Here is a 115,343-nt window from a genome sequence, read left to right on the forward strand (position 1 = left end):
ACTTTTAGCCACGTTCCCTGGCTCGCAGTTGCCTTTAATACAGTATCTTTTTTAAGCGATAACAATACTTGAGATTGAGCATCAGGTGTTTTGTATAGCTTGGAAAGTTTATTTGTGCGCAATTTTACTGGGACATGAAAATCAAGCTGCGGGTAGTCAGTATTTGTGGCTTTCTTTTGCGTAAGATCAGACTGAATCGATTTAACAAAGCTATTTGCTTGACCGACGTAATTCATAGCTGTGGCGTATTGATCTTTTGTATAGAAGATTGTAGAAATTTCTGATAAACGCTGTGCTTGCATTCTTAGCACCTGGTCAAAAGGCGCGTTCTTTTCCTGGCTGAGTTGATTCAAAGACGCTTCCAATTCAGCAATTGCAGACGCAGTACCGGGTTTTGTGGCTAAGCGATGTAGCTTTACTTGCGTACGCGCTACTTCTTTATGCGTTTCCCGAATAACGTTGGCTTGATCGGTTTGCTGTACTTTTTGATTTTTGATGAGCTGGTCCTTTTCTGCAACCAGTTTTTCAAGTCGTGTAACTTCTTTTTCCCAATTTTTTTCACTTTCGGAAGTCATTGGTAGTTTTGGTTCATCTGCCGGAATCAATATTTTTTCTTGAGAAGCACACCCTGAAGCAATCACAACCGCGAACAAATAAAAAAACTTAATTGTAAAACTACTCAATGGAGCTTGTGATACCAAAGAATGAGTACTTAATAAGGAAGGTTGTGTCATTTCAATGAGTCCTCTCGAAAAATCATTTCTATCAGATAACTACCAATTAATTGTCACATTCAACAGATCAATAATGAAAGCTTAATGTACAAGGATTTAGCGGTTTAGGATGATTTCCAATACAAATTTGCTACCGATATAAGCCAGCAACAAAATCATAAACCCAGTTAATGTCCAGCGAATTGCAATACGCCCTCGCCATCCATAAACTTGTCTGCCCGCAAGTAATGCGGCAAAAACACTCCAAGAAATAACACCAAAAAAAGTTTTATGGGTAAACGTGAACGGTTGACCGAAAACTTCAGTGGAAAAAAAGATACCGCTGATCAATGTCAGCGTTAGTAAAATAAAGCCTGCCCCAATAATACGAAATAATAACTGTTCCATGACCAATAGCGGTGGTAAATTGGCCAAAGCCAGATGGCCTGCGGGGTGATGCAAGTGTCGCTCTACCACCATCATCAATATTGCATGAAATGCGGCTATCGTCAGTAAGCTATATGCCAGCATTGCACCAAGTAAATGTGCCTTAAAAGCAGGAAATTCCGTATTTTCTAGAACACGAGAATACGGAAAAACGAATGGTAACAAAATGGCAGTTGCCGCAACGACCGCAATCGGAGCAATCAAGACTTGCAATCCTTGAAGTCGATGAAAAAAACTTAAGATCCAATAGATAAATGCGGTTAGCCATACAATCAGAGACACCGCATTTCCCAACCCAAACCTTAAACCTTCATCAGCAAGTATCGATTGGTATAATATCCACGCATGAAGCGCCAACGGTATTATCAACCCATAATGCATCCAATCATTGATTGCTGACTTTGGATTGTTGTTTTCAGGATTAAGATCGGGTGTTTGCGTTTTTTTCCACTTATTTTGCCAAAAATAGGTACCAATGAATGCGTACAGCAAAAAAGTAATGAGATCAGTTAAAATGATGGGTATGGGCATTGACATCACAGGTATTAAAAACACAAGTAACTAACGTAGTCTACATCGCGCTACAATAAATTCAAAGCGCTAATCCAATTTTATTTAACAATAGTGTCGCAATAAGCGGTGCATTTCATATATTTCGGGATTTACTAATAACCATGTTTGATAATTTGACGAACAGATTCACGGGTATTATTCGAACTTTACGTGGTGAAGCGCGATTAACTGAAAGTAATATCGAACAAGCTTTGCGTGAAGTTCGCTTAGCTTTACTGGAAGCGGATGTTGCATTAGCGGTAGTCAAAACTTTTATTGCGCGCATCAAAGAGAAAGTAATTGGTCAGGAAGTCATGGCCAGTTTGACCCCGGATCAGGCTCTTATCGGGATCGTGCATCAAGAGCTTATCAATATTCTGGGAGGAGAAAAATCTGAGATAAATCTCGCAACTACACCACCAGCCGTTATTCTGATGGCTGGTTTACAGGGTGCGGGTAAAACCACGAGCAGCGGCAAGTTGGCTAAGTGGCTCATGGAAAATAAAAAGAAGAAAGTACTATTGGTTTCTTGTGATGTTTATCGTCCCGCGGCAATTCAACAGCTAGAAGTGCTAGCCAATCAAACGGGAGCAGATTTTTATCCGGTCATGGAAGGACAAAAGCCAGGAGAAATTGCCGCGAACGCTTTAAATTTTGCATGCATACAACACCACGATGTCATGATCGTTGATACTGCAGGACGGCTGGGTATTGATGAAGCGATGATGCAAGAGATCAAGGAATTAGAAGCTTTGTTAAAGCCGATAGAAACTTTATTTGTAGTTGATGCGATGCAGGGTCAAGATGCTGTCAATACAGCCAAAGCGTTTTCTGATGCATTACCGTTAACCGGTGTTATTTTGACGAAACTGGACGGTGATGCGCGTGGTGGTGCGGCATTATCAGTAAAAGAAATTACCGGTAAACCGATCAAATTTGCGGGTGTCGCAGAAAAGCTAACAGGATTAGAACCTTTTTATCCAGATCGCATGGCTTCGCGCATACTTGGAATGGGTGATGTGCTAGGGCTGATTGAAGAAGCGCATCGCAAGGCAGACCAGCAAGAAGCTGAAAAACTGATGAAAAAAATGAAATCAGGCAAGGCTTTCGACTTGGATGATTTCAAAGCTCAGTTTCAGCAAATGCGGAATATGGGGGGTATCAATGCATTGATGGACAAATTGCCGGCACAATTCAGTCAAGCAGCGCAAAATGTCAAAGTCGACGACAAAGTCATTAATCGTACAGAAGGCATCATTAATTCGATGACCAAACTGGAACGAAGGAAGCCCGAAATTCTAAAAGCTTCTCGGAAGCGTAGAATTGCAGCAGGATCTGGCGTTTCTGTACAGGAGGTCAATCGTCTTCTCGCACAATTTGAACAAGCGCAAAAAATGATGAAAATGATGAATAAAGGCGGTATGGCAAAAATGATGCGTGGTTTAAAAGGAATGATGCCGCGTTTAGGGTAAAAAATACTAAGAGGAATAAAGTACCATCACGCAATCTCAAAAATAGCTTTAATGCGAAAGCTATTTCAATTAAGCACGAACTTGTGCTGATTGGAAAGTTGCGGTTTTTGGGCTGTTAAAGTGTGGTAGTAAGATTTAACTTGTGCTCAATAGGTTATTGGCAACAATAAAATGTTGCCGGTAGTATTTCAATTCATGGATAGAGTCGTAGATATCCGCCAGTGCTTCGTGCTTACCTTCTTTTGTTAAACCGGAAGATATTTCAGGTTTCCAGCGTTTGACGAGTTCTTTTAATGTACTAACATCTAAGTTACGATAATGAAAATAGGCTTCTAATCGTGGCATACTGCGAACCATGAAGCGGCGATCTTGACATATGGAGTTGCCGCACATCGGAGAAACGCCCGGAGGTACGTGGTGTTGAAGAAATTCGAGTAATTGTGTTTCAATTTGTGTTTCAGTTAAACGTGATGCTTTCACTTTATCAATTAATCCCGATTTCGCATGCGTTGATTTATTCCATTTATCCATACCATTCAAAATTTCATCGGTTTGATGTACCACCAAAACCGGTCCTTCTGCAATAGTGTTTAGTTCTGAGTCGGTGATTACCAGAGCTACTTCAATGATACGATCAATATCTGGGTTTAGTCCGGTCATCTCCATATCAACCCAGATGAGGTTATTATTATTTTGTGCCATATTTTTGTCTTTTATATCACGATGAATGAATGTAACGAGCGAAATTGTGTCATATCAATATCGGGACGTCACATGAACAATGCATAGATTGCCTTTAGCATTATCGCATTAATTGATGATGGTACGAACAATAGGTTGTTTGTGCATGTTTATCTGTGATATACAATGAATGGAATCAAAATCTTTTATTTGTTAACTATGCAAACCTTTACATTACTTTTCTTGATTGCACTATTTATTTCAACGTTGACGCAGTTCTGGCTTGCTGCACGACATATTCGTCATGTTAGCCAGCATCGCGACCGTATACCGGAAAAATTTTCTGACCAAATTAGTTTGGCGGATCATCAGAAAGCCGCAGACTATACGTGCACCAAAACACGTATGGAGTATTTGAGTATTTTATTGCATACCGTGTTATTGTTGTACCTAACATTGGGCGGCGGATTAAATATTTTGAATCAATTTTGGGGTGCGCAATTTGATGATGCGTTAATTCAAGGTATGGTACTTATTATCAGCGTTTTTCTCATTACAACTGCGGCTGAAATCCCATTGAGTTACTACCGTACTTTCGTGATTGAAGAGCGATTTGGTTTTAACAAAATGACGCCGGCGATGTTTTTTGGTGATTTATTTAAGAAAGCAAGCGTTGGACTATTATTGGGTGCGCCATTATTGTTTGGGATGTTATGGTCGATGGGGAAAATGGGAGAGTACTGGTGGGTATATGCTTGGATCGGTTGGATTAGCTTTAATTTATTTGTACTAGCAATTTTCCCGACTTGGATCGCTCCATTATTTAATAAATTTACTCCGCTGGAAGACGCGACTTTAAAAGTGCGTATTGAGCAATTGCTCGATAAATGCGGATTCAAAACAAGCGGATTGTTTGTCATGGACGGTTCGCGCCGCAGTAGCCATGGTAATGCCTACTTTACGGGATTTGGTAAAACGAAGCGTATTGTTTTTTTCGATACCCTGCTTTCGCGTCTGAATCCCAGTGAGATCGAAGCAGTACTGGCCCATGAGTTAGGGCATTTTAAACACAACCATGTCATGAAGCGCATTATTTTTTCATTTGTAATGAGTTTGATATTTTTGTGGAGTTTAGGTTATTTGATGCAGCAAACGTGGTTTTATGAAGGGCTAGGTGTATCGATATCTTCCGTACCATCGACTGCGCTTGCGTTGCTGTTGTTTTTCTTAGTAATGCCGGTATTTACCTTTTTGCTTCATCCTCTTTCGAGTCTTTATTCACGTAAACATGAATTTGAAGCCGATGCTTATGCAGCGCAGAATGCCTCAGCTGAAGATTTAATTCGTGCTTTAGTTAAGCTTTATCAAGATAACGCTGCGACATTGACACCAGACCCACTACATTCTGCTTTTTATGATTCACATCCGCCCGCTGGAATTCGCGTAGCGCATTTACAAAATCAGGTGCAACCATGAGTATTACTAACGATTTGGCTGACAAGCAATGCAAGCCCTGCGAGGGTGGCATACCACCGCTAACCGCTGCTGAAGCGAATACGCTCCTTCAGCAAATCCAGGGATGGCAATTGCAAAATCAGCTAATTAGCAAAACATATACATTCAAAAACTATTACCAAACAATGGCATTCGTAAACGCAATTGCATGGGTATCGCATCGTGAAAATCACCACCCGGATATTGTTGTTGGATACAACCAATGCGTAGTCAGTTACACAACACACGCTGTAAATGGTTTATCTGAAAACGATTTCGTTTGCGCGGCCAAGATTGATAAGTTGTTTGTCTTTTGAGTCGTAGCGTCAAAAATCTATCAGAATCTTCGGTTGACTGCTTAACGGGTCAAGTAATTGCCACTTTTGGCAGGCATTATTCTGTTACCACAGAAGTGGGGGTTTTATCTTGTGTCACACGAGGCAAAAAAACCGGTATTGCATGCGGTGATCAGGTGGAGTGCCGAGTGACCGCGCTGAAGCAAGGTGTTATTGAGACGGTTAAGCCTCGTGACTCGCAGTTCTACCGAAGCGATACCTTTAAGGAAAAAATCATCGCTGCAAATGTAACGCAAATCATACTTGTTGTTGCAGCGGTTCCAAGTTTTAGTGAAGAATTAGTAAATCGCTGCTTAGTCGCCGCTGAGAGCGAAAACATCAATGTACTAATCGTATTAAACAAAGCCGATTTAATACAACCCACGCAAGTTGCATTTGATACATTATTGCTATACCAGGAATTAGGCTATACCGTATTACAACTCAGCGCAATTCAAAATGCAGTAATACTGCGTCCTTATCTATCGAATCATTTAAATGTATTAGTGGGTCAATCTGGAATGGGTAAATCGACATTGCTCAATGCATTGATTCCGGAGGCCAACCGATCCACAGCAGCAATTTCTTTGGCGCTGGATTCCGGCTCACACACTACTACCTATTCGCAACTTTATCAGTTGGATAAGAATAGTGCGATTATCGATTCCCCTGGATTTCAGGAGTTTGGCTTGAATCACATCAGAGAGGAAAATCTGGCATATGGTTTCGTCGAGTTTCACCCATATATTGGGCATTGCAAGTTTAGTAATTGCCGACATCGCAGTGAGCCAGGGTGTGCTGTGCTAGCAGCACAGGAAGAAGGAAAGATTTTGCGCAAACGTCTGGATTATTACCATAAATTGCTGCGATAGTTTCTAGATCTCAAGAGATTTCTGACAAGTTAGACTCGAATTGGCTATGGGTAATCAATAAAATTCCGCACGATTTGAATTTGCTGCTTATCCATGATGGTAGGTGCATGACCAATGCCAGGTAATTCGACAATCTGCGCTTTAGGGCCACGTATTTTCATTTGGGCAGCAGTATCAACTGATAAAAGATCCGATTCGGTACCGCGAAGAACTAACGTTGGAACGGTCATTTGATCCCATTGTTGCCATAAATCAATGTCTTTGATTTCGAATTCTTTTAAACTGATACCTATTTTGGGATCGTAACGAAATCCATATGTGCCATCGTCATATTCGCGCATGCTATAGATGGCCATGTGATTCCATTGCGCATCAGTAAGCGGTCCAAAGGATTCTGAAATTTTTTTCATATACGTTTTGAATGCTTCAAAAGTATCAAAACGCGGATCGAGATCTACATAATCTGAAATTCTTGTGAGCGCAGTAGCAGGTATCAGTGGACCGATATCGCTCATGATCAATTTTCGAAACATTGCGGGAGCTTGCGGCTGAATTGACAAAATCATACCGATCAGGGCACCCATCGAAATACCTACCCAATCAAATGTAATCCTCGCATTGTATTGTGCTTGTATATGTGCAATCAATGAAGTTGCATCAGATAAGTAGAGCGGATAAAAATTATAATCACATGCTTCTTCTAACCAATCGCTACGGCCACGACCAACTACATCGAACGCAATAACTCTATACTCGGATTCTAGTGCACGCGCCAAATAATCAAAGTCACGACAATTTCGTGTCAATCCATGTGCGCAAATCACAACATGGGGGTTTTGAGGATCTCCCCAGTCTGTATAAGCAATTTGACGCGCCTTACGTGGTTTTTTATCTGATGATGGTGTTGATACAAGTAATTTTTTGAAAGAGTCATCCATAATTGGTGTCAACCTTTCTTTCTATGATTCAGTTGTACTGTTTGCTACCTTGGCGCTTCTATATGATACCTTAATTTATCACGCAGGATAGATTGCCCCCAAAACTCTTTCTCCTTTCGCTCCAGTGACTGCGCTGAGATTACCTGGCTTACCTAATATCGTTAATTGCGCTAGCCAGGCGAATGCAAACGCTTCCACCCAATCTGCATCCACGCCTAATGTATTCGTTAGCGCTACGGTGCGGTGCGGCAGCGCATTTGATAGCTGTTTGATTAGATAGGTATTATGAGCACCTCCCCCACATACATAAATTTCATTCGCCATTCGACAGTAATCCGTAATCGCATTAGCTATTGATATTACAGTTAATTGTAATAGAGTTGCTTGCACATTCTCAGGTGCTTGAGGCGCGCATTGTGATATCTTATGTTCAAGCCAATGCAGATTAAACAAATCTCTTCCTGTGCTTTTCGGGGGAGGGAGTGAAAAGAAGCTTTCATCCATCAATATATCAAGCAGTGATTGGATAATTTTTCCCGTTTTTGCCCATTGCCCTTTGTCGTCATAGCCTTTTCCTGTGTGTCTCAAGCTCCACGCATCCATCAACATGTTGCCTGGTCCGCAGTCAAATCCGATTACTTCATCATTGGGATTAAGCTTGGTGATGTTGGCTATTCCACCAATATTGACGATAATGCGGTGTTTATCGGCATCACCAAAGAGTGCCTTGTGAAATGCTGGAACTAGCGGTGCTCCTTGTCCTCCTGCGGCAATATCGCGACTACGGAAATCTGCGACTACGGTTATCTGTGTTAACTCCGCTAGTAGGGCTGCATTGATCAATTGAATGGTGTAACGTTTTTCTTTTTCTGGACAGTGACGAATTGTTTGTCCATGACAGCCTATCGCTGTAACCGCGTTAGGAGAGATTTTGGATTTCCTCAATAAGTCTAAGCTTGTTTGTGCATAAAGCATTGAAAGTTGATTGCTGAGCAATGCGGCGCGGTTTAATTCATCGAAACCAGCATGATGCAGTGCTAGTAAATTAGTACGTAATTCTTCATTGTACGGATAAAATAGCGTTGCAAGTAGAGTGGGTTTGGGTTCGCCGAAGTTAATCAGTACTGCATCGATACCATCTAGGCTGGTACCAGACATGAGGCCGATATAATAAATAGGCGCCATTCTAAAGAGGGTTCTGTAAAAAATATCTGAGTAATTAAATACTTTTTAAAGTGGTGAGCAGATTTCGAATCTTGTGTTCGAAAGATGCCAATGGATCGAATTAAACTCCAAATCAATCTTTAAGCGCTATGCAGTATTTCTTATTCAGATGCCGCGTAATGAATAATATTACGCATAATGTTTAGGCGCGATAAAAATGGTTGAGTTTCTTTTTGGAAAGCAATCAATTCTTTTTTGCCCAACGGCGTAGCGGTTGGCAATGCGATTCTGGTTGGGTCTCTTTGTACGCCATCGATTCTTAATTCATAATGTAAATGCGGGCCTGTTGCCATACCTGTGGATCCAACATAACCGATAGTATCGCCTTGGTTTACACGCTTTCCTTTGCTAACCCCCGGTGCAAATCGGGATAAATGACCGTAAGCGGTTTCAAATTTACCGTTATGTTTTAGTACAACTAAATTGCCATATCCTCGTTGTGAGCCTGAGAAACCAACAATTCCGCTTGCGGTGGCTTTCACGGGTGTTCCTGCAGGCGCGGCATAATCAATCCCTTTATGTGCTCTCCATTCCTTAAGAATGGGATGGAAACGTCCATTGCTGAAGCCAGAGCTAATACGAGAAACAGTTAGTGGTGAAAGTAAAAACTCTTTGCGCAAACTTTCTCCTTTGGGTGTGTAATATCCATCCCTTCCATTGGGGTGCTTGAAATATACCGCTTGATGAACTTTTCCTTTATTTGTAAACTCGACCGCTAATACACGAGCCGTTTTGGCATGCTTCTTAACTTCGTTCCTCGCTAAAGTTTCGTAAACTACAATAAAACGGTCGCCGTGACGCAGATCACGATGAAAATCAATCTGCGAAGCAAATATTTCTGTTAGTTGTGTTGCAATATTATTGGGGATTCCTGCACTATCGACAGCAGCAAATAGCGAACTGCTAATAACGCCAGCTCTCATATGGACACGGGTATCGAGTTCAATGGATTGTTCGGTAATTTTGAATTCATCATCGGTTTTTTCCATTAAAAACAGTTCTTCGTTATTGAACGAATAACGCAGTCCTAACAATTCTCCGTCGGATGAAGTTTGCGCATAAATAGTTTTGCCAGGTTGCAATTGCCGCATGGCACGACTACCCCGCACTGCCTGGAGGAAATCGCTCGAATCCTGATTGCTAATGTCCAAGCGGTTTAAGATAGCCGATATAGTATCGCCGCGCCGGATATTTTCTTGATGCCAGAAAATTTGATTTTCTGGAGCTTCATGAATAGCATTAGGGATAGATAAATCAAGAACCACATCTTCAGTTTGAATATTTTCAAGTGCAGGTACATTTGGTGCAATACCGAATGCAGTAACGAAGCCAAAAAGAGGAATGCTCGATAATACAACCAACCAGTGAATGGTTTTTTTTGTGAGCTTGGGTGAATTTTGAGTTAAAATTTTCTGCGGATTTGTAACAGACGATTGACTTTGAAGCGGTAAATTATCAAGCATGAAGATAGTACCCCCCAATCACGTATCAATTTTAAACAGGCGGGAGTCTATCATGAAAAACTCAAAATATGTACTAAGGTACAATTAAAAGTTAAAGAAATTTCTAAATTAATTTAATAAATCATTAAATATCATAAAATTAATAAAAACTAAAAAACTAAACCCAATGAAATCACAGCTTGACATCATCAAACGCGGTAGCACCGAAATTCTTCTTGAATCCGAACTTGAAAAGAAACTTATTCAAGGAAAGCCATTGCGAATCAAAGCGGGTTTCGATCCCACAGCGCCAGATCTGCATTTGGGCCATACTGTACTTATCAACAAACTGAAGCAATTACAAGACTTAGGGCATCATATCCTTTTTCTGATTGGCGATTTCACCGGAATGATTGGAGATCCAACTGGGAAAAATACAACACGCCCACCCTTATCGAGAGAGCAAGTTTTACAAAATGCGCAATCTTATACCGCGCAGGTTTTTAAAATACTCAAACCAGAAAAAACGGAAGTAGTATTTAACTCTTCATGGATGGATTCATTAAATGCGGCAGATATGATCAGGCTGGCCGCCACACATACGGTTGCACGTATGCTGGAACGTGATGATTTCGATAAACGCTATCGTAATAACCAATCGATTGCGATTCATGAATTTCTCTATCCGTTGGTGCAGGGCTATGATTCAGTTGCACTCAAAGCTGACTTAGAACTGGGTGGTACCGATCAAAAATTCAATTTACTTATGGGGCGAGAACTGCAAAAACACTTTGGTCAGGCCCCACAATGCATTCTTACGATGCCGCTCTTGGAAGGGCTGGACGGTGTTAATAAAATGTCCAAATCGCTCAATAATTATGTTGGTATTACAGAAAGCCCCAAAGAAATCTTCGGCAAAATCATGTCAATATCAGATCAATTAATGTGGCGGTATCTCGAATTGCTGTCTTTTGAATCCATGGACACAATTCATCAATGGCGTAAAGAAGTTGAACAAGGCCGGAATCCTCGCGATATCAAAGTATTGTTTGCGCAAGAGATCGTTACACGCTTCCATGGATGGAAAAGTGCCGAGGAAGCTTTGGAGGATTTCGAAACACGCTTCAAACATGGTGGGTTGCCCGATAACATTGCAGAACAAAGTATTCCTATCCAAGACAAGGAAGTATCATTGGTACAACTCCTTAAATTGACTGGCTTAACTGTTAGCACAAGCGAGTCGCTGCGCATGATTGATCAAGGTGCCGTAAAACTGAATGAACAAAAAATAACCGATAAATCGCTTAAACTGACGCAAGGTGAAACAGTGATATTGCAAGTAGGTAAACGTAAATTCGCTCGCGTTGTTATACAGTAATCGGCATCGATTTTGGTTGAGCTATGTAGAGTGTAAGAAGATGCTCATGAAATTTATGAACTACTTCACCTCAATAATAAATTGGCGAAGCGTGTGTCGATAATTCTTATGAATGAGTATTATAAGAACTTGAATTGCAGATTTAAATTGCTTGCTTTTGTATTGTTAGATATAATGCTGCTCCTGGTTCAATTCGAAGCTCTTATATTTTTTAAATTTAAGCTTAAGGTACCTAGTATCTGAAGAGATGAAATTGCTCGAAAACCAGTTTCCATCGTTCCTGGCCTCTCTTTTTCACGTTTCTCCGAAAAATGTAAAGCATTACTTGGTTAGTAGCGGTGTATTAGCGCACTAGCAGGTTTATTTTTAATCGGAGATCAGATTTTCCTGCTGATGCAATTTCAACTTTCCCTCTTTAGGAAAATATAACGTGTCTTTTGAAGTTTTAAATTTACATTCTTCTGTTCTCAAAGCTATTCATGATTCGGGATACACTGTACCTACCCCTATTCAACAAAAAGCCATTCCTGAACTTATTGCAGGTCATGATGTTTTGGCTTCGGCTCAAACTGGTACTGGGAAAACAGCAGCTTTTATGCTACCTGCGCTTCATCTGCTTGCGGCGCCTGTCAAAGCGCAAGGTCGTGGACCGAGAATTTTAGTGCTTACTCCAACGCGTGAGCTTGCATTACAAGTTTCTGAAGCTGCCAAAAAATATGGCAAATATCTGCCGCGCGCTAAAGTGGTTAGTATTTTGGGTGGCATGCCTTATCCTTTACAGAATCGTTTGTTGTCGCAACCTGTCGATATTCTCGTGGCAACGCCAGGAAGGTTGATTGATCACTTACAGCGTGGGCGAATCGATTTTAAACGATTGCAAATGATGGTGTTGGATGAGGCTGATCGAATGCTAGATATGGGTTTTATCGAAGATGTGGAAACCATTGCTGCAGCAACACCTACAACACGACAAACCTTGCTGTTTTCTGCTACTTTGGATGATGCTATCGATAAGGTAGCTTCGAAACTACTGAAATCCCCCAAAAGAATTCAAGTTGCATCGCAGAAAGCCAAGATGAACAATATTGAACAGCGATTACATTATGTGGATGACTTGTCTCATAAGAATCGCTTGCTCAATCATGTTCTGGGCGATGAAAAACTTAAGCAAGCGATTGTTTTTACGGCGACCAAAAGAGATGCTGATACCTTAGCGGATAATTTGTACGCGCAAGGCCATGCCGCAGCAGCACTGCATGGTGATATGAATCAGCGCGAACGGAATCGTACTCTGACTAGACTGCGTAATGGTGGACTACGTGTATTGGTTGCAACCGATGTTGCTGCTAGAGGTATCGATGTGCCAGATATCACACATGTGATCAATTTTGATTTGCCGAAATTTGCTGAAGATTACGTGCATCGGATTGGGCGAACAGGTCGCGCAGGCGCCGATGGGATTGCTGTTTCCTTCGCGTCGCAAAAAGATAGCTTACATTTGACAAGAATTGAGCGCTATACCGGTCAGAAAATCGCTGCGCATATCATCTCTGGTTTGGAACCAAGAATCAAACCGCGCTTTAAAAGCAATGGCGTTAGAAATACACCTGGTGTGAATCAAAAGCGCAAGCGCTCACCTTTTGCAGAATACGATAGCCGATCAAGTTTTGGTGCTGCGAATTCGTTTAATAAAAGTGGTAATGGGCAGCAGCAGCAACAACGTGGACGATTTGATCAAAATAATCGTGGTAATAATGCTTTTAGGAGTAATGGCAATAACTTTAAAAATGCTCATTATTCTGCGCGTGTCAAGTAAAATCATTTTTGAAGCTAAAAAGGCTAGACTGAGTAGTCTAGCCAGTACTTTAGTTACTTAATAAAATTCGTCCATTTATATCTTGCGCGGACCTTGCGTTATTGCTATAGAATCCTTTCAACTGTTCGAGTTGTGCAGAAGATATCGTAATGATTTCTGATAAAAGATACCATTGCACTCCTTCGCTGCATGGAGGCGTTGTCAAAGAACCCGCAAATGTATAATAATTCAAACTATTGGTATCGAGTGACGCTGGAAGCAAAGATGCAGGATTGATTTGAATCTTAGTATCTGAGTTTTTGCCTGATTCTTCATCGGGAGTGTTGTCTAAGATAGTTTGGAAAGTCGTATTTTCTGCACCTATAGCAATTGCGACCGCTAGCACTACAATTCTTCCATCATCCCTTACATGAACATAATGCAGTTCTGCAGCAAAGGGTTGGCCATCAATTACATGTTCACTCGGTTCATGAAAATGAAACTGAATGAGTGGATAAGATTCTTCCCCGATTTTTAATTCGCCTTTGTAATTGGAGGAAGTATTTACCTGCACTCCGTGTCCGCTGTTGAAGAAAATCGGTGTGTCAACGGGATATAAGGCTTGTACTTTGTTCAGCCCTTGAGTTGTGTCGATTTGCGTGGCTGCGAGATCGATTGGAGCCTGATGTTTACCTACGCCACATTCAGCAAAAGGATACGTCAAGGGTAAACCTTCGGCCGGGTCTGGAATTCCCCACCACGTAGCTTGATCTTCGTGACTCCAGTGAGGGGTGGCAGCAAAAGCAAAACTTGTATAACTAAAAGAAACAAAAAGAAATATATTCAAGAATTTTATTTTCATATCTCAACTCCAGTATTTAAAAACATAAACAATCGCTCTAGCATGGATGTTTTTGGCAAAATTTAACCATAGGCGATTGTTTTTTCTGGTTATTATCATTTGTTAGCTCAGAAGTATCTTTTTTAATGGAAGAGTCAGATTGCGACTGCTGATTAGTTTCTGTGGATAATTGTGCTTTTTTCTGTGGATCGATCAATGGTTTCGATTGATTGACATCTGAATCTGCAGAACATGAAATAGCTACTAAACTGAGTATGCTTGCTAGAAAAATTTTAGTTAACATATTTTTACTCACTTATAGAAATAAAAAAAATTTGGACACATTTTGATAATGTGGATTACAACGTAACATACAGTATGTTAATAAAATGTGTAGATAAGAATCATTATCAACAGTATGGTTAAAGGTTATTTGTACTAGCACTGCTTCTTAAGGCTGTGAATATAAAAAAATAAATAAGATAAGTGGAAATTTTAGAAAAGAAGGGGGAATAAATAAATTTGCAGTTATTTTTCGATCTCTGCTTCTAAAGCAAGCCAGCTCTCTTCCAGTTCGGTTACTTTTTTTACAAGAATTGCATGAGTTTGACCCAGTTTTTCGATTTCAACACGAGAAGGGTTTGTATAGGCCATGGGATCAGCTAAGCGTCGGTTGATTTCGGCCAATTCCTTTTGTGCATTATCCAAAGCAGCTTCTAGTTTGGCTTGTTTCTGCAGCAAACTTTTTTTATTAGATTTGTTAGCTGAAGATTGTGCGGACTGTATTTTTCCTTGCGAAGGTTTGATTTGTTTCTCTTGATAAGCTTCTACCCAAGCTCTGTAATCTTCTAATCCACCATTAAATGGCTGTACAGCTTTGTCAGCGACTAACCATAATTCATCGGCAATTGCGCGTATTAAGCTGCGATCATGCGATACCAGTAATACCGCACCTGTGTATTGCTCCAATGCCAGCGTCAATGCATCGCGCATATCCAAGTCTAAGTGATTGGTTGGTTCATCCAATAGCAATAAATGGGGTTTCTGCCATGCCAATAATGCGAGTGCTAAACGACTCTTCTCTCCACCGGAAAAAGTACCAACAGGTCTATTTTCATGCTCGCCGCCTAAGCCGAATCTACCTAAAAAAGTTCGTAAATTACGCTCGGTTTGTGTGGGCGCAAGTTTTTGAATGTGTTGTAACGGGGTTGCTTGGCTATCAAGATGCTCTAATTGGTGTTGCGCAAAATAACCAATATCGAGATTGGCAGAGCGCTCGATAACACCTTGTGTAGATTGAATTTCCCCTACAAGCAACTTGATGAAGGTCGATTTTCCTGATCCATTTGGCCCTAGCAAGGCGATCCGAGTTCCGGACTGTAGTATCAACTGAACATGCTCGAATAGCGTATGGTCACCATAACCAAAACTTAAATCTTTGATACGCATCAAGACTGCGGGGCTTCGTTCGGGTGCGTCAATGCGTAGTTCAAAATGTCCTTCTTCAATATGTAGCGGGGCCAGTCGCGTTAATCGTTCCAGTGCTTTAATTCGACTTTGTGCTTGCTTCGCTTTGGTTGCTTTGGCGCGAAAACGTCGTACAAAGTCTTCCATATGTGCAATGTGTTTTTGCTGTTGTTCATAGGCTTGCGTATGTTGCATCAAACGTTCTGCACGTGCTTGTTCGAAATCATCATAATTACCTTGATAAGTATCAATTTTATGATTGTTAATATAGGCAATCCGATTGATGCAGGTATTTAGAAACTCACGATCATGAGACACTACGATAATGCTGCCTGGATAATTTAATAGATAATTTTCCAGCCAAACAATAGCTTCCAGATCGAGATGATTGGTGGGCTCATCCAGTAACAACAGATCAGCGCGGTGCATCAAAGCGCGCGCCAGGTTCAATCGCATACGCCAACCACCGGAAAATTGATGAACGAACCTTTGCAACGCATCATTAGAAAAACCAAGACCGTTTAATAACTGCGCCGCACGAGCTTGGGCGGTATAGCCACCAATGATTTCAAAGCGCTGTTGCGCTTCAAACCAAGCATTATCATGCTGTGGTTGTGAAAGTATTTTCTCGAGCTTGCGTAATTCCACATCACCATCAAGCACAAATTCAATCACCGATAACTTGGAGTTAATGATTTCTTGTTCTACAAAGGCGATGGTTTTTCCGGACTGAAACACAATTTCTCCACTATCCGGTTGCTTTACACCGCGTATTAATTGGAATAAGGTTGATTTACCACAACCGTTTCTTCCTACTAGACCGATTCGTTGGTTGGAGAAAACTTGCAGATCACATTTTTCAAGCAGGGGATTACCGTTTTGTAGATAAGTTAAAGATTGAATAGTGAGCATCGAGATATGTGATAAAACGAATGGAAGGAGAATCTGCTAGCTATTTATTTGATTTAACGACTGGCAAAGCATACCGATCGATAGAAAACTGCTCAGTGCTTAGTTGGGTAGCTTCGATTCAACGGGATACGTGATGCGGTATTATTTGAGATAAGCAATCCATTTCAGATACAAACGCTCCGCAATGATATTGAGATCTTCAATGCGCTGAGGGAGATCTTTTTCGATTTCACTGATTGATTGCACAGCAGGTCCTTCTAAGGTTGTTAATTCTTCTGCAGCGACACTGCACCAATCGCGCACCATGCGCGCAGTCATTTCAACATGACATTGCATTCCTAAATGCATATTCATTGCAAAAGCCTGATTCTCGCAATAAGGACTGGACAAAATATTGGTTGCACCAGGGGGCAAACTAAAAGTTTCACCATGCCAATGGAAAGTTTGGAAATGTTTCAGATCACCGAACCAAGATGATGCTACTGGATTTTCAGGAATATTCACTTCACCCCATCCCATTTCCTTGAATGGGATGGTACTAATTGCCCCGCCTAATGCTTTGGCCATTAATTGTCCACCCAAGCAATGCCCCAGCACCGGTATGTCGTTATCAACCGCTTGTCTGATCAAAGCGAGTGATGAATCAATCCAAGGTAAGTCATCATTTACGCTCATTGGTCCACCCATAAAAACTAACCCACTGAATTCTTGTGGATCTCTGGGCACGCTTGCGCCTGCATCAATTTTGATCAATTGCCAGGGAATATGATTATTGTCGAGAAATGTGGCAAAATAGCCAGGCCCTTCGATGGGTAAATATCTAAAAATTGCAACGGGCTTCATAGATGCTCCTACCATTATTTGAATATCCTAGCAACGAATTTTAACCGTTTTTAGCACTTTTTATGTGCTAAAACTAAGCAAAGTTTTCATTATCTGTGATCTATATTCATTACTTCAAACCAAAAGCCTCACTTCTTATTCGTAAAGAACGGATTATGTGATGTCAATGAAGCCACTAAGTTTTTCTGATGTGGTGCGCATTGAGCAATTGCGTAACATCGAAGCAACACAAAGAGAGCAGTTATCCTATGACAGTATCAAGGATATGCCTGCAGCCCCTTCACGAGAGTTTCATTATGTGGATTTTGTGCATCGCCTTCGTGATCGCGCAAATTTCTTGATTCGCGAAAATAAATTACAAGATACCTTACAGCAACCAAGTCAGTACTTTGTGTATGCACAAAGAATTTGCATGTTTTTGGCCTTGTTGTTGGGAGGACTGGCTGCAAGTCAGGCAGTCAGCGAGTCTTCTATTTTAAACATCTATTGGTTGCTGGCTGTTTTGCTTGGTTTTAATTTCATTTCCTTGACGCTATGGTCAATAGGTATATTGATGAAAATACCGGGACTCAGTAATGGCATAATTGCCCAATTAGTGAGCTGGTTGCCTTTCCGGCAGCATAAGGAACCGACGATTGCTTCTATCGCGTCGCGTGCTTGGTGGGAAAGGTATTTAACAGGCCGCATCGGGAAATGGCGTATTAGCGCATTGACGCATAAATTTTGGTTGGTATATCTTATTTCCGGTTTGGTGTTGTTAGTCTTAATGATGCTCGCCAAGCAATATAATTTTACTTGGGGAACGACATTATTACCGGACGGTAGTCTACCGCAAATAACACGTTTACTGGGTGCTCCGTTGGAAGCAATTGGGTTGCCTGTGCCTCAAGATGAGCAGATTATTGTCAGTCGTATTGGTATCGAAGGCCAAGACACCGAAACGCGAACGGCATGGGCTAGTTTCCTGATCGGAACATTGTTGTTGTATGGTATTGTTCCACGCATGCTGGTACTTGGTTTATCGTTGTTGATGCAGCGTTGGTATCAGAATCGCTTTAAACTCGATCTTTACTTGCCTTATTACATTACACTGCGTCAACAACTCATGGGATCGCAAATGGAAACAGCGGTGATTGATGCTGATCCCTATGCTAAAAAATCTCACATTCAGCAAATCAGTGATGTGAGGCATTCCGTTCAAAAATCTACCTTGCCACGCAATATCATTGCGTTCGGTATCGAATTAGATGCTTCTGTATCTTGGCCTGATGGAATTCATTGCCGTACTAATATCATTGATCAGAATTCGCAGGATGAAGTGCTCTCGGTTATCCGGAAACTAAAAGAACCATTGTTGTTAGGTGTTGCTGCACACCGATTACCGGATCGAGGTGTACAACGTTTGGTCAAGGAACTGGTGAATAATGCAGCGAAAAAACCTTGGATGATTTTGTTGAAACAAAATACTTCAGTGCCTATTGCTAGCACTCGTGAACTGGCTTGGTTTCGTCTCGCTGAAGCTTGTGGCATTCCTGCAGATCAGGTAATCAGTAGATAAATACTATGGTAGCTTTAGTTTCAGATTCTCAAAATTCACTTCCACTATTGAATGTGGTTGTGGTTGGTCATACCAATACCGGTAAAACTTCTTTGATTCGTACAATGTTACGTAGTACGCAATTTGGAGTGGTCGAGGATGCTGCTGGAACGACGCGGCATGTCGAGCAAGCTACGCTTTCCGCTCATAATCAACCCATTCTGAATGTATATGATACTCCTGGTTTGGAAGACTCCAGGGCATTGTATTCTCACATTAAGTCTCTGCAAGCCAAATCAAAATCAACGCTTCCAGTTCAAATACTGAGAGATTTTGTGGCAAATATTGCTATTGACGACTCCCTGGAACAAGAAGCTAAAGTAATACGTCAAGTATTACGTAGCGATATTCTGCTTTATATCATCGATGTGCGGGAACCATTTCTCGAAAAATATCGTTTAGAACTCGAAATTCTGACACAAGCTGCACGGCCGATCATTCCAGTTTTTAACTTTACAGCGGAAAACCCGCAAGCACTTGCTACATGGCGTGAACATTTGGCTGCCTATAACATACATGCAACGCTTGAGTTTGATACGGTCGCTTATTCGTTTGCAGCAGAAAAGCGTTTGTATCAGAAAATTCAAACGTTAGTGGATACGCATTACACACCATTGCAAAAGTTAATTGATTATCGCGCGCAACTTTGGAAGCAGCTTTGCTTATCTGGTGCCAAACGGGTGATTGAATTAATTGTAAGCGTTACTTGCCATCGCGAAATTAAAATCGATCAAAATAAGTTACATTCGGATTATCTGGTAGAAGGTCACTTTCATAATTTTGTCCGAAAAGCGGAACAACAATGTTTGCATGACTTGTTGATCATTTTTAATTTTTCCGAAAAAGACGTCGAGATTGAAAAAATCCCAGTCAGTAATGGTCATTGGGAATTGGATATTTTTGCACCTGGTATTCTTAAAGCTTATGGATTAGATGTCGGTAGCGCAGCTGCCAAAGGTGCGGCGGCTGGAGCAGGTATTGATCTGATGGTGGGTGGTTTAAGTTTGGGTGCGGCCACTGCACTTGGTGCTATTGCAGGGGCAAGTTGGTCAACTTTTAAACGTTATGGAGGTGAGATCAAGGCTACAATGATGGGTGTTAAATGGCAGTGTGCCGATGAAGCCACGCTACAAGTTTTATTTCTGCGCCAAAAATATTTATTGCAGAAACTGATGCAGCGTGGACATGCGGCGTATGCAACCTTGCAAATCGACAAAGCTGACAACGAAAAATTGCCAGAGCACTGGCCCCAATTGATCAGTACCCTGCGCCAAAATCCAGCGTGGGAGACGCCTACAGTCGCGCGCAATAATAATCAGCAATACCAACATATAGAGCGTCAATTTTTAGTAGCATTGCTTGATCAGCAAGACGCTAATTAAGATTTAGTCGGATTTTGTTGTGAAGAGTGCTTGTTCAAATGTGAGATCTATCATGTTTCAGAGCTCGTTTGGCGGCAGCTCATCCATGGATGGATTATTTAGAATTAAATTTACTATGACTACTGGGTTAAATCCCATAAAGGTACGAAATAATCAATAATATATTGTTAAATAAATAACAGTGAGTGGGCATACTTACTGAAAAATTATTTTCATTGATCTGTTCAGAGTCAATGCGTCAATTTGTCGCATTGACTCTGATGCTTAAATTTGTCAATATGCGTGCATGGAGTTTAAAAACTCTTAAGTAGTGCGACCGTGTTGTTTGCTGTAGACAGAGAGTGCTAATGCCGGTTCTGACAAGGATTGTCTGATTCACTCTTCTGTTTTTTTTTGCGCTGTTTCTACCACAAGTAGCGACGGTGGAATTAATGATCGGTAATCAATCGGTTGCACAAAGAAGCAAGACGAATAGAGCAAATATTTGCAAGTATTTTGTGCATTACTAAAAATTAAACCAAGGAGACATCATCATGGTACAAAAAAGAAAAATAGGGCTTATTACGGCAATCGCTCCATTTCTAGTGGCTACAGCCATTTTTGCAGTTAGCGCTAATGCAGCGGATGGAAATGAAGGAAAAGACGATCCTTCCGTGATGAAAAGTGGACCAAACGGTGTTAGTAAAGAAGAATTCATGAAACACCATCAGTGGATGTTTGAACAAAATGACGCAAACAAAAATGGTTACCTTGATGCCGATGAAATGAAAAATCTTCACAATATGGTAAAGAAGATGCACGAACGCTTTGAACATAAACACTAATTAGTATAACGATATTTATTCGAGGCCTTGGTCGACAAATTTTCTATGTTGTTGACTAAGGTCGGTTATAAGTATGATGATTTCGATCGATATGGGATCAGTTATTGCAAATTGGAAGAAATGATGCTGGAATGAGGGATTGAAGTGGATCACACAACGTTTGTCGTTGGGTTCAGCATTATGCATCGGAAATAGGGAAGCGCTTGCGATGGTTCTGGAAACCGCACTTTGGGCCATAGTCTGGCAAGTAGACGGAAACCTATATAAAGGTCAAAGGGAATAAATCTATCAAGCCATGGGCACATATAGCAGCGATCAACACAGATAAAGCGCCAGTTTTTGACCCACCATTGATGAATTAAAAGAGGGGTAGATGTTTGAGTTTACGGTGCATAACCAAATCAGATCAAAAGCTTACTCTGAAATCGCGCTATCTTTGCAATAGAACCGTAATATTCATAGCTTAGCAATATCGATTTTTTTCATTTGTAGCACGGCTTGCATTGTTTTTTGGGATTTATCAGAATCAGAACTGCAGATTAGTTCACCTAGGACTTCTGGAACGATTTGCCAAGAAACACCGAATTTATCCTTCAACCACCCGCATTGCTGCGCTTGCTCGTCGCCGTCTTCGGAAAGCCTGCTCCAATAATAATCCACTTCATCTTGTGTTTTACAGAGCACCTGAAATGATATCGCTTCGTTGAATTTAAATGTTGGCCCACCATTAAGTGCGGTAAATGTTTGTCCATCAAGTTCAAGCTCCACTGTCATGACGGAACCTTCTGGCTGATTGTGAAACTCAAAACCTATTTTTCCATACCGGGAAACCCTTTTGATTCTGGAGTTACTGAAAATTGCTGTATAAAAATTGGCTGCTTCTTCGGCTTGGCAATCGAACCATAAGCAAGGAGTAATTTTTTGCATAGCGTTTGCCTTACTAAAAATATTCAGGCCGCGTCTATTTTTTTCTGACATGCGGCCGACTAAGTATTCTGATTTATTGTTTTCTTGTGTAAATGGTTTCAAATATTTTCATTTCCTTGCCACCATGATGGGTGCCATACATCACAAACTCCTGGGTACTATTATCTATAATTTTCCAGATAGCGCGATGCGTCATGTGTCCACCACCCAATTCCGCATGTTGCCCGGTGAAGGTGATGGTCCTGCCGTCTTCACTGGCTGTCCCATCCATGATAAAAATACCTGTCCCCATCGTGGCGATCCATGTCGACACATACCGGTCGAGAAGATTGTCATAACCGACGGTCCAGATCCCCACGTAAGGTTTTCCGTGCATAGTGCCACTGTATTCTTGTTGCAGGAAACGTCCGTTTAGTAATACTTTTCCATTAGATACACCGGTTGATTCTACAGGTGGTTTCTGAGAATCTATCCATTCTCTGGTTTTGGCTGTCCAACTTCCGGCGAGGCTTCCCAATAGCTTATGCGGTTCGCCAGGTGTGGCCAGTTTTTCGTAAGCTGCTATCATTTCCTGCATATCCATTGGCTTGTGCGCACTCTTGTCATCTGCAATGACAGTGGAGGTGAATAATAGCGCACAAAAAATGACGAGTGTAAATTGCATATAACGCATGATATTTCCCTTCTAAAATTATTTATTAATAAACGCTGAGTACTGAGTATTGAATAAGCTTTTAATAGCTGGCAATTACTTTAAAACCACCATATACCATTCGCTTGCTATCAAATATAGCATCTGGATTCATCATATCCGCCAAGCGCTGATCAACCATGACCGCTTTATTGACCTGATCACGGTGTTCTTTCGACTCAAATACGATCCATGCAAATACAATGGTTTCGTTTTCTTTGGCTTTTACCATTTTTTTGAATGATGTAAATTCTTTCTGATCAAGATCGTCTCCCGTACATTCGATATATTCCAATGCACCATACTCTTTCCAAATCGAACCGGCCAAGTTGGCCATTTCTTTATATTCTTGCAGATTATCCTGTGATACTGGAAGAACATAACCATCTACATATTTTCCCATTACCTATACTCCTATGAGTTTTAATTGCTTGTTAAAAACAATCATATGGTTATAGCCAAGCACACCCTTCCGTTACAACTTGTTGAATATTTTTAGGGCTAATATCGCCAGTATGCGAAGCAATCAACCATTGATGTGCTTGAAGGGTCTTCGTTTCTGCCTTAGCGGGTGTTCTCAATAGACCATATATCGTTAAATGGCGTTATGGCCTGTTAGTAAAATCGATACCTTGGCAGCATCGACACAAAATCAAGTGAGTAATAGCGGTATGATTAACTCTAGGAAAGGCTTTTGAATATTGTATTAATGTTCATTTTAAGTATTTCATGACGACAACGTGTCATGTGATAATTGAACGTAAAATGTGTAAGTCGACGACCAGAAGAAAAATTTCCTAACAATCTCTCCAACCCGACCTAGCTTGGACATCACCCTGTTTCTATTTTGAGCATTTGCTTCATTAATGTTGCATGAAATTAGACACAGATATCTCATAGAATGTTCCTCGAAATGAGTAAAAAATCTGATTCGTTGATTGGAGCTGCCTGAAATCCACAATGTAATAATTATCAAGAGACCTTACATGGACGTATATGGACTCCTCCGTTTTGTGTGAGATTTTTTGATGAGGTTTTAGCTGAAGCACTTGCACTCGTATATCCGGCCTGTAATGGGATCTGTTTATTATATCCCTGACCTTGATGGAAATTCGCTGCTGGGGCCTCATCGCCCACTCGTGATCATAAGCCACTGTCCATGTATCAGGCTTCCCAGCTGCGGATGTACCCGCTTTACCATCACTCGAAATCACACTGCAAATCAAAGAAATCTATTACGTTTGTAGCATACCTCTATTTACCCTAATATTGGTGGCAAGCCAATACCGTATGCTAATGTTGTCTAGAGTTATCCATGGTGGCTTGACGCTGCACCCTCAATAGTGCTGAGCGACAAGTCGCTGTGGATAACTCGGGTCATAAGCGCAGTCGTTAGTAAGTACCGCCCAGATACGCCTTGCCGTTCGGTGTGCCATCGCCACCACCACTTTGTTGAGAGTCTTTCGTTGCAGCATTGCCTGTTGCCAACTGTTGAGCTTGTCGATACGTTTAGCATAGCTCAGGGCTGCACGAGCACCATGCACCAGCAGGCAACGCAGATAGATATCGCCGCGTTTGCTGATGCCCTGCAACTGGGTTTTGCCGCCGCTGGAATTTTGTCGCGGAACCAGCCCAAGCCAGGCTGCGAACTGGCTGGCGCTCTTAAAGTTCTGGATATCGCCAATCGATGCCACTACAGCCGTAGCAGTCAGCGGACCTACTCCTTCGATCTGCAGGATACGCTGACATTCCTTGCTGCTACGAAGATGCGATTCGATCTGCTTATCGAATACCTTGATCCGGCAAGTGAGATTGGTCAGCTCCTGAAAGAGTGAGGAAAACATTACATTGAGATCCCTGGGTATTTGGCTATCTTGTGAACTGATGATCTGTATCAGCCGTGTATTGAGCTGCTTGAAGCTCCGCGGAATAGTGATGCCGAACTCAGCCAATAGGCCACGAATCTGGTTGCCGAGTGCAACGCGTTGTTTGACGATGCCGGCACGTACGCGGTGTAACACAAGCACTGCTTGCTGTTCCTCACTTTTGATCGGTACAAAACGCATATTCGGACGTGTCACTGCCTCGCAAATTGCCTCCGCATCACGAGCATCATTCTTGTTGGTTTTGACATAAGGCTTGACAAACTGAGGTGGCATCAATCGTACTGTATGTCCCATATCCGATAGGCATCTGCCCCAATAATGGGCAGACGAGCAAGCTTCCATGCCGATCAGACATGGGGAAAGTTGTGTGAAGAATTCAATCATCTGTCTGCGAGAGAGCTTCTTCTTCAGGACAGTAAATCCTGACGGATTAGTGCCATGTATTTGAAAAACGTTTTTGGCAAGATCAATTCCTATTACAGCAACTTGTTTCATTTTGGTCTCCTCGGTTAGTTAAAGATACTACCGTACCCCTTCCTGGAGGGAGGAGTCCNNGCCATACATTCGGATTATAGTTGGAGAAGGTTCTCCTATCCCTGATGGAATTCGCTAAATAGCCCCTGATCATTGCAGCGCACTCGAAGTGCCAGGTCTCGTTAAGGTTAAGCTATTTACGGTCTTACCAGATTCGCCATCATGTCATGATTGCCCTAGCAATCTGTGAAAAATTGTCCCTATTTAAAATACCAGTCTGTTTTATCGATTGTTAATCAAATTAATTCCAATACCAGTTACACTGGTACGCAGTTGGCCTTAAAGGAAGTGCCTTTGGTCAGGAGTGCCCAAATAATACGCGCATTTTTGTTGGCCAAAGCGACTGCCACTACATTTTTATTGCGCCTGGTCAATATTTTTCCAAGCCAGTTGTCAGATATTTCCTTGTTATCGGCATACCGGATTACGGCGCGTGCACCATGAATTAACAAGGTACGCAAATAACTATCACCCCGTTTGCTGATACCGAGCAAGACTTGCTTACCTCCGCTTGAGTGTTGTCTGGGAACCAGACCTAGCCAAGCCGCTAATTGCCTGCCGTTCTTGAATTCTCGTGCGTTACCTCAGGTGGCTACGATGGCGCTTGCGGTAATGGGGCCAAGACCAGGGATTTTTGCCAGCTTCCGGCTGGCTTCGTTATCTTGGTGCCAGCGCTGAATTTGTATTTCCAGTTCATTGACTTGCTTATCTAGCTCTTTGAGATGATCGGTCAAGCGTGCTAATAATTGCCGCATGGTCTGTGTCAGCCCGTTTTCACCATCTTCTAGTATGTCCGGCATTCGCTCGGCGATAGTATAAATTCTCTATGTACCGACAGAATCGATTGTCGCTCAACGGTCTTTTGGGTGACAAAACGCATCGTCGGTCGGCCTACTGCTTCACAGATGGCTTGTGCATCTGCCACGTCATTTTTATTCGTTTTGACATATGGCTTGACAAATTGTGGTGCCATGAGCTTCACCCTGTGACCATAAAGCTCCAGTTTCCTAACCCAACGATGTACACTACCACAGGCCTCCATGCCGATCAATCACGCAAATATAGGCATATTGTGCGCTCTTCTCTTAACTGGAATTTCCGGTTAGGAAGGATGAATTTTGGTTCATTTACAAAAATAACTACAGGTTTTGCAAAGTTTTAAACAATTTTCCATGTGTTTTGCTTCGTAGTTGAGTGGAAACAATTGGAATTGAAGTTCTTACCGATCCAGTTAGGGATTCGGTAGGTGTTTTCCCGCGAATCTTTATACTGACATCGCAGATTTTTACCTTTTTGATGAATTATTAATGGTTTCCCTTAGCTGAGAACCAAGGTTTCCCCAATATACATTTAGCGTTGCAATCGTTAGGATGACAATATCTCAATGGTTTTATAAGGGAGCTCACCATGAATTCACTGAAAGTAATCGTAATTGCTTCATATGTGTTTTTGGGGGTTGTGACCTCGGCAGTTGCCGAAGTACCAGCAGCTCCAGTTAATATTAATCCAAACGATCATGCTACATTGGCAAGCTACTATGAGAAGCTAGCAAAAGAAGTTTCTGAAAAATTGGATACCTTTCAACAAGAGTTAGATGAGTATGAAGATCACCCATATTACTATGGTAGAAGAGGAGAGGATCTTAAATCGCATCTACAAGCTAATATTCGTGAATATCAAAAGGAATTGACGGAAGATTTACAGGAAGCGGAATTACATAGAAAAATAGCGGACGGAAATCAAGATCGGCAATTTAACAAAGCAGAAGTAGAAACAAATAAAGTAATGATGCAATAATCTCTGATTCAGAGACTTTACTGATTCGAATAAGTAGATTTCCTTTGGAATAACTACAAGTGGTTATCATATTGTAATTATGTTTAAGTGAGTTTCGCGCAGGAATCTAGAATGGATTCCTGCAAAAATAACCGTTTACACAAAAATTCTTACACTCTCATTATTTGTTTTTTTTGTTCTTCCTACTTATTTCATTCCTTATTTTTATCGCTGCGGTAATCGCTGTATTCACCAGGATGTTATGCAAGAAATAGCTTATACGCGAGATTCTTGGTTTCATCCCAGTAGCGATAGCCTAATTGATCAAGAAATGCCTTAAAATCGAGTTTTTCTTCAGGCGGTACCTGAATGCCAATCAGTACCCGACCATAGTCAGCACCATGATTTCGATAATGAAATAAGCTGATATTCCAGTTATGGCTCAAGTTGTTGAGGAAGTTCATCAAAGCACCTGGACGATCCGGGAATTCAAAGCGATATAGGATCTCATTAGCGACCTCACGCGCATGTCCACCGACTAAATGGCGGATATGCAGCTTCGCCATTTCGTTGTCGCTCATGTCTTCGGTAGCCAGGCCGTTTTGTCTGAGTTTCTGAATTAGCGCTTGGGCTTCTTGTTGATTACGAATCGAAATTCCGACAAACACATGGGCAACTTTAGGATTGGAATAACGATAATTGAATTCAGTGATGCTACATCCACCCAATAAATTACAGAATTTCTTGAAGCTGCCTGGTTGCTCTGGAATGGTTACCGACATCACTGCTTCACGTTGCTCGCCAATTTCTGCGCGCTCAGAAATATGACGTAAGCGGTCAAAATTCATGTTGGCGCCAGATGCAATGGCGACCAGTGTCTCGTGCTCGATTTTTTCGCGTGCGACATAGGTCTTAATGCCAGCAATCGATAGTGCGCCAGATGGTTCCAGAATCGTGCGTGTGTCCTCAAACACATCCTTAATTGCAGCGCAAATGGCATCGGTATCGACCAAAATGACCTCATCGACCAATTCTCGGCATAACCGAAAAGTTTCCTTACCAACATGCCTTACTGCTACGCCATCCGCAAATAATCCTACTTGCGCTAATTTGACGCGGCGACCGCTTTGTAGTGAGCGGTACATAGCATCCGAATCAACTGGCTCGACGCCGATGATTTTAATTTTTGGATGTAAGCGCTTCACATAGGCTGCTATGCCCGCAATCAGCCCTCCGCCGCCAATTGGCACAAAAATAGAATGAATATTTCCCATGTGTTGGCGCAAGATTTCCATGCCAACTGTTCCTTGCCCGGCGATTACATCCGGATCGTCATAGGGATGAACAAACGTGACTTGTTCATCTTTCGCCAGTGTAATGGCGTGTTCGTAAGCATCGTTGTATGAGTCCCCGTATAAGGTAACCGTGGCACCATGCCCCATCACTGCGTGCACTTTGATTTGCGGCGTGGTTACGGGCATCACTATTGTGGCACTACAACCTAATTTCTTGGCCGCAAGCGCTACGCCTTGCGCATGATTGCCTGCTGAAGCGGCAATTACACCGCGATTGCGTACTTCAGGCGGTAACTTGATCATCTTGTTGTATGCGCCACGCAATTTGAAGGAAAAAACCTGCTGCAAATCTTCGCGTTTTAACAACACTTGATTATGGATACGCTCAGATAAGCCGGTGACGAGTTCCAGTGGGCTTTCTATTGCTACATCATAGACTTGCGCGGTCAGTATTCTTTCAAGATAATTGTTTTTCATGACAGGAAAAGTGAGTAAAATCCAAATAAGCTTTTAATCCAGAGTTATGCCGAGGGATTTTATCATGATCAGTGTGCATAACTTCCTCGTAAAAGAAAGAGCATCCTTACATGGATGTCTCTATTCTGAAGTGGCATTCATTTTTGATGATACGCTGATTTGGGTTTCAGTCGCATATTCGGGTTTTCTTGGAGAATTTTATCCGATCTCTGGTGGAATTCGCTAAATGGCTCATGATCATTACATTGTATTTGAAATGCCAGGTCTCGTTAAGGCTTAATCGTATAGTGAAAATCTCGGTTGCTTGCGGTTGAGTTTTTTATAAGGTTTGAGAATTAATAACTTATTTTTTGTAGGTCCATGATCTATGGGCAACGAAAGTTAAGAGTGGCATGATGCAAAAAGAAATAGCAACACCGATAAGGTAATGCCAGTTCAAAGTTTCGCTGACAGCAATTGCCAAAATGGAAGTGGTCAATCCTATCAGGGATACGGTAAAAAAACGCAGATAACGTTGATGCGTCAAGGTGGTTCGAAATGACCAGCGGCTATTTGCCCAAAATGAAAAAAGGTTGGCGCAAATAAAGGCAATGGCATTTGCTGGCATTGGATGGGCTAAGAAAACTTCGACCAAGCTAGTAACAATCACCAGATGTATGATCGTGTTAAAGATGCCAATTAAAGAGAATCCAGTAAACTGCCGCCCTATTTCTCGATCAATCATGTGAGTCTTGCTTGCCGTAACATCGTCTAACGATATAAATGGGTCTTTGCTTGCTTTCGCTGTATATTCGCCCGATATATTCTCCCAAAACACCAATTCCCATGAGCTGAATACCGCCAAGAAAAAGTACTGCTGTCAGTAGTGAAGCATAACCGGGCACATCAACGCCAAACACTAAGGTTTTTAGAACAATCCAGCAACCGTATACAAATGACAAAATGGCTATAGTAAATCCGGTGTAGGCCCATATGGCTAATGGTACGGTACTAAAACTGGTAATGCCTTCTAATGCGAGTAGCCACAATCGACGTGGATTAAAGGTTGATTTTCCAGTTTTACGCGGTTCGACGACAAAATCAACTGTGGTTTGTTTAAATCCAACCCAGGCAAACAAACCTTTCATAAAACGTCGGCGCTCCGGCAGTTGTTTAAGCGCTTCTACCACATGTCGATCCATTAAGCGAAAATCACCAACGTCGCGCGGAATAGCACATTCCGAGATGAGATTATGTAGGCGATAAAATTTCTGTGTAATATATCGCTGAAGCGGATAATCCGTTTCACGTGATGTGCGTCGTGCCAACACAACATCGTAACCATTTTTCCATTGCCTTACCATTTCAATGATTAATTCAGGTGGATGTTGCAAATCAGCGTCGAGCGGAACGACTACGTTACCTCGTGCAATATCTAGGCCTGCTGTTAACGCCGCTTCTTTACCAAAATTACGTGAAAGTTCTAAAACGACAATATTTCGATTGCGCGCCGCATGTTGACAGAGTATTGCTAGCGTATTGTCACGACTGCCATCGTCGATGCAAATAATTTCATGATGAAAATCATTTAGTTGAGACAAAGTATTTTCTAGTCGCTGAAATAATGCATCAAGCCCTTCTTCTTCATTGAAGCAGGGAATAATAATCGATAGATGCTGAAACGGTGTCATTATTGGCAATAAAGGAATGCTCTCATATTACTAATATTCTACCGGTAGTGGATCAAGTGCTCGCCACAAATACCATGTAGCCACTGAGCGCCAGGGGCGCCAAGGCAAGGCGATTTCATTCATCTTTTTCTTATCAATCGGTTGGTTGTCATTATAGTAACGACTGATTGCACGCTGTAAGCCGATATCGTCCAATGGGAGCACATCCGGTCGTTGCATGTGAAAAATCAGAAACATTTCTGCGGTCCACCGACCGATACCTTTGATTTGAGTTAATTCCGTGACTAATGCTTGATCAGTAAGTGTTGCCCAAGCACATTCGGGATGTGGCGTATGAGTAAAATACTGGGCCAAATCTCTTAGATAGGTTATTTTTTGCCTCGATAGCCCACATGATCGCAACAACTCATCTTGCGATGTAAGAATTGCAGCTGGTGAAAATCCAGGTACGTTACTCATGATCTTTTGCCAAACACTTTCGGCCGCCTTAACAGAGATCTGCTGTCCCACGATTGAGCGCGCAAGCGTAGTGAATGCGCAGCCACGCGATACAATTTTCTCTTGCTTAAAACAGTGAATCAGATTCCGCAATACAGCATCGTTCTGCGCCAATTCTATTGTTGCTTGTTCCCAATAGCTCGGTGTCATTTGACAAATGCAATACGTAAAAAGCTTCAGTATAACAAGATTGAGAAGGTTTAATACCTCCGAAGAATTATTGTCATTAATTCAATTATGTATAGTAGAAATATCATATAAAGCGTTCAATTTTTATTCTATCTCATTTATTTTTCTAAAAAATTATATCTGTTCAATCCTAATGAATGTGTTCTTAAGTTATTGTCACATAAACAATAAATGTCCCAATAATTACTTGACTAGATCCATTTTTTTCATTAAAGTGGAGATTAGTGCAGAAATGTGGAGATTTGTGTATTTCTTGTCATTTCTAAAATGTAAAGGGGCGTTATGTTTCGTGGCGTTGCGCAGCTTAACTTGGATGCGAAAGGAAGGGTGGCTATCCCTTCCAAATACCGTGACGAGCTCATGTCTTCTTGTCAAGGGCAGTTAATCGTTACTGCCGATCCTTCAAAGTGTTTATTAATTTATCCACTGCCTGCTTGGGAACCTATTGAGCAAAAATTTAACAACCTTGGCCTTGACGAGAGATCTCGGAATCTGCAGCGATTGCTGATAGGTATGGCCAGTGAGGTGGTATTGGATGGCACCAATCGCATCCTAATTCCGGCGCCGCTACGGCAATTTGCTGGATTAAATAAGGAAGTAGCTTTAGTCGGTCAGGGTGCCAAATTTGAGTTGTGGGACGATGCGCAGTGGAAATTTAAAATTGCCAATACTACTTTTATGGATGGAGATTTGCCGCCCGAATTAAAAGGGTTTTCGTTGTGATTCGCGAATAAATGCATGTTTCTGTATTACTGGATGAAGCAATTGATGCATTGGCGATAAAGCCCTCTGGCATTTATGTTGATGGAACATTTGGACGGGGAGGGCATAGCACACGTATTTTGTCGCAGCTCAACGAACATGGTCGGTTAATAGCTTTCGATAAAGATACCAGTGCAATTGCTGTGGGAAATGCAACGCAAGATAAACGATTTTGTATTGTCCATGCGAGTTTCTCCGAGGTGCAACAGAGATTGCGACAAATGGAAATTACGCATATCGACGGCATGTTATTAGATTTAGGGGTGTCGTCGCCGCAATTAGAAGATGCTTCGCGTGGGTTTAGTTTTCAATCCACTGGACCTTTAGATATGCGCATGGATGTAACAAGGGGGGTGACTGCAGCGGAATGGATTGCGACAGCCACTGAGGATGAACTGAAATGGGTGATTAAAGAATATGGCGAAGAACGGTATGCTCAGCAGATTGCAAGAGCGATTATTGTGGCAAGAACGCGGCAGCCTATTGATACCACATGGCAACTTGCCAAAATTATCGCAGGTGTTGTGCGCTCGCGTCAGCGCCAGCGCGAAATTATGCGGCACCCGGCGACGCGCACTTTTCAGGCGATCCGGATTCATATCAATCAGGAGCTTAAGGAATTGTCGGTAACGCTACCGCAATCTATTGAATTATTGTCTGTTGGCGGAAGGTTGGTAGTCATTAGTTTTCATTCGCTAGAAGATAGGCTTGTTAAGCAATTTATGCAGCGAGAGACAGGTGTGCCCTCGCTACCTAGGCAAATACCGCTTACACAAGAAGAGTTACAGCATTGGGGGAAGCAAAAATTAAGACGGATTGGAAAAATACGTCCGGGATCAGATGAATTAAAAAATAACCCTAGAGCGAGGAGCGCAATCATGCGAGTCGTAGAAAGAATTGCTCAGTAGGAATGATCAAGTTTGTTCAGAATAAATGTATTCTTTTTGGTGATATTAATCATTTCAGCGCTAGGTGTGGTTAATGCGCAGCATACCTCGCGCAAGCTTTTTATGGCACTTGAAAATGAAAAACAAATAGAACGCAAATTGGATATCGAATGGGGAAAGTTACAACTAGAACAAAGTACACTGATTATGCACGGTCGAATTGAGAGCATTGCGCGAGAGCATTTGAATATGATCATTCCACCTACGTCAGCAATACAAATCGTTACGATAGAAACGGCTCCTGCAGGCGTGGATTCGAGGCTGAATCGTGATTAAACAATGCATTCAATCAATCGATTTGCCGGCATGGCGCTCACGGTTGGTATTGTCTGTTTTGGTATTGGGTTTTGCTGCGTTAATGGGGCGAGCAGCTTATCTGCAAGGAATGCATAATGACTTTCTGCAAGAAAAAGGAGAGTCTCGTTATAGTCGCGTCGTAGAAATGAATGCCAATAGAGGCATGATCACGGATAGGAATGGACAGATTCTTGCTATTAGTTCTCCCATCGCTTCCATTTATGCCGATCCTCAGTTAGTAGAAATCGTACCGGAAAAATTAAAAAAACTATCTGCATTACTTGCAATGCCCGTAGATCAAATTAACGAGCGGCTAAATCGTGAAAATAGCCGTTTTGTTTACTTAAAGCGCCAATTGATTCCGGACTTGGCAGAAGAAATCATCAATTTAAAAATACCCGGTATCTACATTAGTTATGAATCCAAACGTTACTATCCAGAAGGTGAGTTTGCCGCGCATGTGTTGGGTTTTACCGATATTAACGACGAGGGACAAGAAGGTGTAGAACGCGGCTGGCAAAGCATGCTTGACGGCGAGCTGGGGAGTCGCAAGGTAATTAAAGATAACAAAGGACGAATTATTGAAGATGTTGAAAGAATTCGTATGCCTAAAGAAGGGCAAGATATTTTTTTATCGATTGACCGAAGAATCCAGTATCGCGCTCATGCTGAGTTAAAAGAAGCGGTAAAACAGCACAAAGCCAAGGCGGGTAGTATCATCGTTTTAGATGCGCAAACAGGCGAAATCCTAGCGCTAAGTAATTTACCGACCTACAATCCGAATAACCGATCTACCATCTCTAATGACAAAATTCGGAATCGGGCATTGATCGATACATTTGAACCAGGATCCACTTTAAAGCCGTTTACAGTTGCTATCGCAATGGAAGTGGGCAGGGTCAATGCCAATACGTTAATGCAAACAGCGCCAGGAAATATGCAGATCGGAGGGCGCACTATTCGTGATGTCGGTAATAAAGGGGAATTGACGGTGGCTCAGATCATTCAGCAGTCGAGCAATGTAGGAACTGCAAAAATAGCGCTGTCATTAAAATCCCAAACTATGTGGGAAATGTTTAATCGTTCAGGATTCGGAATGTCGACGAACTCAGGATTTCCGGGTGAAGTCAGTGGACGGTTAAGACCATACAATACTTGGAAGCCAATAGAACAAGCCACTATGTCCTATGGTCATGGTATTTCCACTAGTCTAATGCAGCTTGCGCGTGCTTATACGATTTTTACTGCGGGTGGTGAACTAAAGCCCATTTCGCTGTTGAAACAAGACATACCTTTGATGGGGCATCGAGTAATCTCGCCAGGTACAGCAAAAACCATGAGTGGTATGCTAGAAATGGCAACAAAGCCTGGCGGAACGGCGCCTTTGGCACAAATAAATGGCTATCGTGTTGCTGGAAAAACCGGAACAGCGCATAAGCTCATTGATGGTCAATATGCTAAAAAGCGCTACATTGCTACATTTGTTGGATACGCACCCGCATCCAATCCTCGTCTCATTATCGCGGTGATGATTGATGAACCTTCTGCGGGTCAACATTTTGGTGGCGCCGTAGCGGCACCCGTTTTTAGCAAAGTCATGGCAAATGCTTTGCATATCCTAAATATTCCACCGGATGCGCCGGCAAACAATGTTGTGACTTTCACCGCGGTTCCCGAAATTGATGAGGAGGGATAATCCGCTATGACTATCAAAAGAAAAACAGCAAAGTTATTTGATCTGAATGGATTGAATAATCTGGGCATCGCTATCACAAATCTTGTTTCGGATAGTCGTGAGATAAAACTAGGTGATACCTTTGTGGCTTATGCTGGAGAAGAAATTGATCGGCGAAAATTTATCCCCAATGCAATTGCGGCTGGAGCCAATGCTATATTGTGGGATCCCCAAGGTTTTTCTTGGAATTCAGTGTGGAATATTCCTTCACTTCCCGTTCCTGAGCTAAAAGTCAATGCAGGGTTCATCGCCAGTCACGTTTACGAAAATCCATCACGGCATTTATGGATGGTAGGTGTAACAGGCACCAATGGCAAAACATCATTTTCTCATTGGTATGCACAGGCTATGCTCTACCTGAATAAAAAGATGGCTATTATTGGAACACTAGGAAATGGCTTCTATGATGCGCTTGCTCCAACAGAAAATACCACACCGGATGCTTTGATACTACAACGTTTATTAGCAGGCTTTTTACAACAAGGAGCCGATGGTGTTGTCATGGAGGTTTCTTCTCACGGCATCGCGCAAGAACGAATCAATGGAACAACGTTTTCAGTTGCTGTATTGACAAATTTATCGCGCGATCACTTGGATTATCATCAGAACATGGACGCTTATGCAGATACTAAAGCGCGCTTGTTTTTTTGGCCCGAACTTAAGTACGCTGTCATTAATTTGGATGATGTTTTGGGTGTTGAGTTATCACGTCAACTGAAACATAAAATGGTGCAAACCATAGGTTATGGTTTCAAAAGCTCCGAATACGTCAATATGGTTAAAAATGAGTCCGTGGTTCTTGGTTCGAATCTTCATGCGGATATGCATGGTATTGAATTTGATATCGAATATGAGGGTTCGTATGAACACTTAAAAGTGCCAGTACTAGGAAAGTTTAATGCCTATAATCTGTTGGCGGTCGCCGCAACTTTGCTAGCCAGCGGCGTTCCTTTATCCAAGGCAGTGCAAGCGCTTCAGCACGTCTACGCCATACCTGGTCGCATGGAACAATATACCGGTAATAACCAAGTTACGGTCATTATCGATTATGCGCATACGCCAGATGCATTAGAAAAAGTATTGTATACACTACAAGAAATGTTGCGTTCGAGCCAGCAGGATACAAGCAGTGGTGCGCATAATGCCCTGCTGCATTGCGTGGTTGGTTGTGGTGGAAATCGCGATAAAGGTAAGCGTGCAATGATTGGGGAAGTGGCAACAAGATTGGCAGATACTGTCATCTTTACGAGTGATAATCCACGCAACGAAGATCCACCATCGATTCTTCGTGATATCACCTCCGGTACGCAAAAGAATAATTACCAAATTGAAGTTGATAGAGCGCTCGCGATTTATCAAGCCATTGACAACGCTTGTGCGGGCGATATTGTTTTAGTTGCTGGCAAAGGTCATGAAAAATTTCAAGAAATAAAAGGGGAGAAAATCCCGTTTAGTGATGCAGATGTAGTGTGTCAGGTACTGCACGATATCGGTAATAAAGCGCAGGTGCTGTCATGATGACGATAAAACAAGCCGCTGCTGTATTACGACTAGATTGGCTCGAAAGGGATGTTTTTTTTACCGGTATCAGTACCGACAGCCGTACTTCAAAAAGCGGAGATTTGTTTATTGCTTTATCCGGGAAAAATTTTGAGGGTGGCAAGTTTGTTTCCAACGCAATCAAACAAGGCGCTGTTGCTGCAATCATCAATGAAAATGTCACGCTCGATCAACCTGTTTCCAATATTCCCATTCTAAAAGTCAAGGATACGCGTTGCAGTTTGGGACAATTAGCGGCTTTCTGGCGCGATCAATTTAAGTTGCCGGTGATTGGGATAACCGGTAGCAACGGTAAAACAACCGCCAAAGAAATGGTTGCCGCAATATTACGTAAAGCTACTTGGATCAAGGAAAATTCGATCGATCAACCAAACGATCATGTGTTAGCTACCGAAGGTAATCTTAACAATGATATCGGTGTTCCATTAATGCTGCTTCGGCTGCGTCAGTATCATCAATTTGCCGTGTTTGAGATGGGTATGAATCATATCGGTGAAATTGCCTATCTAACACAATTGGTAAAGCCTGATGTGGCTTTGATCACGAATGCTGGGAATGCGCATATCGAAGGCCTCGGTTCAATTGAAGCCGTGGCGCGTGCCAAAGCGGAAATTTTTCAGGGATTGCGTCATCAAGGCACAGCTATTATTAACGCTGATGATGCTTATGCTCCTTTGTGGCGCGATTGTGCTAGCTCATACTCTATGATTGACTTTGGTTTACATCAGCCAGCACAGATCAATGCAACTTATCAAATGAACGCATTGATCAGCCAGATGCAATTAAAATTGCCAGATGGCGAGGTTACTGTGCATCTGCAAGTTCCCGGCGTCCATAATATCTACAATGCGTTGGCTGCAGCTGCTACAGCAGTTGCTCTACGAGTCGATAAAATGCAAATTGCCGCCGGATTAGAAAGTTTTACTGGTGTTAAAGGCCGCATACAAAAAAAACGTGGCTTGCATAATACCCTGCTCTTGGATGATACCTATAACGCTAATCCGGATTCAGTAAGCGCTGCGCTAGCAGTTTTGGCAGCGTCATCAGGGAAAAAAATTTTAGTGCTGGGGGATATGGGTGAGTTAGGTGATTCTGCTATCAGATTGCATCAAAAAATTGGCCAAGATGCGCGTAATGCAGGTCTTGATCGATTGTTGACCCTGGGAAATCTATCCGCCTATACGACAGAGGAATTTGGTAAGGGTGCGCAGCATTTTAATTCAATCGATGATCTATTGAATGCCGCAAATAGCTTGCTTGCGAGTGATGCCACTTTCTTAATCAAAGGATCGCGTTTTATGCAAATGGAGCGCGTTGTTCAACGTCTTGAGATTCCAAGTGCATGAATATTTTAAGCATTATTGAGTTAAGAGTCGCGTTCTGTTGGAGAGCGATATGTTGCTAATCCTATCCCAATGGCTTGCACAAGATATCCGCGCTTTCAATGTGTTTAGCTACATCACTTTGCGTGCAATGCTTGCGGTGGTAACTGCCTTAATGATTTCGTTTGTTGTAGGCCCCATGATGATCCGTAAACTAACAGCCTATAAAATCGGCCAATCGGTTCGTGACGATGGCCCGCAAACACATCTAATTAAAGCCGGGACCCCAACTATGGGGGGTGCCTTAATACTCATTGCGATCGTTTTAACTACCTTGTTATGGGCGGATTTGACGAATCGCTATATCTGGGTTGTGCTGATAACAACTTTGGGGTTTGGTATTATTGGTTGGATTGATGACTACCGCAAAGTCGTTTACCGCAACCCGAAAGGATTGCGCGCAAGAACAAAATTCTTCTGGCAATCTGTTATTGCAATCGCGGTGGCCTCGTATTTGGTTTTGACAGCTGAAATACCCGCGCAGACCGAAATGATTGTGCCTTTATTCAAAGAAGTTGCTATTCCACTTGGTGTGACTGGATTTCTCATTTTGTCCTATTTGGTCATCGTTGGTACCAGTAATGCCGTAAATCTCACCGATGGGTTGGATGGATTAGCGATTATGCCCACGGTCATGGTAAGCAGCGCATTAGCGATATTTGCTTATGTGGCGGGGCACAGTGTATTTGCCAAATATCTGGGAATCCCATATATCCCGAATACCGGGGAGTTATCCGTATTTTGTGGTGCCTTGGCGGGTGCTGGATTGGCTTTCTTGTGGTTCAATGCGTACCCTGCCGAAGTATTTATGGGCGATGTCGGCGCGCTTGCATTAGGTGCTGCTTTAGGGGTTGTCACAGTGATTGTGCGACAAGAGATTGTGTTGGTCATCATGGGAGGCGTTTTTGTTGTTGAGGCATTGTCGGTAATGCTGCAAGTCGCTTCTTTCAAAATGTTCGGAAAGCGGGTGTTCCGAATGGCGCCTTTGCATCATCATTTTGAATTAAAAGGCTGGAAAGAAAATCAGGTAGTGGTGAGATTCTGGATCATTACGCTGATCTTGGTATTAATCGGATTATCAACACTCAAACTGCGATGAACTTACAAGGGAAAAAAGTGCTGGTATTAGGGCTCGGTGAAACAGGATTATCGATGGTAAAATGGCTATCGCGCCAAAATGCAATAGTTCGTGCTGCCGATACGCGCAGTGAACCGCCTGGATTGAAAGCAGTTTACACCCATTTTCCGGCACTCGCAGTACATACAGGTTCTTTTAACGACGATATTTTTAGTGATATCGACTTGATTGCAATCAGCCCTGGCGTTCCTCTGGCAGATCCTTATGTGCAGCGAGCAATGCATCGTGGTGTCAGAATAGTAGGCGATATGGATTTGTTTGCATGGGCATTGCAGCAAGACAACAGACCACAGCCCAAAGTTTTTGCAATTACCGGATCGAACGGTAAAACAACAGTTACTGCAATGACCGGTGCATTGTTGAAAAAAGCAGGCTGGAATACCGCAATAGCTGGCAACATTAGCCCATCTGTGCTGGATACCTTGATGCAACGGATCGATACGCATAACTGGCCACAAGCTTGGGTTCTGGAACTGTCAAGTTTTCAATTGGAAACCATGCAGTATTTAATCCCGGATGTCGCGACTGTTTTAAACATCAGCGAAGACCATTTAGATCGCTACGCTACTTTGACTGATTACGCCGCAGCCAAAGCAAGAATTTTTGGACATACGCAAAACCAAGGCATACAAGTACTGAATCGCAATGATTCTCTGGTAAGCAGTATGGCGTTTGTGGATCGCAGGCAATTTTCTTTTGGCGTAGATAAATCTCCAACAACAACAAGTTTCGGTTTGTTATATGAAGAGAATGGTGAAGCTTGGTTAACCGAAGGCGATGCGCGTCTAATGAGACTCTCTGAATTACCTTTGGCCGGACTCCATAATGCAGCTAATGCATTGGCTGCATTAGCCATGTGTCGCGCATTAGATATAGCCATTGATCCATTGGTATCAGCTTTACGAGAATTTCATGGGCTGCCACACCGCATGGAAAAGGTTGTAACCATTAACGGAGTTACGTTCTACGATGATTCGAAAGCCACCAACGTTGGTTCAACCATCGCTGCATTAACTGGCAGGAATGGCAATGCTGTCTTGATAGCAGGCGGAGAGGGTAAAGGACAAGATTTTTCTCAGCTTAAATCGGCCGTCGCGAGCGGTGCGCGCGCTGTGATCCTAATCGGCCGGGATGCTGAAATCATTGCAAATGCATTGGAAGGTAGCGGTGTACCAATGTATTTTTCTACAACTTTACAAGATGCGGTACAAAAAAGCTTTTTGCTATCCCAAAAAGATGATGTGGTGCTGCTTTCTCCTGCATGCGCTAGTTTCGATATGTTTAGGAATTACATACATCGAGCAGAAGTATTTGTAGCCGCAATAAAAGAAATTGCCGGTCAGTTTAATAACGTATCAACGACTAAACAGTAATGATTTATCAAACACAGCACTCGACCATCAAGCGCAAAGTTGATAGCAATTTTGACCAAGCATTGATTTGGTCCGTCTTGTTATTGTTGAGCATTGGTTTGGTTATGATTTATTCAGCGTCAATCGCGATTGCAGAAGCACAGTTTGGTCCAGAAAAGTCTGGTCATTACTTAATCAGGCATAGTGCTTATCTCATGGTTGGCGCGTTTTTTGGTGTGATTGCTTTTCAGGTACCTTTATCGATATGGCAAAAATACAGTAGCTATGTATTCATAATTGCTGCGACGCTGCTGATAGTAGTTCTAATACCTGGAATTGGCCATACGGTTAACGGCAGTCAACGATGGATCCAGCTTTACATTGTAAATTTTCAACCGTCTGAACTCATGAAATTCGCGATGATATTGTATGCGGCAGACTATGTTAATCGTAAAGCGATTGACCTGGATCATTTTCTGCGAGGATTTTTACCTATTACTGCTATTTTGGCGATTGTGGGTTTCTTGCTGCTGATGGAACCTGATTTCGGTGCGTTTTTTGTGATCACCGCATTAGCAATGTCAATTCTGTTTTTAGGCGGTGTCAGTCTGAGAATATTTATCGGATTAATTGTTATCCTAGTAGTCGGTTTATATGTGCTGATTACGTTTTGGGATTATCGTTTGGTCCGTGTTGTTTCTTTTTTGGATCCCTGGTCCGATCCATATGGAAAAGGTTATCAGTTGAGTCATGCGTTAATCGCGTTTGGACGAGGTGAATGGCTGGGTATCGGCTTAGGTGGCAGTGTCGAAAAATTATTTTACCTTCCCGAAGCGCATACTGATTTTTTACTGTCAGTTTTAGCCGAAGAATTGGGTTTTGTGGGTGTTGCTATCGTGATTGCCCTATTCATTTGGCTTATTATGCGTGCTTTCATCATCGGTGGGTTGGCGGCAAAACTCGAGCAACCTTTTTCCGCATTGGTCGCGAAAGGCATAGCTATTTGGATAGGGTTGCAGGCGATGATTAATATAGGCGTTAATATGGGCGTTTTGCCAACCAAAGGATTGACATTGCCTCTGCTAAGCTTTGGGGGCAGTAGTATCACCGTAAACTGTATTGCTTTGGCAGTATTGCTACGCATAGATTGGGAAAATCGGAAAAAATTACGTGGGTTGAGCGTATAAATGTACGAAAACGATTCAGGACTGAAATGACTGAGCAAGATCGCGTGATTCTGATAATGGCGGGTGGTACTGGTGGGCATGTATTTCCAGGATTGGCCGTAGCGGACTATTTAAAGCAACTGGGTTGGCGCATCGTATGGTTAGGAACAACAACGGGAATGGAACGTAGATTAGTGTTACAGCATGGGTATACGATGGAATTGATCAATTTTTCCGGATTACGCGGTAAAAGTCTGACCGCATGGTTCATGTTACCTCTACGCCTAATCAAAGCTTTTATGCAAAGCATAAAAATTATTTTGAAAATAAAACCTAACGTGGTTTTGGGAATGGGTGGCTACCCGGCTTTTCCAGGTGGCATGATGGCATCCTTATTGAATAAGCCTCTCGTCATTCATGAGCAAAACTCATTGCCAGGGCTCACGAACAAAATTTTGGCAAAATTAGCGGATAAAGTTGCACTGGGATTTCCCCATGCAATTAATGGGAATGAAGATAAAATTGTTTACTCAGGCAATCCCGTACGCTTGGAAATCACACAATTAGCACAACCACAAGACAGATTTCTCAATCGTCAGGGGAATCTCAAATTATTGGTGGTCGGTGGCAGTCTCGGTGCACAAATTCTTAATACGGTTGTACCACAAGCCTTAAAGAAAATTCCCGCAGAGTTGTGTCCAATAGCCATCCATCAAACCGGAATGAGTCATTGTGAAGCCGTGCAGAAAAGCTATACAGATTTACGGTTGGTCGGTGAAGTATTTCCTTTCATCGATGATATGGCGAAACAATATGCGCAATGCGATGTCATCATTTGCCGCGCTGGTGCATTAACTGTCGCTGAGTTATGTGCCGCTGGCGTTGCTAGCATTCTGGTGCCTTATCCGCACGCTGTCGACGATCATCAAACTAGTAACGCAAAATTTCTTTCTGATCAAGGCGCTGCAATTTTGCTATCACAAGGTGAATTAACGGCCGACACGTTAGCGCAATTGCTCATGAATTTAACGCGAAAACAATTATTGGATATGTCTATAAAAGCCCGTAGCTTGGCAAAGTCACAAGCTACCCGCGTCGTTTCTGAAATCTGCATCGAACTAAGCCGGAGGATCGCATGAAACATAAGGTTAAACATATTCATTTTGTCGGTATTGGTGGCGCCGGGATGAGTGGTATCGCCGAAGTTTTTCTCAATCTGGGTTATCGTGTAAGCGGTTCTGATCTTGTCGATAGTCCAGTGACTCAACGCCTGCGGGAATTAAAAGCAACGGTATTCATTGGGCACGAAAGTAGTCAAATCAAGGGGGCGGATGCAGTGGTGACATCGACTGCGGTAAAATCAGACAATCCGGAAATAATTGAAGCAAAAAATAAAAATATTCCCGTTGTGCCCCGGGCATTGATGCTCGCAGAATTGCTCCGGTTACGTAGCGGTATTGCAATTGCTGGGACTCATGGTAAAACTACCACTACCAGCCTAGTTGCCAGTATATTGGCTGCAGCCGAGATGGATCCAACATTTGTAATCGGTGGGAGATTGGAATCAGCGAGTTGCCATGCCAAATTAGGAAAAGGCGAATTCATCGTGGTAGAAGCGGACGAGTCAGATGCATCGTTTCTTTATCTCCAACCGGTACTTGCCGTGGTAACGAATATCGACGCTGACCATATGGATACTTATGGGCATGATTTCAATCAACTCAAACAAACTTTTGTTGAGTTCATACAGCATTTGCCCTTTTATGGTATGGCGATGTTATGTCTTGATGATGCCAATGTGCGTGAGATCATTCCTTCGATTACCAAGCCAATCACAACTTATGGGCTGTGTGAAGATGCGCAAGTGCGCGCTGTGAATATTCAGCATTCTAGCGGTCAAATGAAGTTTACAGCCATCATCGGTGTCAATGGTACCGCGCGAAACTTGGATGTCGTATTGAATCTTCCTGGTTTGCATAATATCCAAAATGCTTTAGCAGCAATCGCAGTAGCCAATGAAATCGGTGTTGCAGATAGTGCTATTGTTAAGGCATTAGCTGAATTCCGTGGTGTTGGCCGACGGTTCCAGCAATACGGAGAAATTCAATTACCGACCTCAGGAAGTTTCTTATTAGTTGACGATTACGGCCATCATTCTGCAGAAATGGATGCCACCATGAAAGCTGCTCGAGGCGCTTTCCCGGGACGTAGGCTAGTCGTAGCGTTTCAGCCACACCGTTATACCCGCACGCGGGATTTGTTCGAAGATTTTGTCAGAGTTTTGTCGCAAGCGGACGCGCTATTGCTGACGGAAGTTTATTCCGCGGGCGAGGAATTTATTGTGGCAGCAGATAGTAAATCATTGACGCGATCGATTCGTGTGTTAGGTAAGGTTGAGCCGATTTACGTAGAGGATGTGGATAAGTTGGTTGAGGCTATTGTTGATATAGCGCGAGATGACGATGTGGTATTAGTAATGGGAGCCGGTTCGATTGCGAGAGTACCCACTGCACTCGCACGGATAAAAAATAGATTGTCGGTGGTTAATGGTCATAACTATTAAGAATGAGTTATTCATGCTTAATGATTTACACAGTCAGAATGTAGCGATGCCAATGGTTGATATGGCGAAAGGCAGTTTGCAAGAATTAATATTGCGTGGTGAGTTGCGCCTTGATGAGCCAATGAATCAGCATACTTCCTGGCGGGTAGGTGGAAAAGCTCGTCGATTCTATAAGCCAGCAGACCTACAAGATTTGGCAGATTTTCTGCGCACGTTAGCTACTCATGAGTCCGTCCATGTCGTGGGCTTGGGTAGCAATTTGTTGGTGCGTGATGGTGGAATTTCAGGGACTGTGGTAGCTCTATATGGACAGCTTGATGATTTACGCATCATGGGCGGTAACGAATCAAATGGATTGATTTATGCCGGCGCAGGGGTTACTTGCGCAAAACTGGCGCGCTTTGCAGCCAAAAATGGTTTGGTTGGAATGGAATTCTTTGCAGGTATTCCAGGTACTGTTGGCGGTGCGCTTGCCATGAATGCAGGTTGTTTTGCCGAAGAAACCTGGAAGAAGGTTGAATGTGTGCAAATCATACATCGCAGTGGACGGATCTATTGTCGAGAGGCAAGTGATTATGACATCGGTTACCGTAGCGTGAAACTACGTCATGAAGATAAGCAAGAATACGATTCGGAATGGTTTGTAGGCGGATATTTTAGATTGTTACGAGGTAATACGGTCGAGTCGCAACAGAAGATAAAGTACTTGCTGGCACAACGAATCAATAGCCAGCCGCTCAATCAACCGAATGCTGGATCTGTATTTCGTAATCCACCAAATGATTATGCCGCTCGTCTGATTGAATCGTGCGGATTGAAAGGAAAAGCGATCGGCGGTGCAATGGTATCAATCAAACATGCCAATTTTATTATCAATACGGATAACGCTCGTGCGGCTGATATTGAAGCGTTAATCCAGTTCATACAAAAAGAAGTAAAGAAAAAATCCGGCATAGAGTTGGTTTGTGAAGTGCATATTATGGGTGAATTTGGAGAACATACTTAAAATGAAAATGCATAACTTTGGCAAAGTAGCGGTCTTACTTGGGGGACGATCCGCCGAGCGCGAGATATCTTTGCAAAGTGGGCAAGCTGTTTTAGCCGCATTGCGTGAAAGTAACGTTAATGCGCATCCTTTTGATCCTGCCAAGGAACCTTTAGATGAACTGAGACGGCAGAATTTTGATCGAGTTTTTATCGCATTACATGGTCGCTTTGGTGAAGATGGCACTGTACAGGGCGCGCTGGAATTAATGGAAATACCTTATACCGGTAGCGGTGTCATGGCCAGTGCATTGGCGATGGATAAATGGCGTACCAAGTTAATCTGGGAGGCTGCCGGCATCCAGTCGCCTCGTTTTATGCTTTTGAACGCGAACAGTGATTTCATGGCTGTAGCGGAAAACCTGGGATTGCCGCTCATTGTTAAGCCAGCGCGGGAAGGGTCAACGATTGGATTGAGTAAAGTACATAGCAGACAAGATGTGGCTGCCGCTTATCAGTTAGCGGTTAAGCATGATTCGTTGGTCATTGCGGAAGAATTTATCAGTGGCAAAGAACTGACTGCTGCTATTCTCGGTGAAACAGCATTGCCTTTGATAAGAATTGAGGTGGCTGGTGATTTATACGATTATCAAGCGAAATATGTATCGAATGATACGCGCTATCATTGCCCCAGCGGTTTGTCCCAAAGCTTGGAAGAATCGATACAAAAAGAAGCGTTAAGCGCTTATCAAGTTTTAGGATGCGCAGGCTGGGGGCGAATTGATTTGATTGTCGATCAACACAATCAGTTTTATTTTTTAGAAGCAAATACCTCACCGGGCATGACCAGCCATAGTTTGGTACCGATAGCTGCAAAAGCGGCAGGTATTTCTTTTCAAGAATTAGTGTTAAAAATATTAGAGTTAACACATGTGGGATAATCATCATTTTCTGAATTTGGTTTCGAACATATTAATAGTAGCGGTAGCGGTAGCCACCGCATACGTTATTGGGCTACGTTTGATCGAGCCGCCTTATTTTCCGATTAAGGAAATTAATATCTATGCAACTGATTCTGAAAATACCGGTGATGCTCGATTGAACAATGTTAGCCTAGAACAAATTAAGGCTCTTTTGAGTAATGGGATTAGAGGGAATTTTGTATCAGTGAATTTAACAGAACTGCGCGATGAATTTGAAAAACTACAGTGGGCCCGTGAAGCAAAAATCAATCGAAAATGGCCGAATAGCTTGGATGTGATTGTTGAAGAGCATCAGCCACTTGCACGTTGGGGCAGACATGCACTGGTAAATACACTTGGAGAAGTATTTCGAGTTTCCAGTGATCAGAGCTTGCCAACTTTCATGGGGCCAACCGAAGAAAGCGCACAAGAAGTGACGAAGCAATTCCATCGATTTAATCAGATTTTGGCACCCTTACATCAATATGCCGTGGAGGTTACTTTGACACCGCGATATGCATGGCGAATACAGCTCAATACAGGTACCGTTTTGGAACTGGGGCGCGAGAATATTAAAGAAAGATTGGAGCGTTATGTGCTGGTTTATGAGCATAGCATTGCGCGGCTCAGCCAGGACGGTCCATTGGCGTATGTTGATCTTCGCTATCCCAATGGTTTCGCCATCCGTCTGACGGAACAAGCGCAACAGGCGCCCAAAAAAACCAGTTTGCGAAAAGAGACTTGAGGCCAGGAGATAATGGGAGATGAATAAGGCTAGAGAAAGTAGAAATTTGGTGGTTGGTCTAGATATCGGTACTTCCAAGATTGTTGCCATTGTGGCCGAAGTATTGCCAGAAGGCGGGTTTGAAGTCATCGGTTTGGGCAGCCATCCGTCACGAGGATTGAAGAAAGGCGTTGTCGCTAATATTGAAACGACCGTCAATGCGATCCAAAGAGCCTTAGAAGAAGCGGAACTGATGGCTGATTGCAAGATTAATGAGGCATTTACCGGAATTGCGGGTAGCCACATCAAAGGATTTAATTCAGATGGTATGGTTCCGATTAAAGACAAGGAAGTGACAGGAAAAGATGTGGAACGTGTCATGGAGGCCGCTAAGGCGGTTAATATTCCAGCCGACCAGCAAATCCTACATATCTTGAATCAAGAATTTATTATCGACGGACAAGAGGATGTACGTGAACCTGTCGGTATGAGCGGCATACGGCTGGAAGTCAAGGTCCATATAGTGACTGGTGCAGTATCCGCAGCGCAAAACATCATGAAATGCGTACACCGTTGTGGTCTTGAGGTGCGTGATTTAATTTTACAACCACTGGCGTCTGCCATGGCTGTTTTATCGGATGATGAGAAAGACTTAGGCGTGTGTTTAGTGGATATCGGTGGCGGTACAACGGATATCGCTGTATTTACCAACGGTGCTATTCGGCATACTGCTGTGATTCCTATTGCTGGTGATCAGGTGACCAATGATATTGCAATGGCGCTTCGTACTCCGACAAAAAGCGCTGAGGATATCAAATGCCGCTATGGATGCGCTTTAAGAAGTTTAGCGGATACCCGGGAAATGGTTGAGGTACCTGATGTCGGCAATCGTGGTTCGCGCCAATTGTCGCGCCAGACGCTAGCCGAAGTAATCGAACCCCGAGTAGAAGAACTCTACAGTTTGATTCAAGCGGAATTACGCCGTAGTGGATTCGAAGAGTTACTATCGTCTGGAATCGTTATCACTGGCGGATCTGCATCATTACGCGGCATGGTAGAGTTGGGTGAAGAGATTTTTCATATGCCGGTTCGATTAGGGTTACCGAATTATCATGGCAATTTGAAGGAGGTTATTCATACACCGCGATACTCAACAGGGATTGGCTTAATAATGGCTGGTATTCAACAAATGCAACATCAACATGGGGCGAGGTTACAAGGAGGTTCTGCAAAACAGATTTTTACAAGGATGAAAGGTTGGTTCCAGAAGAATTTTTAACTGGATTTTTTCAGGGCTGGTGTTTGGGTGATTTAAATTTTTTGTAATTAAAGGAGAAATGCTATGTTTGAAATCATCAATAACGAATCGCAAGAAGCAGTCATTAAAGTAGTCGGTGTAGGAGGGTGTGGTAGCAATGCGGTAGACCACATGATTCAACATGGCATGAAGGGCGTCGAATTTATCAGTATGAATACAGATGCGCAAGCATTGAAAAGTAATAAAGCGCCGGTCATACTTCAGTTGGGTACTGGCATTACCAAAGGATTGGGAGCTGGCGCGAATCCGGATGTAGGGCGCGAAGCTGCGTTAGAAGATCGTGATCGTATCGCTGAATTAATTCAAGGTTCAGATATGCTATTTATCACCGCTGGTATGGGTGGCGGAACCGGAACCGGTGCTGCTCCGGTGGTAGCTCAAGTGGCTAAAGAAATGGGTATTCTGACAGTTGCCGTGGTTAGTAAACCATTTGCTTTTGAAGGCAGACGTTTGGTCGCTGCTAAAGCAGGTATGGAAGCGCTTGGGCAACACGTCGATTCGTTGATTGTAATTCCTAATGATAAGCTGATGATGGTGTTAGGTAATGATATTTCTATGTTGGATGCATTCAAGGCAGCTAACGATGTGTTATATGGTGCTGTTGCCGGTATTGCTGAAGTAATCAATTGCCCAGGTTTGGTCAACGTGGATTTTGCTGACGTCAAAACGGTCATGTCAGAAATGGGTATGGCTATGATGGGTTCCGCTATTGCAGCCGGAGTGGATCGCGCTCGTGTTGCGGCTGAACGCGCAGTTTCAAGCCCATTGTTGGAAGATGTTTCGTTGTCCGGTGCGCGTGGTATTCTCGTCAATATCACTGCAAATTCTTCGCTGAAAATGCGTGAAGTACACGAAGTCATGAGTACTGTGAAAAATCTTACTGCTGAAGATGCAACGATTATCGTCGGTACTGTCATTGATGAAGAGATCGGTGAAGATTTACGCGTTACCATGGTAGCTACTGGTTTGGGTAATCCAGCGCAAAGCCAAAGTACTCCATTGAGCGTTGTGCATAGCCGTACTGGAACGGATGATCGCGATTCAATATTCTCATCTGAAGAACCTGCAGTAATGCGTACTGGAAGAAGAAGTAACGCGACTGTTGCCGCAATGCGTCAGTCGGGTGTAGATCCAATGGATATTCCAGCTTTCTTAAGAAGACAAGCTGATTAAGCCAACCCGTAATAAACTCAAGCCCGCACAGCCTTCATTGCTCCTTTCAATGAGGGCTGTGTAACTACCAGTATAGTTTTCTACAGACGATTTTCCGGCTTTAACCGGTCACGCTATCTTTAGCCATTACCTTGAATGACTACCCTGTAATTGTTTGGCATGAATGCAATCAAGAGCATACTGCTCGTTGGCGTTCGGAAAAAGGCTTATTACCGCCCAAACGAGTCGAATCTATTGATGATCGTACAACTGCTGACACTGCCTATCGATTGGCATGCGAAGGTAGTGGTTTAGTATGGCGGGGCGATTTCCAGAATGCTCGCCAATTACTCAACGCTATTGCAAAGCGCATTGATAAAAGATTTGCCAGTAAGTTGAGTACAACCGCAATATCCCGGGAAGCCTTCAATCTATACCGCCAAACACAATCACAGCGCGCTCGCACGCTCGACAAGTTACTCATAGCTTTCGAAGCAAATCATCGTATTCCATTAAGGCGCGCACCCGATGTACACCTAGCTTGCGAAAAAGTATATGGTGTAAGTAACGAACCCTATGTGACTTCATTGCGAGAGTTACTGGGACTCATCGGTGCTTACGAATGGTACAGAAAAGGTATTGATGTTGCAGCATTAGGCGCAAAAATTTATCCGCACTACGGTGTATTTGCACCAATTCGTCAAGAATATATTCAATTATTAGCAGAAACACCTTTTTCTAGCGGTATCACAGCGTATACCACCGCTTTCGATATCGGTACCGGAACCGGTGTGCTGGCAGCTTTACTGGCGCAGCGTGGTATTCAGCATGTAATCGGCACGGATCAAGATCCACGTGCAGTAGATTGCGCGCGTGACAATATCGCGCGCTTGGGACTGCAACATCAAGTGCAAATCATTCAATGCAATCTTTTCCCGCTCGCGGATCCAGTGGATCTGATTGTTTGCAATCCTCCTTGGATTCCGGCGCGACCCAGTTCCCCCTTAGAAAGGGCCATTTATGATCCTGATAATCAAATGCTTCGAAGTTTCTTGACAGGAGTAAGTCAGTATCTAAAGCCTAACGGAGAAATTTGGTTGATTATGTCGAATTTTGCTGAGCATTTAGGGTTACGAACACATGAGCAATGGTTGTCGTTCATCGCCTCAGCGGGACTGAGGGTAGTGGATAAGCGAGATGCTAAGCCTCATCATTCACGCACATCGGATACGAGTGATCCATTACATGCAGCACGAAAAGCCGAAGTTGTTTCGTTGTGGCGTATGAATCGCGTATAAAAGTTTAAATTTTGATTGCACGCGCCTGCTCGACCGCAGCGATGGCTTCTTCAATAATCGTGTCTTGCATGTTCGAATTGACACCGATTGCACGCCATTCTTGCTGAGTTATTTCTTGCTGTGTATGCTCAGAAATACCCACATCCGGAATTATTTTTTCTGTTATATGAACCAAATGGATAAGGGGGTGTTCTACGCCCGCTTGGGCAGCATTGGGTGTGTGATGGTAGCGTATCACCTCGACGATTTCATCAGGCAGTCCCCAATGTGTGGCAAGTCGTGCCCCGATCTCGCTATGATGAGTACCCATTAATTCTTGTTCCAGTTCAAGTATGGGTGTGTCATTAGGTGTACTTAGTTGATCAAGTAATTTGTCACAGAGTGTGACATCCAGGAAACTCAATGCATTGAAACCGATATCGTGCAACAATCCGGCTAGAAAAATCTGCTCATCCATGGGGCGTATATGTGACGGTATATATTTAGCGATAGATCGCATTGCAATTGCAATGGCCATGCTGTGTAGCCACAAATCGCTGGCTTTAAGCTTACCCTCAACGGGTTTTTTCAGAGTGGACATAGTGGCAATTCCAATCGCTACAGACTTGACGCGGGTTAATCCCAAACACATTGCTGCATCGCCGACTGAGGCGATCTTACGGGGAATGCCAAACAATGCGCTATTGGATAATCCAATGATTTTTGCGGAGATTTGAGGGTCTTGTTCGATTAATTTCAGTAACTGAACTTCCCCTTCTTTCGTATCAAGCGGTAAAGTAAGCAGCTTTTGTACAATGATGGGCATTGCTGGTAATACATCAATACGCTCCAAAGGCAGCTTCAACTCAGTATTTACCATTATTTCTCCATTAAAATTCGCGGTTAAGCTTAAATATATCCGGCGTCACAGCTCATCATACTTCTTAGCCGTTCCTTTGGAAGTTGATATTGGATACTTTAACGCATTCTTAGCCATTTTCATAAGTACGATTTCAGTTACATTCCAGCCGTATTTTTCAGCGAGCAAGAAAGCGAAAGCAAAGACATCGGCGAGTTCTTCTTGAATGGCTTCAAGATCAGCCTGTTCGGGAGATTTCCATAAGAATGTTTCTAGCAGCTCCGAAGCCTCGATATTTAACGCTATGGCAAGATCCTTAGGATTATGAAATTGAGCCCAATCGCGTTCATCGCGAAACTTTAGTAGAGCCTCGGTAATCTTTTGGATTTCGTTCATTTAGACAGACCAAGATTGATTGAGAGTAAGGTGCTATAAGTTTAGTGTTAGATCTTTACAAAAACTTTTTTTAGTATATTACTCTATTCGATCAGCACCACGTACACTAGGAGCAACAACAAATCATTTACATTAAAACCGAAGGCGTTTCAATGGATAGTACCAGAGTGCATCGGGATGGTACCGAGGTCTTAAAACAGATAATAGATCGCAATCTATTGTGAATCCAGAGGTGACTGGATTGTTAGCGTTCATATGGTTGTCACAGACATCGGAATAATCATCGCTTTTTTTCAAATCTTCAGGGCATGTTGCGCGGCAATACATTGGAAAGGCGATGGCTCCGGCTAACGCTTCGCTTCGTCTCTCCACTTATTCTATGGAGCTATATCATGTACAAAAAACGCAATGAAATTAAAGAATTATTTCATTCCATCAAAGATTCGTCTATTTCGTTTTTATCGCTGAAGTACTGGGATAGTGTTACAGACGTTAGTTTTTTGAGAAAAAGCGAAGTTGCAGCTTGAGTGATGGTCGCCAATAAGAGTGGGAGTAAGATAGCTTTTTGGCGACTCTGTCATGGGTGAGTAATTACATTGCAGATTTATTAACTGATTCTAAGTGGTTCTCAACTTTTTTTTCAATGACGCTATCTTCTTTAGCTATTTGTTCTGTGGCTAGTTTTCTATGGAAATGCGCTAATTCTGTGCTTTCTTTTACTTCTTTTTCATATTCTCGTATATTGGCGGTAGCATGGGATCGGAATTCTTGTCCGTGTCTTCCGTACAGATAGGGTTTGGCTTCGTATGTTTTCAATGCTTGTTTATGTTTTGTTAATTTTTGCTCTGCCTCTATAGCAGAGTTTTCATAATATTTAACCAGTGCAGCATGATCTTTTTTATTCATTTCCGATTTGTTAATTATCATTGGGTTCGTTTGCGCGCATGCAACCAGAAAAGTCAGCGAAATAGTAGAAATAATCAGTTTAAGTGCTTTCATAATATTTATGCTCATCGAAAAAAATTAATGATTGCATAGTACTTTTACTCTCGATATATGCATACTGGGGAAACTATGGTTTTTATCTAAGGGAAACTACGAAATTTTTATTGAATCAAACGTAAAATGCAGTGCACTGGGTGAATTTATTTGGCAGAATTGACTTGTCTGAGCTAATTGTTAACTGAAAATAATAAGTGGTTTTTACCAATCGGGGGAATGAATGAAATACAAATCTATGCAAGAGTTCAGCAACTATGTTGCTGAGCGCAATCCAAGTCAGCCAGAGTATATGCAAGCGGTTACCGAAGTCATCGAAAGTTTGTGGCCTTTTATAACGGAACATCCACGGTATGCCGAACATGGCTTGCTGGATCGTTTGGTTGAACCTGAACGCGTGATTATATTTCGTGTATCCTGGGTTGATGATCATGGGGAGGTTAAGGTAAATCGAGGCTACCGGGTACAGCATAGTTCATCCATCGGTCCATACAAAGGTGGTGTTCGGTTTCATCCTTCGGTGAATTTATCAATTCTTAAGTTTTTGGCGTTTGAACAGACTTTTAAAAATGCGCTAACGACACTCCCGATGGGTGGCGGTAAGGGCGGCTCCGATTTCGATCCGAAAGGCAAAAGCCCAGGAGAGGTTATGCGCTTTTGCCAGTCCTTTATCAGTGAACTGTTTCGTCATATCGGTTCAGATACTGATGTACCTGCCGGAGATATCGGCGTCGGTGGACGTGAAGTTGGGTTTATGGCAGGAATGATGAAAAAACTATCCAATCGAGCTGATTGTGTATTCACCGGAAAGGGATTGAGTTTTGGCGGGTCGTTAATTCGTCCCGAAGCAACTGGTTATGGAACAGTATACTTTGCTCAAGAAATATTACGGCATGCAGGGCGTTATATGGAAGGAATGCGTGTCTCAGTTTCTGGCTCGGGTAATGTCGCGCAATTTGCTGTAGCAAAAGCCATGGCGCAAGGTGCCAAGGTGGTTACCGTATCTGATTCCAGCGGCACAATCGTTGATGAAAATGGCTTTACTCCAGAAAAACTGGCAATATTGGCAGAAGTGAAAAATCACTTGTATGCTCGACTGGATGAATATGCTAAGCGTGTGGATGTTACCTTTTTGCCAGGTGAAAAACCATGGCATGTGCCGGTACAACTGGCATTACCGTGCGCAACGCAAAATGAAATTACCCAAGTAGATGCGCAAACACTCGTTAACAACGGTGTCGTTTGTGTTGCAGAAGGCGCAAATATGCCATCGACCGCTGAAGCAGTCGAATGTTTTATCCATAACAAGGTGCTTTATGCGCCAGGTAAAGCAAGCAATGCTGGTGGTGTCGCCACTTCGGGTCTGGAAATGAGTCAAAATGCAATGCGCTTATCTTGGACTCACGAGGAGGTTGATGCACGCCTGCAAGCAATCATGCAAGCTATCCACAGATCCTGCCTTGAATACGGTACAAAACCCGATGGTAGTGTTAATTATGTAGACGGTGCAAATATAGCTGGTTTTGTGAAAGTAGCAGACGCTATGTTAGGGCAAGGTGTTATTTGATCGATCATTTCTAATAGGTTAGGCAGGCATCGCATTGCTTTTATTGCAACGATTAACAAAGAAGCGTTTTCTTTTAGCGCTGACGATGTTGTTTTTTGCCACGGTTTCGTTGGCAAATCGAGACAGTGATTTCCTATCTGCAAAAGAAGCATTTCAGAGAAAGGACGTTTTGCTTCTAAATCGCTACGCGGAGGTACTTCAAAAACATGAACTATGGCCTTATGTAGACTATTTTCAGCTTCGTAGTACCATCAATACCGCTGATTCTGCAACCATTCAAAATTTTCTAGCACGTCATGAGGGCAGTTTAGTGGCTGATCGTATGCGCAGTGACTGGACAAAAATATTAGGTAAAGGTCGTCAATGGCAACTTTTTGACAAGGAATATCCGCAGATAGTCAACAAAGACACCGAACTGCAATGCTATTACTATCAGCGTTATTGGAATATCAAAAATGTCGCTATTACTGCTGAAGTGCGCGCTTTATGGTTTTCATCAATCAATATGCCGGATAGCTGTCCACCTGTGTTTCAAGCTTTAATTGATAATGGGCAGATCTCTCTGGAAGAAATCTGGAAAAGAATTCGGTTGGCCTTATCAGACGGTAAAACGACTGCAGCAATACGTATCGGCCGATATTTATCGAATACCAATGAAGCACTTAATGCGAAAGAGCTCGATCGTGCTGCCAGGAACCCGAAAAAATATCTTGATACTATACACGGCCCAATAAATTCACGCAGTAACCGAGAAATTGCCTTGTTTGCGTTGTTACAGTTATTGCGTAACGATACCGATCAAGCACTTGCACAATGGTATAAAGTAAAAAACCGTTTACCGGCATCAGATCGATCTTATTTTCTAGTGAAGCTAGGTTACCGAGCGGCGATGCGGCACGATTCTCGTGCTTTGAATTGGTTTAAAGAGGCGCAAAATGGTCTGCAGCCTTATCCAGCCTCTGATAAAGCGTTAGGATGGCATGTTCGTGCAGCATTGCGCGCCAGAAACTGGAACGAGGTACTTGCCGCGATCAAACGAATGTCGTCAGCGGAGCAGCAATTTGATAGTTGGCGATATTGGAAAGCCCGTGCGCTTTCAGAAAAAAAACAAACTTCTGAGTCCCAGCAGATTTTGACATCGCTCAGTGAGGAGCCTAGCTTTTATGGGCAATTAGCCAAAGAAGAGCTTGGTAAGGAATTCGACTTTACTGATAAAGCTTATCAAGTGAATGACCGTGAAGTTTCGGCAATGTCGCAAAGACCTGGAATACAAAGGGCGCTGGCCTTTGCTCGTATGCAACTACGTACTGAGGCCTATCATGAGTGGAGCTGGACGGTACGCGATTTTACCGATGCCGAATTGTTGACAGCGGCTGAAGTAGCGCGACGTCACGGATTGTATGATCGAGCCATAAATACGGCGAATCGTACGGTTACACAGCATGATTTTAAAATGCGCTTTCTCGCTCCACATCGTGAAATTATGAAAAATATCGTCAGAGTGTATAACCTTGATGAAGCGCTGGTGTATGGATTAATTCGACAGGAAAGTCGCTTTATTACGAATATCAGATCTCATGCAGGTGCTATGGGATTAATGCAGCTCATGCCCGCAACAGCCAGCTGGGCGGCCAAAAAATTAGGCGTGACCAATTTTCAGCAATATAAGCTTGCGGATGCCAGTACTAATTTACAATTAGGAACATATTATCTGCACCATGTATTAAGCGGCTTGCAAAATCAACCCTTGCTTGCATTGGCTGCATATAATGCTGGACCAGGTCGTGCTAGGCGTTGGCAAGATAATAGCGATACCCTGGAAGGTGCTATTTACGCAGAAACTATTCCGTTCAATGAAACGCGCGATTACGTTAAAAAAGTCATGGAAAACGCCATGTACTATGCAAAAATACTTAATCCTGAACAGAATACACCGACACTAAAGCAACGTTTGGGTGTTGTTTTACCCAAATAATCAGTTGGTAAAGGACACCTCATGTTCATTTTTTTAAAGGTGGAAAGATGAAAGATGTAATGGTCTTAAGCGGCGTCCGTACGGCAATCGGTGAATACGGTGGTTCACTGAAATCGATCGCGGCGGCAGATTTGGCGGCAAAAGTCGTTCATGAGGTGCTGTTACGTGCACAGATTGACCCCAACGAGGTTGACCACCTAGTTTTTGGCAACGTTATTCACGGTGAAGCGCGCGATATGTATTTAGCCCGGGTTGCCTGTATCAATGGTGGATTACCGCAACATACGGCTGCGTTGACGGTCAATCGATTGTGCGGGAGCGGATTGCAGGCGATTATTTCAGCGAGCCAACATATTTTGCTAAACGATACGCTGGCAGCGGTTGCCGGTGGTGCGGAATCGATGAGCCGAGCAGGATATTTATTGCCGGCATTGCGTTGGGGACAACGAATGAATGATGGCGTAACCATCGATATGATGGTGGGTGCATTAACAGATCCTTTCGATAATGTACATATGGGAATTACTGCAGAAAATATTGCTGAGAAATGGTGCATAGATCGTGAACAACAAGACCAATTTTCAGCGGAGAGTCACCGTCGTGCGCTACACGCTATTAAGGAAGGTTATTTTAGCGATCAAATTCTGCCGATTGAGATCACCGTCAATAAAGAAAAAGTGCTTTTTGATACTGATGAGCATCCCCGCGCAACCGATATGCAACGTCTAGCAAAACTAAGTCCAGTCTTTAAAAAAGATGGAACCGTCACGGCAGGTAACGCATCAGGAATTAACGATGGTGCCGCAGCGTTAGTATTGATGGAAAGTAAAGCAGTGGAGAAGCGTAATTTAAAGCCACTGGCACGATTGGTTTCGTATGGACACTCGGGAGTTGATCCAAAATTTATGGGGATTGGACCGGTACCGGCTGTTCAGCAAGCATTGCAACGTGCAAAACTTAAACTATCTGATATCGATATAATCGAATCCAATGAAGCTTTTGCCGCTCAAGCGTGCGCTGTGATGCAAGAATTAGACTTTGATCCTAATAAGGCTAATCCCAATGGTGGGGCGGTAGCATTCGGTCATCCGATAGGTGCGACTGGAAGCATACTGACGATCAAAGCAATTTACGAATTGCACCGTTGCCATAAACGCTACGCATTGGTCACAATGTGTATTGGCGGTGGACAAGGCATCGCTGCCATTTTTGAGCGTCTTTACTGAGATATAACCAAACATATTCTGTTTATTGAGATCTATGCGAACTAATAGAAAAACCGATAATTATCTTGAGTGGTTTATTCAAACCCAGCGTTATTTTATTTCTCTTACCCTTTTATTCGCTACAACACTAGCATTTGCTGAATCCGGAGATAAACGGGTGCTCACGCCCGACGAAGCTAGAAAGGCGGAAATTCTTCAATTAGAAAGAACTATGACGCGTATTTCACAAGAATCTCAGGCCACATACCAGGAATTTTTGATGACCCAAGAAATGCGTCGCAATGAATTGGCGCAACCAGTCAACCCTAATCCATATAGTTCTACGAGTAAAAGTGTTCCAATACCGAGCTACGATGATATGATTCAACGCAGAAAAGATAAAGACGATCGTCTGGCGAAATACACCGAAGATCTGGATCGGCTTTATTCGCGTTATCAATCCTTGGAGACGGAAAGAGAAGAGATTTTCCAAAGAATTAGGGCGCTTGAGCAGAGGAAGGGTGAAGAGTAAATCGCGGTCCTGGTATTCTGGTTGAAGCTAGATTTTCTCAAGCAGGTTTTATTTAGGTTTGCGTTTTTGTTGGAAGAATATTGGGTGATGCGCCGCTGTCAATCGGAGTAAACCATGCTAGTTTCTCATGGAGCTGTATCACGTTGCCAACAATAATTAATGTCGGCGCTCTTAGCTGAGCTTCTTCTGTAAGGGCGGGTAATGTCTGCAATGTACCGGTAACGATTCTCTGCTGCGATGTCGTCCCTTGTTGAATAATTGCTGCTGGCGTATCGGCAGTTAAACCATGGTGAATAAGTTGCTGGCATAGGATGGGTAAGCCTAACAACCCCATATAGATCACGATGGTTTGATTCGGTCGTGCGAGCGTCGACCAATCTAAGTCAATTGTGTTGTTTTTCAAGTGACCAGTGACAAAAATGCAAGATTGCGCATAATCCCGGTGTGTCAATGGAATGCCTGCGTATGCCGCAACACCGGATGCAGCGGTGATGCCAGGGACTACTTGGAAGGGGATTTTATACGATGCCAATGTTTCGATTTCCTCACCACCTCGACCGAAAATAAATGGATCGCCCCCTTTTAGTCGCAACACACGTTTTCCTTCTTGTGCTAACCGCACTAGTAATTGATTAATGGATTCTTGTTTCATCGTGTGATGGCTACGTTCTTTGCCAGCATAGATGCGGGTTGCATCGCGCCTTACCAGATTGAGAATATCTGTAGAGACTAGGCGATCGTAAATCACCACATCGGCTTGCTGCATCAATCGCATGGCGCGAAATGTCAAAAGATCGGGATTGCCAGGGCCTGCACCGACCAAATATACCTCGCCACTCGGTGATTGATCTTTTTCGCACTGTAGCGATTGCAATAAATAATCTTCTGCGGATTGTTCTTTACCTGCTAAAACCCTTTCTGTAAAAGACCCTCGGAACATTTTTTCCCAGAAAATGCGTCTGTTCTCCGCATGTTTGAAGTGTGCTTTGACCTGGTGGCGAAATTTTCCGGCAATTTGTGCTAACCGCCCATAAGCCGAAGGTATCCACGTTTCCAATTGTGCCCGCAGTAACCGTGCAAGTACAGGTGATTGTCCGCTGCTCGAAATGGCAATCAGCAATGGCGATCGATCAACAATCGAGGGCATGATGAAAGTACATAATGCCGGATGATCCACTACGTTGACGGGAATATTGCGCGTTTGCGCGGCACTGGAAACGCGCTGATTGATCGAAAGATCATCGGTTGCAGCGATGACTAACGCGACATTATCCAATAGTTTAGGATGAAAGGGTTCAGCGATATATTGAATCTCTGCTCTGGCCCGTGCATCTTCGAGCGTTTCAATTAACTCGTTTGCAACGACAGAAACATGCGCGCCGGCGTGAAGCAGCACGGAAACTTTACGTGCAGCAACCTCTCCACCGCCAATCACCAAGCATATTTTGTTTCTGATATCGAGAAAAACAGGTAAAAAGTCCATTATGGAGAACTGTACCTGAGCGACCTAAATAATGGAAGTACCTTAAAATGACTAAGCTTTTTAAGGTACTTTTTGTTACAGCATAAAGAATTTGCAGGCTAAAGGCTCGATTCCATTTTTAGAATATCTTCGAGTTTGATGTTGACGCCGGAACCTTTGAATACTGTCCCGATTTTGCGCTTTTGCAAATGCTCTAAGTTTAATCGATAGACTTCTTTGGACAGTGGAAAATATTTCACTTCATCGACGAGGGTCGCTGCATTGCTCATATAAAACTTAACGAATTCATCAACCTCAGGCTTGTCAGCAGACTTTGCATTGATATAAATAAACAGAGGCCGAGACAGTGGCTTATAGCTATTGTTTTCGACCGTTGTGGCTGATGGTAATACGCCGCCATTACCGCTATCGACCGCAGCAGCGGCAATACGCTTGCTATTTTCTATGTAATACGCAAAGCCAAAAAAACCAAGTGCATAAATATCGCTTGCAACGCCTTGGACTAGGACATTGTCATCTTCCGAAGCAGTGAAATCACCACGGCTTGACTTGGCTTTGCCAACAATTGCTTCAGTGAAATATTCAAAAGTACCAGAATCCGCACCGGCACCATATAATTTGATTTTTTTATCGGGCCAGGCAGGATTAATCTGATTCCATTGGGTAATTTTTCCTTGTGCTTGAGGTTCCCAAATTTTCTTCAATTCTTCGACCGTAATGGTTTGACTCCAATTGTTTTTGGGATTAATGACCACGGTCAATGCATCGTAAGCAATAGGCATCTCGATAAACTGTACACCTTGTTGTTTGCAGCTTTCTATTTCTGCATCGGTGATCGGGCGAGAGGCATTAACGACGTCGATTTCATTGCGGCAAAACTTCTTGAAACCACCACCAGTGCCAGAAATTCCAACAGTAACCCGGACTGCTCCCTTTTTGGAGGCTTGAAAATCCTCTGCCACTGCTTCAGTAATAGGAAATACCGTGCTTGACCCATCAACTTTAACAAGTGGACTTGCATTGGCGGGAGTGGCCAATACAAGCGCGGTAAGTGCGGTACCGGCTACCAGTATTTTTGCATGAACTATAGAAAACATACTTCTCTCCAATAAACAAAAAGATTAAACGAGCAAATTGCGTAGTAACGATGTTATTGCAATATTATTACAAGATTGTGACAAAGATGTTTACGTTTGCTGTATTGGGATGAGAAATGGCTAGCAAACTGGATTAATATCAGAAATCCGCTGTGTTTTATCAAAAACATAGAGAATATATGAGAAGAAGCTTTCGTAAACCCATTATTATCTTTCGCAGATTCTAGTTAAAGTTTAAGTGACGATTGTGTCATGTAATTGTTTGCACAGATTGTTGTGGTAACTTATACTTTAGTCAATATAAATAAATGGTTAAGAGTGTATTTCATAATTTATATGGCAAAAGACAGTTTTTATAAGACTAAGGTGTTCGATATCGTATAGATTACGCTAAGTATTCCAAATGACAGAGTTACCACAAAATCTGAAAACATCGTTGCAAGAAGTTGGTGAGCTATCCGCGTTGATTTATCTGCATCTGTTAATTGACGGTGGTGACCATAAGGAATAGGGAGTCTTTCGAAATTACACTGATGTGGGTTGCGATATTGTACTAATGGTCCCCAAAAAGCAAATAAATATTGAGGTAAAGTCGCGGCAAACAATCATTGCTTCTGGCAATCCTAAAGTGTGCAATTTTACGGTAACTGCTAATGAACGAAATTCGTCCCAGTTCGTGCTGGTTTACTGGTTTAACAGATCAACCTTCTTTATCGTTCCAACTTCAGATCTAAAGCCCGTGAACAGTAATGGCAAGGTTTTGTATAAATTTGTCGCTTCGTATTCAGACGTTAATGACGACTTTACCAATTCATGTAGACACTACGTAGACGACTGGGGCGTAATCTCAGAGGCAATGTCAAATGCCTAGCAAGGCAATACAACGAGTAATGCCCTATACTTCGCAGACTTGCATTATTCGCTTCGATCATTCTGTGACGCAAAAATCTGCCTCCAGTCACCACTAACTTGGCGTTAGTTCTCTACCAGACAAAATGTTGAAATCGATAAACATTCAATCGCTATTGCAGGCAAAAGCTTCATTGAATGGAAGAATTTTTGAGTCATACTTGAATCACTACGGGATAGAGATCAAAAATATGGAAATTGAAGATCTCGGTGTTCTAGTGAATACTATATGTGGCATTGAGTGCGGTATAGGGGTCCTCGACAAGTTTTATGTTGGCTACAAGATCCCTCAAATTGGGAAGGAGTTCGATCTGCTCCGATTTGGCAAAGAATCTATCATAAACATAGAGCTTAAGAATAGTAGCACGAATGAAAATATTGAAAAGCAGCTATTGCGAAACAATTACTACTTGAACTTCATTGAGAAAAAGGTTTATACCTTTACCTTTGTATCCAGCAGTCGGAACTTATACTTCCTGAAGGATGGCAAACAGTTGGAAATTGGTTCCCCCGACTACCTATTGGAATTAATCGCTAACCAAGAAGTTGAGGGTGCAGAGATTCCGGATCTACTTTTCGATCCATTGGATTATCTAGTTTCCCCCTTCAACTTGACCGAGAAATTCTTGGCTGGCGAATATTTTTTGACTCATCAGCAAGAAGAAGTGAAAAACAAAGTAATTGCATTGATAAAAATTCCCAAGGAAGTTAAATTCATTTCAATTACAGGTAGTGCTGGAACAGGGAAGACCTTACTTACATATGATATCGTACGATATCTTATTAAAGACAACAGGAAGGCACTCATCATCCATTGTGGACAGTTAAATGATGGACATGAGAAGTTGAAAGAAAATGATTGGAGAATTACCTCCATAAAGAGATACAAGACATATGATCTTGCAGACTTTGATCTAGTCATCATCGATGAGGCGCAGAGAATTTACCAAGGCCAACTTAACGATATTGTCGAGAGAGTCAGACTTGCAAAATGCGGGTGCATTTTTTCTTACGACAAGATTCAGACACTTTCGAACTGGGAAGAGAAAAACAATATCGCCGGGGAGATTGAGTCGATTAACTCAATTATTCGATACAAGCTTTCCGAGAAAATCCGAACAAACAAAGAAATTGCAACATTCATAAAAATGCTGTTTAACAACAGAAAATCCTCACAGGCATCCAGCAATGGAAACATAGAGATAAATTTTTTCAACAATACAGAGGACGCCAAAAATTATCTCGAAAGACTAAAGTCGAGCAAATGGGAAGTTTTGCGATTCACCCCATCGCAATACAACAAAGAGTATCACAACCAATACTTCGACACATGGAGCAAGACATCACATCAAGTGATCGGACAAGAATTTGATGGTGTGGCAGTTGTGATCGACCAATTTTTTACCTACGACACAAATGGCGACCTTGTTTACAAGAGAGATGCTTATTACGCACCAACCAAGATATTGTTCCAGAATATTACGCGGGCCAGAAAAAAACTGAACCTAGTCATCATAGGCAATGAAGAATTACTAAAAAGATGCATAAATATATTGCAATAGTTTTCATATATATTCAATTACGGATTTTAGCGGGAAGTGACGTGCTGTATCAAAGATCCAGTTACTTAACTCACTGGACAAATGCAAAACATCCATAAAAAATTCGATGTGGGCTACTGGGTAGTGTCCTGCGGACTACGGTGTTGGTTAACTTGGGGCGTTGAATGACATGAACAGTAGTTGTACAGACATCTCTGATAAGCTCATCCACTTCACCTCCGGTGCGACGCTGGAGGAAGGATATATGCGTTTTTGCAGAATCATCGACAGTAGACGCCTCATCGGAGGAAGTGGCCTTATTCGAGGAGCCTACACATGTGTGTGCTTCACGGAAGCTCCACTCCCATCCTTGCAGCAGGGATTCGTTAATTCCAGGGGCTTCTCTCGTTATGTTCCGTTCGGATTGATGTTTGATAAGTCGTGGGTGTTTGCTCGAGGCGGTCGTCCGGCAATCTACCAGACCGACTCAGAGTTCGAAGCGCTTCCCGAAGGCATTCGCTGGCGACATGTGCGATACGAGCCGAATGCTGACCCACCGATTGATTTCATGTGGGAACGTGAGTGGAGGTTGAGAGATTTCCTCGATTTCGATCCGGGAAGCTGCGCACTGGTAATGCCAGACTCTGACTGGGCAGGTCAAATGATTGCTATGCACAATGAGAAGCAGGATTGGAATGTCTACGAGTACTCAACCATCATGAATGCTAGTATCTCGGAGCAGTATCGAGAAGGATTTTCTTGGCGCATTTACACATTGCGATGATTGGATGCCATCTAACACGGATGTACTCGCGGCAGCTTTCGCCTTAATAAGGTTACGCCGGCAAAAAGCGATACTATGAATAAAAAAGATTCATTTCGCAAGAAAGCCTACCCCTGAAAACTAAATGTTCCGGGTGAACAGTTTATAATCCTATCGATGAATTCCATTTTTACATCAGGCGTTTCATTTCCACCCTTGGATCGAGCACTGAAGGAGCCCAACGGATTGTTGGCGATGGGAGGCGATCTTACGCCACAGCGATTGCTGGAGGCTTATCGCAAAGGAATTTTCCCGTGGTTCAATGAAGGTGAGCCTATTTTGTGGTGGAGTCCTGATCCAAGAATGGTATTATTTCCTGATGAATTGCGAATTTCACGCTCCTTATCTAAGGAACTTAAGAGGGGTAATTACCAGATTCGTACCGATCATTGTTTTGGCGAAGTAATGCAAGCTTGTGCTGCACCACGTGGAGGGCAAGCGGGGACCTGGATACACCCCGAAATGATCGCTGCCTATACTGCATTGCATGAAATGAAATTCGCGCACTCAGTGGAAACATGGGTGGATAACGAGTTGGTTGGTGGACTGTACGGGATTGCATTAGGTCAAATTTTTTTTGGTGAGTCGATGTTTTCTCGTGTACCGAATGCCTCTAAAATTGCTTTTGTTCACTTGGTCAAGCAGTTACGGGTATGGGGATTTGGTTTAATCGATTGCCAAGTCAAAACAAATCATCTCGCTTCGCTGGGCGCGCGCGAAATTCCTAGAACAGTATTCGCGCGGTACTTGAGTGAGTTGATTTCAGAATCGACGAATGGTGAACATTGGTGTTTTGGGCAATAAGGAAGAATTAATGTCGGTAATAAATGATCAAGATGTTTAAATTTCACATAACCGGGGCTTATGATTGCAGCTATCTGCCAGAAAAAAAGGCGTGTTCTGAAGTGGTTACACCAGAACATCAAATTGATACGCAGGTATATGGCAAATTAATTCGGGCCGGATTTCGCCGTAGTGGATATTATACTTATCGCCCCAATTGTGCGCACTGCGATGCATGCCGATCAGTGCGAGTAAGGGTTAGTGATTTTTCAGCTAGCCGAACACAGCGGCGTACTTGGAAGCGACATCAGCATCTCAGCGTTAAACAGTTGGCTTTGCAATACGATCCGGAACATTATGCGCTTTATCAGCGCTATCAAGTGCAGCGTCATGCAGGTGGTGGGATGGATCATGACTGCTCGGAGCAATATCATAATTTTTTGTTGCAAAGCCATGTAGATTCCCAATTGGTTGAATTTCGAGATCGTGGGCAGCTTTGTATGGTGAGTATTATCGATGTGTTGCCGGATGGATTTTCTTCTGTTTATACATTTTTTGATGCGGAAGTGATTCAGGCCAGTTACGGAACTTATAATATCTTGTGGCAGATTGAGCAATGTCGTTTACGTGCTTTGCCTTACCTTTATCTCGGCTATTGGATCAAAGAAAACCATAAAATGCGTTATAAAGCTAACTTCCGACCATTAGAAGTATTACAGAATAATCGATGGAGACTATTGGAAGAGCGCGATAGTTTTTAATCTTCTGTTATTTTTAACTGCATATTTCATCGAATGTTGTATCAATTGCTCCGTCCATTGCTGTTTAAGCTTGACCCAGAGGAAGCTCATTGGGTTGCATTTCGTGCGCTGAATCAAATACAACAGCTAGGGTTGCTGAAGAAGCCTGCCGTAAACTGCAAATCCCGCACTGTTATGGGATTGAATTTTCCAAATCCAGTTGGATTGGCTGCGGGTTTGGACAAAAATGGTGAGTGCATTGATGCATTAGCGTCCTTGGGGTTTGGATTTGTTGAGATTGGTACTGTTACGCCTCGTCCACAACCGGGTAATCCACGTCCTCGCATTTTTCGCATCCCGGAAGCCAATGCAATCATCAATCGGTTGGGTTTTAATAATTTGGGTATCGATTATTTGCTGAATAATATCAAGAACGCTAATTATCGAGGCATCCTTGGTATTAACCTTGGGAAAAACTTTGATACGCCACTGGAAAATGCGACTGATGATTATTTAATTGGATTACGGAAGGCTTATCTCTATGCCAGTTATATCACCATCAATATTTCATCGCCCAATACCCAAAATCTTCGACAATTACAAGGCGCCAATGTATTGGATCAATTACTTCATCGGCTCAAACTCGAGCAAAATAAGCTGGCGCAAATGCATGGCAAATACGTGCCATTAGTGATAAAAATCGCGCCAGATCTCAACGACGAAGCAATAACATCGATTGCGCATTTGCTTTTGAAACACCAAATCGATGGCGTCATTGCAACCAATACCACGATCTCTCGTACAGGTGTTGAGCAACTTCGCGTATCAAAGGAATCCGGGGGACTCAGCGGCGCTCCTTTAACACAGCAAGCAAACAAAGTATTAAAGCAACTCCATACGGTACTGAGCAATGCGATTCCGATTATAGGTGTGGGTGGTATTATGTCTTCGAAAGATGCGCAGGATAAGATTGATTTTGGTGCAGATTTGATCCAACTATACACTGGCTTGATTTATCATGGGCCCGATTTTGTGCGTGATATTGTAAAAGCAATTTGTAGTGGTTCTTTACCCGGTCATTTAGGGTAGATGATATGACAAACCGGTTGATTGATTCATTTCTAGTTGAAAAAATAGATGCTATTTTGCCGCAAACACAATGCAGGAAATGTGGTTTTTCTGGTTGTAAGCCTTACGCTGAAGCCATCATGGCGGGCCAAGCTGACATTAATCAATGTCCTCCGGGAGGTAATGAAGGAATTCGGCAGATTGCACAATTATTGGACGTTCCTTTTAAGCCACTCAATACCGCGTATGGCGTATCCAAGCCGAAAGCAGTGGCATGGATCGATGAAGCACTCTGCATTGGCTGTACCTTTTGTATACGTGCGTGTCCGGTCGATGCTATTGTGGGCGCGGCCAAGCAAATGCACACGGTGATTAGTGCGGAGTGTACCGGTTGCGAGCTTTGTATCGTACCTTGTCCAATGGATTGTATTGCTATGGTTCCTAGTAATGATCAGCATGATAATCCAAGAAATGCAGCGGATCGGGCGCGCTTGCGGTATGAGTTCAAACAACGACGGTTATTGTTAGCAAAGGAATCATTGGATATTCAGTCGGATAACACACTTGAGGCTGAGAGCAGTCCATTCGAAGAAGCCATTGCGAAGAATGCAGAGCAACGAAAGAAAGCCATTGTTCAAGCGGCACTTGAACGTGCGGCCGCGATTCGTAATCAAGCGTCGAAGCACATTAAATAATGTTTCTTTCTTGTTATTGAGCTATGAATGCTACCAAGCGCTACGATATTTTTACTTGTTTGAGAGCAAACAATCCACATCCAACCACCGAATTGGAATACCAAACACCATTTGAGTTGTTGATTGCAGTGATTCTTTCAGCGCAAGCGACGGATAAAAGTGTTAATCAAGCAACTCGAAAATTATTCCTACATGCGAATTCAGCAGAAAAAATCTTAGCTTTGGGCGAAGAAGGTTTGGTTAATTTTATTCAAAGGATAGGTTTGTATAGAAGCAAAGCGAGAAACATTTTAAGAACTTGCCAACTATTAATTGATTATCATTATGGCGAAGTGCCGCGTTTACGTGAGCAATTGGAACAACTACCGGGTGTCGGACGGAAAACGGCCAATGTTGTATTGAATACTGCTTTCGGGCAACCAACGATTGCTGTCGATACGCATATTTTCCGTGTTTCCAATCGCACCGGTTTGGCACCAGGAAAAACGGTTCTTGAGGTCGAACGAAAGTTACTGAAATGGGTGCCTAAAGAGTTTAAACAAGACGCACACCATTGGCTGATTCTTCACGGTCGCTATGTATGCAAAGCCAGAAAACCAGAGTGTGAGAATTGCAGTATCGCGCATTTGTGCGAATATAAAGGAAAAATTTTACCTTCATGACAATCCAAATAACCTTAAGTTTTTGATTGAATGCCATACAAGAAGTTATGAAAATCAATCCAATCGACAAAAATATACGAAAAGAATTTTGTAAGGTCTTTTAATGTTTAATCCTACTCGCGATCAGGCACGGCAGTTGTTTTTTTATACTTGGGAGAAATACAACAAACAAGAAACGTTATCGGGTATCGAGACAATCGCATTAGAGATAATTTTATTACACCCCGAATACCATTCTATCTTGGACAATCAAGAACGATATTTGGATCAAGATTATTCGCCAGAAATGGGTAATACCAATCCTTTTCTTCATATGAGCATGCATGTGGCGATCAAGGAGCAGCTATCAATCAATCAGCCCGCTGGAATATGTGATCGATTTGAGCAATTGCAGAAAATAGCCGGTAACGAGCATGATGCTACACATCGTGTTATGGAATGCCTCGCAGAGATGATTTGGCAAGCACAGCGCCATAATACAGCGCCCGATGCAGCAATTTATTTAGATTGCTTAGATAAGCAGATGAAACAACACTGATAAAAATAATAACGGGACAGTGTTGCTATCCCGTTATAAGTGATACCTAATAACTAATAATATAAACCTATTAGCGTTAATATCTGATATTTTTTATTATTTTTTAGAATTCAAAGGACCAGGTTGGCTTGAGTAATAAAAAGCTAAGTTATCAATGTCGGCCGGTGTCAGGCCGGCAGCCATTCCTGCCATAATTGGATCATTGCGCGCTCCAGATTTATAATCTTTTAAGGTTTTCTCTATATAAGTTCTATATTGACCACCAATTTTTGGGAAAGCTGGTGCTGGACTATTACCATCAATGCCATGACATGAAGCGCAAACTTCCGCTGCTTTAGTTTTTCCCGCTTCGATATCAGCAGCCATCACTTGACCGGAAAGTATTAAAGCGGCTCCGCTTAATGCGGCTATCACATAATTCTTCATAATTTCTTCCTTGCAATTATAGACGAGACTTAATTAATTTTTGGAGTAGTAAGCAGCCAGTTCTTCAATGTCTTGCTTCGATAAAGTTTTGGCTAAAGCTGTCATGGTAGGATGGCTACGTGTGCCTGTTTGATATCCCTCTAGAGCTTTTACTAAGTATTCGGCATGTTGTCCACCTAGTTTGGGAACATGATAAGCGCTTGGGAAAGCGGTCTTATAGCCAGGAATTCCGTGACAGCCTATACACATCGAGGTCTTGTCAGTAATGGTAAATTTATCGTTTGTTTCAGACGCTTGGGCGGTACCAAATATCAAAAAAATACCTAAAGCAAGCATCAATTTCATCATGTTCTTGTGTTTCATCTATTCCTCCTTCTCTCAAAAGTTGAACTTTAAACGATGTGCTTGATTTGGTCAATGAAATATGTAAGTATCTCCATGTTGTTTATGGGGAAATGACTTACATAGCGTTTCGGTTTAAAGTTAATTTTTTGTCAATTTTGATTCTAGTTCTTCCCATCTTGTAAAACAGTGGGCTAACTCTTCCTCAATGATCAAACAGCGTGTCTGTAGTGTTTTCGCTTCCTCTGGAGAACGCTGATATAGCGTTGGTTCACTTAATCGTAACGAAATATGTTTTTGCTCCTGCTCCAAAGCTTCGATTTTACTCGGCAATGCTTCTAGTTCACGATTCTCTTGATAACTTATCTTTTTGCCGGAGGAGCCTGTATTCTTAATAGAGGCGCTCTTGATAGGAATCTCGGATTGCTTCGGCAATATTTTTCCTTCGACAGAGAGGGGGCGTAAAGTATTTGTTCTTGCCCAATCTTCGTATCCACCAATGTATTCGCGTAGTTTTCCATCTCCTTCAAATACAATTACTTGTGTCACAATATTGTCAAGAAATTCCCTGTCATGGCTTACTACGAATAACGTTCCATCGTAATCTTGTAACAAAGCTTCAAGCAATTCTATGGTTTCAATATCCAAGTCGTTAGTGGGCTCATCCAATACCAAAACATTAGCAGGGCGAGTGAATAGCCTTGCAAGTAGTAGACGGTTGCGTTCTCCACCTGAGAGTGAGCTAACAGGAGAATGTGCGCGTTCCGGGGGAAACAAAAAATCTCCCAAATAGCTGATAACATGCGTACGTTTGCCATTGATCTCGATAAAATCCGATCCCTGGTTGATGGTGTCAACCAGTTTCATTTCATCATTCAGTTGCTCGCGCATTTGATCGAAGTAGGCTGCTGACAATTTTGTGCCTTGCTGAACAATTCCTGAGTCGGGTTGTAGTTCTCCCAGAATCAGTTTTAACAAAGTAGATTTTCCGGCACCGTTGGGTCCCAATAATCCGACCCGATCGCCACGTTGAATGCGGCAGGAAAAATTGTGAATAATGCGCTTATCGCCAAAGCTTTTATGCACATTTTCCAATTCAGCAACCAGCTTACCTGATCGTTCGCCGACCTCCACGGTGATATTTGCTTTGCCGATTTTCTCGCGTCTGGCTGCACGTTTTAAACGCAAAGCTTCTAATCTTCGCACTCTGCCTTCGTTGCGCGTTCGTCGTGCTTCGATACCTTTGCGTATCCATACTTCTTCTTGAGCGAGGAATTTGTCAAATTTTTGCTGGTGCATGGCTTCCACTTCTAGCATTTCAGCCTTCTTGCGCTGATAGTCTGTGAAATTGCCGGCGAATGTTTGTAATTCTCCACGATCGAGTTCGATAATCCGCGTCGATACATTGTCAAGAAAACGGCGGTCATGCGTAATCAACAAAACACTACCACAAAAATCTCGCAGTAAGCCTTCCAGCCATTCGATCGAAGATAAATCCAGGTGATTGGTAGGTTCGTCTAGTAATAGTATTTCTGGCTCAGTGACTATAGCCCGGGCCAATGCGACCCTTTTTTTCATTCCACCGGAAAGATGTTCAATCAATGCATCTGCGGGCAAACCTAATTTATCAATTACAGTTTCGATTTTTGCTTGGAGATTCCATCCGTCTTGCGTTTCCAGTAAATTTTGTAGATCTTGCAAGCGCGTTAACAGCGACTCGGTATCTTCAGGTTGCTCACTCAGCGCATGAGAAACTTCATGATATTCCAGCAATACTTTGCTAATTGCTCCTAAGGCATTGGAGATTTCCTGGTATACCGTGTTATTGGGTGACAAAACAAGCTCTTGAGGCACATAGGCTAGTTTTAAGTGCGGTGCGCGCCAATATTTGCCGTCGTCGAGTTTTATTTCGCCTGCCAATATACGTAACAAGCTGGATTTTCCACCGCCATTTCTACCGATTAGGCCGACTCGTTCGTTTGGATCTAATTGTAGATGAGTATGATCGAGTAAAGAGTGATGACCAAAAGCCAGGCATGCATTTTCGATGGTAATAAGAGGCATTTATTAGCGAGTGTGAGGCACAGTGAAAAAACAAATGGATTGCTGAATGGAATTATCTCACAATCAACGAGCTGGGGTGTTGAATTAACATGGTGTAGTGATCGTTATTGCGTGAAACCCAACCACGGATTTCCAGTGGTTTGCCGAGGTATTTGGATAGTGGAGGAAATACTTTAAGATTCTGATTAGAAACACGTACATCAATTTTATCGTTAACCAATAAGCGCGTATATTTGCGATTTTTTTTGATGACGTGGAAGGTTGCGCTGAATCGCTGCCAACCTTTGGCATGATTCGCTATTTGAGCGATAGGCTTAAGTTGGTATTCGGGCATGGCCCAGATACCCAATTGCATTTTTTCTGCGTGCTGCTGTGCTTGCATCAATTTATCGCTATATCGTACATTCGGTGGAATGATGCTGATAGTTCCCAAGCCATTTTCCAACAGTGCGAGGTTTAAGTGTTTACCATTGGACAAAAATACATGCGCTAATTGACGCTTGTATTTGTCGAACTTCACTTCATCGTACTCGAGATAGATTTTTTTATCCTTTAGCTGTGCTTGCAGCCATTTTTTTGCTGCGACACCGCCCGGTTCTTCGGCGCGTTGACGACTTTCAATTTCAGGGGTATTGACGCCCAGTAAACGAATATGTTTGCCGTCTTCCAAGATAATTGTATCGCCATCGTACACTTTGCGAACATAGCGCAGCAATCGACTCGGTTGATTATGAATCTCGATTGCTTGAGATTTTCCAGACGGCTGATCAGAATAGGTGATGCATCCTTGGCTATCAATGCTACGGTAAATTTCTTTGGCAAAAGATATAGTCGATATGAAAGACAATGCCAGTAGGATTAGAATGCTAGCTTTGAATTGATTAGCTGGCATCACAGGTTAGGTCCGTAGAATGGATCGCAAATTACACGAAACCGTCGGTATGCGATACTGCAGGAAATGTGGCAAAATGAAACCTTCCGTATTTTTGATGGAATTGATTGTGGTTTTTGTTTGAAAAGTTGAATATTATCAGCCAAGTGCAGGTTATCAATGATGAGATAACGCTCATTTCCACCCTTTTTCAATTCTGTACAAGTAAGCTTCATCTGCGCATTGGAAATTAATAAAATTTTCGACCAGTAGCATATGATATTGATATCTGGATAATTAGATATATTACACAAGGATGCTTTTGATGCATGGAAATTGACAAACTAATTGATTCCTCAATTGAGCCTATCGCAAATGCAGTAGCATCTGTTATTTTCTATAGTACTCAGTTATTTGATTTAGAGATTAAATTCATCTTGTTTTGGCTCGTAATAGCCGCTATTTTTTTTACTTTCTATCTCGGCTTTATCAATGTACGTTGTTTTACGCACGCCATTGATGTATTGCGGGGGAAATTTGATACAAACAATTGTATTTCTGGGGAAATTACCCGCTTTCAAGCATTGATGACCTCTCTGTCAGCAACAATCGGCTTGGGTAATATTGCGGGGGTTGCCGTGGCAATTTCACTAGGAGGTCCCGGAGCAGCTTTCTGGATGGCAATTATGGGTGTCCTTAGTATGTCAACCAAGTTTGTGGAAGTTACTTTGGGTATTAAATACCGCCAGCATGCATCGGATGATGAATGCAAAGTTATATCCGGTGGACCGATGCATTATTTAAGCTCGGCTTTCGAGCGATTACACTGCCCGCTTATGGGTAAATTCGTGGCGGGATTGTTCGCGCTTTGCTGTGTGGGCGGTGCCATTGGTGCTGGCGGATTGTTTCAAGCAAATCAAGCTTATCAGCAAGCTGTAGTGGTAACTGGTGGAGATGCTAGTTTCCTACTGGATAAAGGTTGGTTGTTTGGATTATTTATGGCTGTCTTGGTAGGATTGGTGATCATTGGCGGCATTCAATGGATTGCAGCTGTGGCAGGTCGAATCGTACCGATTATGACCATCTTATATATCGTTGCAGGTATCGTTGTGATAGGTGTTCACTATCAAGCTATACCAGGAGCTATTGAAAAGATTCTTGAAATGGCACTGTACCCGCAAGCTGGGATCGGTGCATTGCTGGGAGGGCTATTAATGGGGGTGCAGCGCGCGGTCTTTTCTAATGAGGCCGGATTGGGATCTTCTGCAATTGCACATTCCGCAGTAAGAACAAATGTCCCCGTAAGTCAAGGAATGGTTGCTATGTTAGGTCCATTTATTGATACCACGATTATTTGCACGTTAACAGCATTGGTTATTGTGATTTCAGGAGCTTATATCGATAGTAGCGGAATTGAGGGTGTGGAATTGACATCACGAGCTTTTGCTTCGGGTATTTCATGGTTTCCATATGTATTGTCGCTGGTCGTTTTTCTATTCGCCTATTCGACTATGATTTCTTGGTCCTATTATGGATTAATATGTACTACCTATTTGTTTGGTGAGCATAAGGTGGTCGAGATTATTTACAAGATTCTATTTTGTTTATTCATTGTCGTAGGCGCATCGGCACAATTATCCAATATTATTTTATTTACCGACGCGATGGTATTTGCAATGGCAATACCTAATATCGTTGGCTTATATATCCTTGCCCCTGAAGTCAAGCGAGATCTCAGAGAATATTTCCGCACTTTGCAGAAAAATACTTCTCTGTAAAAGTAGAGTGAGAGCATGAAATTTTTACGCTGCAAGGATGAAAGTAGTTTAGAATTGCTCCGCAGATAAGAAACGCATTTATAATAATATCCATCATTGTGTTTTACCGTTTTTCAGCCATCACTCTATTATCAAGCCGTAAAGCCGACTGTCTTGAGTGTTTCTCTTTACCGATTTAATCACTTTGCATGAGTTCCGAGAACTTAATTGAAATCAATGATCTGAATTTTTCCTACAGTACACGCGCAATATTAAAGGGTATCCGAATGACCATGCCAAAAGGTAAGGTGATTGCCATCATGGGGGGCAGTGGATCAGGAAAAACTACCTTGTTGCGTTTGATCAGTGGTGAAATCAGACCATCCGCTGGTCACGTGAGATTTTCCGGACATGTGGTGCATGAATTAAGTCGTGACAAGTTGTTTAAACTGCGGCGCAAAATGGGTATGTTGTTTCAGTTTGGTGCATTGTTTACGGATCTTTCGGTTTTCGATAACGTGGCATTTCAAATGCGAGAGCATACCGATTTACCTGAATCAATGATTCGTGATCTGGTTTTGATGAAATTAGACGCGGTAGGTTTACGCGGAGCACACAACTTAATGCCTAATGAGCTTTCTGGTGGTATGGCTCGGCGTGTTGCGTTGGCGCGCTCGATTGCACTCGATCCGAGTCTCATTATGTACGACGAGCCTTTTACCGGGCTTGATCCGATTTCTTTAAGTGTTATTGGTAATTTAATTCGCCGCCTTACCGATACCCTGGGCATGACTTCCATTGTAGTGACGCATGATGTACAAAAATCTTTAAAGATTGTAGATTATGTTTATTTCATCGCTGATGGCGTGATTGCAGCAGAAGGCACTCCAAAGGAGGTGAGGGAATCGACTGCGCCGTTTGTACATCAGTTTATCCACGGTGAAGAAGACGGTCCTGTACCGTTTCATTATTCTGGGCAAAGTTATCGACAAGATCTAGATCTAGGAGATGCGCATGCCTAAGTATATCGTTTCGGTTATTCAGAATATCGGTCATCGCGTTATTGAAGGTATTTGGCGTCTTGGTGTTGGTAGTCGTTTCTTTCTGCTGGTATTGTTAAAATCCGGCACGAGTTTGCGTCGCTTTAACTTGGTGATACGGGAATTATATTTTACCGGTGTACTTTCTTTGATCATTATTGTGGTTTCCGGACTTTTTGTCGGCATGGTATTAGGGCTGCAAGGTTATGAAACTTTACAAAAATATGGTTCCGAGTCCGCAGTGGGTACTTTGGTCGCACTATCTTTGGTACGAGAATTAGGACCTGTGGTTGCAGCGCTGCTTTTTGCTAGTCGCGCCGGTTCTGCAATTACCGCAGAGATTGGCTTGATGAAAGCTACAGAACAACTGACAGCAATGGGTTTGATGGCAGTAGACCCAGTGGCGCGCGTAGTGGCGCCTCGTTTCTGGGCCGGTGTGATTTCTATGCCATTACTAGCCGCGATATTTTCCGTGATGGGGGTTTTAGGCGGCTATTTGGTAACGGTAGTGTTTATCGGTGTCGATCAAGGTACATACTGGTCACAGATGCAAAGTGCGGTAGATTTTCGCTTTGATATTCTGAACGGGTTTATTAAGAGCTGTTTTTTTGGTGTGGCTATCACTGCGATTGCGGTATTTGAGGGGTATGATGCGCCGCCTACGGCAGAGGGCGTATCGGGTGCGACCACACGCACCGTGGTCACTTCATCACTTGTCATTTTGGGACTGGATTTTATTTTGACCGCTTTCATGTTTAGAGGAGTAAGTTAATGCAGCGGACAGCTTTGGATTTATGGGTCGGCATATTTGTGATCATCGGCATTGCCGCATTAATGATGTTGAGTCTTAAGGTCGGTAATTTAAATCTGAATGGTTCGACACAAAGCTATGTAATCACCGGAAATTTTGAAAATATCGGTGGTCTTAAAGTCCGCGCCCCCGTCAAAAGTGCCGGTGTAGTGGTCGGGCGAGTCACCAATATTCAATTTAGCACACAAACTTATGATGCCATTGTGACGATGGACATGGATAGCCAGTTTCTTTTTCCAAAAGATACTTTCGCCAGTATTCTGACATCCGGATTACTAGGTGAACAATATATCGGTTTGTCCGCTGGGGGCGAGGAAACAATGCTAAAAGAAGGTGACAAGATTATGAAAACCAACTCAGCGATGGTGCTGGAGGAATTAATCGGACGCTTTTTGTTTGATAAAGCATCGGAATAAAGTTCAGTAAGAAAGTATTCATGATTGCCAGGAGGGGTGAAAGTTGTCATTTTTTTAAATGGTATTTGCTAAATATAATTTTAGAATGATAAAAACTTTATTAATCATTGTGGTATGTGCTATTGGTATGGTGTCGTCACTAGAGTTGTCGGCGAGAGACCCAATAAAAGCAGAGCAGATATTTGAAAATCTAGGATTCTCCACTGCAGATAGAAAAAAATTGATGCAGGGGGATTTGGTATCAAAAACACTTAATTCATCAAGTGAGCACGAATTGATCGTCGCATTTGCATTTTATGTGAAGCTACCCGCTGATAAACTATTTAATGAAATCAGAAAACAACCATTGATAGCGGTAGACCCTGCGGTTATCAATTGGGCGTTAATTACTGATGGTACTCTGGAAGATTTTAAAACACTAGAGTTGAGCCGCTATGAAGAAGAACGTGCAAGAAAGTATCTAAAAGCAGAGCCAGGTAAGGACCTTAATCTTGATAGGGACGAAATTGCACGCTTCAATGCAATAAAGGTTCCGCACAATCAATCTGCTGTAACATCGGTTACCAAAGCAATTAGGACGCAATTGCTCGCTCGATTTCAAGCTTACCGCCAATCAGGCTTGTCAGGTATATCTCCGTACGAACGTAATCAACAAAGCACTTCTGCAGGAATTTATTTAAAAAAAGCAACTGAAGCTTCGGTTGTTTTGAAAACGGTGATGCCTGATTTCTATAAGGTACTTTTAAGCTACCCAGAAAACAAGCCTGAGGGCTTTGAAGAAGAGTTTATGTGGATTAATTATAAGGCACATGAGGATCCTGTGTTTGTTCTGTCTCATAATTTGAGAATGGCCGATTCAAGTTCGAAAGTTTTTGTCACTGTTCAGCGTCATTTTTACGTTAGCAGTGATTACAACGCCGGACAATCAGTTAGTGGGTTAATTCCAGTGGATGATGGATCGGGAACAATTATTTTCTATGTTAACAAGGTTTTTTCGGATAACCTTACAGGTCTTGGCTCTTCTATAAAGAAATCAATAGGTAGCGAAATTATGATTACTCAACTCAAGAAGCTTTTCGGAAAAGCCCGAACTGAAGTAGAGGAAAGTGCGAGATAGCAGAATTCAATTCTTGTATTATAAAAAGATAGGAAGATTTAAACAGCTTTCCTTTTCTAACACTCGATTGCTTGCACCGACATTATTGGTAATGTTGACGATTGACAAGCAATGCTCACTCAAGAGGGTTTTTATGAATTACTTTAGCAGATTGGCTATGATAGTAATTCTGTCTGGACTGGCTACGAGCTTGTTCGCACGGAATTTTTCAGGTTTGTACGTATTTGGTGATAGTCTTTCTGATTCTGGAAATGTTGCATTGATGATTGGTTCTGACCCCAATCAGATAATTACCGGCAACAGCTATATTCCTAGTCGTCCATATGCATCTGGTCAATTTACTGACGGTGATGTATGGGTGACAACCTTTGCCAGCGCCATCGGACTGTTACCGTTCGCACAACCCGTTCTTACCGGTGGCGGCGGAAATTTTGCATTTGGCGGGGCGCGTACCAGTACCGACGGTTTGGGTCTTCCACCTAGCTTGGCCCAACAAAGTGCGGCTTTTTTGGGAAGTACTGGCGGTACTGTGCCGCATGATGCACTGTATGTATTGCAAAGCGGGGGTAATGATGCACGCGATGCATTACTTGCAATTGCGTCTGGAAGCGATCCACAGTCCATTATCGAAGCTACTGCGATTCAATACGCACAATCCATCGGTTCGATGGTTGATCAACTACAAACAGCCGGTGCTGAGCGTTTTGTGGTTTGGAATGTTCCCAATCTTGGATTGCTGCCTGCAATCACCGAGCAAGGATTGCAAGCTTCGTTTCTCGGTGAGCAAATAGCCTTGGCGATGAATGATGCTTTATCGAATCGTTTGTCAGGTGAAATTGGCGTCACTATCTTTGACGATTTCAGTTTGGTCACTCAAGTAGCGATGGACCCTGCTTCTGTTGGGTTGATGAACGCAACAGACGCTTGTGGCGCAGTTGCAGCTTGTGATCCTTCGACTTACTTATTTTGGGATGGACTTCATCCTACTTCTGCTGGTCATGAGCTGCTGGCACAGCATATGATTCAAGCGGTGCCTGAGCCTTCTACCTATCTGCTATTAATTTCTGGACTATTATTGATTAGTATAAAGCTTCGCCATAAAGCAAAAACAATCATAAAATGAACCTATAGCAGTGTAATATCATTCGTTTTAAGTGTTGAATTGCCGATCGTTAGGCATTATGAAAATGAAAAAAACGACGGAATCGAGGCTACCGGAATCATTTGATGCGAAAACAAAAGTATTGACCGAATCACAAATCACGGGCCTATTGAAGTTACACGATTCGCCAATGGCTCGGATGCTCTATTTGGCTGGTGGTTTTTTGGCATTATTTTTTGGTATTCTAGGGATTCTGTTGCCTATATTACCTACAACACCGTTCATACTTTTGGCTGCAGCTTGCTTTGCTCGTGGATCGGAGCGCTTTTATCGTAAATTAATGGAAAATAGAATCACTGGCCCCATCATTTACGAATGGTTGACTTACCATAGTATACCTGCACGCGTCAAACGCTGGGTGTATGTTCTAATAACCTTATCATTCGTTAGCTCTATTTTTATAGTGTCTGAAGTATGGCAAAAAATAATGCTGGTCATGCTAGGAAGCATCTTGGTTTTTTGTATTTGGCGTATACCTGTTCGAAAGGCTCAGTGATTCTCCGATAAATGCGGATTTTCTAAAGTCTTTTATTATGCTAAAGTCGACGGTTTAAATCGCATTAAAAAGGGAACAAGCAATGGATTACAGTTACGAATCCGACCATACAAAGTTTATTCGGGAATTACTGGAAAAGAACCCAGAACTGCAAGAAAAGCGCAAAGCTGCACGTAACATGTGGTGGGATAGAGGACTTGACAAAGAAGAACAAAAAAAATTTAAAGAATCTAATGATCCCAAGAAACCGTATGCTTATTATAGTGAATAAATCTTAACGATGCCCGGCAGAGAATGCGTACGCTTTCATTTTTTATCATTTTGTTTTCTTTGGGGGCATGTAATCATCTTCCAGAAGCATTGAAAGCCAGTAGAGAAACACCACAAAATTTTAACCAGCAATTTCCCGGTGAGCACTCGGTGTTGGCGAAATGTACCGTCAATAAATTGCGATCTGATGGTAATCGCGCGCTTTATTACTTGCATTTTAAGTATAGGGAATTTTCGGACAGAGAAGCTTCGGAGATTGTCGCTTTAGATACGCGTTATTTATCGAATATATATCCAGCTTATGCTCCATCCAATCCTGATGCCGTTCAAATATCCGGAGGATTTTATACGGAATCTATAGAAACCTATTCACACGAAGCCAGGTTGAATGAGAGAAGTCAAATGGCGTTTGTTTTTTCCTTGGTATTGGAGAAAAGTGATTATGCTTCTACCGCGGCTACTTTGGACGGTGATCTTTATGCCGGTGAAGTTGGTTGGAAAGTACTCGAGTCTTGCGCCTTAGTCGCTTCAGAACAACCTCCTACACCGTAGATTTCTAAGGCATAGTTAAGAAAGAGGCACCGTACCTTTATACGCTCACTCCGAAAAAAATAAAAGCTTCGGCAATCCATGCGATAAATTTTTACTCTGTTCAAAATAAGTTACGCTACTTCCTTAACATCGTAGGCTTTGGGGCTTGTTTAATTAGAGTGAGTTAATTATTGTTACCTGATTTTGCTAATAAAAAATCCAACATACGAGTCGATAATAATCTTCGTAAGGTACCGAACAAGTAGGTTGGAAAGGTCACATAATAGTGTGCTTGCGGTTGCTTGCTTTCTAATGCATGGATAACTCGATCCAATACCGCATCAGGAGGTAATGTAAATGGAACGGCTGCAGGTCCTGGTTTATTTAAGCGATTGAGTACACCTTGATATTTTTCCCGGTGTACGCTGTTTTCGATATCAATATATTTCAATAATGCTTTCATTGAGTTTGTTCGAAAACGACTGGTAATCGGTCCTGGTTCGATTAAGCTGACATAAATATTGGTGCCGCGAAGCTCTAACCGCATTGTATCGCTCAGACCCTCAATGGCATATTTGGAGGCATTATATGCTCCTCTGAAAGGCAGCGAAACCAGCCCTAATACTGAACTGTTTTGAATGATTCTTCCGTATCCTTGGCGGCGCATTACCGGAATTGCTAGATTCGTAAGCTCCTGCCACCCGAAAACATTGGTTTCAAATTGTGCTCGCAATGCATCGCGGCTCAAATCCTCGACAGCACCAGGTAATCCAAATGCACCGTTATTGAATAATGCGTATAGCTCGCCATCGGTTCGGCGAAGCGCTTCTTCGAAAGCAAAATGAATTGAATTGGAATCGGTCAGATTTAAATGAAAGCTTTCTAAGCCTTCTGCTTCTAATGTCGCGACGTCTGCCTGCTTTCTAGCCGTTGCAAGGACCCGGTAGCCGCGCACTTGTAGTCCTTTCGCAACGCAATAGCCGATTCCGCTGGAGCATCCTGTTATTAATATTGTTTTTTTCATCGTTTTTAAGTCAGTTGTTAATTATCAAAGCTGGGTACTTAATAGCTATTTTTTGCAATACGATCATGCATATCATGTAACAATAGTAGAGTACGTAAATTTGCTACCTTGAAAAAATACACCAGAAAAGAGCTTCTATGTCAAAGATATTGTTTCGATTAAATGGCGCGCCTGACGATGAAATTGCAGAAGTCCGTGAGCTATTAACGCAGCATGACATTGATTTTTATGAAACACCGCCAGGAAATTGGGGAGTTTCAATTCCGGCTATTTGGGTGAAAGCGGAAGATCAATTCGAGCAAGCACGTACTTTATTAGATGTCTATCAACGTCAACGTTCCAAGCGGATCAAAAACGAATTATTATTATTGAAACAGACGGGAGCAAGCAAAACTTTTGTTGATATGATCAAGCAAGATCCTGTAAGTTTTACAATTCACCTAGTGGTTGCATTACTGGTGATCTATTTGTCGATTCGATTAATCTGGGATCTCGGTCAATAATTGACCCAATATTTGTAAAAGTGACAGAGATTCATTTAATTAATACAATCGACTGAATGCGGTATCATAATCAATCAGTGATTATTTGATTCAAATTACCTAAATAAAAGGAAGAAAATATGAGAAGTTTTATTAAACTACTAGTATTGGGCCTGATTGCAATACCTTTGCATACACAAGCGGGTGGAAACCCTGATCATGTAAAATTTCCACAAGGCTATGAAAAAGGCTTTAAACAGTACGCTACAATGAACCGCGCCAATCAAACACAAGTCGCCAAGCTTTATGCAAACGAAGCAGCGGTTAATGGTTATACGAAAGACAGTAAGAGTGGATCAGGTTCCGTGATCGTGATGGAAATCTATGATACGAAAAAAGGCAGTGATGGTAAGCCGGTAGCAGGTAAGGATGGTCTTTTCGAGATCGATTCTTTAGCGGCGGTCGCTGTGATGGAAAATAGAGATAACTGGGAGGCATCTTTTAGCAAAGAAGATCGCACCGGAAACTGGGGATTTGCAGTTTATAATCCAGATGGCAGCGCGAAAAGCAACGATTTGAACTGCGTTCAATGCCATACGCCACTGCAAGCGCAAGACTATCTGTTTACTTACCAAAAACTCGTCGAATTCGTTAAGAAATAGACGGAAAGTATATTTCCAATCCGAGTTGGGTTACTGGCTACAATCCTCGTTAACTTAGCCTGTTAACCTGACCGGAAAATTTCCTGCAGTAAATTGCCGTTGAGCGCGCGGTCACGCAAAATCCACCATTGATCTAGCATCAAGTTAACACACATGTGAGCGAACGGTTTATTAGCCTATTGCTAATTTATCGTACGGGGAATGTATTTTTTGAGCTTGTAACCAAGATTTGATTATATTCATCCGCGATATTCCAATAACAGCTTTTTGTAAGCCCTATTTTTAAGAAAACAATCTGGAACTCTTTAAGAGGTTTCTGCAAAAGTATTTCTATATGATCGCCTAAAATCCCTAGGATCTTAGGTGCGACAATATGTCGCATTGTCTTTTATCCATATAGGAAATACTATCCCTTCCGAAGTTTTCTGCTGCTGTGTAAATATGTGCTTAGAGAGTGATTCTCATCAAGAAACGGATGTGAGGCACTTAGAAGCAAATTTTCTTGCAGATCGCTTCTTTCATCATATGTTTTTGCTTTGAAATTTACATATCGATACCTCGTGTATGGAGATGAAAAAAGTAGTTTTCTATTGCTAGTAAAAATTAAGAAGAAAAAGGGGAAATATTAAAATGAAACAAATTAAAGTTGCAGCACAAGCGGCTTTATCGATCGTGGCACTCGTTGGTTTTTCACATCATGCCTTAGCGCATACCCGACTAGCTACACCTATAGTAACGGAGGGAGTGAGAGTTGCTAATGATGTTGTCATTGGTCATGGATGTGGCGATGGAAGTTATGTCATTGCAAGTTCGGTGGTTTTTCCAGATGGACAGGATTCCACGCTCAAGGTAAATGGTGCTGTTGTTACCGATAAAGTGATTACTGATTATGTCAGTAATTATGGCAATTTATATCAAAAAGTCATGGATACTGGCACTTTCAAACAAGAAGATGAAAAACATGACGCATTGAGTAATACGGTAGGGTTCTACGTCAAAGACGGGAAAGTTCCTGCTTACTATACGGTTTATCTACCGTTCAGAGCGAGTGCACATACATTTGAACCGACATCTTGTACTGCAAGCGTTAAAGTGGTTATAGGAATTGCGGATATCTGCAAAGCTACGAGTGTTAGCGGTTTTTCTGAAACAACCGTGAATCTTTGGACGCCTGCCGTTGGGTCGGTGTTTGATGGCGTAGGCTTGCATGGATATGATTCTCCCGCAACATTAACGATTACCCGCGATCTGGTCAACAACCCACTACCAGAAGGTTGCTCTGCAGAAGGCGATGCGGTGGAATTGATTCCATCCAAAGCGCAAATGGACCGCGACATGCCGATTGTGGTCAAGGGTAAGCAATGGTGGCCAAAAAATTGATTTGTATTTGTTCTATATAGTGTTTCAGTTAGAGAGCAGATACATGATGGCTTCCCTGTCTGTTCTCTCTTTTTAAGAGGAACTTCATGATGATGAAATTGCAACGAAAGCATGTCCACTTGTCGTTATTCATGACCGTATCGTTAAATATGCTGGGAGCTACACAAGTTGCTCATGCAGAAAACAACGATGCTTCAATTCATTCAGGCGTGGCATTTAACAGCCTTGCATCCATACAGATCCAATGTTTTCCAGGTGAAAACGAGTTACCAGTCAATCAGGTTATTACTGACGAATTGACGCAGCAAGCCGCCTCTAAAGTAGCTGAAGAGCGTGTTGCCGCATTGTCTCAACTGGCAGCAGCAGTGCCTATTGATGTTGCTATTAGGCAAGAAATCATACAAAAAGCCTTGCAAGATGCGGATCCCCGTGTCAGGGGGCAAGCTGTTTATGTGTTGGCACAGCAAAATTGTGCGGACAGTATGTTATTGCTTGAACAAGCGCTTGATGACAGTGAACTTTCAGTACGCCTGATGGCGTTGGATGGCTTAATGGATAATGATCGCAGTATAGCCCTGTTGAAAAATGCGTTAAAGGATGATGAGCAAGCCGTTCGTGAACTCGCTGCGGTAAAGCTCGAGAGCTTCTCTCAAGCAACCGAAATAGTGAAATAGCGATACAACTAAAATAATTTTAGGAGATGGATATGAGATTTGTTTCAGTAAAAACGGTAGCTTCTTTAGTAACGGGTAGCGTCATTTTAACGCATTCGTTTTTTGCCTTGGCGCATAACCAAGCAGGTAGCTTTACCACTGGATTAGCAGCCGCCGTTGATTTTTATACCGTTTCGTGTACGGATGATGGCAATGGAGCGCCTTCCTATCTTGAAGCTCGCGTTAAAGATATGACGGCGAATTCATCTAAAGTGAACATTACCATTCAAAAAGGTACGACTAATTGTAATACTAACGCATGCGCACGATTTAGTCTGGATAGCACCGATAGTGACACTGGTTACAGTCCGCTTATCAAAGTGACGCAAGGCGCGGGAACCTACAATTTATATGTGTCTCATACGGCTGCGGGTACGGATAGCTACGATGTTGAACTACATTGCAAGACCGCTAGTGGTGTGCATACCGGAACCAGTTCTGCAACCCGGCAACAGCAATAGCAATTAGTATATTTATAAATCTGCGCGGTGGATCAATCTTTGGGCGATTTAAAGGTTGATTTACCGCAGTTAATCGTGGATGTGCGTATCCAGATTCCCTCAAAATTATTATAAAAAGGCTCTTAACAATGAAAACAAAGTTATCGATAAATTTGTTGGCCATTTTGCTGTTGATAGGAGGAGGCATTCAAACGGTTTTAGCGCATAATTCGTTTAAGGCGCCTCGCGTTAAAGAAGGACCAACATCGTGGAATGCGATTGTGTTTGGGCACGGATGCGGAGAAAATACCATTGTTGGAAGCTCTGTCGTTTTTCCTAATTTCTCCGAAAATCCTGCTTTACAGGTTTTCAATGCATCATCAGGGGCTTTTGAGGCGACAGAAGATACTATTGAAATGCTCTATGATACCGCCGCAGCACCTTTTAGCTATATCATTGATCGTTCCGTTTTTCCTGCAGGCGGTGTCAAAGTGAATGACTCCGATGAAGCTGTTGGTATGTGGGTCGGAGGTGGAGAAGGTGTTCCGCATAGCGGAAGTGGTGCAATCAAAGGATTTATTTCTGTGGGTTTCCAACCAGGCATTTTTGTCTCGGATTCATGCGCTGCGCAGGTACAGTTCGTATTACCAATGGCGGATGTTTGTAAAATAACGACCATCGGCGGTTTTAAAGATGGCGTTGTTAGTTTATGGATGCCAGATGGTGTTGATACCGAATATGTCATACCTGGTTCGAGTCATGGGGGTGAGCTGATTCTAACGGTAGAACGAAACTTAACTAGCAACAAACTCCCAGAGTCATGCAAAGAGCAAAAAATTTATAAAGTTGTACCAACAGCAAAGCAAATTAATACATATATGCCAGTAATTATTAATGGGAAAAGAGTTTGGCCGAGACAATAAATGTATTAATCGAGACCTTTGCAAAACCCGAATCCTTAATATGTAATATCAATAAAAACAGTAATCTGAGAATGTGCCGAAGGACTTTTGCAAAGGTCTCTAATTATATTGATTTGTAGATATTTCGTGGAATAGGAAGTATATGGATGGTATATTATTTGCCAATGCAAAAATGAGAAAAAATTTCTCCAAGTAAGTCATCGGCAGTGAATTCACCGGTGATTGAAGACAAAGCAAGTTGTGAAAGCCGGAGATCTTCTGCTAGAAGCTCTAGTTGTGATTCATGAGCTATGAATGTTCGAGCGCTATTGAGGTGTGCTTGTGCCATTGTCAGTGCTTCGAGATGACGCTGTCTAGCAGTAAATAAACCTTCAGTGCTATGTCGCCAGCCGGAAATTGCCAGGATTTCTTTGCGCAGTAAATCTATGCCCGCACCGGTCTTAGCGGATAAATTAACTGTTGTGCTATTGCTGTGCTGTTTGATCCTTGCAGATTCGTTGATTAAGTCAATTTTGTTGTGCACAGTAATTCGTGGAATATCTGCGGGTATCGAGTACATTGTTTCTGCTTCAGTAGAAGGCGACCGCTGACTGATATCCATTACCCAAACGATCATGTGGGCATTTTTTATCGCTGCATGTGTGCGTTCAATTCCTTTTCGTTCCACGATATCGCTGGTTTCTCTTAATCCTGCGGTATCAATAATGTGTATGGCGATACCTTCGATAGTGATTGTGCGTTCAATGACATCTCGAGTGGTTCCGGGGATTTCGGTTACAATGGCAACATCATCTTCAGCTAATTGATTGAGTAAGCTAGATTTGCCAACGTTTGGTTCGCCTGCCAAAACAATTCGAATACCTTCTTTGAGTATTTTTCCCTGCTGTGCAGTTTGGAATATTTGTTTAAATTGCGTATCGATTTGTCGCAATTTTTCTTCGATTGGCGATAGCGGTAGATCACCGATGTTATCTTCCGGGAAATTGATGGTAGCTTCAATGAACATTCGAAGCTCGGTAAGCATATTCACCAATCCTTCAATCTTTTTTGAGAAATCTCCACGTAAAGAATTGGTAGCACAACGAGCTGCTTCGTAAGTATTGGCTTCAATAAGATCAGCAACACTCTCGGCTTGAATTAAATCAATTTTATTGTTCAGATAAGCTCGTAGCGTGAACTCACCGGGTTGGGCCAAGCGTGCGCCAGCAATAAGGCACTGATTTAATAATAAGCTCTGTATTGCTGGACCACCATGGCCTTGTAACTCTAGAACATCTTCCCCAGTATATGAATAAGGCGCAGGGAAAAAGAGCGCGATGCCTTGGTCAATAACACGTCCTTCAGCATCCAAAAATGACTGGAGCATTGCTTGACGTGGTATTGGTGATTTGCCTAAGAGGGTTTTGCTGAAATCCTTTAAATCTGCTCCGGAAATACGAATCACCCCGATACCTCCCCGCCCAGGTGGTGTAGCGATTGCGGCGATAGTATCGGAGTTTGCCATATAAAGGACTGACTACCGTATTGAAACAACCGGTTCCGAAAAATAGACCGGAGCTTCGGTGTTTATTTTTTTCTTGATCGTTTACCGTGTGTGGGTTTGTTTTTGTTGCTATTCACCACTGTTTTTGGCTTCGGCGCAATTGATTCGGATTGATCCCCATCGTCTGCCGATGCCATACTGGCAAGATTATCCTCGTTCTTGTTGGCAGGAGCATTCAATGCGAGTTTCTCAGCTATGGGTGCCTCGGTTTTTTTATGTTTTTTATTCTTGTCTTTATTGGCATCTTCCGCTTTATTTTCATACATTCGCGTGATTTGCCATTGTTGCAAAATAGAAAGGATATTATTGCAAAGCGAATACAGTACTAATCCGGATGGGAAGAAGAAAAAGAATATACTGAATGCAATAGGCATAATTTGCATAACTTTTGCTTGAATCGGATCAGCCGGGGTAGGACTCAACTTGGATTGTATCCACATTGATATACCCATAATCAGTGGAAGCACATAGTATGGATCTGGTGTGGATAGGTCGTTAATCCATAAAGCGAAAGGTGCATTACGTAATTCCACCGCAGACATTAGCGTCCAGAACAAAGCAATAAACACCGGAATTTGAACCAGAATAGGTAGACAGCCACCCATTGGATTGATTTTTTCCTCTTTGTAGAATTCCATCATCACTTGATGCATACGTTGACGATCGCCTGCATATTGCTCTCGTATTTTCTGCAATCTGGGTGTGACCACCCTGAGTTTTGCCATTGAGCGATAACCAGCAGCAGATAATGGAAAGAACAATAGTTTGACTGTCAGCGTCAATAAAATAATGGCTACCCCCCAATTGTCAACCCAGGAGTGATAAAAGGAGAGTAATTTGAATAAAGGCTGTGCAAGTATTGTCAACCATCCATAATCTACTGTTAAATCCAAACCAGGCGCGAGCTCAGCCAGTTTCTCCTGCTCTTGTGGGCCGGCATAAAGAGACATAGAAATTTGTTTTGTTTGACCGGGCTCAATTGCGCCAACTGGTGCGATTACGCCCGCAGTGTACTGATTAAGTGCTAAATGTTTGGCATAGTATTCACGCGGTGATTGCTGAGTAGGCAGCCAAGCTGCGAGGAAATAGTGCTCCAGCATAGCGATCCATCCATTGTCAGCATTTGCCGGATACTCCGCTTTATTTTTGTCGAGATCAGAAAACTTTATTTTGATGAATTTATCTGCGTCGGTATACATCGCTGGGCCAGTATACGAATGGATCATCGTATTGGAACCACTGGGTTCGTTTGCGTCCCGAAGCATCTGGAAATAAGAAAAAGGAATAATCGTTTCATCGCTTTGATTGGTGATTTCAAATGCAACATCAATCACGTAATTATTACGATGAAAAGTAAAAATTTTGGCAACTTTAATGCCGTTCTCTTCTGGCGCTAGTAATTTTACTACTAACTTATCTTGGTCCGGTTCAAGTTGATAGTTGTTGTTTTCTGCGGTGTATTTGGTTTTATGGCTAGGGAGCTTGTCGCCTATAAGTCCTGACTGTGCAACATGAAACCGGGCTGTTTTGTCCAGCAATAACTCATAAGGCTTATCTTTGTCTTCGCTGGAGGGGTGTAGTAGTAAACCGAGTTGTCGTATATCCCCGCCAGCCGTGTCAATTTCTGCCACAACTGTATCTGTAGTGACTTTGATTTTCTCGCCTGTAGTAAATAAATTCGGAGTGATTGATGAACCAGCACCCTCAATACCTGAAGCAATTGACGATCTTTCAGTGTTTGATGCTAATCCGTCGCCAGGAACCGGTAGTGGATCATGGCGCTGATTGGATGAATCTGAGGTTGTACCCGACGTAATTTGTGTTGTCGGGGGATTAATTTCTCTTTGCCAGGCATCCCACAAGAATAGTAACGATGTGGAAAAAATGATAATGAGTAAAAGTTTTTTTGTTTCCATTGTTTATTTAATTCAGTGAGTTCTCGACATAGCGCACGTGCGATTGAAATCCTAATATTTTATATAAACATCGGCTTTCAATGACATAAGCAATTAATCTTGTTAAGTTTTAATGTTTTGTAATCGATTAATGGTTTGATAGCAATTGGAGACGAAGCAAGTACTAAGGTGCCACTTGATCATCGATTTTTCGAATATAATAATTTAATTTACCATATGACGGTAGACGGTAGTGCGACGCAGATTAAGGTATTGGCTCATACCCGCCTTTGCTCCAGGGATTGCATCGCAGTATACGCCAAACACTCAAGCGCGTTCCATGAAAAAAGCCATATTTTGTATAAGCTTCTATCACATATTGTGAACAAGATGGAGTAAAACGGCATGAAGGCGCGAACAAAGGACTTATGAAGTATTGATACAATCTAATGATTGTAATAATCAATCGTGACATTGCTGTAATTGAGCCATCAGTAAACGGGTTTCAGCCGTGAGTTGTAAGGATTCCTTCTTTGTAACTGGACGACGCAAGCGTATGACCCAATCCATTTTTACCCAAAAGCTTTTTTCACTGTAGCGATTATTGCGAAACGTTTCGCGAAGTAATCTTTTAATCCAATTGCGCTTAACAGCCAATCGCTCAATCTTTTTTGAAACTATTAAACCAAGCCGAGAATGCCTGAGGTGATTTGGTTTCGCGAAAACTTGAACCCAATTACCATTGAGCTGATATTCAGTGCCAATTAATGCAGTAAAGTCTGCTGATGCATGCAGTCTACAATTTCTAGGTAAGGAATTAATTTTCTGAAATGTAAGAAGATTGTCGCCGTCTGTTTGCCCTGTAAATTTTTTGATACTAAACACTTAATTTTGCACGCCCCTTAGCGCGACGAGCGCGAATAACGGCAGCACCGGCACGTGTTTTCATGCGAACTAGAAAACCGTGAGTACGTTTTCTTTTGGTGACTGAAGGCTGGTATGTCCGTTTCATTTTTACTCCACGTTAATTTGAATCTATAGAACCGACTATTACAACCTGTTTTAGGGGTATATGTCAATACCGATTGAGTGCTAAGTTATGGAATAAGGGAGGAAATATAAACATATTCGGTTAGCTGAATTCTTATTTTTTATAGAAAGCAATGATGAAATTCGAGTTAGTTGCTGGAACCAATGTTTTGTTAGAAAATTTAATTTTTTCTGGATTTTATTCCTCGCTTCTCGGGAGAGAAAATCAGCAACCTGAAGATTCTTAATGTCTCTTGCTACTTATGGTCGAATTAGATAGCTTTAATAGGTGAAATATAAGCAGCGACACGATTCAATTGATGATGAATTCACAAAATGAAGAAGTGAAAAAGCTCAGCGTGAGATTATAATGTTGGGTAACTAGAAAGGTATAAATTTATGAATGCCTTAGCAACAATAGGGTTGTTTTTCATTACTGCAATTGCTGAAATTCTAGGATGTTATCTGAGTTATCTTTGGCTAAGGAAAGATGCATCGGTTTGGTTATTACTTCCTGCGAGTGTTAGTCTGATCGTGTTTGCGTGGCTTTTAACACTTCATCCATATGAAGCCGGTAAGGCTTATGCTGCTTACGGTGGAATATATGTTGCTACTGCTTTGATTTGGTTGCTGGTTGTCGAAAAAGTAATTCCAGATAAATGGGATCTGATCGGTGCAAGTATTTCAATTCTTGGTATGGTCGTGATTGTTTTTGCACCGAGAAGTTAAATAGATTATTAGATTAGAAATGGTCTTCAAGATCGATTGATTTAAGAGCTTGGTAGTTTGAGCGGATAGTGCCTTGTTAGTAGGGGTATGATTTTAGTTATGAAATTGCTATTTTTTTCAATTGAGATTAAACTTCGGCAGCAGGGTTAAGTCAGGAATTTAAATAACAATAATAAAAAAGGAAGAATAATGACAGGACAACTTGCAGCAAGTGAAGAAGGTAGGAGCGGGCAGGATCGTCGGAGTGATACCTCTTTTTTTTGTCCCTTTCATTTGGGGATTAAATCTGGAAGTAGAGGCAGAGTTGGCGAACGGCGTTTAAATGGTAAAGAATGGAGTTATGTTGACTACTACCCTAACCATTTGCTATTTTGTATTGTTGCTATTTTGGTACTGAGTATTTTAGATGTTTATTTCACACTAAATATTTTGGCACGGGGTGGTGAAGAGCTAAATTGGTTTATGTTGGTTGTAATTGAAGAAAGCATTGAGAAGTTTATCAGCGTTAAGCTAGCACTGACCGGGCTAGCGCTTGTTTTTTTAACGATTCATCATAATGTGAAGTATTTCCAGAAGCTTCGTGTTCGGCATATTATTTATATAGTACTGACAGGTTATGTAGTTTTGATTGGATATGAAGCGCTGCTATTGAATTGGATTATCTGAAATCTCGCAAGGTGGCGCTTGATGCGAAGCGCTCCCTTGCAGAGGGATTACCGAGAAGTAAAGTAACTGGCAACGTTCCGCAGATCGTCAAGAACCAAAGTTCCAGCGGCTAGCTGTAAGCGAAGATAAGCCAGTAAGTGATTGTAGCGTGCTTCTGCTAAATCTTTCCGGGTTTCATGCAGTTGTTGTTGTGCATCTAATAAATTCAAATTGATTCTAATTCCGCCACGTATGCTTTTTTCTGTTGCGTTTACCAGTAATTCAGCCGATTTAACGCCAAGTTGCAAGGATTCGATTCTTTTTATACCGCTTTGTAAAAGATTGTATTGTTTTCGCAGCTCAACCATCACTTTGTCCCTTGCAGCATCTAATTCAGCTTCGGCGCGTGCATGGTTAGCTCTGGCTTGTGCTGTTAGCGCATTGACACGCCCACCTGAATAAAGTGGAATATTTACTTCTACGCCTGCGGCACCCAGTTGAAATTCGCGTCCGGCAGTAATTGGCGATCCTGAGAAATTGCGCGACAAGCTTGCCACCAGATCGATGCGAGGTGCGTGACCCGCTTGGCTTTTGTTGATTTCTTCTTTGCCGGAAGTTACTAGATGACGTTGTGTGACCAATTCAGCATTACGATCCATCGCTAAAGCATACCAACTATCGTAATCCTGTAACTGAATGGCGCGATAATTAAAAAGATCAGATAACTGATCGAGTTTTGTTATTTTTTGACCGATCAGTGTCTCAAGTTTTAGCTGTGCAACCGCTAAGTTATCTTGAGCTTCTATCAAGCGCGCTTGTGCAACGGCATGCTTTGACTGTGTTTCAAGCATGTCGGTAGTGGTACCTTCACCTTTTTCCAGCATTTTTTCATTGATACGCTTGAGTTCTTCTAAGGAGTCTAGTTGTGTTTCGGCAATTTTGAGGTGGTCTTGTGCTAGCAGCGTCTCTACATAAGCTTCTACTAAACGCACTACGAGTTGCTGGCCGTGTCCCGTAAATTTGGCGCGACTTGAATCGGCTTTCGCTTTTCCCTGACGGTAATTAGCTACAGCTTCCAAATTAATTAACGGTTGTCGTAATGTTAGCGTGGTAATCTGGCTATCGAACTGCATTGAAGTAAACTCGTGGATTCCCGTGCGCGGGTTAGGGTTCTGATAGCCAGCATTTTTGCTTTGTACGTGCGTAAACGATAAGTTCGGTAATAAATTCGCTAAACCAAGCTTCTCAACTTGTTGTCCAGCTTCATTTTCATGAATGGCTGAACGAAAAGTGGGGTCATGTTGCAATGCCGCTTCATAAGCTTCTAGCAGACTCATTGATTGTGTCGTGGTACTCATGCAAATAAATGCTAATGCTATTATGGCTGTACATGAATGTTTCAATATTTCCTTAGCGATTATCACGATTGTATTACTCTTCACTCATAGCTGAATGCAGCCGGTCCAATATCGGCTTAAATAAATAACTCATCAAAGATCGCTCGCCCGTTTTAATAAAAACATCAACCGGCATACCTGCTCTGATCTGTTGATCAGAAAGTATTTTCAATCCTTCTGCTGTTACTTTGGCTTTTATGGTGTAATAGGGGATTCCAGTGCGTTCATCGGTCAAACGGTCGGCAGATACTTGTGTGACCACTCCAGGGATATTCGGTGTTTTTTTCTGGTTTAAAGCGGAAAAAATCAAATCGACAGCTAAATCGATATGCACTTTGTCGATTAAATGAACTGGAACTTCTCCAGTAATAATCAGTACATCATCGCTAGGAACGATATCCATTAGTTTGAATCCTGGCGCAACGACGCCGCCCTTGGTAAATACATTTAATCCGACCACAGTACCATCGACAGGTGCTTTGACTTCAATATTGGCGAGCTCGAAATCTTGTCCGTTGAGTCGGCTGTTTAACGCTTCCGCTTCGCGTTTTATATCGGATAACTGTTGCCGGACGTCTTTTTGGTATTCTTGTTGTCGTTGAATACGGCGTTGTTCCAATTCGGTAATTTGACGCTGCGTTCGACCGATATTGCCAATGTCCGCGGATATTTCGCCGCTCAATTGAACAAATGTTTGCTCCAATTCTAAAACGCGATTGCGAGGTACAAAGCCTTCTTTGGAAAGCTCGCGCATGTTAATCAGCTGTTCTTCCAAGAACTTAGATTGCTGGCTTTTGCTGTTTTTGGATGCTTCAAGTCCGCGCAATTGTATTTTTAATCCGGAGATTCCTTCATCAAGCGCAGCAATTTCATGCCGTAGAGCCAGTTTTCGTGAGATAAATAATTGATTCTGAATGAGAATGTTATTGGCAACACGGGGATCATTTTGCTGTGATTGTAACTCGGAGGGAAAAAAAATTTCATTTTTGCCATCGCGCTCTGCTAACAGCCTCGCTTCCACAGCAAGCGCCGAATATAACTGAGCGCGAGTTATTTCAGCTTGTGCTTTGGTTTGAACATCATTCATGCGTACTAATACCTGACCTACCGCAACATGATCGCCTTCCTTGACTAAAATATTGTCAATGATGCCACCGGTTTGGTGCTGCACTGCTTGCAAATGACTAGCGACAGCAACAGTTCCAGAAACGGGTACGCCCTTTTCTAGCGGTGCAAATATAGCCCATAATACAAAACCACCAAAGCCTGCTAGTACGATCCACCAACCCAAGCGAGTATGTATCGTTTCATTAGTGTCTACCCAAGGTGTGCCCTCAACTGGGATGTCCTGAGTGGATATAGATTTGTTTTCAGCGATAAGCTTCATAATCATATCCAGTTAACGAAGGAATATTTTTTATCATACTTGATTGATTTGTAGCGTTAATTTGTTTGTTTCTCGGGCATTTTAGCATCGCTCTGTTGTTTTTCTGCTAATGCTGGTTTTGCTTGCTGTTGTTTGGTAAGTTCTTCAATAACTTGCTTGGTTGGGCCAAACATTTTTACCATGCCGTCTTGAAGTAGTAGCAACTTAGTGGTGATTCCTATGATACTGGTTCGATGAGTAATCAAAACAATAGTTTTGCCGCGTTTACGCAAATCAACTAATGCGTTTAATAGTGCTTGTTCGCCTATTTCATCCAAATTAGAATTGGGTTCATCCAGTACGATCAATGAGGGGTCATCATACATTGTGCGCGCTAATCCAATACGTTGTTTTTGTCCTCCCGAAAGCCCGGCACCACCCACTCCTAGCGTCGTATCATAGCCGTCAGGCATTTTTAGGATCATTTCATGAACGCCAGCACGTTGTGCGGCTAAAATAACTTTATCCGCATTGATTTCGCCAAAGCGAGCGATATTTTCAGATACGGTTCCAGCGAATAATTCGATATCTTGGGGTAGGTATCCAATATAAGGACCTAGCTCATCCTTATTCCATAAATAAACATCTGCGCCATCAAGTCTTACTTTTCCAGAGACAGCAGGCCAGACACCCACCAGTAAGCGTGCCAGGGTCGATTTGCCCGATCCACTTGGGCCAATTACACCAAGCGCTTCACCGGCATCTAAGGCAAAAGACAGCGATTTAATGACGGGCACCTTGCTGTTCGGTGGAATCGCAGTCACGCTTTCAACGGCAATAACACCCCGGGGCTTGGGTAATGGCATGCCTGCTTCACGTGCAGGGTTTTTCTCGAATAATTTGCTCAAGCGCTCATAAGCACTGCGGGCACTACCAATTTGTTTCCAGGTGCTAATCAATAGTTGTACGGGTGCGATGGCTCTACCCAATAAAATTGATCCGGCAATCATCATGCCTGGGGTAATTTCGTTTCCCAGTACCAATAGTGCACCAAATCCAAGCATGAGCGATTGTAACGTTACCGTAAATGCTTTTGATAGAGCGGTGACTATTCCGGATTTTTCACTGGCTTCTGCTTGTAGATTTAAAAAGCGACTATGCAATTTAAACCAGCGTGCTTGGATATTCGGCAACATGCCCATCGCTTCAATCACTTCCGCATTGCGTAGATTGTTGGATGCAATATTCGAAGATGCGATCGACATGGTGCTGGCGTCAGCCAACGGCTTATGTGATATTTTTTCGTTAATGTAGGCTAAAGTGATGAGTATGCTCGTACCGCATAGTGCAAAAACGCCTAAAGCGGGATGAAATATAAAAATGACAAATAAATAAATTGGAAACCAAGGTGCGTCGAATAGCGCAAATAAAGCGTTGCCGGTAAGAAATTGGCGTAAACTGGTTAAGTCATTTAAAGCTTGTCCAGCATTGCTATCGCCCATTTTTAAACTTTGCTCGAAAGCTGCAGTGTACACACGCTTATTGAGTTTCATGTCGAGTTTTGCACCAACTCGTATCAAAACAAAGCTACGTACAAATTCCAGTGCCCCCATAAAGACATAAGCACCAAGCATAATGAGCGTTAACATCAATAAGGTCATCTCGTTGCGGCTGGTCAATACACTGTCATAGAGCTGCAGCATATAAATCGCCGGCATAAGCATGAGTACATTGATTACAGCGCTAAAAACACCAATGTTGCGGAACGTTTTTTTAAAACCCGCTAGTACTTGTGCTATTTCATTTTGGGGTAATTTAAATTTCATTGATCAGTTAATATCAAAAGCAGAAATTTTCGAAGCAAAATAAATGACCATTATTAGCAAGCATTGCTGCATCGATACTTATCCAATTGAAAGATGAAGGTGTGCAGTATGTAGGATTGGCGGTCATTATAGTTCTTGTTTATGGATTTTGACTAGGCAAATCCTTCATTTCCAAAACAAATGGTTTCGGAGAAAAGTATAAATCACATTTTGCTTCTGAATGATCAAATATTAGGTCCTCATTCATTCTCGTTGCCATAGATGTATTCCAGTGCTGAAAGCGTGGCAAGCGTTTTAACAACCATACCGCAGCATAAAAAACCCAAAGTGGCAAAGTGATAATTCTGGGTGTAATATTTAATGCAACAAATATCCGTTCTATCATTTGGCGATAACTTAATGTTTCATCCCCCGTTATATTATAGGAGAGATTGCTTAAACTACGCTTCCATAGTGCTAAAAGACATGCCGTAGCGACATCGTTACTATGTATAGGTTGCCTTAGGCCACTTGCTTTACCCAATATGGGGAAGAAGCCATAGCGATGGATAAAGCGTGTGATTTCTGCAACATTTTTATCTTGCCCGTAACCGTATATTAATGTCGGACGCAATATAATCCATTCTATTTTATTCAAATTTGCCCATGATTCTAACAATGCTTCACCGTCGGCGAGTTTTTGTGCGATTACTTGCTCGTTCAAATCGGAAGAATTTTGTTTAGTGAAACGACTGGTTGACGATAATACGACTATTCTCTGAGGTTTGAATGTTAATAAAAAATCGAAATACCCCGGTAATACCCAGATAGGAGCAACGAATATCCAGAAAAGAATTTTTTTTATATCACGATCGGTTTCTTTCTGCGCTGCCGGGGGAAGTTGCTGCCAAGTGACATAGGGTTGATTTTGATTGGTTAGTAATCGGCGAGAAAAAGCTGTAATGTGATGCTTCTGTGCTATCCCTTGCTGTATTAAGCATTGACCTACTAGGCTAGTGGCGCCTATGATTCCGATGGATTGAGTTGTCATAGCCACAATTTTATACGCTTGTAGTATTGTTTGACTGTGTGAAAAATCACCGACATACCAAAGCGAAACCATACAGCAAGAGTGATCAATCCCATCAAAATACCTGCATGTTGATGCCGGAAAAATTTTTGATAAAAATGCAGCATGCCTTTGTGCTTGTGCCAAGCAACGAAAAGCGGTCGTGCATGGCTGCAAGCCCCTTGAAAATGCGTAACCGGGGCATCGGGGACAAAAACAATTTTCCAATATTTCTGTTGGAAGCGCATGCACCAATCCAAATCTTCGCAATGTAAAAAGTAATTTTCGTCCCAATGACCGACATCATTAATGGCATCGGATCTTACTAACATCAAGGCACCTGAAATTGCTTCCACTTCAATTGGCTTGTCGGGCAGGGGTTGTTTGTTGAGGTGAAAATCAAAAAACAATTTCGGCCAAAACTTTGCTAAACGATGCAACCCAAAAGCGCGAACGAATGCGCGCCAGGGAGTAGGAATGGCCCTGCGTCCCCCTCCCTGTTCCGTGCCATCTGGATTCGTCAGGTAGCCACCCACCATACCGATACTTGCATCGGATTCCATGACTTCCATCATGCGGTGTAGTGACTGCTCACCCAAGATACAATCCGGGTTGAGAAAAAGAATATAAGGCTGCGTGGATGCAGATAATCCAGTGTTGCAACCGGCAGCAAAACCGGTATTGCTATTGAGGCGAATAATCTGGAGATGTTGTTCTTTGGGAAGTCGAGTTTCAAGTTCCAATAAACTTGAATCGCATGAGGCATTATCGACAACAATGAGTTGTTGTACTTGGTTGAGTGTAGCCAAAACACAGTTTGCTAGAAACGAGCCAGCATTATAATTGACAATAATGACTGAGACTGGTTGTTGGGTATCCATATAATCTAATGAAAATTAGGATAAAAATCTTACAGTTTTCCAGAAATTCCGCGTAATCCGTGTGTGATTCCTTTTATCATCATTTTCAGATTGACTACACGATTCGGAGAAAAAATAGAAAAAAAGAATAGCAGATAAAATATTCGTAAACGATCAGCATTTTTCCAAGTCTTCGGTATATTGGTGCGCCGCCAAAGCAATACGCTGTTTCGGAACATATAATAGTAACGAAATGGTTGGTGACAAGAAATGCTTCGCCAACGTTTCCACCAAACTCTAATTTGTCGATCTCCTAAGGTATGAAACATCATTGCATTACAAATGCCGTAAATTTCAAATCCTTTAGACTGCGCGCGCAAGCACCATTCGGTATCGATATGATCAATGAACAGTGTTTCATCCATATTGCCTATTATATTCAATGCATTAAGTGATATCAGACTGCCGGATGAAATCAAGAAACTCACGTGAACATATTCATATGAATGAGCGCAGGTTACTCGTTCAAGCCCTTTTGAAGTGATGCGGATAAACTCAGATATATTGGTTGTACCTGGAGAATAATAGCGTGGCCCAACTGCAGCGATCAGTTTTCCTTCTTTTTCGAGAGAAATAAATGCATTGTGTAGTCTTTCTAACATATCATGTTGTGGAATACTATCGTGATCCAACAGCAATACGAATTTCGCTTTTAGTTGAAGTGCAAGTGCTATTCCATGATTATACGCAGCACCAAGGCCATAATTCTGCTTGAGTGCTAGTAGTTTGACTTTGTTAATCTCGGTTTCAGTTAATGTGTGTAGACTGGATTCAATGCTAGTATTCGAAGCATTATCGACAATAACAATTGTTTCAACTTGAGAGGCCAGTGTTTTTATTGTTGAGCAAAGTGTACAGTCATCGGGATTATAGGTGACGATTATCGGAATAATATCAATATATAATGTATTCAAAGTTTATATTGATGCATACTTTATAGGATTATAGGAAAAGCGCAGATTTAATTATATTGCATTCAACAAAGGAGATGCATAATAAGAAATCTAATTATTTCCTAAATTTGGTGTTCAACTGTGCATTACTAAGAAATTTAGTTCGAGGCAAATCTGCTAATGAGAAATCTTCGCGATCAAGTGTCAAATTAGGGTTGTAAGCTGGGTCATGATAAATAGCAGTCTGCCATTTCATTTGCATATATTTTACCTCTTTAGAAAACCGTTCTTGTTTCTTTGGTGTATTTTCGTAACCTCTTGTTGCTGATTCATGATGATACAATTCTGCAAATGGTGTCCAAATATTACTATAGCCTGCTTCTTGAACTCGCAAACAGAAATCGATGTCATTAAATGCGATCTGTAAATCAGTTTCATTCAATCCGCCTACTGCGTCAAAAATAAATTTACGAATAACTAAACACGCTGCTGTTACTGCCGAAAAATTTTGAGTTAGTCTAGCGCGACAAAAGTACCCATATTCGTTCCGAGGCAAGTATTTGTGTGAATGTGCTGCAACACCGCCTATTCCTATAATTACGCCACCATGTTGGAGAGTATCATTAGGATACCAAAGTTTTGCTCCGACAGCTCCCGTATCGGGTTGTAGTGCAATTGAAACCATTTCTGATAACCATTCAGGTGAAATAACTTCTAAGTCATTATTAAGAAGCCCTAATATTTCGCCATTCGCTACTTTTACAGCTTCGTTGTTTAATGCAGAGTAGTTGAATGGGCGGTCGTCCTTAACAATGGAGATATTATCATTTTCGTCGCTGAGTTTTTGTAAGTAGTGAATTGTCTCTTTGTCGTCGGAGTCGTTATCGATGATTAAGATTTCATAGTTTTTATATGTGGTTTTTTCTAAAATGCTTTCTACGCATTGACTTAGTAAAGAAAATCCGTTTTTGGTTGGAATAATTAGAGAAACTAGTGGTAGTGTTGAAGGCAGGGAATAATGTATTCGATATCCAAAACCAATATATTCAGCTGTTGCGGAGATTTTTTGTCTTTCGAAATGATTATTTAATGCTTTTTCTCCGGATAAAATAGCATAAGGTTTTGTATGACTAGAAAAAGCGGTGCTCTTATTATGCATTCTCCAGTGATAGAGTATTCTGGGAATATGATGGACTCTTTTAAAATCAATGTATTCTAGGTATCGTAAGATTAAGTCATAGTCTTGTGAGCCTTCTAATCCGATTTTAAATCCACTTATTTTCTTTAAGATATCTCTCCGGAATACACTTAGATGACAGATAAAATTTTGGGAATAGAATAACTGCTTATTCCAATCAGGCTTAAAGTAAGGGGCCAATCTTTTGCCTTGTTCATTAATCTTGTCTTCATCGGAATAAATCAATTGGATATCTGGTTTATTTTGTAGCGCATCAACGATCCAAAATAATGCATGCTCACTTAACAAGTCATCGTGATCTAATAACGCGACCCACTCTCCTGTTGCTAACTGCAAAGCACTGTTGGATGCTGCAGATATATGGCCATTTTGCGCGCGGTATACTACTTTAATACGTGATTCCTGCCGTTCAAATTGTTGCAAAACTTTATGAATGGAACTGTCCGTTGATGCGTCATCTGCAATACATAATTCCCAGTGAGGATAAATTTGTTTGCGAACCGACTCGATCGCTTCAGTAAGCCACTTTATATTCGGATTATAGGTCGGCATGATGATTGATATCAATGGCTTGTGTGAAAATGCTTCGCTGCGACTTTGCATTTTGTTTCGCAATTCGTTTGTCAAATGATCATATTTTTCGATCCAGTGTTGATAAAGATCTGAATCACTGAGAGTCAATGTGCGCGAAAATTGACTAGCCAAGCTCGATAAGCCATCTTGTTTGACAGTCAAATATACTTTTCGGGAAAGTGCTTTGAACCCACCGTGACTGGCGGCCAATCTTCGAATTTTTCGATAGCTTGAATGCAATGTGCGGTAATGCAATACCAACCAGCGCATAGGCTGCGTAATTCTCCAACTGGTTGAATTCATTATTTCTTGTATCGTATCATTTTGGCTTAATACCGAGCGATCTCGTTCTGTAATGATATGTTTGAGCTCTTTGATTAGTTCCTGAAGTTCGTCGATCTGTTGTTTGTGTTGCATCAGTTGCTGTTTCTGTTTCTGCTCTGCTTCTTTTAACTGTTCTTCGGTTTTTTTTAATTGCTCATCTTTTACTTGATTGGAGAGTATCACAGTAATCAAATTACTTATTTGATTACTATTAAGTCGTGGAAGCCATTTTTGGTAAATTTTTTGGGTTGCTGCTTCAATGAGCTTATTATCTGTATGAACCTGTGAGCCAAAGTAAGGATTAATTCGATAAACAGCTGTTGTATTATCAACATATAAAAAGTCTGTGAACATAGATGCTTGTATCCAAAAATCCCAGTCTTCATAAACATCCAATTTTTCATCAATTGCGCAACCGATATTGAGTAATTCTTTGGAGAATAATGCGGTATGAATGGGAATATAATTTTCAGCTAAGAGTCGAATTGCATCAAAAGACTGGCCAAAAGTTTTAGGCATTCGCTTATTATTTTCATCTACGCATATTGCGCCACTGTATACAACCTTAATGTGTGGATGTAATTCGATTACACGAACCAGGTTTTCGATGTGATCAGCGGTAAACCAATCATCATCATCTAAAAAAATCAGATATTTTCCCTGTGCGGCTTCAAGTCCAATATTGGCTGCACAGCTGCGAGTGATCAATCCGTCACTTGCGATAAGTCGAATCGGAAATCCCCCGCACCATTCACCGACCCCTCGATGATCAGCGCCTTTGGCATTGACGATGACTATTTCAATATTCGAATAAGTCTGTAAGGCAACGGAATCTAATGCATCTGATAACGTATCGCGATTCATGCTACGAATGATAACGCTGACTAGCGGCACGTCGTTGCTATCCAGCACGAGCCCCAGGGTTTTCTGACGTGTGTGTTCAGACTGATAAAGTTTGAGCGGATCATTAGCCAATTCCTCGGCTGAGATCAGCATGTAAGCTTCTGCCGCTGTTACGCTGGCGGGTAAGGTATATGTGCGATAGCGATTCAGTGCGGCAATGTGTAAATCATAACTTTGCTTGGCGATTTGTGATGTAAAGCATGACATCGCGGCTGCTTTTCGTTCCGCTAAGTCGCTGATATCGAGTAATTGGTTGGGGTGTAGCGGCACGCCTACTTCGTAAAGTGCAATTTGCATGGATTTCCCAACTCTTCGTACGGCTTCGACTACCGCCATACCGATAATTCGATGATCCGGATGCACTTCGAAAACCGATGGTGCATAAATCAGGTCTGCTTTGCTACTCTGAATTGTTTCTAGAATTTCTTGGACGAACTTTTCGTTGTAACCTATCTTGCGGTCAGGATATTGCCAAAAAATAGGCTTGCCATATCCGAGTATATGAGCGGCAGCAATGCTTTCTTGTTGTCGCTGTAGCACATAATCATCAGCCGATGTTTTTGCATCTAAATTGAATGCACCATCCGTAACGATAATGACAGTAACTGGGATGCCTTGCGCGACATGGCGCATGATGGTTCCACCACAACCGAATACTTCATCGTCTGGATGTGGGGCGAAAACCAGAGCGTTCGTGCAAGGAAGGTGTGCGACAGCTTGGTAGGGTATGAGCAAATTTTCCAAAAAAGTCTCGGCTAAGAACGTAAGTAAATAACACTGAAAATAAACGATTCAGTTTGCTGGCTTGTGATTTTAGCGTAAATAGTTTTTTGTGTTGATAGTATCTGTGGTGGATACGAGGATGGTCGATTTTATCTAAAATCCATATCGCCACCCATCAGCCACCAGTGATTTTTTAGTAATTCTGTAGTAGGACCATCGCACCATATACTGGTTGGTATTTTAATGCCGATTGCTTGCTGAGTTGCTTGAGTGCGCGAGAAATACTCAGTGAAGTTTTCAGTGATGCGGCAAAATAACCGAGATGCTTTGTTTAAAGCAGCTAATCTTTTTGCCTGAGTGACGAGTAATGGAATTTCAGTGATAGATGCGATTAGATCGATTAGTTCGCATTCATCATTCTCGTATCGCAAGACCAGTACTCCTCGCGGATTCCGTGTTAATCGGTTTTTTATCAAAATGATTTGATATCGTTGTGTGGGGTGATTGAGATAGCGTTGTTGTATATAGGGCCAGTCACGCAAGCCAATGATCGATGTTTGCATATCGGCAACCATATTCTGCCAACATTTATTAACAGCTTTGATGTTAGTTTTGGTCGGAAGATCAATGAGTTTTAGATGCGTTTGAATGAGCGGCGAGCGTAGTTGAGGTTTCCATGATAACTCGACCATTTCACCTACTTCTCCATATAACCCCAACCGCTCAGCAACTTTCATCGCACGTTGGTTGGGGAAGCCAAAGCCGAGGAGATAGCGTTTGCCGTAGCCGATATAATGCTCCAGGAAGGTTGCCGCCATCATATAGAAGAGGCCTTTGCGAGCCAAAGAGCTTTGCTCTTTGGCCTCGACCATTACATCTCCAATTTGAACGGCATTTTCATGCTTGCCAAAAAATAAAATGCTGCGACCGATGCCACCGTAATGCGCGACCAATCTATTTTCACGCCAGATGCCCAATGCTCGGCTATTTTCTGTAGCGTATTTCCATTGCCATAATTCAATAGGCATTTCGTGGTGGAAGATTCGCCGAAATAATTCTTGCATGTGCGTGCTGTGTTCGTTTTCCAAAAATTGTAGCCGCCATCTTGGTATATCTTTCTTGCGAAAGTGTAGTAGTGCGTAACCATACTGTCCGTTGCGATATTTCTCACGGTGTAGGCGGTTGGAATGATCGAGCTGATCAAGCTGCGCAGTACTCACGTCAAGGTTATGGAGCAAATGCTGTCGGTGTGTATGAATGGCTTGTAACCAATAATCGAGAGTGGGAGCAGCCATTTGCGACAAATTGCTATGCTCGAGTAATTCAAACCCTAACCTTGTTGCTAATGCGATGATGTCATCAATTCCATGTAAATTGCTCGGTTCGCTAGCCTGATGCTTGAACGTGAATTCATCCAAAATGATTAAGTCACCCATTGGTTGAAGCAACTCAAGCGCTTTGTTAAAGATTGTCAATGGATTAATATGCTGAGAAGACTCTTGCAACAGAATGACATCGAAGCTCTCAAGCTCGGCGCTAAAAGTTTCAAGTGAATGGAGACTGACCGAGGCTTCCGCCCCCAGTGATTGGCGAACATAATCGACTTGTATAGTATTGGGTGTGATTCCAAATACATCGTAGCCTTTTTGCAGAAGTTGCGAATAAGTCTTGCCAAAACCTATCCCGATTTCTAGGATACGGCATGGAGGCGGTGGCAATTTTGATATGAGTAGATCAGTGGAATATTGCTGCGCCTCTTTCAGGCTGGTTTGGGCATTCTGGAATAAACCATAGTGCAAGTATTCAGCTTGGCCTTCTTGTAGTAACAAGGCTTTCGCATAAACATTCAGCGGGAAAGCTAATTTCTTGAAGGGAAGCTCTAATGTATCTGTCATTGGCTCAGCAGCATAATCGGTTTGCAAACCGTGTTGTGTATATGGAGTGATGGAGGCCAATCGGCATGATCAAGATAAATTATTATTGATTGTTTACCCATTGATGGGGGATTGAAAAGTATCCTTGCAAGCGCCCCGTTTGGTCGATTTGTAAAATATCAGCGCCTTCTACAAAATCATAGATATGGATACCACGTTCACATAACAAGTATGCGTTAATCAGATATTCGCCTTTGAGTAATGGTAATTGATTCAAGTTCAGCGATACTTTCGCAAAACCTGTCGATGTACGCTGGATGGTAAATTGGTCTTCCCAGGTTGCCGCGCTAGTGATAGTGCGCCCGTCTTTTGTTTGAATCGTAACGCCTACCGTTGGGCATGGCAAAGCAGGATCTGAGGCAAAACTGATGTGCAAAGTAATGTCGGATTTCTCATGTGTAATAATTCCCCGCTGAGTGGAGAGTGGGTCAAGTTGCAAGCTGACTTTTTTTAAATGTGCGCTACCCAATGGAGATCTGACAATTGATTCGGGAGGTTTAGTATCGATAACCGGCATTTCAGTATTGGAAGCTTTTTTATCCAGGAAAGTTTGGTAAGTTGATACAACTTTGGCTGAATCGTCATCCATCATGATTTTACCTTTATCAATCCAGATTGCACGGGAGCAGAGCGATTCCACTTGAAATAACGAGTGCGAGCAAAATAGAATGGTTTTTCCTGCGTCACACATTTCCATGATGCGCATGAACGATTTGCGTGCAAAAGCGCCATCTCCCACTGACAATGCTTCATCGATCACCAAAATATCGGGATTGACGCTAATGGCAATCGAAAAAGCTAATCGCACATACATGCCACTGGAATAAGTTTTGACAGGCTGATCAATGAAATCACGTACACCGGAAAAATCGATGATGCTTTCAATTTTTTCGCCGATTTCGGTTTGTGTGAGCCCTAAGATAGCGGCATTCATATAAATATTTTCGCGTCCTGTAAATTCTGGATTGAAACCAGCGCCCAATTCGAGTAAGGCGGCGATGCGACCATCTACAAAAATGCTGCCTTGTGTCGGCGTGAGCGTTCCGCAAATTAATTGCAGTAGCGTGGATTTACCGGAACCATTTTGTCCTACGATACCAATCACTTCACCCTTATGAACAGATAGATTAATGTCGCGTAAAGCCCATAACTCACGGTAGTATTGGCGAATACCAAGCCAGCGATGTGGCCATAAAAACTGCTTAAGTCGGTCTTTTGGATGATTGTAGAGCGAATAGCACTTGGAAAGCTGTTTTACCGTAATAGCTTCACGTCTACTGAAAGCATCGCTAGAGAACATCGGCGAAACCTTTGCGTGTCTTTTCAAACCAAATGAAACCGATTTGTGCAACGGCCAGAGCAATTACCGAATAGATTGCCAAACCCTGCCAATCAGGTAAATGGCCCAATAAGGCTACTGCGCGCAATTGCTCAATAATAAAGCTCAGTGGATTCAAAAATAAATAGTCGCGAAGCGATTCCGGCAAAGCCGCAGCGGGATAAAACACAGGACTCAGAAAAAGTAGCATAGTCAAAAGTAGACCAATGAATTGACCGATATCGCGTACAAAAACCCCCGTTGCTGCCAGAAACCACGAAATGCCGATTGTCAAGAATACAAATGGCAAGAGAACGACCGGTATGAATAATACGGTCCAATGGATCGAATGGTTGACCAATAACAGAGCGAGCAATAATACCGATAAACTGATAATCGCATGAAAAAGCGTCGAGCCGAGATTGATCCAGGCCAGGATTTCCAACGGAAAGATAATTTTTTTTACATAATTAATATTTGCTAGAACTAAGCCTGGAGCGCGTGAAAGGCATTCAGAGAAAATGTTATACACGATTAAGCCAGAAAAAAGTAATAACGCAAAAGAGAACTTGTCATCTTCGAATCTATTTTCTTGATCTAGGCGCACTTTAAATACGAAACCGAATATAAACGTATATACCGCCAGCATCAAAATAGGATTGATTACTGCCCACAACAATCCGAGGAGCGATCCACGATAGCGACTTGCAATTTCCCGTTTGGTTAATTGCAGTATGAGTGTCTGATGTTTTTTTAAGCTGCGAAAGAAAGTGACAGAAGGAATAATGAGCGAAGTAGATGCTTGCACAATAGCAGTAGGGATAAAAATCAAGCCCTAGATTATAGCCGAGATACTAAAGAAGTCGCTACGTTTACGCTTAAAATTACTGATAATTTGTAAAAAGAGGCAAAAATTGTAAGTAATCCGAGAATAACACTAAGAATCCCTTTCATATCGCCTTTTAAACTAGGCCTGAGCACGGGCAGAATCTCTCCCGTCGTGCTTGTTGTCGTTTTGCGACAGTTTTTGATGGAAACTTTGTTTATTCACTTGCAATGCACTGAGCTTTTGTGCAGAATGATAATTAGCTTGGCTTGCTTTTGTATCATTCTCCCGACGTAAGTGCTGGTATTTTTTGCATTGGCATTAGGAAGATTAGAGACCAAAGTGAATGACTTGCAAGTGGTTTGCTTATTTCGTTTCTTAATTTATATTGAGGGGGATCTTCATGGCAACTATAACTCCAGAACAACGTAGTGAAATTTTAAAAGTTGTTGTAGGCTTATTTAATGCAGCACCAGGCGGTATCTATATGGATGACTTGGCAGCTGCTGTCGAAGGGGGAATGAGCATTCCAGAATTGGCTGACAATACAGCTGCCAATCCTATTTTTACTAATGGACCGCTGGCCGGAAAAGTCACGGTTAACGATCAAGTTGGTTTGCTGATGAGTAACTTTGGGTTGATGGCAAACAACGACCCAGCAAGCGCGGGTTTTCAAGCTGCTGAGTTTTTCAAATCAAACCTGGAAGCAGGTGTTGGTTTTGGGGCAATAGTAACCGCAGCCGCGGCTTACCTGAGTTCTGACACAGTTCCTGCGGCGTTTCAAACGACCAAAAATCTGTTTTTGAATAAAGTAGCGGTAGCGGAAGATTATTCTTTGCAAAGCAATGCCACGGACCTCAATACTTTACAAAATGCACTAAGTCAGGTTAAAGGTGACCATCTTTATACGGCTGTTGAAGCGCAGCAAATAGCGAATAATGCCAGTGCAACTAGTTTTGCGTTGACCGACGGCAATGATATTGTCCAAGGCACGGCTGCCAACGATATCATATTTGGTGACCCGTCGTCGAATCCAGCTACCATGACTGCAGGAGATATAATCGACGGTGGTTCTGGCTATAATATATTAAAAGTACTTGGAACTTTAAGTGGGGCAGGCGATTTACCAGGAACCATAACCGGTGTTCAGGAATTCCAAATAGCACAGATGGCTAACGCTGACCTTAATCTCGAGGCTTATACGAAAGCAGCGACAGGATTGACCAGGGTTGTGATTTCGGATGCTTCATTGTTGGATGGTAAAACTATTACGACGACTGCCGGACAATCGTTGAGTTTGGCTACAGCTGGTGGTTTAGAGACGGCTGGTCTAGTGACTTGGGCAGGTTCGGCCACCGATACCAGTTTGAATCTGACGCTCAATGGCTATCAAGGTGTTACATCAGTGCCAGAAAGTCTGGAAGTCACAGGCGCTAAAGCGACTAGTTTAAATATTGAGTCAGCAGGAACGTCGAATATGGTTGATGACTTAATCTTGGATACGCTAATCAAAACCTTGACCATTAGCGGAGGCCAGGATTTTGAGGTGGCTAATGATGTAACGGGTACGGCTCTCGAAACGATCAATGCAGCGGCGGCTACGGGCAGTGTCGATATTTCTGTTACAGCAGCGAAAAACGCTGCATTCGCGTTTACCGGCGGCGCTGGTGACGATAGTCTAACCTTTGCTGCAGGACGTCTTGGTGATTTGACCTCAGGTTCGCAATTGAATGGTGGTGAAGGAAATGACGCACTTATTCTTTCTGAAACCGCAGCATTAACTCCTGCGCAGATTGCTACAATAAATGCAACCCAAGGGTTCGAAACTCTTGGTTTTGCAGCAAGTGGTTCTGGTGCGGATATTTCTACAATCACTAATACCGGTATTACAGGATTTAAAGTTGTTAATGGAGCTGCAACGACGTTTACCAATGCATTGAATACATCTGAGTTTATTATCGATAATTCTGCGGGTGCTGGTACGATTGCGATCGGTAATAAAGTGGGAAATGATACTACTAACGTCACTATTGATTCTGGCGCTGCAACAACTCCACAAACAGTAGTCGCTTTGAATTTTACTGGAATCACCAAAGTGAATTTGACTTCGAGTGGAAGTGCAGGAAATACGATTACTACTTTTGGTAATGTCGAGAACTCCACGATAACGGTGGATGGTAACGCGGATTTGACCTTTGGACTAGCAGTCGCCACTACTACCGGTAGTAAAATCGATGCGAGCGCTCTAACGGGTGTTTTGGATGTAACAGGTAGCGCTAAAAATGACATTATAATCGGTGGCAGTGGTGACGACATTATTAATGGAGATGATGGCTCTGATACACTGACAGGTGGAGCAGGTAATGATGAGTTCGATGTCAGTGGTGTTACACTTGCTGCAAATGTTTTCACAACTATCGCAGATTTTACCAGCGGTGATAGTATATTTTTCACAGCTGCCACAGGAACTCCTACCGAGATTAATTTAGCGTCCGCAACAAGTGAAGCTGATGCTTTAAACCTACTTGCGGCTGGTGGTGCTGGAAATTCCGTTACCTGGGGTGATTATGGTGGAAATACTTATGTCGTAAATAATGCCGGTGCGGGTGCTACATTTGATGCAGCGGCGGATCAACTTGTGAAGTTGACGGGAACAGTAGATCTATCGGCTGCAACAATCACAGCAAATGAGTTGGTTCTGGGTTAAAAGATGGTAAAAAGATAATTTTGCTGTAGTAATAATCAAATAAAAACTCACGCTTGTATTATACAAGCGTGAGTTTTTTCATTAAAAAATAAAAAGCCTTAAGAAGTTATTCTTAACATAGATTGCTGTATTTGATAAAGTGCGTGCCGTGGATTCTCAGCGAGCGTAATCGGCCGACCAACTACCAGATAATCAGAGCCATTTTGAATCGCTTGTTGCGGTGTTGTAATTCTTTCTTGATCGTCGGTTCTTGTATTATCCGGTAAACGAATTCCTGGCGTTACTAAGCAAAAATTTTTACCAAGTTCTTTACGCAGTGAAGGAGCTTCCTGTGCGGAGCAAACGACGCCATCCAATCCGCAGTCTTGCGTCAAATGAGCGAGCTTCAATACGAGTTGTTGCGGTGTATCGGAAAAACCAATTTCGTGCAAATCAAATTCGTTCATGCTAGTCAGTACAGTCACCGCAATTAACCGAGTGGAATGCGCTGGAACAGCTTCTCGTGCAGCAATTAGCATTTTTTTTCCGCCCGATGCGTGCACGTTGATCATCCAAACGCCGAGATTGCAAGCGACCTTACAGGCTTTCGCAACAGTGGCAGGAATATCGTGAAACTTTAAATCCAGGAAAATCTCGTATCCATCGCGAATCAATTTTTCGATGATCGAAGGGCCTGCTGCAGTAAATAATTCCTTGCCGACTTTTAACCGGCATAATTGCGGAGATAATTTCTTCGATAGGCTTAGGGCGCTTTCCGCATGATCGAAATCTAATGCGACGATAATACGAGGTTCGTTCACATCAAGAGCTTAATGATAAGATAAACAATAAGGAGCTATTTCTCTGAGCGGAAACGGCAGTACGTAAATATGATGGTGATAAAAATACCTAGTGCGAAAAAAGCTAACATGACAGCACTCAAGGGGAGTTCAATCGATTGGTTCAAGTAATATTGTAGTACCACAGGCTGAGAATTTTGCGAAGCAAAAACAGCCAATATTGCAAAAACAGAAATTCGTAGAAACCATATAATCATTTTCATCATAATGAGATTTATCCATTAATGTAGTTAATTGTACTCATGCTTTTATGACTTATTTTTATATGATTTTCAACGTAACCGTTGATCGATCAAATCAATCTGCATAAACATCCGCCATTGAGTCAATCTAGCTAAAATAAGTCTTATAAGGAGGAGACTGGTTATTTTTTTTCCTTGTAGTCGACTCGCTCGCGCATTTCCTTTCCAGCTTTAAAATGAGGCACGTATTTTTCAGGTACTTTCACTTTATCACCGGACTTCGGATTCCGCCCGACGCGGGGCGGGCGGTAATTTAAATCAAAGCTGCCAAATCCACGAATTTCAATGCGCTGCCCTTTAGCTAGGCTTTTGGACATGGCATCAATAATCGTTTTAACGGAAAGCTCTGCATCTTTTGCGACTAATTGCGGAAAACGGGCAGCAAGACGCGCAATTAATTCAGATTTCGTCATGAATTTTTTCCTTATTGTTCGGTATTTTTGCTGTCCATCTTAGCTTTGAGTAATGCACCTAAGCTTGTGGTTCCAGCATTTGTAGGTGCTGTTTTAATTTTCTGTAAAGCGCTGGTTTCATCCGATTTGTCCTTGGCTTTGATGGAAAGATTAATTGTACGGTTCTTGCGATCAATGTTGATGATCATGGTTTCAACCTTGTCGCCTTCTTTCAGGTGCGTGCGAATATCTTCAACGCGATCACGAGTAACCTCTGAGGCACGCAAGTAACCATCGACGTCATTATTCAATGCAATGACTGCGCCCTTGGCATCAATTGATTTTACCGTGCCGCTGATGATGCTATTTTTATCATATTGTGTGACAAAGGCGGTAAATGGATCGCCTTCCATTTGTTTGATGCCAAGGGAAATGCGCTCACGTTCAACGTCGATCGATAAGATGATCGCTTCAACCTCATCGCCTTTTTTGTAGTTTAAAACAGCTTCTTCACCCGACTGATTCCAGGAAAGATCGGACAAATGCACTAGCCCATCAATGTTGCCGGGAAGTCCAATGAAAACTCCAAAATCAGTAATAGATTTGATCTGACCGCTAACCTTGTCGCCTTTTTCATGTTTGGAAGAAAATTCTTCCCAAGGATTAACTTGGCATTGTTTCATTCCTAGTGAAATACGTCTGCGTTCTTCGTCAATTTCCAGAATCATGATTTCGACTTCATCGCCTAATTGAACAATTTTAGACGGATAAACATTCTTGTTGGTCCAATCCATTTCAGATACATGCACCAGTCCTTCAATGCCTTGTTCTATTTCGATGAATGCACCGTAATCAGTCAGATTGGTTACTTTGCCAAATAAACGAGTATGCGCAGGATAGCGACGTGATAAACCTACCCATGGATCTTCGCTCAGTTGCTTCATGCCTAAAGAAACGCGATTTTTTTCTTGATCGAATTTAAGCACTTTTGCAGTCACTTCATCGCCGATATTGACAACTTCGGATGGATGTTTGACGCGGCGCCATGCCAGGTCGGTGATGTGTAACAATCCGTCTATGCCGCCTAGATCAACGAAAGCTCCATAATCGGTAATGTTTTTGATGACGCCTTGAACAACAGCACCTTCTTGCAAGCTCGATAATAACGACTCGCGATCGGCGCCTTGGGTAGCTTCCAGCACAGCGCGGCGTGAAACAACAACATTGTTGCGCTTACGATCGAGCTTGATGACTTTAAACTCCATCTCCTTGTTTTCATAAGGCGTGGTATCTTTAACGGGGCGAATGTCGACCAAAGAGCCTGGCAGAAATGCACGGATACCATTAATCATGGCAGTGAGGCCACCTTTGACTTTACCATTGACCATGCCAGTGACAATTTTACCGCTTTCCATTGCTTCTTCGAGATCGTGCCAAGCCGTAAGGCGTTTCGCTTTATCACGGGACAAGCGAGTTTCCCCAAATCCATCTTCCAACGATTCAATGGCAACACTAATAAAGTCGCCCGGTTTTACTTCAATTTCACCGCGATCGTTTTTGAATTCTTCGACAGGAATAAAGCTTTCCGATTTGAGGCCCGCATTGACTACTACAATGTTATAGTCAACGCGAACGACTTCGGCCGTAATAACTTCACCTATACGCATTTCCTGACGGGAAAGGCTTTCTTCAAAGAGTGCGGCAAAATTTTCTGAGGATGTGGGAGAGGAGGAGGAAACTGTAGTCATTATTAAAAATACCCGATTGTTTTCCCTGCAGCAAAATTCGCCAGACAGGTTAAGTGAGTTAATAAAACTTGAATTGAAATTGTCATTTTCTAATCAAGTGCGAAAATTGAAAATATACCATGCCATACCCAAGTATGATCTTTAATTCTAAATCTCATTATACCAAGATAGGATAGTGTTCTGTGCTTCAGATATTGTCAGCGACGAAGTATCGAGTAATTTTGCATCGATTCCTTGCTTCAGAGGTGCAATACTGCGATTGCTGTCACGCTCATCACGCGCCTTGAGATCTTGCAACAGGAGGGCGATATTAGCATCGATTCCTTTCTCCATCAACTGCTTATGACGTCTTTGTGCACGTATTTCAGCGCTGGCTGTGAGAAAAACTTTTAATCTGGCATTCGGGAAAATGATTGAACCCATATCGCGTCCATCGGCCACCAATCCAGGTGGTTGGAAAAATTTTCGCTGACGCTCTGTGAGGGCTTTCCGAACTTGTGGATAAGCCGATATTTGTGAAGCCAAAATACCGCACTGTTCGGTGCGAATTTCATGCGTAGCAATTTTGCCATCGAGGTAAATTTCTTGATTCTGGAATACAATGTCTAGATGCGCAGCAATGGCGGCGAGTTGATCATGATCAGTGCTATCAACGTGCAGTTGCGTTGCTTTTAGTGCGACGAGCCGATACAAAGCACCGCTATCTAAATAGTGAAATCCAAGCGTTTTTGCGACTAATTGAGCTACGGCCCCTTTGCCGGATGCGGAAGGTCCATCGATAGCGATCACAGGAATTTGAGACATAGAGTAATGGGTGTGCGGTAGGGTTAACGTGAATGAATGATTTTTTTAAGTACCTGGAAATAATCCGGGAATGTTTTTTTGACGCAATCTGGATCATTGATCCGGATGGAAGTGCCCAAGCTGGCTAAGGAAAAGCACATAGCCATACGATGATCGTCGTAAGTGTCGATGGATGCATTCGGTGATAATCTATCGCGTGGTGGAGTAATGCGCAGATAGCTTGCGCCTTCCTCAATAATTGCACCGAGTTTGCGTAATTCACAAGACATTGCCGCGAGCCGATCGGTTTCTTTGAGGCGCCAACTGGCGATGTTGCGCAGTATGGTTGAACCTTCGGCAAATAGAGCGCAAATTGCTAGCGTCATGGCTGCATCGGGAATATGATTACAATCCAAATCAATTGCGCGCAATGGTTTCTTATCGGTTTTTTGGGCTGGATTGCTGGCTTCAATCCAATTTTCGCCCATGGTAATCGTTGCTCCCATCATTTCAAGGGCTGTGGTAAAGTGGATGTCGCCTTGAGCGCTAGTGCGTCCAACGCCATTAACTCGAACGGGACCGCATCCAATGGCGCCTGCTGCGAGAAAATAAGAGGCGGATGATGCATCGCCTTCAACGGTGATTGATCCTGGTGAACGATAAGTTTGCATTGCAGGTATCCTGAAGAATTGCCAATCGTTGTTCTCGACTTGTACGCCGAAGTGTCGTAGCTGTGCAATCGTGAGATTGATGTAGGGTTTAGAAATGAGTTCACCGGAAACGTGGATAATTGATTCTCGTCGGGTGAGTGGGAGCGCCATTAACAAGCCTGTCAGAAACTGACTGGAAACATTCCCTTTTACCGTGACTTCATTTTTGCTCTGGTTCGTGCGTGAGCTAAAAGGCTCAATTTGTAGTGGTGGGAACCCAGCATTACCCAGATAAGATAGTTTTGCGCCTAGCTGACGTAGCGCGTCCACAAGATCTGCAATGGGGCGCTCATGCATTCGGGGAACACCAGATAATTGATAATGTCCATTCATGAGGGAAAGTACGGCAACCAATGGACGGACGGCAGTGCCAGCGTTTCCGAGAAATAATTTTGCCGAGCTAATGGGAAATTTTCCAGCCTGTCCAACCACATAGTAATCGTTGTGGTCCATTTGCTTAATTGAAATACCTAGTTGTCTTAGTGCTTCTAACATTCGCGCAGTGTCGTCGGATGCTAATAGATCGTGAATATGTGTTTTTCCGTCTGATAATGCGGATAGCAGCAGAATACGGTTAGAAATACTCTTGGAGCCTGGTAACTGAACGTTCCCATGGGCGCATTGAGCAAACGGAAGATCAAGCCACTTCATGACAATGGAAGAGTAAAAATGATTAATGATATCTTATATACCCTGATTGAAGGCAGTTTTTGAATTGCTAAGAAATTTTTGATGCTGAATTAAAAATAACGTGAGTTTATTCACTCAGAAAAATATTTTTATCTATTAAAATAAAGTATTAGTCTTGAATATGGGTCTTGACCCTACTATATAAGGCACTTACTATGTACATATTTAGGTTATGGGTTTGGTTTTTTTAAAAGTACAATAAATAGTGCTAGTTTTTAAATTGAGGATAAATATGTTACGTTTGAAAAGGCAACGCATCACTGCAACTAAAAATGGATTCACTTTGTTGGAATTGCTGGTTGTAATGGTTATTATAGGGTTATTGGCGGCTTATGTTGGGCCTAAGTATTTTTCTCAAGTCGGTAAGTCAGAAATCAAAATGGCTCAGGCGCAAATCGATGCGCTCGAAAAAGCCTTGCATCAATATCGCCTGGATGTGGGTGCTTATCCAGCAACCGAACAGGGATTGGCTGCGTTGATTAATCGTCCGAGTAATGAGTCAAGATGGCAGGGCCCGTATCTTTCTAAGATGCCGCCTTCTGACCCCTGGGGTCGTCCGTATATCTATAAATATCCAGGGGAACGTGCGGAATTTGATTTGTTATCCTTTGGCAAAGATGGTCAGCCGGGGGGAGAAGGTGAAGCAGCCGATATTAAGAATTGGTAGATTGTTACAGTAATGCGTTACGAGGTAAAAGCAGTTTTATCCGATCAAGGTACCGTGTTGCTCCATTTGGAGGCGAATAGCGAGGAAGAAGCGCGTCTTCAAGTAACGGAAAAGGGTGGCATGGTCCTGAGCGTGAAGCGGAGTTTTTCTGGCTTTTCGTTCAAATCACGGAGCAAATTTCCGCTAGTACACTTCAGTCAAGAAT

The 115,343-nt window shown here is 42.4% G+C and carries 108 protein-coding genes and 2 pseudogenes (2 of these 110 cut by a window edge); 60 read left to right on the forward strand and 50 right to left on the reverse strand.

All coding sequences use genetic code 11. The features are described from left to right. Both W03_RS00495 and W03_RS00500 read right to left on the reverse strand, forming a co-directional pair. Positions 1–734: the 5' portion of an SH3 domain-containing protein gene (locus tag W03_RS00495; RefSeq protein WP_244070349.1), read on the reverse strand. It extends 55 nt beyond the left edge of the window; the window shows 734 of its 789 coding nt (coding positions 1–734); the start codon lies at positions 732–734; its stop codon lies beyond the left edge, outside the window. A 96-nt stretch (positions 735–830) separates the two neighbouring features. Continuing rightward, complete coding sequence (locus W03_RS00500) at positions 831–1,697, reverse strand: inner membrane protein YpjD (RefSeq protein WP_244070351.1); 867 nt, start codon at positions 1,695–1,697, stop codon at positions 831–833. Positions 1,698–1,834: 137 nt separating this feature from the next. Between W03_RS00500 and ffh the strand changes: the two genes are divergently transcribed. Then, on the forward strand, positions 1,835–3,184 hold the full coding sequence (gene ffh, locus W03_RS00505) for a signal recognition particle protein (RefSeq protein ID WP_244070353.1): 1,350 nt from the start codon (positions 1,835–1,837) through the stop codon (positions 3,182–3,184). Between the two features lie 135 nt (positions 3,185–3,319). On the opposite strand, the gene orn is transcribed toward ffh, so the two are convergent. Further along, the gene (gene orn / locus W03_RS00510) at positions 3,320–3,886 is read right to left on the reverse strand and encodes an oligoribonuclease (RefSeq protein WP_244070355.1); all 567 of its coding nucleotides are present in this window, start codon (positions 3,884–3,886) and stop codon (positions 3,320–3,322) included. A gap of 198 nt (positions 3,887–4,084) precedes the next feature. Here orn and W03_RS00515 point away from each other — a divergent pair, with 198 nt between their 5' ends. From W03_RS00515 to rsgA, 3 genes are read left to right on the forward strand one after another with little or no spacing between them, the layout of a single operon-like run. Further along, positions 4,085–5,341: a M48 family metallopeptidase gene (locus tag W03_RS00515; RefSeq protein ID WP_244070357.1), complete on the forward strand. Its 1,257-nt coding sequence runs from the start codon at positions 4,085–4,087 to the stop codon at positions 5,339–5,341. Further along, positions 5,338–5,676, forward strand: coding sequence for a 4a-hydroxytetrahydrobiopterin dehydratase (locus W03_RS00520; protein WP_244070359.1), 339 nt, complete (start codon positions 5,338–5,340; stop codon positions 5,674–5,676). Before W03_RS00515 ends, W03_RS00520 begins: the two co-directional genes overlap by 4 nt. After that, complete coding sequence (gene rsgA, locus W03_RS00525) at positions 5,673–6,566, forward strand: ribosome small subunit-dependent GTPase A (RefSeq protein WP_244070360.1); 894 nt, start codon at positions 5,673–5,675, stop codon at positions 6,564–6,566. The genes W03_RS00520 and rsgA overlap by 4 nt, the downstream gene beginning before the upstream one ends. Positions 6,567–6,610: 44 nt before the next feature. Here the strand turns inward: rsgA and W03_RS00530 are convergent, their stop codons facing one another. The 3 genes from W03_RS00530 to W03_RS00540 all read right to left on the reverse strand — a co-directional run bounded on the left by W03_RS00530 (position 6,611) and on the right by W03_RS00540 (position 10,191). Next, the gene (locus W03_RS00530) at positions 6,611–7,504 is read right to left on the reverse strand and encodes an alpha/beta fold hydrolase (protein WP_244070363.1); all 894 of its coding nucleotides are present in this window, start codon (positions 7,502–7,504) and stop codon (positions 6,611–6,613) included. A 78-nt stretch (positions 7,505–7,582) separates the two neighbouring features. Further along, positions 7,583–8,689, reverse strand: coding sequence for an anhydro-N-acetylmuramic acid kinase (locus W03_RS00535; RefSeq protein ID WP_279599975.1), 1,107 nt, complete (start codon positions 8,687–8,689; stop codon positions 7,583–7,585). A gap of 140 nt (positions 8,690–8,829) precedes the next feature. Further along, positions 8,830–10,191 carry a peptidoglycan DD-metalloendopeptidase family protein gene (locus W03_RS00540; RefSeq protein WP_244070367.1) on the reverse strand — a complete coding sequence of 454 codons (1,362 nt, stop codon included), beginning with the start codon at positions 10,189–10,191 and terminating at the stop codon, positions 8,830–8,832. Positions 10,192–10,357: 166 nt separating this feature from the next. Here W03_RS00540 and tyrS point away from each other — a divergent pair, with 166 nt between their 5' ends. Together tyrS and W03_RS00550 are read left to right on the forward strand one after the other, a co-directional pair. Beyond that, complete coding sequence (gene tyrS, locus W03_RS00545; RefSeq protein WP_244070369.1) at positions 10,358–11,548, forward strand: tyrosine--tRNA ligase; 1,191 nt, start codon at positions 10,358–10,360, stop codon at positions 11,546–11,548. 430 nt (positions 11,549–11,978) lie between these two features. Further along, positions 11,979–13,364 carry a DEAD/DEAH box helicase gene (locus W03_RS00550; RefSeq protein WP_244070370.1) on the forward strand — a complete coding sequence of 462 codons (1,386 nt, stop codon included), beginning with the start codon at positions 11,979–11,981 and terminating at the stop codon, positions 13,362–13,364. A 49-nt stretch (positions 13,365–13,413) separates the two neighbouring features. Here W03_RS00550 and W03_RS00555 read toward each other — a convergent pair whose 3' ends face one another. The 4 genes from W03_RS00555 to W03_RS00570 all read right to left on the reverse strand — a co-directional run bounded on the left by W03_RS00555 (position 13,414) and on the right by W03_RS00570 (position 17,406). Next, positions 13,414–14,205 carry a carbonic anhydrase gene (locus W03_RS00555; RefSeq protein WP_244070372.1) on the reverse strand — a complete coding sequence of 264 codons (792 nt, stop codon included), beginning with the start codon at positions 14,203–14,205 and terminating at the stop codon, positions 13,414–13,416. 37 nt (positions 14,206–14,242) lie between these two features. Next, a complete protein-coding gene (locus W03_RS00560; RefSeq protein ID WP_244070374.1) occupies positions 14,243–14,488 on the reverse strand; it encodes a hypothetical protein in 246 nt (81 codons plus the stop codon). 224 nt (positions 14,489–14,712) lie between these two features. Further along, positions 14,713–16,563 (reverse strand): ABC-F family ATP-binding cassette domain-containing protein, encoded by a 1,851-nt coding sequence (locus W03_RS00565; protein WP_244070376.1) that lies wholly within the window; start codon positions 16,561–16,563, stop codon positions 14,713–14,715. Positions 16,564–16,704: 141 nt separating this feature from the next. Next, complete coding sequence (locus tag W03_RS00570; protein ID WP_244070378.1) at positions 16,705–17,406, reverse strand: type 1 glutamine amidotransferase; 702 nt, start codon at positions 17,404–17,406, stop codon at positions 16,705–16,707. 166 nt (positions 17,407–17,572) lie between these two features. On the opposite strand from W03_RS00570, the gene W03_RS00575 reads away from it, so the two are divergent. From W03_RS00575 to W03_RS13495, 4 genes and pseudogenes are all read left to right on the forward strand, one after another. After that, on the forward strand, positions 17,573–18,964 hold the full coding sequence (locus W03_RS00575; RefSeq protein ID WP_244070380.1) for a DUF2868 domain-containing protein: 1,392 nt from the start codon (positions 17,573–17,575) through the stop codon (positions 18,962–18,964). Positions 18,965–18,969: 5 nt separating this feature from the next. Then, positions 18,970–20,385 (forward strand): GTPase/DUF3482 domain-containing protein, encoded by a 1,416-nt coding sequence (locus W03_RS00580; protein WP_244070382.1) that lies wholly within the window; start codon positions 18,970–18,972, stop codon positions 20,383–20,385. A 533-nt stretch (positions 20,386–20,918) separates the two neighbouring features. Then, positions 20,919–21,209, forward strand: coding sequence for a hypothetical protein (locus W03_RS00585; protein ID WP_244070384.1), 291 nt, complete (start codon positions 20,919–20,921; stop codon positions 21,207–21,209). 87 nt (positions 21,210–21,296) lie between these two features. Further along, positions 21,297–21,430 (forward strand): annotated as a pseudogene (locus W03_RS13495) (IS6 family transposase); the annotation flags it as partial. 235 nt (positions 21,431–21,665) lie between these two features. Here W03_RS13495 and W03_RS00595 read toward each other — a convergent pair. From W03_RS00595 to W03_RS00615, 5 genes and pseudogenes are all read right to left on the reverse strand, one after another. Then, on the reverse strand, positions 21,666–22,238 hold the full coding sequence (locus W03_RS00595) for a VOC family protein (RefSeq protein ID WP_244070386.1): 573 nt from the start codon (positions 22,236–22,238) through the stop codon (positions 21,666–21,668). Next, positions 22,210–22,809 carry a DUF1579 domain-containing protein gene (locus W03_RS00600; protein ID WP_244070388.1) on the reverse strand — a complete coding sequence of 200 codons (600 nt, stop codon included), beginning with the start codon at positions 22,807–22,809 and terminating at the stop codon, positions 22,210–22,212. The genes W03_RS00595 and W03_RS00600 overlap by 29 nt, the downstream gene beginning before the upstream one ends. A 61-nt stretch (positions 22,810–22,870) precedes the next feature. Then, positions 22,871–23,230 (reverse strand): DUF1428 domain-containing protein, encoded by a 360-nt coding sequence (locus tag W03_RS00605; RefSeq protein WP_244070390.1) that lies wholly within the window; start codon positions 23,228–23,230, stop codon positions 22,871–22,873. 934 nt (positions 23,231–24,164) lie between these two features. Beyond that, positions 24,165–25,208: an IS110 family transposase gene (locus W03_RS00610; RefSeq protein WP_244070393.1), complete on the reverse strand. Its 1,044-nt coding sequence runs from the start codon at positions 25,206–25,208 to the stop codon at positions 24,165–24,167. 296 nt (positions 25,209–25,504) lie between these two features. Then, positions 25,505–26,298, reverse strand: a pseudogene (locus tag W03_RS00615) (IS110 family transposase); the annotation flags it as partial. Positions 26,299–26,654: 356 nt separating this feature from the next. On the opposite strand from W03_RS00615, the gene W03_RS00620 reads away from it, so the two are divergent. Then, on the forward strand, positions 26,655–27,044 hold the full coding sequence (locus W03_RS00620) for a hypothetical protein (RefSeq protein ID WP_244070395.1): 390 nt from the start codon (positions 26,655–26,657) through the stop codon (positions 27,042–27,044). A gap of 239 nt (positions 27,045–27,283) precedes the next feature. On the opposite strand, the gene ilvA is transcribed toward W03_RS00620, so the two are convergent. The 4 genes from ilvA to W03_RS00640 form a co-directional block, all read right to left on the reverse strand. After that, complete coding sequence (ilvA, locus tag W03_RS00625) at positions 27,284–28,795, reverse strand: threonine ammonia-lyase, biosynthetic (RefSeq protein WP_244070397.1); 1,512 nt, start codon at positions 28,793–28,795, stop codon at positions 27,284–27,286. Positions 28,796–29,138: 343 nt separating this feature from the next. Further along, the gene (locus W03_RS00630; RefSeq protein WP_244070399.1) at positions 29,139–29,519 is read right to left on the reverse strand and encodes a GtrA family protein; all 381 of its coding nucleotides are present in this window, start codon (positions 29,517–29,519) and stop codon (positions 29,139–29,141) included. Then, positions 29,512–30,465, reverse strand: a complete 954-nt coding sequence (locus W03_RS00635) for a glycosyltransferase family 2 protein (protein WP_244070401.1) — start codon at positions 30,463–30,465, stop codon at positions 29,512–29,514. The genes W03_RS00630 and W03_RS00635 overlap by 8 nt, the downstream gene beginning before the upstream one ends. Positions 30,466–30,495: 30 nt before the next feature. Further along, complete coding sequence (locus tag W03_RS00640) at positions 30,496–31,113, reverse strand: DNA-3-methyladenine glycosylase (RefSeq protein WP_244070403.1); 618 nt, start codon at positions 31,111–31,113, stop codon at positions 30,496–30,498. Positions 31,114–31,434: 321 nt separating this feature from the next. Between W03_RS00640 and mraZ the strand changes: the two genes are divergently transcribed. The 17 genes from mraZ (at position 31,435) to W03_RS00725 (ending at position 50,492) form a co-directional block, all read left to right on the forward strand. Further along, positions 31,435–31,875: a division/cell wall cluster transcriptional repressor MraZ gene (mraZ, locus tag W03_RS00645; RefSeq protein WP_244070405.1), complete on the forward strand. Its 441-nt coding sequence runs from the start codon at positions 31,435–31,437 to the stop codon at positions 31,873–31,875. Between the two features lie 11 nt (positions 31,876–31,886). Continuing rightward, positions 31,887–32,822, forward strand: coding sequence for a 16S rRNA (cytosine(1402)-N(4))-methyltransferase RsmH (gene rsmH / locus W03_RS00650; RefSeq protein ID WP_244070407.1), 936 nt, complete (start codon positions 31,887–31,889; stop codon positions 32,820–32,822). A 12-nt stretch (positions 32,823–32,834) separates the two neighbouring features. After that, positions 32,835–33,137 carry a cell division protein FtsL gene (gene ftsL, locus W03_RS00655; protein ID WP_244070409.1) on the forward strand — a complete coding sequence of 101 codons (303 nt, stop codon included), beginning with the start codon at positions 32,835–32,837 and terminating at the stop codon, positions 33,135–33,137. Continuing rightward, complete coding sequence (locus W03_RS00660) at positions 33,130–34,854, forward strand: penicillin-binding protein 2 (protein WP_244070411.1); 1,725 nt, start codon at positions 33,130–33,132, stop codon at positions 34,852–34,854. Before ftsL ends, W03_RS00660 begins: the two co-directional genes overlap by 8 nt. A 6-nt stretch (positions 34,855–34,860) precedes the next feature. Beyond that, on the forward strand, positions 34,861–36,411 hold the full coding sequence (locus W03_RS00665) for a UDP-N-acetylmuramoyl-L-alanyl-D-glutamate--2,6-diaminopimelate ligase (protein ID WP_244070413.1): 1,551 nt from the start codon (positions 34,861–34,863) through the stop codon (positions 36,409–36,411). Next, entirely contained in the window at positions 36,408–37,799 is a 1,392-nt protein-coding gene (gene murF / locus W03_RS00670) for a UDP-N-acetylmuramoyl-tripeptide--D-alanyl-D-alanine ligase (protein ID WP_244070415.1), read from the forward strand. The genes W03_RS00665 and murF overlap by 4 nt, the downstream gene beginning before the upstream one ends. Positions 37,800–37,848: 49 nt before the next feature. Next, positions 37,849–38,934 carry a phospho-N-acetylmuramoyl-pentapeptide-transferase gene (gene mraY, locus W03_RS00675; protein WP_244070417.1) on the forward strand — a complete coding sequence of 362 codons (1,086 nt, stop codon included), beginning with the start codon at positions 37,849–37,851 and terminating at the stop codon, positions 38,932–38,934. Beyond that, positions 38,931–40,346, forward strand: coding sequence for a UDP-N-acetylmuramoyl-L-alanine--D-glutamate ligase (gene murD / locus W03_RS00680; RefSeq protein WP_244070419.1), 1,416 nt, complete (start codon positions 38,931–38,933; stop codon positions 40,344–40,346). Before mraY ends, murD begins: the two co-directional genes overlap by 4 nt. Next, entirely contained in the window at positions 40,346–41,512 is a 1,167-nt protein-coding gene (gene ftsW / locus W03_RS00685) for a putative lipid II flippase FtsW (protein WP_244070421.1), read from the forward strand. The genes murD and ftsW overlap by 1 nt, the downstream gene beginning before the upstream one ends. Before the next feature lie 26 nt (positions 41,513–41,538). Beyond that, the gene (gene murG / locus W03_RS00690) at positions 41,539–42,630 is read left to right on the forward strand and encodes an undecaprenyldiphospho-muramoylpentapeptide beta-N-acetylglucosaminyltransferase (protein ID WP_244070423.1); all 1,092 of its coding nucleotides are present in this window, start codon (positions 41,539–41,541) and stop codon (positions 42,628–42,630) included. Next, positions 42,627–44,054: a UDP-N-acetylmuramate--L-alanine ligase gene (murC, locus tag W03_RS00695; RefSeq protein WP_244070425.1), complete on the forward strand. Its 1,428-nt coding sequence runs from the start codon at positions 42,627–42,629 to the stop codon at positions 44,052–44,054. The genes murG and murC overlap by 4 nt, the downstream gene beginning before the upstream one ends. Positions 44,055–44,067: 13 nt before the next feature. Beyond that, a complete protein-coding gene (murB, locus tag W03_RS00700; protein WP_244070427.1) occupies positions 44,068–45,060 on the forward strand; it encodes a UDP-N-acetylmuramate dehydrogenase in 993 nt (330 codons plus the stop codon). A 1-nt stretch (position 45,061) separates the two neighbouring features. Then, positions 45,062–45,979 (forward strand): D-alanine--D-alanine ligase, encoded by a 918-nt coding sequence (locus W03_RS00705; RefSeq protein ID WP_244070429.1) that lies wholly within the window; start codon positions 45,062–45,064, stop codon positions 45,977–45,979. After that, positions 45,969–46,745 (forward strand): cell division protein FtsQ/DivIB, encoded by a 777-nt coding sequence (locus tag W03_RS00710; RefSeq protein ID WP_244070431.1) that lies wholly within the window; start codon positions 45,969–45,971, stop codon positions 46,743–46,745. Before W03_RS00705 ends, W03_RS00710 begins: the two co-directional genes overlap by 11 nt. Positions 46,746–46,764: 19 nt before the next feature. Beyond that, on the forward strand, positions 46,765–48,003 hold the full coding sequence (gene ftsA, locus W03_RS00715) for a cell division protein FtsA (RefSeq protein ID WP_244070433.1): 1,239 nt from the start codon (positions 46,765–46,767) through the stop codon (positions 48,001–48,003). A 63-nt stretch (positions 48,004–48,066) separates the two neighbouring features. Beyond that, on the forward strand, positions 48,067–49,215 hold the full coding sequence (gene ftsZ, locus W03_RS00720) for a cell division protein FtsZ (RefSeq protein WP_244070435.1): 1,149 nt from the start codon (positions 48,067–48,069) through the stop codon (positions 49,213–49,215). A 131-nt stretch (positions 49,216–49,346) separates the two neighbouring features. Continuing rightward, positions 49,347–50,492: a class I SAM-dependent methyltransferase gene (locus W03_RS00725; RefSeq protein WP_244070437.1), complete on the forward strand. Its 1,146-nt coding sequence runs from the start codon at positions 49,347–49,349 to the stop codon at positions 50,490–50,492. A gap of 4 nt (positions 50,493–50,496) precedes the next feature. Here W03_RS00725 and W03_RS00730 read toward each other — a convergent pair whose 3' ends face one another. From W03_RS00730 to W03_RS00740, 3 genes are all read right to left on the reverse strand, one after another. After that, positions 50,497–51,351, reverse strand: a complete 855-nt coding sequence (locus tag W03_RS00730; RefSeq protein ID WP_244070439.1) for an HDOD domain-containing protein — start codon at positions 51,349–51,351, stop codon at positions 50,497–50,499. 45 nt (positions 51,352–51,396) lie between these two features. After that, positions 51,397–51,726: a nucleotide pyrophosphohydrolase gene (locus W03_RS00735; protein ID WP_244070441.1), complete on the reverse strand. Its 330-nt coding sequence runs from the start codon at positions 51,724–51,726 to the stop codon at positions 51,397–51,399. Positions 51,727–52,317: 591 nt separating this feature from the next. Next, a complete protein-coding gene (locus W03_RS00740; protein ID WP_244070443.1) occupies positions 52,318–52,725 on the reverse strand; it encodes a hypothetical protein in 408 nt (135 codons plus the stop codon). Between the two features lie 223 nt (positions 52,726–52,948). On the opposite strand from W03_RS00740, the gene gdhA reads away from it, so the two are divergent. The 4 genes from gdhA to W03_RS00760 are packed head-to-tail and all read left to right on the forward strand — an operon-like array spanning position 52,949 to position 58,004. Then, positions 52,949–54,292: an NADP-specific glutamate dehydrogenase gene (gene gdhA / locus W03_RS00745; RefSeq protein ID WP_244070445.1), complete on the forward strand. Its 1,344-nt coding sequence runs from the start codon at positions 52,949–52,951 to the stop codon at positions 54,290–54,292. Positions 54,293–54,335: 43 nt separating this feature from the next. Further along, positions 54,336–56,267 carry a lytic transglycosylase domain-containing protein gene (locus W03_RS00750; protein WP_244070448.1) on the forward strand — a complete coding sequence of 644 codons (1,932 nt, stop codon included), beginning with the start codon at positions 54,336–54,338 and terminating at the stop codon, positions 56,265–56,267. A gap of 47 nt (positions 56,268–56,314) precedes the next feature. After that, positions 56,315–57,493: an acetyl-CoA C-acyltransferase family protein gene (locus W03_RS00755; protein ID WP_244070450.1), complete on the forward strand. Its 1,179-nt coding sequence runs from the start codon at positions 56,315–56,317 to the stop codon at positions 57,491–57,493. Positions 57,494–57,527: 34 nt separating this feature from the next. Then, a complete protein-coding gene (locus W03_RS00760; RefSeq protein WP_244070451.1) occupies positions 57,528–58,004 on the forward strand; it encodes a hypothetical protein in 477 nt (158 codons plus the stop codon). A 52-nt stretch (positions 58,005–58,056) separates the two neighbouring features. On the opposite strand, the gene cysG is transcribed toward W03_RS00760, so the two are convergent. Both cysG and W03_RS00770 read right to left on the reverse strand, forming a co-directional pair. Beyond that, a complete protein-coding gene (gene cysG / locus W03_RS00765; protein ID WP_244070453.1) occupies positions 58,057–59,487 on the reverse strand; it encodes a siroheme synthase CysG in 1,431 nt (476 codons plus the stop codon). Between the two features lie 98 nt (positions 59,488–59,585). Further along, positions 59,586–60,584: a PstS family phosphate ABC transporter substrate-binding protein gene (locus tag W03_RS00770; protein ID WP_244070460.1), complete on the reverse strand. Its 999-nt coding sequence runs from the start codon at positions 60,582–60,584 to the stop codon at positions 59,586–59,588. Between the two features lie 995 nt (positions 60,585–61,579). Between W03_RS00770 and W03_RS00775 the strand changes: the two genes are divergently transcribed. The 8 genes from W03_RS00775 (at position 61,580) to W03_RS00810 (ending at position 68,343) form a co-directional block, all read left to right on the forward strand. Beyond that, entirely contained in the window at positions 61,580–63,055 is a 1,476-nt protein-coding gene (locus W03_RS00775; RefSeq protein WP_244070462.1) for a DNA/RNA helicase domain-containing protein, read from the forward strand. A 244-nt stretch (positions 63,056–63,299) separates the two neighbouring features. Then, positions 63,300–63,818: a hypothetical protein gene (locus W03_RS00780; RefSeq protein ID WP_244070464.1), complete on the forward strand. Its 519-nt coding sequence runs from the start codon at positions 63,300–63,302 to the stop codon at positions 63,816–63,818. 156 nt (positions 63,819–63,974) lie between these two features. Continuing rightward, complete coding sequence (aat, locus tag W03_RS00785) at positions 63,975–64,661, forward strand: leucyl/phenylalanyl-tRNA--protein transferase (RefSeq protein WP_244070466.1); 687 nt, start codon at positions 63,975–63,977, stop codon at positions 64,659–64,661. Between the two features lie 32 nt (positions 64,662–64,693). After that, positions 64,694–65,401 (forward strand): arginyltransferase, encoded by a 708-nt coding sequence (locus W03_RS00790; protein ID WP_244070468.1) that lies wholly within the window; start codon positions 64,694–64,696, stop codon positions 65,399–65,401. Positions 65,402–65,434: 33 nt separating this feature from the next. Next, a complete protein-coding gene (locus W03_RS00795) occupies positions 65,435–66,469 on the forward strand; it encodes a quinone-dependent dihydroorotate dehydrogenase (RefSeq protein ID WP_244070470.1) in 1,035 nt (344 codons plus the stop codon). A gap of 5 nt (positions 66,470–66,474) precedes the next feature. Further along, the gene (rsxB, locus tag W03_RS00800; protein ID WP_244070472.1) at positions 66,475–67,143 is read left to right on the forward strand and encodes an electron transport complex subunit RsxB; all 669 of its coding nucleotides are present in this window, start codon (positions 66,475–66,477) and stop codon (positions 67,141–67,143) included. Between the two features lie 23 nt (positions 67,144–67,166). Then, on the forward strand, positions 67,167–67,805 hold the full coding sequence (nth, locus tag W03_RS00805; protein ID WP_244070474.1) for an endonuclease III: 639 nt from the start codon (positions 67,167–67,169) through the stop codon (positions 67,803–67,805). 103 nt (positions 67,806–67,908) lie between these two features. Then, a complete protein-coding gene (locus tag W03_RS00810; protein ID WP_244070476.1) occupies positions 67,909–68,343 on the forward strand; it encodes a DUF1841 family protein in 435 nt (144 codons plus the stop codon). A gap of 96 nt (positions 68,344–68,439) precedes the next feature. On the opposite strand, the gene W03_RS00815 is transcribed toward W03_RS00810, so the two are convergent. From W03_RS00815 to W03_RS00830, 4 genes are all read right to left on the reverse strand, one after another. Beyond that, on the reverse strand, positions 68,440–68,769 hold the full coding sequence (locus W03_RS00815) for a cytochrome c (protein WP_244070478.1): 330 nt from the start codon (positions 68,767–68,769) through the stop codon (positions 68,440–68,442). Between the two features lie 33 nt (positions 68,770–68,802). Further along, positions 68,803–69,132 carry a cytochrome c gene (locus tag W03_RS00820; protein WP_244070480.1) on the reverse strand — a complete coding sequence of 110 codons (330 nt, stop codon included), beginning with the start codon at positions 69,130–69,132 and terminating at the stop codon, positions 68,803–68,805. Positions 69,133–69,252: 120 nt separating this feature from the next. Continuing rightward, positions 69,253–71,175 (reverse strand): ATP-binding cassette domain-containing protein, encoded by a 1,923-nt coding sequence (locus W03_RS00825; RefSeq protein WP_244070482.1) that lies wholly within the window; start codon positions 71,173–71,175, stop codon positions 69,253–69,255. A 52-nt stretch (positions 71,176–71,227) separates the two neighbouring features. After that, positions 71,228–72,067, reverse strand: a complete 840-nt coding sequence (locus W03_RS00830) for a thermonuclease family protein (RefSeq protein ID WP_244070485.1) — start codon at positions 72,065–72,067, stop codon at positions 71,228–71,230. A 308-nt stretch (positions 72,068–72,375) separates the two neighbouring features. On the opposite strand from W03_RS00830, the gene W03_RS00835 reads away from it, so the two are divergent. From W03_RS00835 to W03_RS00875, 9 genes are all read left to right on the forward strand, one after another. After that, on the forward strand, positions 72,376–73,824 hold the full coding sequence (locus W03_RS00835) for a sodium:alanine symporter family protein (RefSeq protein WP_244070487.1): 1,449 nt from the start codon (positions 72,376–72,378) through the stop codon (positions 73,822–73,824). A 188-nt stretch (positions 73,825–74,012) separates the two neighbouring features. Further along, complete coding sequence (locus W03_RS00840) at positions 74,013–74,825, forward strand: ABC transporter ATP-binding protein (RefSeq protein ID WP_244070489.1); 813 nt, start codon at positions 74,013–74,015, stop codon at positions 74,823–74,825. Further along, complete coding sequence (gene mlaE, locus W03_RS00845; RefSeq protein ID WP_244070491.1) at positions 74,818–75,615, forward strand: lipid asymmetry maintenance ABC transporter permease subunit MlaE; 798 nt, start codon at positions 74,818–74,820, stop codon at positions 75,613–75,615. Before W03_RS00840 ends, mlaE begins: the two co-directional genes overlap by 8 nt. Further along, complete coding sequence (gene mlaD / locus W03_RS00850; protein WP_244070493.1) at positions 75,615–76,070, forward strand: outer membrane lipid asymmetry maintenance protein MlaD; 456 nt, start codon at positions 75,615–75,617, stop codon at positions 76,068–76,070. Before mlaE ends, mlaD begins: the two co-directional genes overlap by 1 nt. Positions 76,071–76,128: 58 nt before the next feature. Next, the gene (locus W03_RS00855; RefSeq protein ID WP_244070495.1) at positions 76,129–77,187 is read left to right on the forward strand and encodes a hypothetical protein; all 1,059 of its coding nucleotides are present in this window, start codon (positions 76,129–76,131) and stop codon (positions 77,185–77,187) included. Between the two features lie 157 nt (positions 77,188–77,344). Beyond that, positions 77,345–78,310, forward strand: a complete 966-nt coding sequence (locus W03_RS00860; protein ID WP_244070497.1) for an SGNH/GDSL hydrolase family protein — start codon at positions 77,345–77,347, stop codon at positions 78,308–78,310. A gap of 64 nt (positions 78,311–78,374) precedes the next feature. Continuing rightward, the gene (locus W03_RS00865) at positions 78,375–78,845 is read left to right on the forward strand and encodes a YbaN family protein (RefSeq protein WP_244070499.1); all 471 of its coding nucleotides are present in this window, start codon (positions 78,375–78,377) and stop codon (positions 78,843–78,845) included. 82 nt (positions 78,846–78,927) lie between these two features. Continuing rightward, entirely contained in the window at positions 78,928–79,116 is a 189-nt protein-coding gene (locus W03_RS00870; protein ID WP_244070501.1) for a DUF3460 family protein, read from the forward strand. A 23-nt stretch (positions 79,117–79,139) separates the two neighbouring features. Further along, entirely contained in the window at positions 79,140–79,667 is a 528-nt protein-coding gene (locus tag W03_RS00875) for a hypothetical protein (protein ID WP_244070502.1), read from the forward strand. 163 nt (positions 79,668–79,830) lie between these two features. Here the strand turns inward: W03_RS00875 and W03_RS00880 are convergent, their stop codons facing one another. After that, a complete protein-coding gene (locus tag W03_RS00880) occupies positions 79,831–80,670 on the reverse strand; it encodes an SDR family oxidoreductase (protein ID WP_244070504.1) in 840 nt (279 codons plus the stop codon). A 137-nt stretch (positions 80,671–80,807) separates the two neighbouring features. Here W03_RS00880 and W03_RS00885 point away from each other — a divergent pair, with 137 nt between their 5' ends. The 6 genes from W03_RS00885 (at position 80,808) to W03_RS00910 (ending at position 85,270) form a co-directional block, all read left to right on the forward strand. Then, positions 80,808–81,173, forward strand: coding sequence for a DUF6164 family protein (locus W03_RS00885; protein WP_244070506.1), 366 nt, complete (start codon positions 80,808–80,810; stop codon positions 81,171–81,173). A gap of 119 nt (positions 81,174–81,292) precedes the next feature. After that, on the forward strand, positions 81,293–81,814 hold the full coding sequence (locus tag W03_RS00890) for a cytochrome P460 family protein (protein WP_244070508.1): 522 nt from the start codon (positions 81,293–81,295) through the stop codon (positions 81,812–81,814). Between the two features lie 630 nt (positions 81,815–82,444). Next, entirely contained in the window at positions 82,445–83,194 is a 750-nt protein-coding gene (locus W03_RS00895) for a hypothetical protein (protein WP_244070510.1), read from the forward strand. Positions 83,195–83,280: 86 nt separating this feature from the next. Then, complete coding sequence (locus W03_RS00900; protein WP_244070512.1) at positions 83,281–83,868, forward strand: HEAT repeat domain-containing protein; 588 nt, start codon at positions 83,281–83,283, stop codon at positions 83,866–83,868. 32 nt (positions 83,869–83,900) lie between these two features. Continuing rightward, a complete protein-coding gene (locus tag W03_RS00905; RefSeq protein ID WP_244070514.1) occupies positions 83,901–84,368 on the forward strand; it encodes a hypothetical protein in 468 nt (155 codons plus the stop codon). 128 nt (positions 84,369–84,496) lie between these two features. Beyond that, positions 84,497–85,270 (forward strand): hypothetical protein, encoded by a 774-nt coding sequence (locus W03_RS00910; RefSeq protein WP_244070517.1) that lies wholly within the window; start codon positions 84,497–84,499, stop codon positions 85,268–85,270. A 154-nt stretch (positions 85,271–85,424) separates the two neighbouring features. On the opposite strand, the gene mnmE is transcribed toward W03_RS00910, so the two are convergent. From mnmE to rpmH, 5 genes are all read right to left on the reverse strand, one after another. Beyond that, positions 85,425–86,774 (reverse strand): tRNA uridine-5-carboxymethylaminomethyl(34) synthesis GTPase MnmE, encoded by a 1,350-nt coding sequence (gene mnmE / locus W03_RS00915; protein WP_244070519.1) that lies wholly within the window; start codon positions 86,772–86,774, stop codon positions 85,425–85,427. Between the two features lie 62 nt (positions 86,775–86,836). Further along, a complete protein-coding gene (gene yidC, locus W03_RS00920) occupies positions 86,837–88,729 on the reverse strand; it encodes a membrane protein insertase YidC (protein WP_244070521.1) in 1,893 nt (630 codons plus the stop codon). Between the two features lie 244 nt (positions 88,730–88,973). Beyond that, positions 88,974–89,183 (reverse strand): membrane protein insertion efficiency factor YidD, encoded by a 210-nt coding sequence (gene yidD / locus W03_RS00925; RefSeq protein WP_244070523.1) that lies wholly within the window; start codon positions 89,181–89,183, stop codon positions 88,974–88,976. Further along, positions 89,171–89,593: a ribonuclease P protein component gene (gene rnpA, locus W03_RS00930; RefSeq protein ID WP_244070526.1), complete on the reverse strand. Its 423-nt coding sequence runs from the start codon at positions 89,591–89,593 to the stop codon at positions 89,171–89,173. The genes yidD and rnpA overlap by 13 nt, the downstream gene beginning before the upstream one ends. Continuing rightward, complete coding sequence (gene rpmH, locus W03_RS00935) at positions 89,586–89,720, reverse strand: 50S ribosomal protein L34 (protein ID WP_244070528.1); 135 nt, start codon at positions 89,718–89,720, stop codon at positions 89,586–89,588. Before rpmH ends, rnpA begins: the two co-directional genes overlap by 8 nt. A 416-nt stretch (positions 89,721–90,136) precedes the next feature. Here rpmH and W03_RS00940 point away from each other — a divergent pair, with 416 nt between their 5' ends. Both W03_RS00940 and W03_RS00945 read left to right on the forward strand, forming a co-directional pair. Beyond that, a complete protein-coding gene (locus W03_RS00940) occupies positions 90,137–90,466 on the forward strand; it encodes a YnfA family protein (RefSeq protein ID WP_244070530.1) in 330 nt (109 codons plus the stop codon). 189 nt (positions 90,467–90,655) lie between these two features. After that, a complete protein-coding gene (locus tag W03_RS00945; RefSeq protein ID WP_244070532.1) occupies positions 90,656–91,132 on the forward strand; it encodes a DUF5658 family protein in 477 nt (158 codons plus the stop codon). Positions 91,133–91,179: 47 nt separating this feature from the next. Here W03_RS00945 and W03_RS00950 read toward each other — a convergent pair whose 3' ends face one another. The 10 genes from W03_RS00950 to W03_RS00995 form a co-directional block, all read right to left on the reverse strand. Continuing rightward, positions 91,180–92,469: a TolC family outer membrane protein gene (locus tag W03_RS00950; protein ID WP_244070533.1), complete on the reverse strand. Its 1,290-nt coding sequence runs from the start codon at positions 92,467–92,469 to the stop codon at positions 91,180–91,182. Between the two features lie 73 nt (positions 92,470–92,542). After that, positions 92,543–93,895 carry an HlyD family type I secretion periplasmic adaptor subunit gene (locus W03_RS00955; protein WP_244070534.1) on the reverse strand — a complete coding sequence of 451 codons (1,353 nt, stop codon included), beginning with the start codon at positions 93,893–93,895 and terminating at the stop codon, positions 92,543–92,545. A 56-nt stretch (positions 93,896–93,951) separates the two neighbouring features. Next, entirely contained in the window at positions 93,952–95,700 is a 1,749-nt protein-coding gene (locus W03_RS00960) for a type I secretion system permease/ATPase (RefSeq protein WP_244070536.1), read from the reverse strand. A gap of 139 nt (positions 95,701–95,839) precedes the next feature. Continuing rightward, positions 95,840–96,802 carry an NAD(P)-dependent oxidoreductase gene (locus W03_RS00965; protein ID WP_244070538.1) on the reverse strand — a complete coding sequence of 321 codons (963 nt, stop codon included), beginning with the start codon at positions 96,800–96,802 and terminating at the stop codon, positions 95,840–95,842. Continuing rightward, complete coding sequence (locus W03_RS00970) at positions 96,727–97,629, reverse strand: glycosyltransferase family 2 protein (protein WP_244070539.1); 903 nt, start codon at positions 97,627–97,629, stop codon at positions 96,727–96,729. The genes W03_RS00965 and W03_RS00970 overlap by 76 nt, the downstream gene beginning before the upstream one ends. Before the next feature lie 29 nt (positions 97,630–97,658). After that, on the reverse strand, positions 97,659–98,582 hold the full coding sequence (locus W03_RS00975; RefSeq protein WP_244070541.1) for a glycosyltransferase family 2 protein: 924 nt from the start codon (positions 98,580–98,582) through the stop codon (positions 97,659–97,661). A gap of 94 nt (positions 98,583–98,676) precedes the next feature. Then, positions 98,677–102,303 carry a glycosyltransferase gene (locus W03_RS00980; RefSeq protein ID WP_244070543.1) on the reverse strand — a complete coding sequence of 1,209 codons (3,627 nt, stop codon included), beginning with the start codon at positions 102,301–102,303 and terminating at the stop codon, positions 98,677–98,679. 128 nt (positions 102,304–102,431) lie between these two features. Then, entirely contained in the window at positions 102,432–104,237 is a 1,806-nt protein-coding gene (locus W03_RS00985) for a GNAT family N-acetyltransferase (protein ID WP_244070545.1), read from the reverse strand. Between the two features lie 22 nt (positions 104,238–104,259). After that, a complete protein-coding gene (locus W03_RS00990) occupies positions 104,260–105,516 on the reverse strand; it encodes an ABC transporter ATP-binding protein (RefSeq protein WP_244070546.1) in 1,257 nt (418 codons plus the stop codon). Beyond that, the gene (locus tag W03_RS00995; RefSeq protein WP_244070548.1) at positions 105,506–106,342 is read right to left on the reverse strand and encodes an ABC transporter permease; all 837 of its coding nucleotides are present in this window, start codon (positions 106,340–106,342) and stop codon (positions 105,506–105,508) included. The genes W03_RS00990 and W03_RS00995 overlap by 11 nt, the downstream gene beginning before the upstream one ends. A gap of 421 nt (positions 106,343–106,763) precedes the next feature. On the opposite strand from W03_RS00995, the gene W03_RS01000 reads away from it, so the two are divergent. After that, the gene (locus tag W03_RS01000) at positions 106,764–109,067 is read left to right on the forward strand and encodes a hypothetical protein (protein WP_244070550.1); all 2,304 of its coding nucleotides are present in this window, start codon (positions 106,764–106,766) and stop codon (positions 109,065–109,067) included. A 98-nt stretch (positions 109,068–109,165) separates the two neighbouring features. On the opposite strand, the gene pyrF is transcribed toward W03_RS01000, so the two are convergent. The 6 genes from pyrF to aroA all read right to left on the reverse strand — a co-directional run bounded on the left by pyrF (position 109,166) and on the right by aroA (position 114,432). Further along, the gene (pyrF, locus tag W03_RS01005) at positions 109,166–109,867 is read right to left on the reverse strand and encodes an orotidine-5'-phosphate decarboxylase (protein ID WP_244070552.1); all 702 of its coding nucleotides are present in this window, start codon (positions 109,865–109,867) and stop codon (positions 109,166–109,168) included. A 35-nt stretch (positions 109,868–109,902) separates the two neighbouring features. Then, complete coding sequence (locus tag W03_RS01010) at positions 109,903–110,112, reverse strand: LapA family protein (protein WP_309296078.1); 210 nt, start codon at positions 110,110–110,112, stop codon at positions 109,903–109,905. A 158-nt stretch (positions 110,113–110,270) separates the two neighbouring features. Further along, complete coding sequence (locus W03_RS01015) at positions 110,271–110,561, reverse strand: integration host factor subunit beta (RefSeq protein ID WP_244070557.1); 291 nt, start codon at positions 110,559–110,561, stop codon at positions 110,271–110,273. An 11-nt stretch (positions 110,562–110,572) separates the two neighbouring features. Continuing rightward, positions 110,573–112,288 (reverse strand): 30S ribosomal protein S1, encoded by a 1,716-nt coding sequence (gene rpsA / locus W03_RS01020; protein WP_244070559.1) that lies wholly within the window; start codon positions 112,286–112,288, stop codon positions 110,573–110,575. Between the two features lie 147 nt (positions 112,289–112,435). Continuing rightward, positions 112,436–113,092, reverse strand: a complete 657-nt coding sequence (cmk, locus tag W03_RS01025; protein WP_244070561.1) for a (d)CMP kinase — start codon at positions 113,090–113,092, stop codon at positions 112,436–112,438. Positions 113,093–113,115: 23 nt separating this feature from the next. Continuing rightward, positions 113,116–114,432 carry a 3-phosphoshikimate 1-carboxyvinyltransferase gene (aroA, locus tag W03_RS01030; protein ID WP_244070563.1) on the reverse strand — a complete coding sequence of 439 codons (1,317 nt, stop codon included), beginning with the start codon at positions 114,430–114,432 and terminating at the stop codon, positions 113,116–113,118. 271 nt (positions 114,433–114,703) lie between these two features. Between aroA and gspG the strand changes: the two genes are divergently transcribed. Next, positions 114,704–115,138: a type II secretion system major pseudopilin GspG gene (gene gspG, locus W03_RS01035; RefSeq protein ID WP_244070565.1), complete on the forward strand. Its 435-nt coding sequence runs from the start codon at positions 114,704–114,706 to the stop codon at positions 115,136–115,138. 12 nt (positions 115,139–115,150) lie between these two features. Next, on the forward strand, positions 115,151–115,343 hold the beginning of the coding sequence (locus W03_RS01040; protein WP_244070566.1) for a type II secretion system F family protein. It continues 992 nt past the right edge of the window; the window shows 193 of its 1,185 coding nt (coding positions 1–193); its start codon is at positions 115,151–115,153; the stop codon falls past the right edge of the window.

The sequence above is a fragment of the Nitrosomonas sp. PY1 genome (assembly GCF_022836435.1).
Taxonomy (GTDB): Bacteria; Pseudomonadota; Gammaproteobacteria; order Burkholderiales; family Nitrosomonadaceae; genus Nitrosomonas.

Coding starts and splice junctions, on each gene's coding strand:
- W03_RS00760 (WP_244070451.1), top strand. CDS start 57,528: ATGCGAACTAATAGAAAAACCGATAATTATCTTGAGTGGTTTATTCAA.
- W03_RS00585 (WP_244070384.1), top strand. CDS start 20,919: ATGGTACAAAAAAGAAAAATAGGGCTTATTACGGCAATCGCTCCATTT.
- W03_RS00735 (WP_244070441.1), bottom strand. CDS start 51,726: ATGAACGAAATCCAAAAGATTACCGAGGCTCTACTAAAGTTTCGCGAT.
- W03_RS00990 (WP_244070546.1), bottom strand. CDS start 105,516: ATGTTCTCTAGCGATGCTTTCAGTAGACGTGAAGCTATTACGGTAAAA.
- W03_RS00860 (WP_244070497.1), top strand. CDS start 77,345: ATGATAGTAATTCTGTCTGGACTGGCTACGAGCTTGTTCGCACGGAAT.
- murF (WP_244070415.1), top strand. CDS start 36,408: ATGATGACGATAAAACAAGCCGCTGCTGTATTACGACTAGATTGGCTC.
- W03_RS00605 (WP_244070390.1), bottom strand. CDS start 23,230: ATGGGAAAATATGTAGATGGTTATGTTCTTCCAGTATCACAGGATAAT.
- W03_RS01010 (WP_309296078.1), bottom strand. CDS start 110,112: ATGATGAAAATGATTATATGGTTTCTACGAATTTCTGTTTTTGCAATA.
- W03_RS00965 (WP_244070538.1), bottom strand. CDS start 96,802: ATGGTTTCGCTTTGGTATGTCGGTGATTTTTCACACAGTCAAACAATA.
- mnmE (WP_244070519.1), bottom strand. CDS start 86,774: ATGGCAAACTCCGATACTATCGCCGCAATCGCTACACCACCTGGGCGG.
- W03_RS00830 (WP_244070485.1), bottom strand. CDS start 72,067: ATGCCAGCTAATCAATTCAAAGCTAGCATTCTAATCCTACTGGCATTG.
- W03_RS00575 (WP_244070380.1), top strand. CDS start 17,573: ATGAAGCCACTAAGTTTTTCTGATGTGGTGCGCATTGAGCAATTGCGT.
- W03_RS00815 (WP_244070478.1), bottom strand. CDS start 68,769: ATGAAGAATTATGTGATAGCCGCATTAAGCGGAGCCGCTTTAATACTT.
- W03_RS00580 (WP_244070382.1), top strand. CDS start 18,970: ATGGTAGCTTTAGTTTCAGATTCTCAAAATTCACTTCCACTATTGAAT.
- tyrS (WP_244070369.1), top strand. CDS start 10,358: ATGAAATCACAGCTTGACATCATCAAACGCGGTAGCACCGAAATTCTT.
- ftsA (WP_244070433.1), top strand. CDS start 46,765: ATGAATAAGGCTAGAGAAAGTAGAAATTTGGTGGTTGGTCTAGATATC.
- W03_RS00880 (WP_244070504.1), bottom strand. CDS start 80,670: ATGAAAAAAACAATATTAATAACAGGATGCTCCAGCGGAATCGGCTAT.
- W03_RS00740 (WP_244070443.1), bottom strand. CDS start 52,725: ATGAAAGCACTTAAACTGATTATTTCTACTATTTCGCTGACTTTTCTG.
- mlaD (WP_244070493.1), top strand. CDS start 75,615: ATGCAGCGGACAGCTTTGGATTTATGGGTCGGCATATTTGTGATCATC.
- W03_RS00940 (WP_244070530.1), top strand. CDS start 90,137: ATGAATGCCTTAGCAACAATAGGGTTGTTTTTCATTACTGCAATTGCT.
- W03_RS00885 (WP_244070506.1), top strand. CDS start 80,808: ATGTCAAAGATATTGTTTCGATTAAATGGCGCGCCTGACGATGAAATT.
- cysG (WP_244070453.1), bottom strand. CDS start 59,487: ATGGACTTTTTACCTGTTTTTCTCGATATCAGAAACAAAATATGCTTG.
- W03_RS00945 (WP_244070532.1), top strand. CDS start 90,656: ATGACAGGACAACTTGCAGCAAGTGAAGAAGGTAGGAGCGGGCAGGAT.
- W03_RS00820 (WP_244070480.1), bottom strand. CDS start 69,132: ATGAAACACAAGAACATGATGAAATTGATGCTTGCTTTAGGTATTTTT.
- rpmH (WP_244070528.1), bottom strand. CDS start 89,720: ATGAAACGGACATACCAGCCTTCAGTCACCAAAAGAAAACGTACTCAC.
- W03_RS00515 (WP_244070357.1), top strand. CDS start 4,085: ATGCAAACCTTTACATTACTTTTCTTGATTGCACTATTTATTTCAACG.
- yidC (WP_244070521.1), bottom strand. CDS start 88,729: ATGGAAACAAAAAAACTTTTACTCATTATCATTTTTTCCACATCGTTA.
- W03_RS00770 (WP_244070460.1), bottom strand. CDS start 60,584: ATGTTTTCTATAGTTCATGCAAAAATACTGGTAGCCGGTACCGCACTT.
- W03_RS00710 (WP_244070431.1), top strand. CDS start 45,969: ATGTGGGATAATCATCATTTTCTGAATTTGGTTTCGAACATATTAATA.
- W03_RS00570 (WP_244070378.1), bottom strand. CDS start 17,406: ATGAAGCCCGTTGCAATTTTTAGATATTTACCCATCGAAGGGCCTGGC.
- W03_RS00600 (WP_244070388.1), bottom strand. CDS start 22,809: ATGCGTTATATGCAATTTACACTCGTCATTTTTTGTGCGCTATTATTC.
- W03_RS00870 (WP_244070501.1), top strand. CDS start 78,928: ATGGATTACAGTTACGAATCCGACCATACAAAGTTTATTCGGGAATTA.
- W03_RS00630 (WP_244070399.1), bottom strand. CDS start 29,519: ATGATTGATCGAGAAATAGGGCGGCAGTTTACTGGATTCTCTTTAATT.
- W03_RS00840 (WP_244070489.1), top strand. CDS start 74,013: ATGAGTTCCGAGAACTTAATTGAAATCAATGATCTGAATTTTTCCTAC.
- gspG (WP_244070565.1), top strand. CDS start 114,704: ATGTTACGTTTGAAAAGGCAACGCATCACTGCAACTAAAAATGGATTC.
- W03_RS00535 (WP_279599975.1), bottom strand. CDS start 8,689: ATGGCGCCTATTTATTATATCGGCCTCATGTCTGGTACCAGCCTAGAT.
- gdhA (WP_244070445.1), top strand. CDS start 52,949: ATGAAATACAAATCTATGCAAGAGTTCAGCAACTATGTTGCTGAGCGC.
- nth (WP_244070474.1), top strand. CDS start 67,167: ATGAATGCTACCAAGCGCTACGATATTTTTACTTGTTTGAGAGCAAAC.
- W03_RS00520 (WP_244070359.1), top strand. CDS start 5,338: ATGAGTATTACTAACGATTTGGCTGACAAGCAATGCAAGCCCTGCGAG.
- W03_RS00775 (WP_244070462.1), top strand. CDS start 61,580: ATGTTGAAATCGATAAACATTCAATCGCTATTGCAGGCAAAAGCTTCA.
- W03_RS00780 (WP_244070464.1), top strand. CDS start 63,300: ATGCGTTTTTGCAGAATCATCGACAGTAGACGCCTCATCGGAGGAAGT.
- W03_RS00955 (WP_244070534.1), bottom strand. CDS start 93,895: ATGAAGCTTATCGCTGAAAACAAATCTATATCCACTCAGGACATCCCA.
- W03_RS01015 (WP_244070557.1), bottom strand. CDS start 110,561: ATGACGAAATCTGAATTAATTGCGCGTCTTGCTGCCCGTTTTCCGCAA.
- W03_RS00970 (WP_244070539.1), bottom strand. CDS start 97,629: ATGGATACCCAACAACCAGTCTCAGTCATTATTGTCAATTATAATGCT.
- W03_RS00530 (WP_244070363.1), bottom strand. CDS start 7,504: ATGGATGACTCTTTCAAAAAATTACTTGTATCAACACCATCATCAGAT.
- ftsW (WP_244070421.1), top strand. CDS start 40,346: ATGATTTATCAAACACAGCACTCGACCATCAAGCGCAAAGTTGATAGC.
- murC (WP_244070425.1), top strand. CDS start 42,627: ATGAAACATAAGGTTAAACATATTCATTTTGTCGGTATTGGTGGCGCC.
- orn (WP_244070355.1), bottom strand. CDS start 3,886: ATGGCACAAAATAATAATAACCTCATCTGGGTTGATATGGAGATGACC.
- W03_RS00555 (WP_244070372.1), bottom strand. CDS start 14,205: ATGAAAATAAAATTCTTGAATATATTTCTTTTTGTTTCTTTTAGTTAT.
- W03_RS00560 (WP_244070374.1), bottom strand. CDS start 14,488: ATGTTAACTAAAATTTTTCTAGCAAGCATACTCAGTTTAGTAGCTATT.
- ffh (WP_244070353.1), top strand. CDS start 1,835: ATGTTTGATAATTTGACGAACAGATTCACGGGTATTATTCGAACTTTA.
- rsmH (WP_244070407.1), top strand. CDS start 31,887: ATGCATGTTTCTGTATTACTGGATGAAGCAATTGATGCATTGGCGATA.
- W03_RS00835 (WP_244070487.1), top strand. CDS start 72,376: ATGGAAATTGACAAACTAATTGATTCCTCAATTGAGCCTATCGCAAAT.
- mlaE (WP_244070491.1), top strand. CDS start 74,818: ATGCCTAAGTATATCGTTTCGGTTATTCAGAATATCGGTCATCGCGTT.
- murG (WP_244070423.1), top strand. CDS start 41,539: ATGACTGAGCAAGATCGCGTGATTCTGATAATGGCGGGTGGTACTGGT.
- W03_RS00610 (WP_244070393.1), bottom strand. CDS start 25,208: ATGAAACAAGTTGCTGTAATAGGAATTGATCTTGCCAAAAACGTTTTT.
- W03_RS00825 (WP_244070482.1), bottom strand. CDS start 71,175: ATGCCTCTTATTACCATCGAAAATGCATGCCTGGCTTTTGGTCATCAC.
- W03_RS00810 (WP_244070476.1), top strand. CDS start 67,909: ATGTTTAATCCTACTCGCGATCAGGCACGGCAGTTGTTTTTTTATACT.
- mraY (WP_244070417.1), top strand. CDS start 37,849: ATGTTGCTAATCCTATCCCAATGGCTTGCACAAGATATCCGCGCTTTC.
- W03_RS00705 (WP_244070429.1), top strand. CDS start 45,062: ATGAAAATGCATAACTTTGGCAAAGTAGCGGTCTTACTTGGGGGACGA.
- W03_RS00875 (WP_244070502.1), top strand. CDS start 79,140: ATGCGTACGCTTTCATTTTTTATCATTTTGTTTTCTTTGGGGGCATGT.
- aat (WP_244070466.1), top strand. CDS start 63,975: ATGAATTCCATTTTTACATCAGGCGTTTCATTTCCACCCTTGGATCGA.
- W03_RS00910 (WP_244070517.1), top strand. CDS start 84,497: ATGAAAACAAAGTTATCGATAAATTTGTTGGCCATTTTGCTGTTGATA.
- W03_RS00540 (WP_244070367.1), bottom strand. CDS start 10,191: ATGCTTGATAATTTACCGCTTCAAAGTCAATCGTCTGTTACAAATCCG.
- murB (WP_244070427.1), top strand. CDS start 44,068: ATGCTTAATGATTTACACAGTCAGAATGTAGCGATGCCAATGGTTGAT.
- rsxB (WP_244070472.1), top strand. CDS start 66,475: ATGACAAACCGGTTGATTGATTCATTTCTAGTTGAAAAAATAGATGCT.
- W03_RS00795 (WP_244070470.1), top strand. CDS start 65,435: ATGTTGTATCAATTGCTCCGTCCATTGCTGTTTAAGCTTGACCCAGAG.
- W03_RS00730 (WP_244070439.1), bottom strand. CDS start 51,351: ATGGTAAATACTGAGTTGAAGCTGCCTTTGGAGCGTATTGATGTATTA.
- W03_RS00500 (WP_244070351.1), bottom strand. CDS start 1,697: ATGTCAATGCCCATACCCATCATTTTAACTGATCTCATTACTTTTTTG.
- W03_RS00565 (WP_244070376.1), bottom strand. CDS start 16,563: ATGCTCACTATTCAATCTTTAACTTATCTACAAAACGGTAATCCCCTG.
- W03_RS00905 (WP_244070514.1), top strand. CDS start 83,901: ATGAGATTTGTTTCAGTAAAAACGGTAGCTTCTTTAGTAACGGGTAGC.
- W03_RS00665 (WP_244070413.1), top strand. CDS start 34,861: ATGACTATCAAAAGAAAAACAGCAAAGTTATTTGATCTGAATGGATTG.
- W03_RS00620 (WP_244070395.1), top strand. CDS start 26,655: ATGAATTCACTGAAAGTAATCGTAATTGCTTCATATGTGTTTTTGGGG.
- W03_RS00950 (WP_244070533.1), bottom strand. CDS start 92,469: ATGAGTACCACGACACAATCAATGAGTCTGCTAGAAGCTTATGAAGCG.
- W03_RS00900 (WP_244070512.1), top strand. CDS start 83,281: ATGATGATGAAATTGCAACGAAAGCATGTCCACTTGTCGTTATTCATG.
- W03_RS01000 (WP_244070550.1), top strand. CDS start 106,764: ATGGCAACTATAACTCCAGAACAACGTAGTGAAATTTTAAAAGTTGTT.
- cmk (WP_244070561.1), bottom strand. CDS start 113,092: ATGTCTCAAATTCCTGTGATCGCTATCGATGGACCTTCCGCATCCGGC.
- W03_RS00635 (WP_244070401.1), bottom strand. CDS start 30,465: ATGACACCGTTTCAGCATCTATCGATTATTATTCCCTGCTTCAATGAA.
- murD (WP_244070419.1), top strand. CDS start 38,931: ATGAACTTACAAGGGAAAAAAGTGCTGGTATTAGGGCTCGGTGAAACA.
- yidD (WP_244070523.1), bottom strand. CDS start 89,183: ATGTCACGATTGATTATTACAATCATTAGATTGTATCAATACTTCATA.
- W03_RS00640 (WP_244070403.1), bottom strand. CDS start 31,113: ATGACACCGAGCTATTGGGAACAAGCAACAATAGAATTGGCGCAGAAC.
- W03_RS00855 (WP_244070495.1), top strand. CDS start 76,129: ATGGTATTTGCTAAATATAATTTTAGAATGATAAAAACTTTATTAATC.
- mraZ (WP_244070405.1), top strand. CDS start 31,435: ATGTTTCGTGGCGTTGCGCAGCTTAACTTGGATGCGAAAGGAAGGGTG.
- rpsA (WP_244070559.1), bottom strand. CDS start 112,288: ATGACTACAGTTTCCTCCTCCTCTCCCACATCCTCAGAAAATTTTGCC.
- ilvA (WP_244070397.1), bottom strand. CDS start 28,795: ATGAAAAACAATTATCTTGAAAGAATACTGACCGCGCAAGTCTATGAT.
- W03_RS00865 (WP_244070499.1), top strand. CDS start 78,375: ATGAAAAAAACGACGGAATCGAGGCTACCGGAATCATTTGATGCGAAA.
- W03_RS00890 (WP_244070508.1), top strand. CDS start 81,293: ATGAGAAGTTTTATTAAACTACTAGTATTGGGCCTGATTGCAATACCT.
- aroA (WP_244070563.1), bottom strand. CDS start 114,432: ATGAAGTGGCTTGATCTTCCGTTTGCTCAATGCGCCCATGGGAACGTT.
- ftsZ (WP_244070435.1), top strand. CDS start 48,067: ATGTTTGAAATCATCAATAACGAATCGCAAGAAGCAGTCATTAAAGTA.
- W03_RS00960 (WP_244070536.1), bottom strand. CDS start 95,700: ATGAAATTTAAATTACCCCAAAATGAAATAGCACAAGTACTAGCGGGT.
- W03_RS00790 (WP_244070468.1), top strand. CDS start 64,694: ATGTTTAAATTTCACATAACCGGGGCTTATGATTGCAGCTATCTGCCA.
- W03_RS00755 (WP_244070450.1), top strand. CDS start 56,315: ATGAAAGATGTAATGGTCTTAAGCGGCGTCCGTACGGCAATCGGTGAA.
- W03_RS00895 (WP_244070510.1), top strand. CDS start 82,445: ATGAAACAAATTAAAGTTGCAGCACAAGCGGCTTTATCGATCGTGGCA.